This window comes from Nostoc sp. (assembly GCF_036916655.1).
GTDB lineage: Bacteria > Cyanobacteriota > Cyanobacteriia > Cyanobacteriales > Nostocaceae > Nostoc.
The window spans coordinates 288357-391769 of sequence record NZ_JBALFY010000064.1; the positions used below are offsets into that span (position 1 = coordinate 288357).

Here is a 103413-nt window from a genome sequence, read left to right on the forward strand (position 1 = left end):
AATGTACTACATATTTGTATTTATAAATATGTTGAATAGGTTAGAACATTGTCCTGAAGAGGTAGAACAAGGAACCGACAGTCGTGATCATAAAATTGGGCATTCTTCAGCAGAAATTGAAAGCCTATTTGTAAGTATATTTTAAAATCTTACTCAAAAAAACCACGAAAAATTATTTTGGACTTAGATGTAACCGATGATTTAGTACACGGCAATCAGGAGCAAGTTTTCTTCAATACTTGTTACGGAGGATACTGCTATGCTCCACTTTATATTTTCTGTGGAAAATATTTGTTAGTAGCCAAACTTAGACCTTTAAATGTAGATCCAGCAGCCGGGGCATTATCACAACTACAGAGAGTGATTAAACAAATACGGCAACAATGGAAGAACGTTGAGATTTTAGTACGTGGGATAGTGCCTACTATCGGGACGACATCAAAGTAACAAAAGTATGAGCTTGAACTGATAATTGGTGCTTTTGATACCAGGCATAAGCGTTGTCTGCTACTACCTGCCCTGCTGATAAATTCATCCTGTGCTGATACTTGTTCCCCAGCCAGTAGTGTTTCCCTGCTTGCAGACTATCTACGTCTTGTCCTTGATCCCATGTACATATAGGTAATAATCTGTGAGCGCAGTAAGCAGCAAAAATTCCTGATTTTGTCAGGAATTCAGTAGGGTAATTCAAAAAACCTGCCACTGAATTTGATAGTAAACTGCTGATATCAGGAGCAGATTTAATTCCCAAACAGACGATAGGAATATCATTTACTGGTTCAATTTTAAAATCTAAAGCAGAACCAATATCTAAAATTTCCTCAATTTCTAACTCCAAACAAGTCCGTTGCAATGCCAATCGCGAGTTTTGATAAACACGAGAACGCGGCCCGCAGCTGCCGAGTATTACTAAACGTCTAGGACGTTCTAATAAAGAGGTGAGATGCTCTGGTTCACCTATATTAGAAAAAACTGGCAAAGTCGGAATTGTAGAGTGTTTTCCTCTACCTAACTTATTGATAATTTCAGCATATATTTGATTGTTGGTAAGACAGCGATCGCTCAAGCGAACCAGACGCGCAGCTAAATTTCTTTGCAGTGGTGATGTCCAAAACTGACTTGTCCAAATTGAACCAAAAGCATACATTTCATGAAACATCGTTACCAAATGTCGAGAATTAGTAGCTTTTCGCCAACGTTCCAAGCCTTCCACTAACCAAACTGGACAGCCTCGTTTTGCATAACCATAGCCTACATAATGCAAAATAACAGTAGTTATTGGGTGCTGTTCATTGGTTAATAATTTTAAAAGAGCTGTACTAGAGCATTCCGCCACTTGATGAACTGCAAACCCCTCCACAAAAGCTTCACCAGACCAATTAGGATCTCCAATTACAAAGCTGGTCATCCAGCCAAAATCTTGACGCAGTTGCTTTGCTATATTTAACCCATAGTCTCCTACTCCATCAATAGCAGGCATTAGACGGGGAACAATTGCAATGATGGGAGCAATAGGTTGCATTAGAAAATATTTATTGACAGTGGTCAATATTTTATACTGTGATTTGCAATACTGGTGTTAGTATAATTAAAAATATCTTAACAATTCAAAATTTAGCCGGGAAATTTGAGGGTGACAGTACAACCGCTCACTTTCCGCCAAATTCAAAATTTAAGACAGTTTCAAAGGGTGATTTAGCAGAAATTCCAGCCAGTTACTTAGGCAGGTTTCCCAACTTGGGATAACTGGCGTTGAGCGGCGGCTCCAACCACTCAGAACTTTCAAAAACAGATCCCGACAAAAACTGAATGTAGTCGAGTCACCAGAACTCTGAGCTAAATGTTGATGTTGCGGGTCTTAACCCCCTTAATTTCCGATCAATTTTCTTACAGTTCAGCAAAATGTTGACAAAAGTGCTATCTCCAGAATAGTTTGGATAACCATACAAAATAATGCAGATGAAATTTGTCAGTTAGACTTAAACCCTATTATTGAAATTGCGGCAGTGAGTGATGATGAAAAGCCAATATACAAACGTAAATTTGATGTATGCCTCATCCACGAAAACTTCTTTCTATTAGTCACTCCTATGTGGTAAAACTGAACCGCCGACTTGTCAATGAAATAGCCTTTTTGGGAAAAGGAGAATGGGAAGTCACTGCGGTTGCTCCTTCGTTTATACATGGAGATTTACGATCAATACATTTGGAAGCTGATCCTAACGAAATCTGTCACCTAGAAGCAGTACCAGTTTATTTCAGCAAGCCTGCTCACATTTTGACTTATGGTTGCCGACTTAAGGTGATTATGGAGCAAAACTGGGATTTGGTGCATTGTTGGGAAGAGCCTTATATTTTTTCTGGCGGACAAATTGCTTGGTGGACAGAGAGGAAAACTCCACTGGTTTTTTCTAGCTTTCAAAATAAATCTAAGCGATATCCACCTCCATTTAATTGGATTGAACAGTATGCCATAAATCGAGCAACAGGATGGATTACCGGTGGGCAGACCGTTGTAGAAACTTTAAAAGCTCGAAAAGGATATTCACTCCCTATGCGACTTATTCCCCTCGGTGTAGATGTTAACCATTTCTACCCATCAGTTGATTCCAAGCACCAGATTCGTCGATTTCTTGCTTGGGAAGAGAAAGGGACACCTGTTATCGGTTTTCTGGGGCGCTTTGTTCCTGAAAAAGGATTAGATTTACTCATGCAAGTTATAGATAGTTTACAAACTCCTTGGCGAGCTTTGTTTGTCGGTAATGGAGCAATGGAATCATCACTACGAACGTGGGCAAAGCATTATCCTGAACAGGTGCGAATTTGCACAGATGTAAAACATAGTGAAGTTCCCCAATACCTCAATGCTATGGATATACTTGTCGCTCCTAGTCAAACCATCTCTAACTGGCGAGAACAATTTGGGCGAATGCTCATTGAGGCATTTGCCTGTGGTGTTCCTGTAATTGGCAGTGATAGCGGCGAAATTCCTTATGTTATTCAAGATGCTGGTTTAGTAGTTGGTGAAAAGGATGAGTTGGGTTGGGTTGCAGCTATTTCTGAATTACTTAACAGCCCATCAGGTCGCCAAGAACTGGCTACTAAAGGTTTAGAGCGAGCACACACATTGTACGCTTGGACATCTGTTGCCAAACAGCATTTAGAATTTTTTACCGAACTTTTGAATAAATAAAAACAAGTATTTATGAAACTAGCCTTACGTAATTCCATTGCTTATATTTTACGCTCTTTACCTTACTTTAAAGGCAAGTATAGGTTAAGTAAAGTACTTATACCTTTAATGACAAATTATCAATCTGATGAAGAGTGTTTTGTAAAAATTAAAATGCAGCAAGGTAGTATAATGTGTCTTGACTTGCGTAGTCTTTTAGAGCAAAAAGTCTTTTTTTCAGGGGAATATGATGGTGGCATTATTCAGATACTATCTAGACTTTTCCATCCAGGAGTAGTAATTTTTGATGTTGGTGCAAATATTGGACTTTACTCCATATCTTTAGGAGAAAAACTCAAAATAAAAGCCGTTAAATCTCAAATATGGGCTTTTGAACCAGTTGCATCTAATTTTAACCGTCTAGCTAACTTAGTTGAAATCAACCAATTAACGAATATCATTTATCCAGTCAATACTGCCCTTGGAAACCAAGAGGGAGAAATACAACTTTGTATGGTAGATGAACAGAATAACTCATCTACTGGCAATGCTTTTTTATTAAAAAAAGGTCTAGTTAATAAAGAGAAGCCTACTTGCTCATCACCTATCACTAAGCTAGATAACTTTGTTGAAAAAAATAATATTTCAAAATGCGACATTATCAAAGTAGATATTGAAGGTGCTGAAATGGATTTTCTCTTAGGAGGATTGAATTTTATTAAGAAAACTCGCCCAATCATTTATGGTGAGTTTAATCCATATTGGGTACAGCATTTTGGATATTCTTTTGTAGAGATAGCAGAGTTAGTAATTCCTTGGGAATATAAGTTGTACCAACAAGTAGGGCGTAAACATTTTATTGAAATTAAGGAAGTAAAAGCGGGGATTTCAGACGTACTAATGATTCCCAAGGAGAAATTGCCTGACCTATTAGTAAAATTAAATATACTTCAATAGTTTAAATATGTCTACCTACGCATTAATAATATAAGTTAGACATTTAAAAAATATGTTTAAAAAATAAAGTTTTTTATCTAACTTAACAATTACAATACAAAATAGATAAGATGGCTCAAATACAGCTCGCAATTATTTGCGATTACCTTGAAGAAAAATGGCAGAGCATGGATCTCTGTGCTCAGATGTTACTCCAAGAACTGCAAGCTGAACATCTTGCATCTATTCAAGCTATAGAAGTTTGTCCAACATTTAACTGGCGTTGTAAACAAATTCCTCGACTCGGTAAAAAGCATTTTGCCTACAATACCGATCGCCTGATTAACCGATTTTGGGACTATCCCCATTATCTCAACCAACGGTTAGCAGATTTTGATTTATTTCACATTGCTGACCATAGCTATGCTCATTTAGTTCATGTCTTGCCTCCAGACCGCACAGGTGTATACTGTCACGATATTGATGCCTTTCGTTCTTTGGTAGAGCCAGAGCAAGAACCTCGGTCTAAGTGGTATAAAGCGATGTCTCGCAGAATTCTGCGCGGTTTACAATCATGCGCCGTTGTATTTTATTCCACAACAGAAGTCAAAAAACAAATTGAGCATTATCAACTGGTAAAACCATCGCGTCTAGTCTACGCGCCCTATGGTATTGCCCCAGAATTTGGTATTGTTCTTGAGAACGAAACCAATAATGACCAACAAATATTAGGAAAAATAGGTGAAGTCCCTTTTTTACTACATGTCGGTAGTTGCATCCCCCGCAAGCGTATTGACATTCTTTTAGAAGTGTTTGCACAGATACAAGCTATTTATCCAAAATTGCAACTTGTCAAAGTCGGTGGTGAGTGGACACAAAGCCAACAGCAACAAATTGCTCAGTTGAATATCGGCAATTCAATAATTCATTTACAGGGTTTACAGCGTCCAACTATAGCAGCCCTTTATCGACGAGCATCAGCAGTGTTATTAACAAGTGAAGCAGAAGGCTTTGGATTACCTGTTATTGAAGCCTTAGCCTGCGGGGCCATCGCAATTATCAGCGATATTCCTGTACTCCGTGAGGTGGGTGGTGAAGCGGCGGTATACTGCCCAACTACGGATGTGTCAGCTTGGGTAAAGACGTTAGAACAGCTATTACTAAACCCAACTAGCGCCCCTGCAATTAATCTTCGCCTGGCTCAGGCGAAGAGATATTCTTGGTCTGCTCATGCCCAAATTATTGCTCAATCTTATACAAAATTAGCCAGTGATTAAAACTATATGAAAATAGTATTTGTTAACCCAGTAGGGGTAATTGGCGGTGCAGAGAGAGTTTTGCTGACTATCTTAGCTGCACTCTTGATTGCACAGCCAAATATGCAACTACACCTAATAATAGGCACGGATGGGCCATTAAGAGAGCAGGCTAAAAAATTAGGCGTACAGGTAACATTACTGGAAATACCAGAAGAATTTAATCAACTGGGTGACAGTGCCTTTAAAGGTAATAGTAAAGCGATCGCAATATTGATCTTATTATCACAAATAGTCAAAATTTTGCCCAGCATAGGGAAATATCTAAGGGAATTTAATCAATTGGTGCATGAACTCAACCCAGACTTAATTCACTCCAACGGTATTAAGACCCATTTTCTAACTGCATTAGTTGGAGTTAAAGGTATACCTATTGTTTGGCACATTCATGATTTCTACGGCTCACGACCATTAATAGCACAAGCTTTAAAATTGATGAATAATCGCGCCACGTTTGGAATTGCTGTTTCCCAAGCTGTAGCACAAGATGCTAGAACTACACTACCTGGTTTGCCGATAGAAGTAATTTACAATGCCATAGATATAGATTACTTTTCTCCTGCTCCTCAATCTTCTCATCTTCCTCTGCGAGTGGGACTGGTAGCTACTTTTGCTCGTTGGAAAGGTCATGACATTTTTCTAGAAGCAGCATCTCACATAGTGAAAGCGCATCCCAACTTAAACCTTCATTTCTGGATTGTGGGTGAACCCATTTATAAAACTCGCGGTTCCCAATTTTCCCAGCAAGAGTTAAAAAACAAAGCCTCATATCTTGGGATTGCAAGCAAAGTTTCTTTTCTTAGTTTTCAGCAGGACATAGCAGAGATTTACCGTTGGTTAGACATTGTAGTTCATGCCAGCACCCAACCAGAACCATTTGGACTAGCAATAGTAGAAGCTATGGCTTGTGGCAGACCAGTGATAATATCTAAAGCAGGTGGCGCAGCCGAGCTATTTACTCATAACTATGATGCTATTGCTATACCACCAGGAGAACCTATTGCTCTAGCAGCAGCTATCCTAGATTTGCATGACAACCCTGAAAAATGCCAAGTCATATCAGAAAAGGCTAGGCGTACAGTGATAGAAAATTTCAATCACGAACGTTTAAGTCGGCAAATTATGGCAGTTTATAACAAATTTAATTACAAATAGGACTTACGCAACTGGCACAATGAGTCTCGGAACGGCTACGCCGTATCATCAATAATCGAACTAGTTTAAAAAGCTAAAGCTACTTTATTTATCATTTCACCAATTTTTACAATTACCTATATCATTTGGAAATTTCTCTTAGTTTTTATTAGTAAATAAGGTACGTTTTCCCTAGATTTAACTGTGACTTTGAGCGTATCCTAATACAGTTCAGCAAAAAAATTTGTAAGTTGGGTTGAAGAACGAAACCCAACACTCCAATCAATGTTGGATAACGCTTACGCTCAACCCAAGCTACGCAGGTTAAGCTTTTTATGGCTAACACCAAGCGTATTGCAACAGTAATTAGGTTTGATTAGTAGTTTCTTCCATTTTTTTTCTGAGACTAAAAGGCCTCATATCAGTCCAAACTTCCTTAATATATTCAAGACACTCTTGCTTGAAACCACTTTTGCCTACATCTTTCCAACCAAGAGGGTTATCTCTGTCGGCAGGCCAAATAGAGTATTGTTCTTCGTGATTGACTACGACTTTATAAAGTGTAGTATCTTCTTTTTCTTGTTGATACATTTGTTTCTCCAGTCAATTAATAATGGTTACTAAAAGTTGTAAGTCTATATCACAATACGCTTGGCTTTGTGAAAAATTGTCGGTTGGTGAAGCAAAGCACAACCCGACAAAGCCCTGGAAATGTTGGTTTTTCTCTCAATCCAACCTACACAACTTAAAATTTTTGACACTAACCCAATACGCTTAGGTTATATCATATCCGACTTAATACTTGTGTCATTGCAAGCAGAGCATTCAATCGCAAAGGTTTCGGGCTTTTTACATTTTGTTGCATAGCCAGGTTTATTCGTGCTTACCTACTTATATCTATTGACTTCTTGATGCTTCTACCTTCACAGGCTCGTAAACAGGAACCTCAAATAGAAGAATATTTTTACAAAAGTCTATCCATTCGGGAGTTATATTGTCAAAAATCAGATTTTCGTCTTTGAAAATTCCATCTGTGACTATATAGTTGTCTTGTAAATATATAAAATCATCATCAGTTAGTACCCTTTTTACTTCAACTTCCTTACCATCTACTTCTTGCTTTTCTTTCCTTGTATTTTGGGAATTCTCACTCCATTGGTTAAAATGACGTAATTTTTGAAGTGAGTATGCTTTGCAATATTTTCCCATTATTGCCATAGTGTTACCTCATTTAAATTGATTGATTCTTGACTAAACGGCTTACGCGATACTGTTTTACTACTTCTAACTCCATCTCTTTTGCTGAGTTCAATGCACTCATAACCTCACCACAGGCTTCAACTTTGGCTTCATAGACACCTGATGTACTGCTATCAGGTGCGGCATAATTAATACAGACTTCTACCCAATTAGCATCCTGTCCTTCAGCAACTTCTTCTATAGCTAGCACTTTTCCTGCTTTCAAATAATCAAGCCAATTCCAGCCAAACTGCATCCAAATTTCGCGCTCAACAATTTGCTCAAATTTGCTTAAACCTGTCCATCCTCGGTAATATTGACGCAAACCGGAGACTGAACCATTTCGATTGACCAGTAAATCCAATACATTTGGTTCTAAGTGTCCCCATAAGTACCCTTGGGGTAAATCAACTAATGTCGGAGCAAACTGATGACCGCCAAAGTGACTTGTTTGCCATACTCTTAACTTTCCGTGGGAAACAGGAGCATATTCCTTACGTAATCGACGATATATAGGAGTACCAAATCTGCCACAAGTAAGGTCTACTTGAGCATGGGTGCAAACCATTAGTTCGCGAATATGGCTCGTTTCTTGTTGATATTGCTGAAATTGCGATAAATCGTTTGGTTCTTGGATTAACTGCTTGAATATTGCAGTTACTAAAGCAGCAGCTTCGCTGTCTGGAACAAGAAACTCGTGTTTCTCAAACTGAGAAAACAATTTTGCAGGACGATAGTAGTACAAAACACGGGTTAAGCCAGGATGAGAGTACTCTCGGTCAGGAGCAATTAGCATTGGTTTCAACTTGACTCCATGCTTAAAAATTAACTCCTCGAATAAACCCATCAATGAACTGAGAGTTGGATTTTCCTCATAGATTTCTTGCGACCAAGGTTGGGGAATTTCCATAATCAACCAATGGTCACAATTACCAGCTGTGCCAATTGGGTCTTCTCCATTACCTTTAGAAACCAATGAGCAAAAACGACAGTCTGTTGTGGGGAGTTTATGAGTATGTTGAGTTTGCATAGGTACTTGTATCTCGTTCTTATTCCTAATGACTCGGTTTTACTAATCAAGAATTTTTTTGGTATTTTTTTGCATTATTATTTACAGTAATATAAACATATCTTACGCTGAATTAGCAACGAACTGCTGTGGCTGTCCTTGGCGCTGATGCTGAGAGAGAATCACCATTTTCAAGCCACTAGCAGGAGGATAGTTAACACCTATAGCCTTCGGTTTTTCCACTCTTGTTTTATCAGCTAAAGCTAATTTATAGCGTGTGAGAATTGTTGCTAATACTAGTTTCATTTCAAAAAGCGCTAATAGCTCACCCGGACAGCGGCGAGCGCCACCGCCAAATGGTAAAAATTCATAGGGAGAATATTCTTTTTCTAGAAAGCGCTCTGGTCTGAATTGCTTTGGTTGTGGATATAAATCTTCACGTTGATGAGTTAAATATATGCATCCTCTTACTACTGTACCTGGGTCTAATTTGTAGTCCATTACTTCAATTGGTGATTCTACAAGTCGTGGAAATGTCACAACTTGAGTTGGATAAATTCGTAGGGATTCGTTACAAACAGCACTCAGATAGGGTAATGCAATAATCTTTTCGGGTTCTGGCGACTCACCAAGGCTACTAAGTTCTTCTAATAAGCGATCGCGAACACCAGGTATACTATGAATCCAGTACAAAGACCAACTGATCGCGGTAGCTGACGCATCTTGACCACCAAATAGTAATGACGGAAATAAATCTCGTATATATTCATAGGTCATTGGTTGACCTGTTTCATCACAAGCAAATACCAATTCTGATAATACGTTGGTAGATAAAGAGTTTACTTGTTGACGACGTTCTGCAATTTCGGCATGAAGTAGTTTGTCAAATTGTCGTTGTAAATGAAGCCAATATCCCCAAGGACTCCAGCGACCTAAATCTCTCTTGATAACCGGATAGGACAGAGATATATTTAACCAGCGTGACCTAGCATAACTTATTAGTTTAGAAAAAAGTTGTCGAAATTGTTCATAACGTTCTCCTTCATGCAGACCAAATAATGATGGTAAAACTACTTCTAAGGTAATCTTTTGCATTGTCGGGTAAGCCAGAAAAGATTTACCTAAGGTTAGTTGATTCATGACTTTTTCTGTAACTTTACAGATACGCTCCCCATACTCTTGTGTTTGAGTGTGGCGCATAGGTGACATCAATAACTTCCGACGATTTCTGTGACGCAACCCATCTAGTGCGAGCAACCCGTTATTTCCGACTATTGATTCTCCACCTTGATTCAACTTTCCAGAAGCGATAATCTCTTTAGCATTGGTAAAAATTTGCTTCATCCCTTCTGGATTGCTGACTATTACTAGAGGTTTAGAATCAACCATAATAGTGAAAATGTCGCCGTAGCGATCGCTCATAGTATCCATGAAACTAAGAGGATCGGTTTCAAATTGACTGAGTAATTGGGGAGAAGTTTTTGGCCCATCAGGTAAATTCATTAGTATTTGTCTGATAAATGTTAAATAATTAATTGGTTTTAAACTAAGCCTGCAACCAATGGTTGTGACTGTCTTTGATTTTGACCTTGCCGAGAGGGTTTCAAGCCCCGCCCCTTGTAGGTACTTCCTGCCTCCTGCCCCCTGCCTCCTTTACGCCGACCACGTATGACCATCTTCACGCCACTAGCTGGATAACAAATCAGACCTCCAAATTTGGGACGTTCTGGGCGCTGGCTGACTAGTTCTAATTCATAACGCGAAAGAATAGTTGCTAATACAAGTTTCATTTCAAATAGGGCAAAAGTCCCGCCAATACACACACGAGAACCGCCGCCAAATGGGAGAAATTCGTAGGGAGAAAATTGCTTTTCTAAAAAGCGCTCTGGCTGAAATTCTTTTGGATTAGGGTATAAATCTTCGCGCTGATGTGTGGAATAAATATTACCAATAAGTACTGTACCGGGATTCAACTTGTAGCCCATCACCTCAACGGTCGATTCTACTAATCTGGGAAATGTAAACAACTGAGTTGGATAAATTCGCAAAGCTTCGTGACAAACAGCACTTAGATAGGGTAATGTGACAAGGTGCATGGGGTCTGGGTTTTCACCAAGACTATCGAGTTCTTCCAGTAGACGCGATCGCACGGATGGTAAATGGTGAATCCAGTACAAAGACCAAGCGATCGCGGTTCCTGAAGCATCACCCGCCGCAAATATAGGCGATAATAGGAGGTCGCGCACCTCTTCATCGCTTAATGTTTCGCCTGCTTCATCACTAGCAAATATCAAATCTGAAAGTATATCAGTGCGTGAAGAATCTGCTTGCGATCGTCGTTCCTCTACCTCACTAGATAATAATTGAAAAAGTTGTTGTCGCAAATAAAGGCGATATCCTTGTGGACTCCATCGACCTAAATTCTGTTGTCCAAAAATATTTTTAAGAATCTTGTCTATAGAAGACTGTCCTATTCTGAGCGCAGACACAAATAAATGTTTTATTTTGTCATAACGCTCTCCTTTATCCAAACCCATTATAACTTCTAGACCTACTCGCAAGGTAATATCTTCAATAATCGGGTATGCAGCAAAAGTTTTTCCAACTACCTGTTTACTCATAATCTTTTCTGTGAGTTCGCAGATACGTTGTCCACAAACCTGCATCCGTGTTCCATGAAAACCCTGCATTAATAATTTGCGTCGATTTTTATGAATTAAGCCATCCAGTTGAAGAACTCCTTGATTTCCGGTCATCAAGGCAAAATCTTGGTTTAACTCACCTCTAGCTGCAATTTCTTTTGTATTTGTAAAAACCTCCTTTATTCCTGAGGGATTACTGATATAAATTATTGGTGTAGGGTCAGAAATTAAAGTAACAATATCACCGTAACGTTTGAAAATAGCATCCATATAACCAAAGGGATCAGCCTCGAATAGCAGATTTAGCAACCATAAGGGTGTTTTCGGTTTTGGGGGTAGTTTCATGAGTCTTTTTTACTCCCTTGATTGATATCACGCACAGAATTATCGATACAATTTCTTAGATGTTTAGTTAATTCTTGAATATGAGGTTCAATGAAAATTGAGAAATGATCGCCAGGAACTTCAATTGCTTGAATAGGTTGAGTAGAATATTTACCCCAGCCTAGCAAGGGGTCATCAGTAGTCCATTCTGGGTTATCAAAGTCATGAATAATCTCTTCCTTCGCTCGAAATAGAGTTATAGACTCAGGATAAATTTGGGGAACATAATTTCGCATGGCTTGGACATGCGCTTTGAAAAGTTTGTAATAGTGGAGAAAATCTTCAACTTCTGTATCGCTAAAGATAAAGTTTGCTTTTTTATTTACTAAATGAAATTGCTCATTTAGTGGCAAATCTCGAAGTTCCTCAAAAGGAATCGAAAAATCGATATTATTATTGGTTTTTATCGATTCTGCCATGCGAAGTAAGAATTTTGCATCGTCATCTTTTCTAGGTTCAATAGGTGTTTCTGATAGTATGGTATCGATAACAACTAACAAACCTACTTTTTGACCTTGCTTTTGTAATTGCTGCGCTATTTCAAAAGCAAGTACACCGCCATAACAATGACCACCTAAGAGATAAGGGCCATTTGGTTGTACTTGACGAATTTCTTTGAGGTAGCGAGTTGCCATCTCCCCGACTGAAATATTTTCAGGTATATCTTGCTCTAGGGTATGTTCTAAGGCATAAAATGGATAGTCTTCACCAAGCCTTCTAGACAAGATGAAATAGTTATTAATACCGCCGCCAGCGCCATGCATACAGAAGAAAGGTATCTTGGAACCAGAAGAGTTAATTGCTACTAAAGGAGAATTAGAACTCTCACGGGATGGCTGACTAACAATAATCGCTAATTTTTCAATTGTTGGATTTTCAAAAAGAGTAGATAGGGTAAGATTATACTCAAATTTGTCGTGAATTTGAGCCATTAAGCGTACAGCTAAAAATGAGTGTCCACCTAAGTCAAAGAAATTATTTGTTACCCCGATATGGCTAGTATTTAAGAGCTTTTCCCAAAGTTTTACTAATGATAATTCTGTAAAATTCCGAGGAGCTACGAAGGATTTAGTAGTATTTATTGGCAGAACTGCATCAGTTGTTAGAGAACGCTTGTCTACTTTACCATTAGGTGTCAGTGGCAGCGCATCCAATACAACGAAAGCAGATGGCAGCATATAATTAGGCAATTTTTGTTGCAAATCTGGCAACAGTTGTACAGCTATATCCTGTTTTTCTGTGACAATATATGCAATCAAACGCTGATTTTCTTGAGCATCATCGCTAGCAATAACAACAGATTCTTGCACATCTGGGTGTTGTGCGATCGCAGTTGCAATTTCACTTAATTCTACTCGAAAACCTCTGATTTTTACTTGTTCATCTTGGCGACCTAGATACTCCAGATTTCCATCATTGAGGTTACGTACAAAGTCACCTGTTTTATAAAGCTTGTTTCCGGGAATAAAGGGGTGATCGATAAAACGTTCTTGAGTTAATTCTGGACGGTTTAAATAACCCTTCGCCAATCCATCACCACCGATATAAAGTTCACCAAAAAATCCTATAGGTGTGGGTTGTAAATCACGATTCAACACATAGACTTGAGTATTATCAATCGGACGACCAATAAGGACACTCTTTACTCCATCTGGCAAGAAACTGGTGTCATAATAAGTAGCGTTGGCAGAGACTTCTGATGAGCCATAAAGGTTAATTAGTTTTGCAAATGGCATCAACTCTCGGAAAGTTTGAACTAACTTAATAGACAGTGCTTCCCCACTGGTTATCCAGAGTTTTAGCGGCGATAATTTATTGATTAGATGACTGTAATTATCCAGAAGTAAACGCAGTAGCGAGGGTACGAGTATAATACGAGTAACTTTGTAATGTGCCAGAGCATCTATAAATAACTGCGCGTCTAATACAGTCGCATTGCTAATAATTGCTGTAGGAATTCCTTGAAGTAAAGGAGCAAAAATCTCCCATACAGAATCAACAAAGCTAATAGCTGTTTTCTGACAACAAACTTCTCCTTGGGTAAAAGGATAGGTTTTCCATAACCAGTGTAAGCCGTTTACTGTACCACGATGAGTACCAAGAACGCCTTTAGGAGTTCCAGTTGAGCCAGAGGTGTAGATAATATAGGCGAGATTATCAGCTTGTGATGTGCTAATCGGATTTTCTTTACTTTCTAAAGCAATTTCGTCTTTGTGGATATCTAAGCAAACAGTTTTATCCGCAGATAATGATAGTTTATCTAATATTTCCTGATGACTAATTAATACTGACGCTTGAGAATCAGAGAGCATAAAATTCAGCCGCTCAACTGGATAACTCGGATCGAGAGGAATATATGCACCGCCAGTTTTGAGGATAGCTAAAATTCCCACCACCATGTCTACAGAGCGTTCCAAACATAGAGCAACTAACGTTTCTTTTATTACACCCTGTTTTTGTAAATAATGTGCAAGCTGATTAACTCTGTGGTTAAGTTGACAATAAGTTATTTCTTCAGACTGACTAATTAATGCTAAAGAGTCAGGTGTTAGTTGAACTTGTTGCTCAAATAATTGATGTAGAGATACATCTTGAGGATAATCTGTGCGAGTTGGATTAAACTTCAATAATAGTTGTTCTTGCTCAGAAGCAGTTAAGAGCGATAATTCACTCAAGCGTTGCTCTGGGCTGGCAACAATATTTTCCAACAAAGTTTGGAAATTGTTGATAAATTGGGTAATCGTTGTTGAATCAAAAATATCCGTATTGTACTCTAAACAGCCTGTTAATCCCTCTTGAGATTCAGACATTGAGAGGAAAATATCTAGTTGGGCTGTACCACTATCAAACTCTAAAGTACGCAAAGTTAATCCAGATACTTCTTGCATAGTTGTTGGAGTATTTTGCAACACAAACATGACTTCATAAAGTGGATTTCGGCTTAAGTCACGTTCGGGGTGCAATTCTTCTACAAGCATTTCAAAGGGTAAATCTTGATGTGCATAAGCATCAAGAGTCACCTCACGAACTCGATGTAGAAGTTCGCGAAAACTGGGATTACCACTTAGGTTATTACGTAATACCAAAGTATTAACAAATAAACCCAGCATCCTTTCTAATTCGGCTCGATTGCGATTTGCAATTGGAGAACCAATTAAGATATCTTCTTGGTCTGTATAGCGATATAATAATATGTTAAATGCTGCCAGCAAACTCATAAATAAAGTAGTATCTGCTTGCTGGCTTAATTGTCTCAATGCCTCAGTTAAAGGTTTTGAGAATATAAAATATTGCTTGGCACCGGTAAAAGTTGTGACGCTAGGTCGTGGATGATCTGTAGGTAACTGTAGTACAGGTAGCTCACCCCTGAGTTGTTGTTTCCAATAATTTAATTGGGTTGCGAGGAACTCACCTTGGATGCGATCGCGCTGCCAAATTGCAAAATCTGCATACTGAATAGGGAGTTCGGGTAAAGGGGAAGGTTGATTTGTAGAGAAAGCAGCGTACAGCGTTGACAACTCGCGCAGGAACACACCACAAGACCATCCATCTGTAATAATATGGTGCATAGTAACAAGCAAAACGTGTTCTTCTTCACTCAAGCGCAGTAAAGTTGCTCTAACTAGAAGTTCTTTAGCTAAATTAAAAGGTTTATTTGCGGACTCTGCTACAAGTTGTTTAATCTCAGATTCCCAATCTTTACCAGATAAATGCTCAAGATTAATAATAGGTAAGTCCCAAGTAAATTGAGGTGCAATTTTCTGTACTGGCTCTCCATTTACAAGTACAAAATTTGTCCGCCAAACTTCATGACGCTTAAGAATTTCATTCAGACTTTTCTGAAGCACTTTAATATTCAGTTGTCCTTTGATATGAAAAGCGATAGGAATATTGTAGAAAGAACTCCCATGATAAAGTTCGTCAATAAACCATAGCCTTTGTTGAGAGAAAGATAAAGGAAGATTCTGCAATATTTGACGCTTTGGAATAATATCAGATTGAAATTTTCCTCCCTTCCATTTTTCTAGAAGGGCTTTCTTCGCAGGTGATAAATTAGAGTGTTGTTTATCCATGACTATATTATTTTATTGATAGTTACTTATGGAGGGATGGCTTACGACAAACAACACAAAGGCGCTCGCTTCTTTTGTAAGCGTCTCCAAAATCTTTGCTATTATAGTCATTGATTTCTATGAAACCCACATTATCTAAAGCCGATTTAATTTCGTCTAAAAAATAATCTTTTTCTAGCACAGCACTGTCCGAACGCTTCCAAATTCCATTTATTAATTCAAATGTGGTGATTTCAATTTTCCGTATCCTTTCTTCTGGGCTGTAGTTGTGTCTTTCAATATAGACAAATTTATCATTGACAGTACAACTATCCGAATATTGAGGCTCACCTTCACTCCATGTAATGTCTGCACTTGTGATGCTGAATACAAACAGAGCATTATCACGCATCATTGAATATATGTTTTGGAAAACAGTTGTCAATTCCTCAAGATTCAAAAAGAAGCTGAAAACGTTTTTTGAATAAACTGCATCATAGGTGGGAGGCAACTTAAGCTTACGTATATCACCAAGGATAAATTCACTTTCAGGTGCGTTTGTTCGGGCAAAACCCAACAGTTCTTCAGAAACATCAAGTCCAGTAGTTTGATAACCTCTTATTTGAAGCTGTTGGACTATCTGTCCGTTAGAACAACCAATGTCAAGAATATTTGCTCCTTTAGAGAGATGTTTTAGGATTAATTGCTCTAAAACTGGTATTACAAATTCTGCATCTGATGAACCAAGAAATTTATATACAGAAGCAAAAGAATCATGATTTGCATCATTATTGACTAAATTTACTAAAGACATATACTTGCTTTTCCTGTTTTAAAGGATAGGTTTAAAATCGAATACTTTAAGAATTATTAGTAATATTAGCTAAAAAAGTTTCTGCCTCTTCTTCAGATAATTCTTCTATTTTTGCTAACATCCGTTCCTCAATCATTTCTGCTTGTTTGGCTGGTATCATCGCTTTCAACAAAAGGTCACGTAGTGGTAAATCTATAGGAAATTTCGAGCGCAATCTAGAAACTAGTTGAGTCGCAATGAGGGAGTCTCCTCCTAACTCATAAAAATTATCGTAAATCCCAACTTCTGTAAGCCTAAGTACCTCTTGCCATATTGCCGTAATTTGTTTTTCTAACTCATTACTCGGAGCAACGTAGGCATTACTCAGGTTAGGTCTAGAGTAGCGTGAAGATAACTCTAGTTGATTGAAATATTTTGAATCTCCTAGAGAGTCAAGGTTAAGTAGATGATCATTTCTTGACTTAATATCTACTGTAGAAACAACAATTTGAGTACCTTTATCTAAAGCAAATATCCGTTTAAATACTTCTACAATTTCTTTGGAATTAATGGTTGAATCTGTACCAGATATTTGTTCAAGTATTTTTTTATCCTGGGCTGTATCTATCTGTAATTTATCCCAGTTGACAATATACCACGGCAAAGAACTATTTTGGTTGTGTCGGTTAGTAAAGGTATCTATGAAATGATTGGCTGCTGAATATAATCCTAACCCAAAACCTCCTAGAATGGAAGACAAAGAAGAGAAAATAATACAAAAATCTAGATTTATATTCTGTAATATTTTTTCTAAGATAGTAATCTGATGAAGTTGAAAACTAAATAATTCTTTTGATTCTAGACTATCAATTTCTGCAATTGAGCAAAATAAGTTTTCACGATTGATTCCACCTGAATAAATAACTCCGTTAATTTGACCAAGATTTTCAGATGATAAGCTTTGATAAATTTGTTTATCATCAGTTGTGTCTACACGGATTACTAAAACTTGAGTAGCTGATTTCTCTAATGCTAGGAATTTTTGAATTTTGCAACTTACCTCATCTTGTTGAGTGTGAGTTTCTAGCCAGTGTGAAAAATTATCCTTTTCTGGAAAATCTAAATCTTCAATAAATATGAGTTTTGCTTGTAGAGTTGTTGCTAAATATTCTGCAATTACAACTTCAATACTTTCTAACCCACCAGGAAACAAGTAAACACCCTGTTTTTTCAATGGTGTTTTTTCTTGATCTACTGACTCTAAGTGAATTGGCTCAAATGTTTGTACCCAACGATAGGAATCGCGATAAGCAACAACTAAGTCTGGAGATACAGCCGTTAACTCACTTAAAAGTTGGTCAATAATAATATTGTTATAACTTTCTCTATTATCTGTCTTTTGGCGATTTTTCAAATCAATATCAATACACCGACAGCTAATATTAGGATACTCTTGTGGAATTACTTTACATAAACCTAATATTGCTGCTTTCCTTGGATCTAGTTTTTCATTTCCATTCACTTCTTGAGTGTTATTAGATATAACCAAAAGTTGGAAGCGATTATTGCTAATTCTTAAACGTCCAAGGCTCTGCGTTAAAAATAGCAAATTACTAAATTCTAAATATTCTCTAGATTGACGATTTTCAAACTCATTTATACTCCATAAATAAGCAATATTTGGAATATTTTTACTCGACATAATAAGTACTTGAAACAAGGTGTCATAGTCTTCATGTCTGTATGGATTAATTGTATAAGTACCAACACTTAGCTGACTATAATGCTCTCCCTGCTTAACAGTAATGACATTTTTACCTTGATTTTTGAGTAGATTAATTAATTGTTCTCCGACTCCATGCTCATCAACAAAAAACAGCCATTCCTCTTGTACTGTTTCTATTTGACCAGAGGATGCACGAAAAAGTAAAGAGCGTTTCCATGACGGAACATAAAACCAGTCGGTAATATCTTGTTTACGATCTAATTTTGCTGGCTTTATATTTAAAGAAGCTGATGAAGATTTAGGATCAATCCAGTATCTTTCCCGCTCAAAAGGATAGGTGGGTAAAGGCAGACGATGACGCTGCTCGTGGGTATAAAATCCAGACCAATCTATTTCTACCCCACAAAGCCACAAGCGACCTAATGTCTGCAATAAAAAGCTAACATCTGATACTTGCTCTTTAATATGGCGTAAAGAAGTTAGCACCTGTTGTTTGGCATTTTTATATAAATGCTGTGTTGTCAAAGTACTTAAAGTTCGTCCTGGCCCCACCTCTATAAAAACACCTTCAAACTGCTTTAATAGTTGAGAGATTCCATCAGAAAATCTCACAGTTTGGCGTAAATGTTGACTCCAATAGGTGGGATTTGTCGCTTCAACATCTGTAATCCAACTACCAGTGACATTAGAAATAAAGCGTATCCGAGGAGTATGCAGTTTAACTTTTTTTACCAACTGCACAAACTCTTCTAATATTGGCTCCATCATCACAGAATGAAACCCATGAGAAGTATGCAACAGCCGACATTCAATTCCTTGAGAAATTAATTGCTCCTGGAGTGTTGCGATCGCTGCGGTTGTTCCAGAAACTACGCATGAAGAGGGACTGTTGATAACCGCGATTTCTAGAGAATTTTTCGGCAAAGTCTCTACATCCAATAGCAACTGCACATTGTTTGCTGGAAGCGGAATTGCCAGCATACTTCCTGGAGGTAACTGCTGCATTAGTTTTCCTCTTTTGGCCACAACTGCTAAAGCATCTTCTAAGGAAAACACACCTGCGATCGCAGCTGCTACATATTCCCCAATGCTATGACCGATCATTGCTTGTGGATGTACTCCCCAAGACATCAATAACTGAGCTAGAGCATATTCGGTGACAAATAATGCTGATTGGGTGAACGCTGTTTGTTGTAGCTGTTGGGTAGCTGCTTCAATTTCTTCTGCTTTTGGAAACAGAATATGACGAATATCAAGATTAAGATGAGGTTGTAAAACCTCAGCACAAATATCTACATATTTTTTATATGTTGGCTCAATTTCATACAGTTCTCTACCCATGTTGACATATTGTGATCCTTGCCCTGAAAACATGAAGATGACTGGCTGTTCTCTATGCTCTTGGCATACAGTAAAAATCCGTTCCTGCTCTTGTGTTTCCAAAACGCTGACAGCATCTTTAACACTTTGGCACACCAAAATTCGACGATGGTTAAAAGCTCTACGACCCACTTTTAAAGTATGAGCCACATTCGCTAAATTTATCTCTGGATATTGTTTTAAATAGTCAAACAGATTTGTAGTTGCAGTTTTAAGTGCAGAATCAGTTTTAGCTGATAATAATAGCAATTGCCAAGGTCTAGAATTATCAAAATATTTAATTTCAGGCGCTTCTTCCAGAATTACATGGGCATTAGTTCCACCAAAACCTAAGGAACTAACTCCGGCTCTCCGGGGAGTATTGTTCGTTTTCCAATCGGTAAGTTTAGTATTAACGTAAAAGGGACTGTTTGCAAAATCAATCTCAGGATTGGGAACTTCAAAATTCAGACTAGGGGGTATTTTTTTATGTTTCAATGCTAAAACAGTTTTGATCAAACTTGCTACACCTGCTGCTGTATCTAGATGTCCAATATTTGGTTTTACTGAACCGATAGCGCAGAAACCATTTCTCTGTGTAAAAGCACGAAAAGCTTTAGTCAACGCCGCAATTTCTATTGGATCTCCAGCAGATGTTCCAGTTCCATGAGTTTCTATATAAGAAATATCTTCAGCATTGATTCCAGCATTTGCTAGAGCCTCGACAATAACTTCAGCTTGTCCATTTACACTAGGTGCTGTATAGCTAACTTTCAAGGAACCATCATTGTTGATTGCTGAACCTTTAATAACTGCATGAATATAATCTCTATCTGCTATGGCATCTTTTAATCTTTTCAAAACGACGATTCCAAGTCCACTGCCAAAAACAGTACCCTGTGCTTTAGCATCGAAGGCTCGACAATGACCATCAGGAGATAAAATTCCGTCCTCTTCATAGAAATAACCTGCTTTTTGTGGGACTAAAACTGTAACCCCGCCAGCTAAAGCAATATCACACTCTTCATCAAGTAGACTCTTGCAGGCTAAATGTATAGCAACTAATGAAGTAGAGCAATAAGTTTGGATACCTACACTTGGGCCTTTTAAATTTAATTTATACGAAATATTTGTAGCTAAGAAATCTTTATTAAGACTATACTTATTGGAAATATTTAGTAAGTCAATATTTTCATAGATATTGTTAAAAAAGTAACTATTTGTGCTTACACCAGCATAAACCCCAATCAAACCATTGTATGTTTCTGGATCGTATCCAGCATTTTCAAGAGCTTCCCAAGCAGACTCTATGAAGAGGCGATGTTGGGGATCTATAATTTCAGCTTCTTTCGGGCTGTAACCAAAGAACCTAGCATCAAAATACTCAATGTTATCTAATATAGGTGCTGCTTTAACATAATTTGGATCGTTTAAAACTTCCTCTTCAATATTTAAATCTACTAATTCCTGATTGGATAAAAAAGAAATAGACTCAACTCCATTTTGGAGATTACCCCAAAACGCATCGATATTATTTGCACTAGGAAAACGGCCAGAAATTCCTACTATCGCTATATCTAGATTTGCTATTTCTTCTTGTATTATCTTGGCATTCATCATTTTATTAACCAGATAAATTATCTTGTATTTTTAATTGCTTTGCATTTTAATCTGTCTTCTTCTTTGTCCTCGATTGAGTCTTTGCTCAAAAATATTTTCTTGAGACTCTTCAGGAGTAAAAATTTTTGCCATAGAACCTATGTTTGGACATTCATAAAGTTTTGCAACAGAAAGATTTGCATTAAATGCTTTATTTAGGTTTGTAATTAGTTGAATACCTATGAGGGAATCACCACCAACTTCAAAGAAATTATCATAAATTCCTATCAGTTCAATTCCAATGATATTTTGCCAAATATCAACTAGCTTTTGTTCAGTTTCATTCCGAGGAGCAATATAATCATTACTTAACTCAGGACGAGGATATTTTGATTTGGATGGATTGACAGTTTCTAAAAGTTGTAGAGCTTGTATTTCTTTGTAAAAACTGTAATGTTTGAGTGAATCCAAAAAATCAGAGATAGATATTACAATTTGAGGTATTGTACTTTCTAAAATGCGTAAAAATATATCTATACCTTCATTAGGTAATATACCTTTTTTTAACTCTTCTATTCTTAATTCTTGGAGGTGTTGGGGTACTCCTGTGTTTACCGCCATCCCAACTTCTTGCCAAGTATCCCAGTTAATACTTGTAATAAATCTTCCCTGTTTTGAATAGTTATAGTGAGCAAAAGCATCAAGAAAAGCATTAGCTCCACAATAGTCTACCTGTCCAAATCCTCCTAAAATTGAGTTATTTGATGATATTAGTATAAAGAAATCTAACTGAATATCTTTGACAATTGCATCAAGAATTACTGTCCCTTTTACCTTCGCAGCCAAAACACTTTCTGCTTGTTCTTGAGTTTTTCGCTGAATTATACCGCCACCAGGAACCCCAGCAGCATGAATAACGCCATTAATATGACCAAAATGCTTTTCAGCGTGAGCGATCGCACTTTGCATCTGTTCAGTGTTGCTAACATCAGCGCTGACGAGTAAAACCTCTGCACCCAAGCGCTCAAGTTCCTGAACTTTGCGAATTTTATCGCTAGTACTATCAGCCCACTCGTGACTAGCAAGCCATTCTTCCCACTCATCTTTCTTAGGTAAAACAGAACGTCCAATTAACACCAGTTTCACTCGTACAGTTCGAGCCAAATATTCTGCCAAAACAAGCCCAATACCTCCGAGTCCACCAGTAATTAAATAGACTCCCCCTTCTCGGAACCGAGGCTTTTCAACCTGAGATTGCTCAAAGCGCACAGGCTCAAAACTCTGCACCCAACGATTTGAACCTCGATAAGCAACAAGTTTTTCCGAATCAATAACCGTCAGTTCTAGCAGTAACTTTTCTACAAGTTGTTGTTCTTGCCAACTACCCGCTGTCGGAAGTATAACATCAACACTCCGACAATTTATATTTGAATATTCTTGAGATATAACCTTAATTGGCCCAAGTAAAGTAGCTTTCTCTGGAGAAAGTATTTCACTACCTGTTACTGGTTGTAAATTGTTAGAAATAACTGTGATTTCTACTTGCTCAGTAGTTCCTTGCCTACCCAAAGCTTGGGCAAGAAATAGCAGACTATAAAATCCTGTTGTTTGAGCTTTCTCAAGCTGTTCAATTTCTAATCCCTGGTCAATAACAGGTGTGACATTCCAGAAATGGATAATCGTTTTTGGCAACTTATTCTCTTTAAAAAGCTTCTGAATGAGAATATCATAATCACGTTCATTTTCTGGATTAATAGTATATTGAAACTCACTTCCTCTAGTAAATTTATCACCAATTTCTACAATAATTACATCCTGATTTTGTGCTTCTAATTGTTTGACCAATTTCCTACCTAAACCACACTCATCGACAAACATCAAAATGTAAGATTTTTCAGATGCTAATTCTTGATCTTCTTTTACAGGGGGTAAAGAAGGTTTCCAAAAAGGGATATAAAACCAGTCAGCTATATCAGGTTTTTTACCCAGTGTTACTGGAGCATCTTTTCCATGATTTTTAGGTTCAATCCAATACCTTTGTCGTTCAAAGGGATAAGTTGGTAAAGGTAGACGATGACGCTGTTCGTGAGTATAAAATCCCGACCAATCTATTTTTACCCCTAAAAGCCATAGCCGACCTAATGTTTTTAATAAAAAGCTCAGATCGGATTGTTGCTCTTTGATATGGCGTAAGGAAGTTAATACTTGTTGTTTGCTATTTTTGTCTAAATGCTGTGTCGTTAATGTGCTTAATGTCCGTCCTGGGCCCACCTCTATAAAAACACCTTCAAACTGCTTTAATAATTGAGATATTCCATCAGAAAATCTCACAGTTTCTCGTAAATGTTGGCTCCAATAGGTGGGATTTGTCGCTTGAACATCTGTAATCCAACTACCTGTAACATTGGAAATAAAACCGATGCGTGGTGGATTTAGTTTGACTGTTTTTAGCAATTGCACAAATTCTTCTAAGATTGGCTGCATCATTTCAGAATGGAAGGCGTGAGATGTCTGCAATTGCCGAGATTCTATTCCTTGAGATGATAATTGTTTTTCTAGGGCTGCGATCGCTTCTTTTGTTCCTGAAACTACACAGTCTGATGGGCTGTTAAGGACTGCAATTTCTAGATATTTTTTATACAACGTCTGGGCAGACAGCAGCAACTCCACGTCTTTTTCTGGAAGCTTAATTGCTAGCATACTTCCAGAGGGCAACTGTTGCATCAACTGTCCTCTTTTGGCGACAATTTTTAAGGCATCTTCTAGGGAAAATACACCTGCGATCGCAGCTGCTACATATTCCCCGATGCTATGACCGATCATTGCTTCTGGGTGTATCCCCCATGACATTAGTAACTGAGCTAGTGCGTACTCTGTAACAAATAATGCTGCTTGGGTTAGGGCTGTTTGTTGTAGTTGTTGGGTAGCTGCTGCAATTTTTTCTTGCTCTGGAAAGAGTAGATGACGGATATCAATATCCAAATGGGGTTGTAAAATCAGAGCGCAAGTATCTACGTGTTTTTTAAACGTCGGTTCTACTTCATATAGTTCTCGACCCATGTTTGCATATTGCGACCCTTGTCCTGAAAACATGAAGATGACTGGACAGTGACCTGGCTTGTGGTGATAACTCAAAATACGTTGGGGGTCTTGAAGCGATTTCGCTGCATCTTCTAGATCATGACAAACTAATATGCGGCGATGGTCAAAACCCCGACGACCTACTTGTAGGGTGTAAGCGACATCTGATAGGGGAATATCAGGGTTTTGCTCTAAATAATTATGCAGTTGCGCTGTTGCAGTCTCTAAAGCTGTGCTGGTTTTAGCTGATAACAGTAACAATTGCCAAGGACGTGAGGCGCTGGAAGCTTCAATCACTGGAGCTTCTTGCAAAATAACATGGGCATTAGTCCCGCCAATGCCAAAAGAACTTACACCCGCTCTTCGGGGTGTCCCGTTAGTTTTCCACTCTGATAATTTGGTATTAACGTAAAAGGGACTATTGGCAAAATCTATCTGTGGATTTGGTTCTTGAAAGTGCAAACTCGGAGGTATTTGCTGATGTTTTAATCCCAGGATACTTTTAATTAATCCTGTCACACCAGCAGCAGTATCCAAATGTCCAATATTGGTCTTTACTGAACCAATAGCACAAAAACCTTTTTTATTTGTGCTAGTACGAAAAGCTTGCGTGAGGGCCTTAATTTCAATCGGATCTCCTAAGATAGTTCCTGTACCGTGTGCTTCTACACAAGTAACAGTTTCAGGTTCAACTCCAGCTAAGGCTAAAGCTTCTAAAATTACTTCCCTTTGACCATCAACACTAGGCGCTGTATATCCAACCTTTAAAGAACCATCGTTATTAACAGCTGAACCCTTGATTACTGCATGAATAAAATCACCATCAGCAATAGCATCTTCTAATCTTTTCAAGACCACTACACCTAAACCATTGCCACCATTAGTTCCTTTCGCTTCAGCATCAAAAGCTCGGCAATGACCGTCAGGAGAATGAATTCCTCCTTGTTGATAGTGATAACCAGTTTTTTGCAGTGTTGTAATAGAAACACCGCCCGCTAAAGTAATATCACATTCACCATTGAGTAAACTTTGGCAGGCTATATGGACAGCAACCAATGAGGTAGAACAGGCAGTTTGAATATTGATACTTGGCCCTCTCAAGTTCAATTTGTAAGAAACCTGCGTAGGTAAAAAATCTTTGTCGTTTCCAATTAAAATTTGGTAGCTATCTACTGATTCCATCAAATCTCGATTGGAATATAAGTTAGAAAGTAGGTATGTACTTGCAGCGACACCAGCGAAAATACCTATTTGACCGCGATAAGTTTCTGAGTTATAACCAGCATTTTCTAAAGCTTCCCAAACACATTCGATGAAAAGGCGGTGTTGTGGGTCTGTAATTTCAGCTTCTCTGGGAGAAAAACCAAAAAATGAAGCATCAAATAACTCTATATCTTCTAATATAGCGCTTGCCTTCACATAATTGGGATTGTTGAGCAATGATGAATCTACCCCAGATGATATTAGTTCTTCATCTGTGAAAAAAGAAATTGATTCTACACCATCCCGCAGATTTTGCCAAAAAATATCAACGTTTTTTGAACCAGGAAAACGACCCGCCATTCCAATAATAGCGATTTCGTCTTTATCATTTAAGCTAGGAATAAAATTATTTGCTGCATCCATAAATCAAAATCCTATCATAAACGTCAAGACACTCAATAAGACTTAGCTAATTATTTCTATTTGAGAAAATATGAATTTGAGATTTCAGAAGCAATCTGAATTTGGTCATTTAAAACTGCGTCAATATCTTCTTCAGTAGTTAAGGGATTAGCAATTACTGCACGCATAGCAATTACTGAAATTTCTTTGTTAAAGCTGATAGTTGTTTTTGTGGTTCGTGAGATAAAAGTGCGGCCAATTTGGCGCTGCATCTTTTGTAAATATTCATTAAAATTGTTGATGATTTGATTATCTGTCTCTGTAAACTGTTGTTTGACAATTGCTCCTCTAAATTGCTCTGGAATATAGCGATAAATTAACAAATTAGTATCTGGTTCTGCCAACAATTCAAATTCAGGCATTGCCGAAATTCGAGCAGCCATGTATTGAGTTTTCCTAATTCCTTCATCAATTAAAAACTCATATCCCTTAAGCCCAATCAGCTTTAGACCGGCATGTAAAAATAAAGCCATCCCCGGCCGAGAACCTTCTAAAGCACGCTTACCTAAATCAAACGATCCCTTACGCATGGTATAGCTAGCATGTTTTTCAATTGAAGAAGCTAGATAAGGGTCGTGGAAAAAGACCATACCAATACCCATTGGTAAATATAATTGTTTATGTCCATCAATGGTTACTGAATCAGCTTTTTCAATGCCAGCAAGCTTATGTCGATGTTTTCGAGAAAAGATAACCGGGCCACCCCAAGCAGCATCCACATGAAAATGTACATTATTTTCTTGGGCAATCTCTGCAATATCTTCTAGCGGATCGACACTACCAGAATCCGTGGTTCCCGCAATACCAACAATAGCTATAATATGTAAGTTTTTCTCCTGACAATCTGCAACAGCTTGGCGTAACGCTTGTAGATTGACTTGATTGTTAGAATCAACGGCCACTCTAATCAAATTTTGGGTACTTATGCCCATTAAATCCGCAGCTTTATCAAAAGAGAAATGCATTAATTCGGAGCCAATTATGACTGCTCCTTTGTAACCATAGAAATTTAAAGCTGCGCTTAAACCTTCTTTTTCTATGCCTAAAAATTCATTTTTCGCGCCTAAAGATTTATTTCTGGCACACCAAAGGGCTGTGATATTAGCTGTTGTACCACCAGAAACCAAAATTCCTAATGTACTCTGATTATTTTGAATATGTTGGGTGTAGAAATTATCGGATAAATTATAAATTTGTCGATGCATCATTGCTAAAGCTTCACGTTCGCAGAAGCTCAAGGTCTTAGCAGTCTCTATTTTGACAGCATTTTGATTCATTGCTGTCATCAGTTTTGCTAAAGGGCGCACAAAAGAAGGAAGTGCTGAGGTCATGTGACCGATAAATTGTGGTGATGATGTGTGTATTGAATGAGCAACAACATTTTCATTTAAAGATTGAAAATAGCTTTCAAAATCAGTAGGCTGTGTAGGTATTTTACTATTGCCAAAATTCCTAATTATCAATTCAAGGTCAACATTAGTATTTGCACTTTTTGCACTTAAAAAATCTTGAGAAAAATCATTGGCTATCTCATCTATCTGCGTTTCCAGAGATTTATCTTGAGTAGGTGTAAACATTCCTTTTACATACTCACCAATTTCAGAATACAATACTTGATCGTTCTGGGAAAATTTATTGATAGTTAAGATTTCTTTTTCGCTTAATGTCATTTCATCTCCTGAAATAGGTATTTTCTAATCTTTATCTTATGTCAAAGTATCTATATCATTTCTTTGAGTTAGCGAGTCTGCGATCGCCGCATCTTGATTCTGAATTCTGTATTCTGAATTCTGTATTCTTCTTCAATCACCTGATTGATATGAAGCCCCCCTTTCTTTTGTTATCTCTCGATGTTCTTTTCTCGCTTGCTTTCGCCGCTGTACTGAAGCTGTCCTATTTTCAGAATGCTTTATAAAAGATGTTTCTTGTCTTGATTCTTGACTAAAATATCTAGCTAGGTGGCTTACGGTTGGATATTGAAACATTTCTACTAAGAGAAAATCTCTCTGAAATCTTTTTTGTAATTTACTATGAACTTGAACTAAAAGCAGTGAATGACCACCCAGTTCAAAGAAATTATCATGAATTCCTACCTTCTCAAGATTAAGTACTTCTTGCCAAATATCAGCAATAGTTTTTTCTACCTCGGTTTGGGGTGGTTGATAAACTACTTCCAATTCTGGACGCACTGCATCAGGAGCTTTGAGCGCCTTCCGGTCAATCTTGCCATTAGGAGTTAATGGTAGTGACTCCAAAAAGACAAAAGCAGTTGGCACCATATAGTTTGGTAACTTTGCCTCTAAAAAATCGCGCAATTGAGAAATAGTTAATCTTTCCTCTGAGTTCGGAACTACATAAGCAACTATTCGTTGAGAATCTGTTTCCGAAGAATCAACCGTAACTACAGCCTCTCGGACTTCAGAATGTTCAATAATCAGTGCTTCAATTTCTAAGAGTTCAATACGGAAACCACGTACTTTTACTTGATAATCAATGCGACCAATATACTCAATCTCTCCACTTGGCAAATAGCGCCCTAAATCCCCAGTTTCATATAACCGTTCCGAATTTGAGGACTGGGGACTGGGGACTGGGGACTGGGTATTGGGAAGAATTTCTACTCCCCTGCTCCCCTGCCCCTCTGCTCCCCTGCCTCTTAAGAAGGGATTGGGAATAAATCGCTCGGCAGTCAGTTCTGGTTTGTTGAGATAACCACGGGATAAACCTGCACCACCAATATACAACATCCCAGTTACACCCACAGGAACAGGTTGTAAATTTTGATCTAACAAATAAATCTGCGTATTGTGAATCGGGCGACCAATCGGTGGAATATTGCTAGTATCTTTGTCTAGAAGGGCAAATGTTGAATAAGTTGTATCTTCAGAAGGGCCATATAGGTTAAATACCTGTTGTATATTCTCCAGCTGATAAAGTTTTTCTACGAGATGATGATGAAGTGGTTCACCTGCGACGTTGATTGTTTGGACTGAAGCCGGAATACTATTAGTTCTCAATAACTGTGAAATTACACTTGGGACAGTATTTATTAAGGTGACATTTTGGGCTGTTGGCAAAGTTGGTAAATATAGTGCGTTTTCGATTAGAATCACCTTGCCACCGCAACACAGAGGAACAAATAACTCGAACACTGAAAGGTCGAAGCAAATTGAGGTTGATGCTAAAACTCCTTGCAAAGCTTCGATTGCAAAGGTTTGCTTTGCCCAATCCAACATTGCAACTGTGCTTGCGTGTTTAATCATTACACCTTTTGGTTTACCTGTTGAACCAGAGGTATAGATGACATAAGCGAGGTTGTCAGGGGTTATTTGAGTAAATAAATTTTCCTGGCTTTGTTGGGCGATGAGATGCCAATCGGTATCTAAGCAGATGACTTGGGCTTTGTGTTGGGGTATTGTTTCTAGTAGTGAGGCTTGAGTTAGTAATACTGCTGCTTGAGCATCTTCTAGTATAAATGCGATGCGTTCTTGGGGATAGTTGGGGTCTATTGGTATGTATGCGCCACCTGCTTTTAGGATGGCTAATAGTCCGATGACCATCGAAAGCGATGCCTGCGGCAACGTCTCCGACGAACGCTCTATACAAATCCCAACTAATACTTCTAATTTTACTCCCAGCTGTTGCAAGTAATGCGCTAGTTGATTCGCTCGGTTGTTCAACTCACGGTAGGTTAGCTGTTGGTTTTCAAAGATGACTGCGATCGCATCAGGTGTACGTTCTACCTGTCCCTCAAACAATTGATGAATGCACTTATCTTCAGGATAGTCTATTTTGGTATCATTCCACTCAACTAATAACTGTCTTATTTCCGATGAGGTTAGTAATTGCAAATCACAAATCCGTTGTTCGGGATTACTAACTATGCTTTCCAATAAGGTTTGGAAGTGTCCCAACATTTGGGTAATAGTAGCAGTATCAAAGCGACGGGTATCATAAGAAATACACAAATTCAATAAATCTGATTTAGGTACTACCTTCACGGTGAGAGGGTAGTTTGTCCAGTCAAATAATGACTGAGATTCGCCCAATAGCTGAGATTCAACGACCCCTATACTTTGAGCAATAGCACCTTGATTGTAATTTACTAACTCATTATCAAAAACTAAAATGCTATCAAATAATTGTAAACCACGGGGGATCTCACTCCATTGTTGAATTTTGAGTAATGGGGTATATTCATACTCACGCATCTGAACTTCTTCGGCTTGAAGATTTTTCAGCCAAGGTGAGAGATAAGCATTACTCTGTACTTGTACTCGTAATGGCAGTGTGTTGATAAAGAGTCCGATCATAGACTCTGCATCTGCTAGAGCAGTTGGTCGCCCTGAAGATGTAGATCCAAAAACTATATCTGATTCTTGGCTATAACGATTTAAAAGTAAAGCCCAAGCCCCTTTCATTAATATATTTAAGGTCAGTTGATGCTTGCGCGCAAAGGATTTTAAAGCAGTTGTTGTAGTAGCCGATACTGAGATATCTTGCCTTTGATAACCTCCTTTTTGGTCAGAAAAGTTAGCAGAACTATTACCCACAGTAATTGGTGTTGGTAGTGTGAATCCTTTGAGTTTCTGCCGCCAAAAAGTCTCTGCCTGATTCAGGTCTTGCTGCTGTAGCCAAGCAATATATTCTCTATAGGGACGTGGACGTTCTAGATGTAAATCTTGACCTTGGCAGAAAGCATTATAAAACTCATAGAATTCTTTCCACAACCAGGTTACAGACCATCCCTCCATTAATATATGATGAAAGCTAAAAACAAATTCATAAGTGTTATCATCGACTTGAATTAATGTTAGGCGAATCAGAGGAGCTTGGGAAAGTTCAAAGCCGCGATCGCCATCTGCTTTTAAGAAAGCTTTTAATTGCTTTTGTTGCTCTTGAAAAGATAATTGCCGCCAGTTTTGAAATACATACGGTAAGCTTACTTGCTGATGAACAACCTGATAAGGTTTATCAAGATTATCCCAATAGAAAGAGGTACGTAAAATGGGATGGCGATCTACAACTCGCTGCCAAGCTTTCTGAAAGGCTGAGACATTTAGTTGAGTTTGCAAACTGAAGCAAGCTTGCTCAAAATATACTACAGAATTAGGTGCAGCAAGCTTATGAAAAAGCATACCCTGCTGCATAGGTGAAAGTTCGTATATATCTTCAATATTATTTTTTTTCATCAGAAATTACTCCTGTCTAATTGACCAATCTGAGCTAGTAACTGGCTTAAATTTTCTTGATTGATATTTGCTGCCGAAAAATCAGAGGGAGTATAATCGCCTGCTTCGGGAGACTGACAGTGGGTAATGAGAGATTTGAGTTCTTTGGCAAAATTGTTAGATAATTTTTCTATTGTTTGACGTTTATGGATATTCTTGCTGTAGTTCAAATCCAGTTGCAATTGACCTCCAGTAACCGATACAGTTATTTGTAATAGATAAGGCCGAGTTGCTTGGGGGCTAAGTGTTGGCCCTGGTGATTCTTCCGTCCACTTAAACAAAGAATTCTGAGGCAAACTTTTACTAATTTGACCAACGTAGAGAAACATTACCTCTGCTTGGGGAAGGGAGCGAATTTTCTCAGTCAGTACCGTATCCTGACTCAGGTAGCGTAACACTCCATAGTCAATGCCCTTGTTAGAAACATGACGAATTTGTTCTTTAACGACTTTCAAAGCGTCGCCAGGATTGTCTGCTTTTTCCAAATCTAAAAGTACAGGATAAGTAGTAGTGATCCAACCTACTGTCCTTGATATATCGACATCATTGATACTACCTGTACTTACCTCGCGCCCATTTTCGTCGAGATTAATCAGTAACAAATTCACGCTTGTCCATTCTCTAAAAGCCTGTACAAGGGCAGTTAGCAGAACCTCTTGTGTATTAGTTCGATAGACTTTTGGAACCTCCTGAAGCAATAATTGAGTCTCTTTTTCGCTGAGAGTTACTGACACAATTTGATCTTCTGATGCTACGGTGTTTACACCGCTAGGGTAATCTATGGGTAAACGAGAAACCTGCTTAAGACGTTCACTCAACCAATGTTTTTGCTCTTTCTGTAACTGTTCTGAGTGGGCATACTCCTGTAATCGAATAGACCACTGCTTAAAGGAGGTTGTCTTTTGTGGCAGATTAATTACCTGACCCTGACTGATTTGCTGATAAGCAGTCTGGAGATCCTCTAATAAGATTCGCCAAGAGCCGGGATCTACTGTCAAGTGGTGGCTGACAATTAACAAGCGGCTTAACTTATTGATACCCAGTTCAAAAAGGACAAACCGCACAATTGGCCCTTCTGAAAGGTTCAAACTGGCTTGGATTTCGGCGGCGGCTACCTCCATAGCAGATTTTTGAGCTTTGGATGATAATGCCGACAAATCAATCTGTGTAAACGGCACTACTACTTGAGGGCTAGTGTTGACCTGCTGCCAGCCAGACTCAGAGTGTGTGAACCGGAGGCGCAGGGCATCGTGGTGTATTAATAATTGCTGCAATGTCTGCTCTAACCAAGCTATATTCAGAGATTGAAGTACCTCTAACAAAACTGCTTGGTTCCAGTAATGGGGTTCTGGTTGATTCAATTCAAAAAACTGATGTTGAGCAGGTGTTAGGGGTACTAGGCCAGTTACTAAACCTTGTTCAGCCTGGACAATTCGGGTTGTGCTTACCACCTCTGCTAGTTTGGCGATTGTCTGATGTTCAAATAATTGCTGAGGAGTTAACCGAAAACCTGCTTTGGCGGCTCTGGCACTGACTTGAATACCAAGCACAGAGTCCCCGCCCAACTCAAAAAAGCTATCGTGAATGCCTATTTGTTTAAAACCAAGGAGTTCTTGCCAAATATTAGCAATAGTTTGCTGTACTTCACTTTCAGGAGCAACATAGTCACTATCTAAATTAGGTCTTAAATAAGATGAAGCAGAACTGGTTTTTGGTGCAAGTTGAGAATTTTGACGAAATTCTAGTTCAATCCATTTCCTGATGCTAGCTGGCAAATCTACCGTTGATGTAACTATTTGAGTAAACTTACTTGTAAATAAAGCACGTTTAAAAACCTCTAGACCTTCTTGGCGCGTCATCGTCGAATCTGCACCTTTGGGCATCGTCGCCGATTCAGGGAATTCTTGAGTAATCCAGTCGCTATAATTAATGCTCAACCAAGAAACAAGACTTGTTTGATTGTGTTTGTGTACAAAAGCATCTGTGAATATGTGCGCTGCTGGATAGGCAGCCATGCCTAGTACTCCTAAAACAGATGCTAGTGACGATATAACTACGCAGAAATCAAGTTGTTTTCCTTGTAAGATATTTTCTAATACAAATAATCCGTAGCCTGTGGAGCGTAATTGAGTTTCACACTCACTTTTACTTATCTGTTGAACAGTGTTGTACACTCTCACAGTTGCAGCATGAATGACACCATGAATTTCACCAAAGCGGTTTGAGGCTTGAGTCATTACTGCTTGCATTTGTTCGAGATTTGCAACATCAGCACGGCAAATTAAAACTTCCGCACCCAATGCTTCTAATGCTTGCACTTTCTGGATTTTGCGACTGATGTCGTCGTTTTCATCATGAGTTGATAGCCATTGTGACCACTCTGATTTTGCGGGCAAACCTGAACGCCCTGTGAGAATTAGTTTGATATGTGCTGTCTGGGCGAGATATTCTGCTAGTACTAAGCCAACATCCCCCAAACCACCAGCGATTAAGTACACTTTACCTTCCCCGATCGAAATTTTTTCTCGATCTGGTTCTTCAAGTTGTATTCGTTCAAAAGTTTGTACCCAACGATGTTTACCACGATAGGCAACTATGTTATCGGATGCGGTTTGAGTGAGTTCTGTTACAAGTTGGTCTATGAGTTGATTTCCTTGGGGTGTTCCTGATTCAGGAATGACTACATCAATATGACGACAGGTGATGTTGGGATATTCTTGGGGAATTACTTTACAGATTCCCATGACAGTTGCTTTTTCTGGGCATAACTTTTCATCGCCATTCACCTCTTGCACATTGTTGGTTGTTACCAGAATTTGCAAATCGTCGGTAATTTCTTGTTTTCCCAATGCCTGCGCTAGAAAAAGTAGACTATAAAGACCATTATTTTGACATTCTTCAAAAAACTGATGGGGTGATTCTGCCTGTGTGTTAGGGATCAGACTCCAAAAATGAGCGAAATGCCATCCGGTACGCTGCGCGATCGCAAGTTCCTTCAGCAAGGTATCATAGTCACGACTTGCTTGGGGATTAATTGTGTAAGATCGCTCGCCTAACTTGCTAAACTCCTCTCCAACTCTCACAGTAATTACATCATGTCCTTGTAATTCCAACTGTTTAGCAACTTCTGAACCTATACCGAGAGTATCAATAAACACTAAATAAGATAATTTTTGTGTTGATTTTACTGCTATATGAGAAGAGCGTTTCCAGGAAGGAATGTAAAACCAGTCAGCAATATTTGGTTTTTTGTCTAATGCTTGCCGATCTTTGCGCTGTGCTGAATTCGCTTCAGGATTGGCATCAATCCAGTAACGTTGGCCTTCAAAAGGATAGGTCGGTAAGGGAATGCGACCGCGTTGTTCGCGATAAAAACCAGACCAATCTACTTTTACCCCTGCTAGCCATAGGCGACCCAATGTATTCATTAAAAATGCAATATCTGACTGTTGCTCGTAGGAATGGCGCAGGGAAGGGAGCATCACTGATTTGGCTCTATCGTCACTTTCTAGACATTGCGATGCGAAACTGATCAATGCTTGACCGGGGCCAACCTCTAATAAAATGGGACGATCTTTTTTCCACAACTCTTGTACTCCCGAAGCAAAGCGTACTGCTTGACAGAGGTGCTGCACCCAATAACTGGGATCTGTTGCTTGGTCTGCTGTAATCCAAGTACCTGTAACGTTTGATAAATAGGGGATTTTCGGGGGCTTGAGACTAAAGGTTTTGACTAAATTGTGAAAAGTCGGTGCGATCGCTTCCATCATCACAGAATGAAAAGCATGAGAAGTCTGCAAACGCTTCCCAACTAAACCCCGTTCGCTCAACTTTCTTTCCAATTCTTCGATAGCATCCGTGAAACCTGCAATCACACACAACGATGACCCATTGATTGCAGACATGGAAATGCGATCGTTTAACAGAGGTTTTATTTCCTCCTCTGAAAGCCCAACTGCCAACATTGTCCCATTTGGCAATTCTTGAATCATTTGCGCTCTTTTTGCTACCAGGGTTAAAGCGTCTTCCAGAGATAAAACCTCAGCGAGAGTTGCCGCTACATATTCACCGATGCTGTAGCCAATCATTGCCACCGGACGAATTCCCCACGATATCCATAACTGAGCTAAAGCGTATTCAATGACGAAGATAGCTGGTTGAGTGAGAAAGGTTTGATTCAGCTTTTGAGTTGCGACATCTACTTGTTCCGTTCCCCGGCCTAACATTTTTCGCAAATCTAGCCCAGCAGAGAGAGTATTTTGTTTTTGCTTATTTCCATTCTCACTGTTTCTACTGGGATACAAAACATCTCGCAAATCAATATTAAGCAGGGGTTTAAGGAGTTCACAGCATTGGTCAACTGAGGTGCTAAATGTTGGCTCAGTTTGGTAAAGTTCAAGAGCCATATCAACGTAGTGAGTTCCCAGTCCAGAAAACATGAAGGCAACAGGGCGTTCCTGAGTTTTCTGAGTATTGCTCAAAACTCGCTTTGGTTCTTGAAGTGCGTTGACAGCATCTTGAATATCTTGGCAGACAACTGCACGCCGATAATCGAAATTTCTGCGCCCAATCTGCAATGTACAAGCTACATCGGCAAGATTTAAATCGGGATACTTTTGTAAGTAATTAGCAAGATTTGTTGTAGCAGTTTCTAGTGCCGATGCCGTTTTGGTAGAAAGAACTAACAGATGATATTTTCTCCCCTGCTCTCCTGCACCCCTGCTCCCCCGCTCCTCCACAACCGGAGCTTCTTCGAGAATTAAATGTACATTGGTTCCCCCTAAGCCAAAAGAACTAACTCCTGCACGTCGGGGAGTGTCATTTGTTTCCCATTTAGAAAGTGTGGTATTGACGTAGAAAGGACTATTGGCAAAGTCAATTTCGGGATTAGGCGAAGTAAAGTGCAGACTTGGAGGTATCTGTTTATGCTTGAGTGCCAGTACGGTTTTGATTAATCCCGTCACACCCGCCGCCGTGTCTAAATGCCCAACATTGGTTTTCACTGAACCAATGGCGCAGAATCCTTTCTTCTCGGTACTAGAGCGAAAAGCTTGTGTTAAGGCAGCAATTTCAATAGGATCTCCTAAAGCTGTTCCTGTACCGTGGGCTTCAACATAGCTGATAGTTTCTGGTTCTACTTCGGCGACTATTTGGGCTGTTCTAATTACTTTTGCTTGGGTATCGATGCGGGGTGCTGTGTAGCTGACCTTGAATGAACCATCATTATTGATAGCCGATCCTTTGATGATGGCATGAATAGTGTCGCGATCGCTCAAAGCATCTTCTAATCGCTTTAACACTACAATACCCACACCCTCGCCGCTCACAGAACCCTTCGCATCAGCATCAAATGCCCGGCAATGTCCATCAGGAGACAATATTCCCCCTTCTGTGTACATATATCCATCTTTTCTTGACGCACTTATGGCAACACCACCAGCTAAAGCGATATCACATTCACCATTGAGTAAGCTCATAATCGCTAAGTGGACAGCAACCAATGAAGTTGAGCAAGCAGTTTGCACCGCGTAGCTTGGCCCCTCTAAGTTGAGTTTGTAAGAAACGCGAGTAGTTAAAAAATCTTTGTTACCAGCAATTAGGAGTTGCTGAGGATCGATAGAATTGATGATATTTTGATTTAGATAAATATTAAGTAAGTAGCCGTTCAGACCGGAGCCAGCATAAACACCAATTGCACCTTGATAATTTTGTGAATCGTATCCAGCATTTTCTAAAGCCGACCAAGCACATTCTAGAAAAATTCGGTGTTGTGGATCGGTAATTTCTGCTTCTCTGGGATTAAAGCCAAAAAACTCTGCATCAAATAATTCTGCGTCTTCTAATATACCCAGTGCCTTCACATAGTTGGGGTCATTTAATATAGATGAGCTTATACCTGCTGATAATAATTCTTCATCAGTAAAAGAAGAAATTGATTCTATACCATTTTGGAGATTATGCCAGAATTCATCAATATCTTTGGCTCCAGGAAAACGCCCTGATAAACCGATAATTGCTATTTCTGAACCATTGAGATAATTTGCTGTGGGAATACTCATAATTTTGAAGAATATTTAAATATTTTTAATAGATTTAAGTTTTTGTAGACGCTTTCTTTGTTGAACTTTCCCATCTGTGATTTTTTCGGCAGCAATATCTGTCAAATCAGAATATTTCTGTTGATTTTTAAATTCATTCAGATAACTTGCTAAAGAATTGATAGTTGGATATCTAAATAAGTCGATGACAGATAAATCTCTCTGAAAAATTTCTCGTAATTTGCTATTAACCTGAAGCAAGAGTAATGAATCACCACCAAGTTCAAAGAAGTTATCATAAATTCCTACATCTTCAACTTGCAGTACTTTTTGCCAAATTTCAGCAATAGTTTGTTCAACTTCAGTTTGAGGTGGCTGATAAATTGCCTCCAATTCTGGGCGTGCTGTCTCAGGTGCTATTAATGCTTTGCGATCGACTTTACCATTCGGTGTGAGGGGCAGTGCCTCTAACAATACAAAAGCTGCTGGCATCATGTAGCTTGGTAGCTTTGCTTCTAGGAAGCTTCGCAATTCAGAAATTACGAGTATTTGCTTGGCTTGCGGGACTACATAAGCGACTATTCTTTGAGACTCTGCTACCACAACTACAGTTTCGCGCACTGCTAGGTGTTGGCTAATAATTGCTTCAATTTCTCCAAGTTCAATGCGGAAACCGCGAATCTTCACTTGATAGTCAATTCGACCAATGTACTCAATCTCTCCACTGGGCAGATAACGTGCTAAGTCACCAGTTTTATACAAGCGTTCGGAATTTGGGGATTGGGGATTGGGGACTGGGGACTGGGGATTGGGGACTGGGGAAAGGAAAGAGCTATCTGTTTGCTCTTTCTCCCTCTGCTCCCCTGCCCCCTGCCCCCTGCCCCCTGCCCCCTGCCCCCTGCCTCTTAAGAAGGGATTAGGGATAAATTTCTCTGCGGTCAGTTCCGGGCGATTTAAATAGCCCCAGCCCACACCCACACCACCGATATATAATTCGCCTGTGATACCTATAGGCACAGGGTTGAGGTGTCGATCTAGCAGATAAATTTGGGTATTGGCAATGGGATGACCGATAGGAACTGTCTTTTGGTTCGTAAAACTATTTTTACACTGCCAAAAAGTGACATCTACAGCAGCTTCCGTTGGCCCGTAGAGATTGTGCAGTTGGGCATTGAGTCGATTGAAGAAGCGTTCTTGTAATTGGGTTGTCAATGCCTCGCCACTGACTATCACCCGTATAAGAGATTGACAACTTTCCAAATTTTCTGCTTCGAGAAACGCTTGCAGCATCGAAGGCACAAAATGAATCGTGGTTATTTGCTGCTGTGTAATGACATTCACTAAGTAATTTGGATCGCGATGTCCTTCTGGTTGTGCTATTATTAATCGCGCACCAGTTATCAGTGGCCAGAAGAATTCCCAAACTGAGACATCGAAGCTGAATGGAGTTTTCTGCAAAACTCTATCTGTTGCTGTTAGTTGGTAAGTGTCCTGCATCCACAGTAGGCGATTGCAAATTCCTACGTGGGTATTCATCGCCCCCTTGGGTTTACCTGTAGAGCCTGAAGTGTAGATGACGTAAGCTAGGTTATCACTACTGAGATGGCAATTAGGGTTTTGTTTGCTGTGTTGGGCGATAAGTTCCCAGTTGTTGTCTAAGCAAACTACTTTGGCTTTGTGGGTTGGTATAACTTCTAATAGCTGCTGTTGTGTTAATAAGACTGTTGGTTGTGAGTCTTCTAGCATGTAAGCTAGGCGTTCTTGGGGATAGCTGGGGTCAAGGGGGATGTATGCGCCACCTGCTTTAAGGATGCCTAATAGTCCGATTATCATGTAGAGCGATCGCTCTACACAAATCCCCACTAATACTTCTGATTTTACTCCCAGTGAATCGCTATGCAACAGCTTTGTTGACCGTAAATAATGCGCCAATTGGTTAGCTTTCGCGTTTAGCTCGTGGTAAGTTAACTGCTCATTTTCAAACACCACTGCTACTGCATTGGGTGTGCATTCTACTTGTGCTTCAAATAATTTATGGATGCATTGGTCGATTGGATAGGATGTCTGGGTATTATTCCACTCTGTTAGTAATTGATGCCGTTCTTGTATAGAAAGAAGTTCGTGCAATTCGTAGCGTTTTTGAGGGGTGCTAACTATTGCTTGGAGAGTTCTAGCATAAAATCCACTAATACTTTTGATTTGTTCTAGGTCAAATTCCGAAGTATCGTACTTAAGCGAGAGTGCTACTAGTAATGATTTGGGATTTTGGTTGAAGTCAATCATTAGAGGAAAGTTGGTTTCTTCATAAAACTTTCCACCTAGAGACTGCACATTTTTACCTGCTAATGCTGTTTGGTAAACATGAAAATGTGTGAAGTTAAATGCAGTCTCGAACAGAGGTAGACCCCCCAAACTCTTCTGTATTGCCGCCAATGGATATCGACGATGTGGCAGCCATTCCTGTTCTGCCTTAAACACATCCTGCACCAAGTCTATCCAAGTCCCTCCAGATAGTTTGAGATGAAATGGCACGGTATTGAGGAACAAACCAAGGACTCGTTCTCCATCCTGATGTTCTAGCCGTCCATTGGTGACTACACCCGTAAGTACGTCTGACTGTCCGCACAACAGACTTAAAACTCGCAAATGTGCTGCCAGCAGAACACTTTTAAGAGGTATTTTTGTAGACTTGGCTAACTGTTGCAATCCTTCAGAAATTTCAGCAGATATTGGCACTTCTTGCTCATTAACTTGCCTGATAGCCTCTGGAGAATGCCAACGAGGCAACGTAGTTATAGTACTGTCACGCAGTTTTTGCATCCAGTAACGCTGAGATTCTTCAGTGGCGATCGTCTCTCGTTCTAAAGCAATAAAGTCCCGAAATAGGCTTGAGGGTGGTGGGTTGAGAAAATCAACTTTTTCGCCCAAGAGAGAGAAATAATGCCCAAACAACTCAGTTAACATTGAAGCCACACTCCACCCATCTAGAATTGCGTGATGGAAGCTGACAGCTAAATAAAATGTCTCCTCGTTGCAATGATGAACAAAAAAGCGGAGTAAGGGAGGTATACTCCAATCAAAATGTTGTCTTTTTTCCTCTTCTAACCAGTCATTTAGGGCATACTCTAATTCGGAAGTTGAGAGATGACGCCAATCCTCTACCTCCAATGGAACATCAATATTTCGATGAACTAGTTGCAATGGTTCACTAAAGTCGGTTAGCTGGAACGAAGTACGCAGTACAGCATGATTATTTACTAAAAGCTGTATAGCTGCCTGCAAAATCTGAATGTCGAGAGTAGCTTGTAAATGGTAGCTAAAAATATCGTGATATGTTGTTCGCTCAAGACTATACTCGCTATGAAAAACCATTCCCATCTGGAGCATAGAAAGTGGATATGCATCTTCTATCTCATCAGGTAATTTCTGTTTGTCTGCTTGAGATATAAGACTGAATGGTTGACTTTTTTCTGATTTTATAACATCCAATTCCGTGGTTTTTAGCACCTTTGCCAACTGAGAAATAGTTTGATGTTGGAAGAGATGCTGGATTGAGAAACTTAAACCTTTTTCTCGTGCTAGGGATTGAACTTGGATGCTACGGATGGAATCTCCCCCTAAGGAAAAGAAGTTGTCGTGGATACCCACCTGTTTGATACTAAGAACTTTAGCCCAAATTTCAGCTAGTATTTTCTCATTTGGAGTGCCAGGTGCAACAAAAGTGTTGTCTAATTCAGGTCGCTCAGTGTCAGGAATCGGTAATGCTTTGCGATCAATTTTACCATTAGGTGTTAGTGGTAATGCCTCCAATGTGACAAAAGCTGCTGGTATCATGTAACTTGGCAACTTTGCCTCTAAAAAGCTACGTAGTTCAGGGATTGTCAGTGTTTGCTCTTTTTGAGGGACTATATAGGCAACTATTCGTTGAGAATCTACTGATTGTTCGCTGATTACAACTACAGTTTCTCTAACTGCTGGATATTGGCTGATGATAGCCTCAATTTCTCCCAATTCGATGCGGAAACCACGAACTTTAACTTGGTGGTCAATACGACCCAAATATTCTATGTCTCCATTTGGTAAATATCGACCTAAATCACCGGATTTATAAAGACGTGCATTTGCTTTATTACTAAAGGGATTAGGAATAAATTTTTCAGGAGTTAATTCTGGTCTATTTAAATAACCCCGTACCACACCAGCACCACCAATATACATTTCACCTGGTATGCCAATAGGTACTGGCTGTTGATATTTATCTAGTAAGTAAATTTGTAGGTCAGGAATGGGACGCCCAATCACACTTCCTGATGCTACTTCTAAATCTGCGATCGCTAGTGGACGATAGGTAACATGTACGGTTGTTTCCGTAATTCCGTACATATTGACTAACTGAGGAAACTGGTCGCCATGACGTTCAAACCAAGGTCTTAAACTCTCAAGTTGCAATGCTTCTCCACCGAAAATGACTGTTCGCAGGCTTAATTTGTCAATGTTTACAAATGATTCTTCTGCCTGGATGAGTTGGCAAAAAGCTGAAGGCGTCTGGTTGAGTACTGTCACTTGTTGTGTTACCAGCAATTTGTAAAAGTCTTCTGGTGAACGACTCAGCCAGTATGGTACTACCACTAATTTTCCACCATATAGCAAAGCACCCCAGATTTCCCAAACAGAGAAATCAAAGGCTATGGAATGGAATAATGTCCAGACATCATCTTGATTAAAGTTATACCAGGATTGAGTTGCCGCGAATAAACGAACAACATTGCTGTGATTAACTAACACCCCTTTGGGTTGACCTGTTGAGCCAGATGTATAGATGATGTAGGCTAGATTATCAGTTGTACACTCATTAATTAAATTTTGTGAGTTTTGTTGAGCGATACTTGCCCAATCTCTATCTAGACAAACAATCCTAGTCTGATGTTGCGGCAAATTTTCTATCAGGTATTGCTGGGTTAGTAACACTGATATTTGGGCATCTTGTAATATAAAGGCTAGACGTTCTGGTGGATAATAAGGGTCTAGTGGTATGTATGCACCACCTGCTTTCAGGATCGCTAATAGTCCAATAACCATAGATAGCGATCGCTCTACACAAATCCCCACCAATACCTCTGGTTTTACTCCTAGCTGTTGCAAATAATGCGCTAGTTGATTTGCTCTGGTGTTTAGCTCGTGGTAGGTTAGTTGCTGGTCTTCAAAAACAACTGCGATCGCATCAGGTGTGCGTTCTACTTGAGTCTCAAATAACTCATGGATGCATTGCTGTTGAGGATATTCAACTTTTGTATTATTCCACTCCAGTAGCAATTGACGTTTTTCATGTTCTGTTATTAATGATAATTCTGAAAGCCGCAGCTTTGGATTTGCAATAATTTCTTTCAGCAAGGTCTGGAAATGTCCAGCCATCCGCTTGATAGTACTTTCCTTAAATAAATTGCTATTGTAATTGAAATTGCTAAATATTTTTTCTGCTGTTTCTGTAATATCCAAAGTTAAATCAAAATTGGCATTGCTATTTTGAACTGTCAAGGAAGTTAAAGTTAAACCAGGCAACTCCAGAGCCGAATTAGGTGCATTTTGAAGCACAAACATTACTTGGAATAGTGGTGTATGGCTTAAGTTTCGCTCTGGTTGTAGTTCCTCTACCAACAATTCAAAAGGCAAATTCTCATGAGTGTAGGCTCCCAATGTCATCTCTCGCACCCGAACAAGTAGCTCCTCAAAGGTGGGATTACCTGCCAGATTTGTTCGCAGTACCAAAGTATTGACAAAAAAACCAATCAATCCTTCTATTTCGTCTCGGTTACGGTTAGCAATAGGCGAACCAACCACAATATCTTCGCTACTCGTGTAACGCCATAACAATGTTTGAAAAGCTGCCAGCAGAGTCATAAACAAAGTACATCTTTGCTGCTGGCTTAATTTATTTAACGCTACAGATAGCTCTTGAGATAGCTCAAATGAATAGGTTGCACCCCGGAAAGTCTGAATAGCTGAACGTGGATAGTCAGCAGGTAAATCTAGTACTCTCGGTGCATCTTCTAACTGCTTTCGCCAGTAAGAAATCTGAGACTGTAGTACCTCTCCTTGCAACCATTGCCGTTGCCAAACAGCGAAGTCTGCATACTGTATTGGCAATTTTGCAAGTGGGGAAGGCTTTTCTTGACAGAAGGCTTCGTAAAGTGCTGTTACTTCTTTGACAAGTAAACCCATTGACCAGCCGTCAGAGACAATATGATGCATGGTAAACAACAATACATGCTGTTGTTTACTCAATTGTAACAGAGTAGTTCTCAGCAAAGGCCCCTGCGCTAAATTAAAAAGCAACTGGCTTTCTTGAACTGCTAGCCGCAAAACTTCAGCTTCCTGCTTTTTTATTGGGTACTCTTGCAAGTCCACGACAGATAGCTTCAAGCTCAGAGTTGGATTAATAACCTGAATCGGTTCTCCATCGAAAAGCATAAAAGTGGTTCTCAATATCTCGTGACGCTGCACAATTTCGTTGAGACTCTGTTCTAATGCCTGTACATTAAGCGTACCAGTCAGCCGTACAGCATAGGGAAGGTTGTAAGTGGCACTATTTGGCTCCAATTGATTCAGAAACCATAGCCTTTGCTGCCCGAAAGATAGCGGTAAATCTACATCTCTAGATACAGGTTGTATCTGCTCGATTGTGGAAGTTGAGGCAATTGAATCATGTATATATTTAAGGATTTCTATTTTACGCTCTCGAATTTGCGTACTCAGTTCTGATGTCAGTATACCTTGAGGAGCATTGCAATATAAGCGATCGCCATCAACCCGAAGTTTTATTTCTAAACTAGAAAGGTAAGATAAAAATTGGTTGATGATTTTCATAAATCTTTACTCCTCATGGATGATTATAGTTGAGGTAATTTTTGTTCGGAAATACTCAATCAGAATAATTAGAAGACAACATTTTAACTAAGAGTCTATTTTTAATTTAAAATTCTATTTCCTCTCTATCACTGAGAGAAGCGCTAGAAACAACTAGTATTTTTTTAACTTTCTCACGAACATTTTCGATATAGTGTGAGATTCCAGCGATAGTTGGTTCATCAAACAAACTACGTAAGGCGACATCAGTCTGTAAGACTTTACGCAAGCGGGAAATGACCTGAATCGCTAACAGTGAGTTTCCTCCCAATTCAAAAAAATTGTCGTAGATTCCTATTTGTTGAATACTTAAGATTTCTTGCCAAATATTGGCAACTGCTCGCTCAATCTCATTTTGCGGTAATACGTAGGCTGTTTCTAGTTTCGGGCGAATATTATCTGTTTTCGGCAAAGCTTTACGGTCTACTTTCCCACTAGGTGATAGTGGTATGCTTTCTAGCATCACAAAGTCAGAAGGTAACATATAGTCAGGTAACTTTTCTTTCAAGAAAGTACGCAATTCATTAATACTAGGAATTGGTTCTCTCTTTGCAACCACATAGGCAACTAATTGTAAATTACCTGCTTCCTCCTGCTGAACCACAACTACATTCTCACGAACATTTTGGTGCTGACCTAGAAATGTTTCAATTTCTCCAAGTTCAACCCGGAAACCACGAATCTTTACTTGATTATCAATGCGTCCAAGAAATTCGATATTTCCATCAGTCAGCCACCTTCCTAAATCTCCAGTTTTATAAATTAAATCTTTGCGATTTTTTGGCAATCTCTTTTTAGCATCCGTAAACGGGTTAGGAACAAAGCTAAAATTAGTTTTTTCTTCATTTTTCCAGTACCCATTACCTACACCAATCCCCGATACACAAATTTCTCCAGGAACACCAATAGGTAATAGCTGCATTTCTTCATCAAGGATGTAGAGATTTAAGTTAGCTAAGGGTTTACCAATTGGAACTGTTCGCTGATTTTCTGGCAAAGATTGATTAACAATAAACTGGCTGATATCATCAGCAGCTTCGGTAGGGCCATAAGCATTAACAATTTTGATTTCAGGATACAGATGGAGCCACTTATTTACCCAACTTACCGATACTGTCTCCCCCACAACCATCATCCATTTCAAATCAGGTAATTCTCTTTCATGACTCGATAGCTGGGAAGTATATTCAAGCAAGCCACCAAATAATGCTGGTACTAATTCCACAGTAGTAATTTTTTGTGATTTCAGTACCTCAAATAGTTTATCAGGAATAGCAACAGTTTCTATATTTACAATTACTGTTTTTCCGCCTATTAAAAGTGGTGCTAAAAATTGCCATACAGAAATATCTGTAGAAGAAGGAGCGCTTTGCAGAAAAGAAAACTCCTGCGTTAACTCCAACTCATCGAATTGGGCATAAATATGATTAATTGCGCCATCATGCCTGACAATTGCCCCCTTGGGTAATCCTGTAGACCCAGAAGTATAAAGCATATAGGCTGGGTCACAAGCATCATTAATATGCTCTACATTATCATTAGGTAGTTGAGCAAAATCTAATTTGTTATATATCTTTAACCCTGTTTGATTAGCAAACTGAGCCTTTTCATTAATCATATCATCTAAACAAATAATAGATGATAAATTTGAACAGTCTTCCACTAAGGATTGCAAGATATTTAATAGCGAATAATCTGTTAATACAAATCTAACTTCGCTATTAGATAGCATATATTGAATTCGATTTTGTGGATAAGTACTATCAATGGGTACGTATGCTCCACCTGCCTTGTATATAGCGAGTATTGCAATTAGAAAATTGATATCCCGGTCTTTAAAAATTCCTACACACTCTCCTTTTTTAACTCCTGACTTCCGCAATAATTTAGCTAGCTGATTAGCTTTTTGATTTAACTCTTGATACGTTAATTGAGTTCCTTCATGAAAAACAGCTATATTGTTTGGAGTCTGAATGACTTGTTTCTCAAATAATTGATTTATTGTCTGCTCAACTGGATACTCTCTATCATTGTTGTTATATGCTTTTAGCAACTGATATTTATCAGGCTCTTTCAAGAAAATAATATCTGATATTTTAATATTAATGTTATTCATAATACTCTCAACAACATTAATATAATATCTACTTATCGATTTTATACTTTCATGTTGAAATAAATATTCTCTATACTCTATATTGCCACTAATACTTTCAGCGTTAACCTTGAAAGAAATTATTATGTCATTATTAAGTAAATTTAAATTATCTTTAGCATGAATGTTTTCTAGTAAAACTACTATATCAAAAATTGGACAGCGATTAGGGATTGTTGGTATTTCTAATAATTTAATTAATTCATCAAAATTATAGTTCTGATTGTTGTAAGCACCGAGAATCGCATCTTTTACTTGAAAAAGAAAATCTTCAAATGAAAGTTGAGGTATTACCTGAGTACGCAAAGGAATAATTTTACTATTTACGCAATCTGTACTAATTTCCTCATATACAGGTATTCCAACAACAACATCGTTATTTCGGGTATATTTTTGCAACAATATGTTTAATGCAGATACAAGTATCCAGTACGTTGAAAAGTAAGAACCTTTAGTTAGTTTAAGAATTACTTGAGATAAATTATTTGGTAAATCAAATCTAAAAGATTTGTTCTTAGCACTAGAAACTAAAGGTCTTACATAGTCCAGCATCAGATTTGTTTCTGGCAGGTCTCCCGATAATTTATTTATCCAATAAATTTTTTGAGATAACAAGTCATTGGAGTGTAGATGTAGACCCATAGTTCTTATCCTTATAACCAATTATTTGCGGATTGATAAACATTATTATTTTGAGATGAAATCATCAAAAACTTTTTTGATAATTGAACAACCATTTTGTAATGTAGACATATCAATTACCAAGGGAGGCAGTATTTTAATTACCGTATCATTTCTACCTGCTAATTCAACTATTAACCCTAGCTCAAAACAACGGGAGGTTATACTTTTAGCTAAACTGTTACCGCCAAAATTTTTAACATCAATACCCCAAATCATGCCAATTCCACGTACTGCTATGCTTTCACTAATTGATGCTATTTCTTGAGTGAGGAAATTTTGTAAGAAAAGCTCTTTATTTTTGACTTCTTGTTCAAGATTACTACTTTCTCTATATTCTAAAGCAGCTGTTGCTCCGATAAATGCTAATTGATTACCCCTAAAAGTACCATTATGTTCACCCGGTTCCCATATATCCAAATCTGGCTTAATTAATAATAGTGACATGGGAAACCCATACCCACTAATAGATTTAGAGAGTACTACCATATCAGGAACAATATCTGCTCTTTCAAAAGAAAAGAAAGAACCTGTTCGACCGCAGCCAACTTGAATATCATCGCAGATTAATAAAATGTCATGCTTATCGCATAACTCTCTGAGTCTTTGCATCCAGATAATAGGAGCTACAACAACTCCACCTTCTGCTTGTACTGTTTCAAAGATGATTGCTGCTGGTTTTTCAATTCCCGAATTTACATCATTTAAGACTGTTTCTATATATTCTATAGTGTCAAAAGTTTCCATGAATCCATAGGGATAAGGCATAAAAGTTACATTACTTGATGTCCCTATAACCCCGGCTCGAATTCCAATATTGCCAGTAATCGACAAGCTACCTAAAGTCATTCCATGATATGCTCCCATGAATGAGAATATACCTGCTCTCCCTTTGACTTTTCTCGCTAATTTTAAAGCAGCTTCAACTGCATTTGTTCCTGTCGGCCCACAAAATTGAATGCGATAATCTAGTTTTTTTGAACTTAAGACTACCTCATCAAATTTGGCTAAAAACTTCTCTTTCGCTGAAGTATACATATCTAAAGCATGGGCAATTCCATCGGCATCTAAATATGACATGACTTTTTGTTTTATATAGTCATGATTATGTCCATAATTTAAAGCACCTGCACCAGCGAAAAAATCTATATATTCTTCACCTGATTCTGTATAAACTATAGAATCTTTAGCTCGATGGAATATTGCAGGAAAATTACGGCAATAGCTTCTAACGTTTGATTCGCGCTTTTCAAATATATTCATGAGATTTTTATTTTTGGGATTGCCAAATAAATTAATAAATCTACTGATTGTTTAGGCTGAATGTCTTTGTGCCATAGCTTTGTTTTTTAAGAAACATAATTTAGATAAGACTTATAAAATTTAAAAATTATCTGAGGAGGTACTTTTAACACTAAACCCATAGTTAATAAAAAGTTGTAGTAGCAGTTTTGAACTGGCATCCCTTTTGTCATAGCTGCTAAAGCCCTCAGTGAACTTTTTTGAGTATGCCAATCGATATTAAAAGAAATCGACATATCTAAACTCCGAACATGATGCAGCGTTCCAGGAGGCATATAGACAATATCCCCAGGATTTACAATAAATTTAATCGGTTTTGCATTTCTGTATTCAGGATATTTGTTGAAATCTGGATTTTCTGGATCAACGAGAAACCATCGCCAGCCTTTGCGATAACAATTTTTAGCATCTCTAGGTAGTAATATAGTAAATTGTTTGCGTCCAACAAGTTGAAAAAAAATATTGTTAGTCAGAAGACAATCAAAATGTAGTGGAGTAAGACTATTAGAAGCTCCAATAAAAAACTGACAGTAACGCCACCATTTGTAACGATACCATTTTGGTAAATAATCTAAAGGAAATGGTTGAACATCTTTTATGAGTGAAGGTATTAAGCTAAATAGTGGCAAGTCATGACAATAGGGTGGCGAATCAGTTTTTTGATCGTTCTTTTCATAGTTATTGATTAAGTTTACATATTCTTGCATCGTCAAACGACATAATTCAATTTTTTTATTACTAAACTTTTTAGCATAAATATTTAAAGCAGGAGATAAGTCTTTTAAATATTCTAATGACCATTTATCGAAGCTATTCCAACTTTTAATCGCTCCTGAGATGATAACTGGTTTTTCGCAGTCAACATAGTTTGAATTAAATTCATTACTTGAAAGCTTATATCTGCGCTCGATTTCATTTGAGATTATCATAAATTAACCATTCTGCCTTAAATTATCAATAAAATTGCTGCCAATATGGCTCGATTAAAAAAAAGTAGTAGTCCTAAACGATTCAAATTTATGTGTCTGAAAGTGAGAATTTTACTTGGCGATGAGAGTTTCTTAGTAATATCCGATCAGTCAGATTTAAATTAACTTGTTTGATATCTAACTATTTACTCTTTAGGCATTTAATTAGTTAAAGCAAAAGCTAAGTTCAATGACATTTCTTTGTCTAACATTAATATTTTTATATGGGGTGTTTGCTCGGTAATTAACAATAACTCCTTAAGCCTTACTTGAGGATTCGTTACGATGCCTTCGAGCAATATTTTTAAATGGTCTAATATATTCATGATTGTTGCAGCGTCAAAGCGGCGAAAATCATAATTAATTCCAATCGTGAGTTCTGAGCCAGGATATCCAACTATATTTAGAGGATAGTTTGTTTTGTAATAGCTAGTTTGCTCAGAGATATTTAGACTCCCCCATTCTTGCAGAAAATTGCCTGTTTTTTGGTTCTCGAACACTACAAAGCTCTCAAACAAAGGCACATTACCTAGCACTTTACTGCATTTTTGAATATCTACTAGGGGATAATATTCATACTCTCGAAGTTCTATTAATTGAGTTTGTAATTGCTGAAGCCAAGATAATAAATACTCATCCAAATCTATCTTGACGTGTACTGGTAAGGTATTAACCATTTCCCCCACCATTGATTCCGAACCTTCTAAATCTACTGGACGACCAGAAGTAGTACAACCATAAATTACATCATTTTTGCCACTGTAGTGACTAAGGAGTATAGCCCAAACTCCCTGAACTATTGTATTCATGGTCAGGTGATGCTGCCTTGCTAAAGAATCTAGGTTTCTTGTAGTTGCTTCCGATAGACTGATTTGTATATCCTCGTAGCGTTCTTCTAAATTGGGCAAGTTGTTTGGATATAGGTTAGTTAAGGGAGTAGGCTCTTTTACTCCATTGAGTTGCTGTCGCCAGAACTCCTCTGCTTTGGATAAATCCTGTTGTTTCAACCATTTGATGTAATCTTTAAAACAACTACCGTTTCTTAAGGGTGCATCTTGACCTTGACAATATGCTTCATAAATTTCAATCACATCATTTAATACCAATAGATATGACCAACCATCTAGAATGAGCAGGTTGCTACTCCAAACAAGATAGTAAGTGTGTTCTTGAATTTGGATTATAGCCAGACGCATTAGAGGCGCTTGGGAAAAATCAAAACGCTGTGAGCGATCGCTCTCAAGAAAAGATTTTAAATGCTCTTGTTGTTCTAATGGATCGAGTTCTTGCCAATCTTGGTAGTCTACAGGTACTTCTACTTGCTGATGCACAACTTGTAATGGTTTATCTAATTCTTCCCAATAGAAGCTAGTACGCAAGATTGTGTGTCGGGTTGCTACTTGCTGCCAAGCGTATTTAAAAGCATCAATGTTCAGATTGCCGCTAAAAGTATAGACGGACTGTGAATGGTATAATTCCATTTCAGGGGCGTGCAGACAGTGAAAGAGCATACCATGCTGTATTGGAGATAGCGGGTATATATCTTGGATGTTTTCTCTCATTTTATTTTTACTCTCTTAGTTAATTCTTCTTAAAAATTGTTCGAGGTCTTGTTGATTTAATTCTGCTTCTGGAAAGTCAGAAGGTGTATATACTCTGACTTCGGGAGATTGACAATGAGTTACGAGTACTTGCAATGCTTTTAAAAACTCTTGCGCTAATCGTTCAATAGTGCTTTGTCGATGTATTTTTTCGCTGTAACTCCAATCTATTCTCAACTGGTTATCAATTACCAAAGCGTCGATACTTAGCATATAGCTCTCCCGATTCCGCGAACTGCGCGTTTGTCCTTGGGAGTCTTGAGAGATTTTAAATATTGATGAGTCTGAAAATGTTTGATCGAACTGACCTAAGTAATTAAAGACCACTTCAGCTTGTGGAAGCGATCGCAATAACTTAACTCTCGCAATATCTTGACTAAGGTAACGTAGAATACCATATCCTATTCCTTTATTTGGAATACCCCGCAGTTGCTCTTTTATCGCTTTCAAAGTCTCTACGGGATGAGATGTTTTTCCTAAATCTAATAATACAGGAAAAATAGAGGTAAACCAACCGACTGTACGCGACAAATCGACATCATCAAAAATTTCTTCCCGCCCATGACCTTCTAGAGCTAGTAATAGAGAATTATTGCCAGTCCATTGAGAAAAAGCTTGTACTAATGCTGTGAGCAAGACATCATTTATTTGTGTATTATAAGCTTTTGGTACATCTTTTAGCAAGGCTTGAGTCTGTTCCACAGTCAGACAAATTGAGATATTTAGAGTCGAAGCTACTGTATTGTCGCCGTCAGAAAAATCTACTGGTAAAGGAGCAATTTTTTGCCAAGACTCTCTCAGCCAATAGTCCCATTCTTGTTGAATAGTAGCTGATTGTGCATATTCCTCTAGACATTTAGACCAGTATTTAAAGGAAGTTGTTTTGGCTGGTAATTCTACCTTTTTGCCTTGGTTCATCAGCTGATATGTTGTCTCCAAGTCTTCTAGTAAAATCCGCCAAGAAACGCCATCTACAGCTAAATGGTGAATAAGGATTAACAGACGACTTGATCCCTGTCCTAAGTTGAATAGAGCAACTCGTATCAATGGGCCTGTTGAGAGGTTAAGACTGGCTTGTAATTTGGTAGCAGATGTTTCAATGGCTAGTTTTTGTTCGCTTGCTGATAGTGCAGAGAAATCAAAATTTATCAAAGGTAATTCTGCATCAGGGCTGGCTATAATCTGCTGCCAGCCAAACTCTGTTTGCTCAAAATGTAAGCGAAGAGCATCATGATGTAACAGTAGTTGCTGTACAGATTTTTCTAATACAGCTAGGTCAATAACTTGTTTAACTTCTAGTAAAACTGCTTGATTCCAGTGCTGGGGTTCAAGTAAATTCTGTTCAAAAAACCAGGATTGTATTGGTGTAAGAGAGGCTAAACCTGTGATGAGTTCTTGTTCGGCTTGGTTTATATTTTTTGTAACTGCCACACTTGCCAAACCAACAACTGTTTGATGTTGAAATAACTGCTTAACTGTAAGTTTTATACCAGCTTGGTTTGCTCTGGTGATAACTACAATGGCAAGAATAGAATCTCCACCTAATTCAAAAAAGTTATCGAAAATACCTACTTTATTGACACCAAGCACGCCTGCCCAAATTTCAGCCAGTTTGGCTTCTAAGAAATTGCGAGGTGCTACTAGTTCTTGGTCTTCAGGTCTTACTATATCAGGAGCTTTGAGGGCCTTACGGTCAATCTTGCCATTAGGAGTTAATGGTAATGCCTCCAAAATGACAAAAGCAGTTGGCACCATATAGTTTGGTAACTTTGCCTCTAAAAAATCGCGCAGTTGAGAAATAGTTATTGTTTGCTCTGAATTCGGAACTACATAAGCAACTATTCGTTGAGAATCAGTTTCGGAAGAATCAACCGTAACTACAGCTTCTCTGACTTCAGGATGTTCAATAATCAGTGCTTCAATTTCTAAGAGTTCAATACGGAAACCACGTACTTTTACTTGATAGTCAATACGACCAATGTACTCAATCTCTCCATTTGGTAAATAGCGTCCTAAATCCCCAGTTTGATATAACCGTTCAGAATTTGAGGACTGGGGACTGGGGAAGGTGGGGCCCCCTCTGGGGATAAGGGGTAATGGGGACTGGGTATTGGGAAGAATTTCTGCTCCCCTGCCTCTTAAGAAGGGATTGGGAATAAATCGCTCGGCAGTCAGTTCTGGTTTGTTGAGATAACCACGGGATAAACCTGCACCACCAATATACAACATCCCAGTTACACCCACAGGAACAGGTTGTAAATTTTGATCTAACAAATAAATCTGTGTGTTGTGAATTGGGCGACCAATCGGTGGAATATTGCTAGTATCTTTGTCTAGAAGGGCAAATGTTGAATAAGTTGTATCTTCAGAAGGACCATATAAATTAAATACCTGTTGTATATTTTGTTGCTGATAAAGTTGTTGTACGAGATGATGATGAAGTGGTTCACCTGCAACATTGATTGTCTGGACTGAAGCCGGAATGCTGTTAGTTCTCAATAACTGTGAAATTACACTTGGGACAGTATTTATTAAGGTGACATTTTGGGCTGTTGGCAAAGTTGGTAAATATAAGGCGTTCTCGATTAGAATCACCTTGCCGCCGCAACACAGAGGAACAAATAACTCGAACACTGAAAGGTCGAAGCAAATTGAGGTTGATGCTAAAACTCCTTGCAAAGCTTCGATGGCAAAGGTTTGTTTTGCCCAATCCAACATTGCAACTGTGCTTGCGTGTTTAATCATTACACCTTTTGGTTTACCTGTTGAACCAGAGGTATAGATGACATAAGCGAGGTTGTCAGGGGTTATTTCAGAGATGACATTTTCCTGGCTTTGTTGGGCGATGAGATGCCAATCAGTATCTAAACAGATGACTTGGGCTTTGTATTGGGGTATTGTTTCTAGTAGTGAAGCTTGAGTTAGTAATACTGGTGTTTGAGTGTCTTCTAGTATAAATGCGATGCGTTCTTGGGGATAGTTGGGGTCTATTGGTATGTATGCTCCACCTGCTTTCAGGATGGCTAATAGTCCGATCACCATCGAAAGCGATCGCTCTATACAAATCCCGACTAATACTTCTGATTTTACTCCTAATGAACGCAAGTAATGCGCTAGTTGATTCGCTCGGTTGTTCAACTCACGATAGGTTAATTGCTCATCTTCAAACACAACTGCGATTGCATCAGGTGTACGTTCTACTTGAGTTTCAAATAATTGATGAATGCACTTATCTTGAGGATAATCAACTTCTGTATTATTCCACTCCCACAGCAATTGATGCCGTTCAGATTCACTTAACAGTGGTAACTCTGACAAACGCTGCTGCGGATTAGCAACAATTCCTTCAAACAACGTTTGCAAATGACTCGCCATCCGATGTATTGTATTTTCCTCAAATAAATCAGTATTGTATTCTATACTTCCAAGTAACCCCTCCTCTCTTTCTGTCATTTGTAGGTTTAAATCAAACTTGGCGCTATCACTATTGCTTTCTAACGGGGTTAAAGTCAAACCAGACAACTCTAACGCAGACATTGGTGCATTCTGAAGCACAAACATCACTTGAAATAATGGTGTATGACTTAAGTCTCGCTGTGGTTGCAGCTGCTCAACTAACAATTCAAAAGGCAAATCCTGATGAGTGTATGCTCCTAAAGCGACTTCCCGCACCCTCTTTAATAGTTCTTCAAAGCTGGGATTTCCTGCTAAGTTAGTTCTCAATACCAGGGTATTGACAAAAAATCCAATTAATCGTTCTACCTCTATTCGGTTGCGGTTAGCGATAGGCGAACCGACCACAATATCTTCGCTACCCGTATAACGCCATAGCAGTGTTTGAAAACCTGCCAACAGAGTCATAAATAAAGTGCTTCCCTGCTGCTGACTTAATTTATTTAAGGATGCGGATAATTTTGAAGATAACTTAAATGAGTAGGTCGCACCTCGGAAAGTTTGAATTGCTGGTCTTGGGTAGTCTGTGGGTAATTCTAATACTTTTGGTGCGTTCTCTAGGTGCTTCAGCCAATAAGATATTTGAGTTTCCAGTACTTCTCCTTGCAGCCATTGTCGTTGCCAAGCTGCGAAGTCTAGATACTGTATTGCTAGTTCAGATAATGGTGAAGGTTGCCCGTTACAGAAGGCTTGATAAAGTGTTGCCAACTCCTGTACTAGTACGCTGATTGACCAACCATCAGAGACTATATGGTGCATTGTCAGTAGCACAATATGTTCTTGCTCACCAAGACGTAATAGTTTTACTCTCAGGAGATGGTCTTTGCTAATATCAAAGGATTGTTGTGCTTCTTGTGCAGCTTGTTGTTTAATTTCGGCTTCTTGTTGATTTGAAGGTAGCTTGCTAATATCGAATATTTGTAATGTTAAAGGTTTTTCCTCAGAGATGATAGCTACTGGTAGCCCTTCTCTGGTTTGGAAATTGGTTCGTAGTACTTCATGACGACTAATGATTTCGTTAAAACTTTGTTGTAGTGCTTCTACATTCAACTGTCCTTCTAGGCGAACAGCAGCAGGAGTATTGTAGAATGGGCTGTCTGGTTCTAATTGAGCTAAGAACCACAGTCGTTGTTGAGCAAATGATAACGGTAATTGGTGCGATCGCACAATCCGCTCAATATTCGTTGCTTCAACTCCTGAGTCTACCTTAATCGCTTTTTCAATTTCTTTTGCTAGCTCTGCGATTGTTGGTTTTTCAAATAAATAAGGTAAAGGAAGCTCTACTTTAAATACTTGCCGGATTTGGGACATGACGCGAGTGGCCATTAAGGAATGTCCTCCCAAAGTAAAGAAATTATTATTAATACCTACTTTGTCTAAACCAAGTACTTCTGCCCAAATACTTGCTAGTAAATTTTCAATTAGTGTGGAGGGAGGGACTATATTAGATGATGATACATCTTTTAATTCTGGTGCAGGAAGGGCCTTCCGGTCAACCTTACCATTAGATGTTAGTGGTAGTGCTTCTAGGATTACAAAAGCAGATGGCACCATATAACTTGGTAACTTTGACTCTAAAAAGCTACGTAGTTCAGGAATTGCCAGCGTTTGATTTTTTTGAATAACTATATATGCAATTATACGTTGAGAATTTATCGATTCTTCGCTAACTATAACTACAGTTTCTCGTACTATGGGGTGTTGACTTATAACCGCTTCAATTTCTCCCAATTCAATGCGGAACCCGCGAATTTTTATTTGGTTGTCAATTCTACCGATATATTCAATATCTCCACTTGGTAAATAGCGGGTTAAATCACCTGTTTTGTAAAGGCGATCACCCTCTTTATTGCTGAATGGATTGGGGATAAATTTAAGGGCTGTTAATTCAGCTTGATTTAGATAACCTCTAGCTAATCCAAGTCCGCCAATATGCAGTTCACCGGGCACACCCTTTGGAACTGGTTGCAAATATTCGTCTAAAATGTACAACTGGGTATTAGCGATCGCTTTCCCAATGGGTATGGAACCTGTAGAATGTTTCCCGACAGGAACCTGATAAACACAACAGCCTACCACCGTCTCTGTGGGGCCATATTCGTTTACCAATATTGTCTCTGGAGCCACATCTTGCCAGAAGGTGATGCTTTGGGCTAATAAATTTTCCCCACCAATAATAAAAGCTCTGGTTTTATTTGCGATTTCTTCTTTAGATAACTGTTGCTTCAACAAATCTAAGTGAGCAGGAGTAATTTTCAACAAACTTAAATTCGAGCTTTTCTTTAAAGCTTGAGAAAGGGTTTCAATACCTTGTTCTTCTGATAGTAATTCTACTGTACGACCAACTAATAAAGGTGAAAAAATACTGGTAATTGTTAAGTCAAAACCTAAAGGAGAGTGAACTAAAGTTCCGACTCCTTCTTGCACTGGATATGTTTGGGTACACCAACTTAAATAGTTAACCAATCCTTGATGGGTAATTAGAGTTCCTTTGGGTTTCCCAGTGGAACCAGAGGTGTAAATAACATAAGCTAAATTTAATTCGCTTGTTGTAGTAATTGGATTTGTAATTTCTAGTTGGTTTATAGCTTGCCAATCACTATCTATACAAATTACTTGAATTTCATTGGTAGCTACATCTGTGATTAGATGCTGTTGAGTCAGCAGCACTGGCATTTGAGAATTGTTGAGGATAAAAGTTTTTCTTTCTAAGGGATAGCTAGGATCAATTGGTACATAAGCACCACCAGCTTTTAAGATAGCTAAAAGTCCAATCAGCATTAAAGGCGAACGCTCGACACAAAGTCCTACCATTACATCTGGTTTCACACCTAATTGTTGTAGGTAATGAGCTAGCTGGTTAGCACGAGTGTTTAATTCTCGGTAGGTAAGTCGCTGATTTGTATAAACAATAGCAATGTTATCTGGTGTGCGATCGCACTGCTGTTCAAACCAATGATGGATACATTTGTATTGTAGCTCTGTTGTTTTAGTGTTATTGAATGTAACTAAGAGTTCTTCCCGTTCTTGTTCGCTGAGAATATCTAATTGTGATATCGCTACACATGGATTATTAATAACACTTGTTAACAAAGCTTCCCATTCATTAACCAAACGTTGAATATCTTCTTTATGAAAAAGTTTTGCATCATAGTGAAATTCTAATTTGACAGCATTTTGTGTCCGTACACAAGAAAGTTTTAGTTTAAATCGGTCAAAGCAGACGTAATGTTGATAAATTGAAAATGATACTTCCGGGGCATAATAATTAGTCGCGGTTTCCTCAAAATCAAAACAAAATGGCAAAAATGACTCTTCTATATCATCTACATTTGTTTTAGAAAACACGTCCCAACTAAAGCTATCCTGCAATTCAAGTATTTCATCTGTTAAGGTGTTAACCTGTATTAAGACATCACTAAATGTATCATTTTCTTTTAGATTACAAGCAAGTGGTAAATATTTGGCAAATAAACCTAATGCTGCTTTTAATTCTTCATAATTTCGACCATCACAACCTAAACCTATAATTAGATTTGATTGCCCAGTAAGACGACAAAGTAGAATTTGCCAGCAAGTAAGGAAAAATGTATCTATTGAAATTTTATATTTTTGGACAATTTCTTCAATTTTAATTAGTAAATCGTTGTTAATTGCTAACTTAATAAATTGAGGTTCAAATTCCGATTCTTTAGAAAGATAATTTTCAAAAGGAAGCTTTAAGCTATCTAAAGTCGAAAAATCTACTTGCTGCCAGTAATTTTTACTTGTTGTAGTTTCCTCTGCCTCAAGTAATTCATTTTGCCATGTAGCGATATCCGCATACTGTAGTGGTTCTTCATCTAGTTCTGTATTTTGCAAACATGCAGCGTAATACTGGCTAATTTCATTAACTAGATTTTTCAATGTTTTAGAGTCTGCACAAAGAGATGGCACATTTATAACTAAAACATACTTTCTTGATGAAGATTTTAGCAATTCGGCTTTTAATAATTGCCCTTCCTGTAAATTGATAGAATGTTCCCTTCTTTTTTCTAAAAGTAATTCTATATCTTCGTCTTGAGAATAATTATTTTCTGAAAAATACTCAGATAGAAATACCTTAATATTACTTTCTATCACCTGAATAGGTATTTTTAACCCACGCAGACGATGGAAATTTGTACGGAGAATTTCATTTCTAGCAATAACTTTGTTTAACGCTTCTTCCAGTATATTTACTTCTACATTTCCTTCAATCAAGATGGCACATTGAGATATATACAAATTACTACCCTGTTGTAGTAACCAAAGATGTTTTTGCTGAGGAGATAGTGGAAAACCTTGAATTGTCTCTTGCATTTTAAATGTTTAACCCCAATTTAAAGGTTACTAAAACTCATAAGTTCGCTCATCGCAACAAATAACTTGCGTTCTCCCACATAAGGATTGCGTGCATGAGCAGTTAACACATTGTCCAGTAATAATATGTCGCCTTGTTCCCAAGGAAAACATACTTCTAATCTTTGATATACCGCACAGATATCAAGCAGTGTAGAGTCTTCAATAGGAGTACCATCTCCATAAAAGCAATTTCGCGGCAAATCTTCTTCCTTAAAAGATGAAATTAGCGACTCGCGGGTTTGCGTATCTAAACAAGCTAAATGCCAATGTTGCGCTTGATTAAACCACGAGATTTCACCTGTTTTAGGATGCTTGATTACAGCTGGACGAATAGAAATAGTTCTTAATCCACCATCATTTTTCCATTCAAAATCAATTAAATTATTTTGACAAAGCTTTTCTACGTCAGCTTTACTTTGAGTTTGAAAAACCGTTTGCCAGTCTAACCCTAATCCGTTTCCATAATTACGAACATACATAACTTGCTTTTCAACAAATTTTTCCCTAATCTTGGGTTCAATAAGTTGAAATACCCTACGACTATCAACGATTGGGGTTTCTCCCCCTTGCTGTGCAGGTTGACAACAGCCAAACAAAATTTTTACAGGCCATTGATGATTAAAAGAATTCTCGTTATGCCACAACAACTTGCTTTCAGCAGGGTAAAAAACTGGAGTATAAACTTTACCACTTAACGTTTTGCGAGGGTGTTCACCATTTTCATTAAATAGTTCTGAGCAAACTGCTAGACCAAATCTTTCAAATGCGGCTGCTGTAGTAATACTAAATCCTTTGAAAAGGATAGCACCATATTTAATTAAATTCGTATCAATAAATTCTCGATTTGTCTCCGCCCAATCTGCGATATCTATATGAGGTACGCATGGTTTTATAACTAACGGTAGAGTTTCCTCATCCCCAAAATTATCTATTTTGATTAGTTCCGTTTGTAAACTGATAGATTTTCTACCAATTTTAGGGAATTTATGCTGAAAATTAGAGTTAGTTGTTTTTACCTGTTTCATTTCTTTAATCAACTTCAGTTACAGTTCAATTATTTTTCGTTTAACTCTACTTAACTTTTGCTTATATTCTTGTTTTCGCTTTCGTTCTTCACTCAACTGATATTCTTTATCTAAGTTAATTAAAATTTCTATTAGCTGATTTAATTTAATATTAGGGTCTATAACAACCTGAGATAAAATTATTTCAAAATTCTTTACTAATCTGCTAATGCTAATAGAATCAAATAAGTCTTTATTATATTTAAATAACCCAACTATTCCTAGTTCTGTCTCAGTTATTTCTAGAAGAAGATCAAATCTTGCTACCGTATTTTCTAATAAATCTAAACGAGTGAAAGTTAAATCTGAAATTTCTAAAGTATCTGTAGGAGTACTGGGAAGGATAAACTTAACTTGAAATATAGGAGTTTGGTTTAATCCTCTTTTAGGATTAATAGCGCTAACTAATTTCTCAAATGGTAAATCTTGGTGAGCATAAGATTCGAGGCAGACTTTACGTACTTGCTGCAAAAAATCGCTAAAGCTTTGATTGTCAGATAGAGAACTACGCAACACTAATTGATTAACAAAAAAACCAATTAAATCCTCTATTTCAATTAGATTACGGTTTGCAATATCAGTACCAATAACAATATCTTTTTCACCTGTATAGCAATATAGTAAAACCTTAAATGCTCCGAGCAGAGTCATAAATAATGTTGTTCCAAGACTATCACCTAAATTCTTAATTTCTTGGGATAATGTCTTAGAAATAATCAAAGTTTCCCTCCCCTCCTGAGAGGTTTTATTTTTTGATAGTTGGCGATTTGTAGGTAATTTTAAAACTGGTAAATTATCTCCCAATTGCTTTTTCCAGTATGTAAGCAAAGTATCAAGTACCTCACCTTGTAGCCAATTTTGTTGCCAACTAGCAAAATCTGCATACTGAATATTAATCTCTGTAAGTGGTGAAGGCTTGCCACGAGAAAAAGCTTCATAAAGTACTGATAATTCTCGGAGAAACACTCCTTGTGACCAACCGTCAACGATAATATGATGTATCGTTAGCAACAGTACATATTCTCTAGCTTTCAACTGTAAAAGAGTCAAGCGTAATAAGGGAGGCTGTGCTAAATCAAATGGTTGTTGGTAGTTTTCTAGTCTTAACCTTTGAATTTCTGCTTCATGTCTAGTATTTGGTAAATCTTGTAAATCTATTATTGGTAAGGGTATGTCGAAAGCAGGAGCAATAATTTGAACTGGTTGTCTATTGACAATTTGGAAACTGGTTCGCCAAATTTCATGCCTTCGCACTATTTCATTAATGCTTTGCTTTAAAGCTTTGATATTGAGTGAGCCTTGGAGTAATATTGCGCCATGATCGTTATAAGTATATGAATTTGGCTCTAATTGATGCAGAAACCACAATCTCTGCTGGGCAAAAGATAGAGGTAATTCTAAATCTCGTGAAACTCGTTCAATTTGTTGAGTATCAGGCTTGTGCTTACCCTGTAAACGCTTTTCTAAAATTGCTTGTTTAGCAGGTGAGAGCTTAGAACGTCGTTTAATAATTTCATCTGCTTTGCTATCCATAATCTCATCCTTATAATTAAGTAATTACTTGGAATTTTACATAAGAAGGTACAGGCTGAATCCTACTCAAATCATTTTCTAAAATAACTGAATCGTTATTATTAGCAGTTTCTTTAAACCCGGCAAATTTATAAGATATATACATCATTCTGTTGCGATCGTTTGGGACAAACTCTGCCACAAGACGGACATTATTACTTTTAGCCATACTCATAATATGATTCATCATTATTGTCCCAACTCCTCTAGACATGACGCGACAAGACATTAGCAACAGCTTTATTGTCCATGAATTAGGCTGGCATTCGATTAGAACTAAACCTATCTTTCCGTAGCTACCATACTTATCTTCCAGAGTTGCAATCAGCAGTTTATGGTTGTCTGATTGGCGAAAATGATTGAGTTCATCGTAAGAGTAGGTATAGCCAGTTGTATTTAATTGATTAGTTCGTAGTGTTAACTCTTCTGCCCGCTGCAAGTCTTCTTCTTTGGCCGAGGAGATAGTGAAATTCATATTGAGAGTAGCTAAAAAATCGTCTGCTGTACCAACAAATTCTTTCTCTGCATTTTGACGCTCAATATCACTAATATACATCAATCTTCTAATTTGTGAATCTTCCGTAATAAACCGAGGATTCATGACAGGCATATCTAAAATATTTCCGATCTTATCTGCATTTATACACAGGATTTCTGGCAAAGAAAATTTTACTTCTTCTAGTTCAAATAATTGATCATCAATGAATGCGATCGCATCCATTCCAATATTAAGTATATTAGCAATTTCTTTGAGAGAAGCAGCCTTAGAATTCCAATTTATTTGTGGATATAAAAAATACTCTCTCAAACCAAATTCTTCTAGTTTACCTATTGCTATAGCATATTCATTCTTACTAGCTATAGATTGTATGATACCACGACTATCTAAAGTATGAATAATATCTACTATATTTTTTTCTAGATAAACTTTTTCATCTTCTAGCAAAACTCCATGCCAGATGGTATTATCTAAATCCCAAACGACACATTTAATAACTTTATTGTCTTTTTGTTTACTATTTACGTCTTGTTCTTGAGTACTAATCATATATTAACTTCTCTCTGCTAATTTCTTTTCCAAGCCAGTAGCAACATTTGCCAAAAAATAATCTTGATAACCTGAGTCGGCGATAGTAATTTCTTGAATTTGAGTACTACCTTCAATGATTTCCATAATTTTAGAGTCGCGTAAATACCTTTCCACTGGGTACTCGCTACTACAACCATTGCCACCATGAATTTGCACGGCATCATTTGCTATTTTGGTAGCGACTGTGGATGCAAAGTACTTAGCAATAGAAGTCTCTATAATTGAGTTGGGGTCACTAATATCTTTGAGATAACCAGCTTGATAACACAGCAATCTTGCTGCTTTGATGTTAGTTATCATCTGACTAATCATTTGGCGGATTAATTGATGTTCTTTCAGATAAACACCAAACTGTTTTCGTTCACTTGTGTATTTGATACAAGCTTCCAAACAAGCTTGAGCAATACCTACACAACCTGAAGCCACACTATATCTACCATAATCAAGTGCAGTAGCAGCAATATAGGAAAATCCAAAACCTAATTTACCTACCAAATTTTCTAAAGAAACTTGACAGTTATTAAAGTGCAATTCTGCTGACATTGAAGCCCTAACACCTAAAAGCCTAGACATTGGTTTTACTGATAGTCCAGGACTATTTTTTTCAACTAAAAAAGCCGTGGGTTTACCCTCACATTTAGCAAAGACTAAAAATATATCTGCTATTTGCCCGTAAGTAATCCATTTTTTTTGCCCATTTAAGACATAAGCATCACCAGCAAGTGTTGCTGTTGTTTCTACACTTTTAGCATCGCTACCTACATTCGGTTCGCTTAACGCAAAAGCAGCAATAGTTTCACCAGATGCAAATTTAGGAAGCCAATACTGTTTTTGAGATTTATTACCCCATTTACACAAAGCATGAGCAACCATGTTATGAACTGTCAACAAACTTCGGACAGAAGAACATCCCCGTCCAATTTCCTCGTTGAGAATGCCATAGGTAATCATGTCCATTCCTTGCCCGCCATATTCTTGGGGCAATATAGCACCGAGAAAACCATGTTGAGCTATTTTCTTAATTAGTTCTGGCGGGGTAAATTCTTTCCTATCCCATTCGCCAGCATCAGGGCATATTTCCTGATTAACAAAAGCTCTATATTCAGCTTTAGCGTTTTTTTGTTGAGTAGAAAGCTCCAGTTTCATAATACCATTTATGCCACATAAAATAGCAATTTATATTTTATGACTGCACGAGAATAGCAGTTTTACGTGTAATTAAATTGGCGATAGAGTTGATTGTGCGGAAATTTTCAAATTCTAAATCCTCGTTTTCAATTGCAATCTGAAACTCTTGCTCTACAAATAAAACAAGCTGCATGGCGAACATAGAATTGACAAAACCTAGAGCAAAAATGTCTTCATCTGGTTGTAAATCATGATTGCCGAAAAATTTTGACAGAAAAGTTTTGATTTTAGCTTGAATTTCACTCATTAGTCTATTTATTGGTATACGTAAAAACCTTTACCACTTTTTTTACCATGCAGCCCTGCATCCACCATTTTTTTGAGTAAAGGGCATGGTCTGTATTTGCTATCGTTAAAGTTTTCGTACAAGACTTCGATAGAAAACAAAATTGTGTCTAGTCCAATTAAATCTGCTGTTTCTAAAGGCCCCATTTTGTGGCCAAAACAGCCTTTAAAGATTTTGTCTACATCTTCTGCTGTAGCAACTTGCTCCTGCACCAAAAAAATAGCCTCATTAATAGTTAACATCAACACCCGGTTAGAAACAAAACCTGGTGAATCATTAACAATTATGCATTCTTTACCCATCTGAGTTAGCATTTGTTTTGCTGTCTCAATTGTTGCCTCAGAGGTATGATATCCACGAATCATCTCTACCATTGGTTTCATTGGTACAGGGTTCATAAAGTGGATACCAACAATTTTATCAGCACGTTTGCTAACTGAAGCAATACGGGTAATGGGAATAGCTGATGTGTTAGCAGCAAATACGCAATCTGCTGGGCAAATAGAATCAATTAAGGGATAAATCTCTCTTTTAATATCCCATTTTTCGGTGACATTTTCAACTAAAAAATCTACATTTTCTAGAAATTTATAGTTTGTAGAAAACTCAATTTTGTTGAGGACATTATCTGGAGTTTCTGTTTTGTCACTTTTTTTGAAAAAACCCTGAAAGCGGATATTATTCCTGATTTCCTGTTTAGCTTTATCTAGGATATCTTCAGAAATATCTACGAGTATTACTTGATGGCCAGTTTGAGCGAGGTTTTGGGCGACTCCTATTCCCATAACACCGGCTCCGACAACTCCAATAACTTGAATTTTCATGATTAATATCCTGAACTAACCAACTTTTACTGTCTAGTTTGACAATTGCACATCAATTTTTTTGCTTTCTCAAATCAACTGTGCTTCATCTTCAGGCAATTGTTCTAACTCTTCTATGAAAATTTCTTCAACAACTAAGGCTAACTTAGCTATAGTTGGTTCATCAAAAAAACGTTTATAAGGCAGTTCTATATTGAGGGTTTTACGGAGTCGAGAAATCACAATAGTGGCAAGTAAAGAATCTCCTCCCAACTCGAAAAAATTATCGTAAATTCCTATCTGTTCAATACTAAAAATTTCCTGCCAGATGTCAGCCAGAGTGCGCTCAATCTCGCTACGTGGAGCGATATATGTATTTCTCAGGTCGGGACGAGAGTGAGTTTTTTTAACTCGATTAACCTTATTAGTTTCCTCTTCTAAGGAATTGAGAGTATCTTTTAGATTAATCAAGTTACGATCAATCAGGTTATGAAAATTGCTTTTTGATACCACTATCTGAGGCATTGTGCTACAAAATAGAATACGCTCAAAGGCCTCCATACCCTCTTCAAGGGTTAATCCTGTCTCTTCAAGTTTTAATCCTGATACACGGTATAACTTTGTCTTAGCAATCAATTCTGGAGTATTCCATATATCCCAATTTATGGATTCAATAAATTTGCCATATTTAGAAGCACTATAGTAAGCAAAGGCATCAAGAAAAGCATTTTTTGCAGTATATTCTATTAGCCCAATTCCGCCTATAATTGCTGCTTGTGATGAAGCCATGACAAAGAAATCCAACTCAGCATCTTTGAAAAGATTATTGAGTATTATTGTCCCGATTACTTTGGGTGTAAAAACAACTCTTCCTATTTCTAGTTTCTTTTGTGCAATTAATTCTTTTTTATCTTCTAGAGCATTATGAATTACCCCATTAATCTGACCAAAGCGATTCTTTGCGTGAGTAATTGCTGCTTCCATTTGTTCTCGATTGGTAACGTCAGCTTTCACCACTAAAACTTCTGTACCCAAAGCCTCAAGTTCTTGTAATTTCTGGATTTTACGGCTGATGCCATCTTGTTCACCATAATCTGATACCCATTGTAACCACTCATCTCGGTTAGGAAAATCTGAACGCCCTATCAGTATGAGTTTTGCTTGTACAGTCTTGGCTAGATATTCTGCATTAAAAAGGCCAACTCCTCCTAATCCACCCGTAATCAGATAAACTCCCTTTACCCTTAATTGGGGTTTTGCTTCAACTACTTTATCCAAGCGGACGGGTTCAAAAGTCTGCACCCAGCGATAATTTCCACGGTATGCCACAACACGGTCAGACGACTGAATTGTGAATTCTGCTAATAGCTGATTTACAAGTTTTTCTTGTTGCCAATTTTCTGTTTCAGGAATAACGATATCAATGCTACGACAGGTGATATTCGGATACTCTTGCTGAATGACTTTACACGGCCCTAATACAAAAGCCTTGCCTGGGTCTAATACCTCTGAGCCTGTTACTTCCTGTAAATTGTTTGACACAATTTCAATTTGCATAGGATTTGTCAGACTTTGCTGCTCTGCAAGTGCTTGTGCTAAAAATATCAGACTGTAAAAGCCTAAAGTTTCACACCTTTCAAGGGAATCAATTGTTAATTCTGTGTGGCTGTTCGATGTAAGATTCCACAAATGTAAAGTCCTGTTTGGTGTCAACTCCAATGCACTAAGTTCTTTGATTAAGGCATAGTAGTGATCCTGTCGTTGAGGATTTATGGTATATACGCGTTGATGGGATACTATTTCACTACTAAATTGCTTTCCTATTCTGACGATAATTGCATTGTTACCCTCAAGGGTAAGTCGTTGCACGATTTTATCGCCCAAACCGCACTCATCAATAAATATTAACCAACATCCTGTCTGAGTTGCTTGAAGCTTTGAGTTAAACGGCTGAGGCGGCATTAAACGTTTCCAAGATGGCATATAAAACCAGTCGGAAATATCTCGTTTTTCGTGTAATAAAACTTGAGATTTCTTTTCAGCATTTATTTGCTCAACGGTTACAGTAAATGCTGAAGCTGCGGGTAATGTTGTTGACGCAGAAGCTTGAGCGACGAAAACATATTGTCCAAAAGCATCAGTTTCAGAAAAAGCCGCTACCTCAACAAACCCATGATTACGTAAAGCTTCTTGCCATTGTTCTTTTGATAAAAAGGGATTACCTCTACTTCGTTGTTTATCCTCTAAGGGATTCATCAATAGACCATCAATCATGTCGAAGTCTAATTGAGGTTGGGTTATCTCTTGGATTAATAACAGACCTTCAGGAGCCAATAAAGAGCGTATATGCTCAAGAGTTTTTCCTATGTCCTGAGTCACATGCAGCACATTTACGGCTACTACTACATCAAAGCTGTGGTTCTTGTACCCTTGCTCAGATGGAGGCTGCTCAATGTTTAGTAACTGATATTTAACAAATGGATAGGCGCTAAATTTCTTTTCAGCTTCGGTTAGGAAAAAACTGCCTACATCAGTAAAGGTGTAATTGGTTTGCTGGGATGGCAATATAGGTAGTAATTCTGCGGTGGTAATACCAGTTCCACCCCCAATTTCTAAGATTCTGAGATTCACCTCGGATGGCAATGGCTTTATTACCGCCTCCAGACTCGCTTGGATAATGGCGTTATAGTAGACATCAGCAGGCAAGTTTTGCCGAGAAATTTTTCCTTCCTTGGCTAAGATAGCAGCATACAATTCTAATGGTTCTTTTTCACCAATAAGGATATCTGCTAGATTTTCACTATAGTTCTGGACGAGTTCTATCTGTTGAGGTGTATCAGCCCATCTAATTCTGAATTCTTTTACTAAACTATCAATAGAGTCTGCTGACAATGGCAGAAGGTTTGTAAAGAGTTCCCCATCTTGCTTTAAGTGGCCTCGCTCTGCCAAGACATCCAGCCAGCGACACAATAGTTGCCGGTAGCGAGGAATAATTTGACATTGCTCAAACAACTCTTCAAGAGAATACTTCTGTGATGAATTGTTGAATGCACCTAAACGCCTTAAAGCAAGATTCATGTAGGCGGTACATAAATGTTCCAAACACTGTTTGTTCGCTAGATAAGTGTGATTGTCAAATTTAGAGATTCCTTCATTTGCTTGGAACTGACCAACTTCTACCAAAGATTTCCAAATTTCTAGTGCGGTTGGTTTTCGTTGGAGATGTCTTTTTGTTAAAGGTGAAAGTTTTTCGGGTTCAATCCAGTAACGCTGTCGCTCAAAGGGATATGTTGGCAGGGCAAGACGATGACGATACTCGTTGGTGTAGAATTTTGACCAATCTATTTGTACTCCATACAACCAGAGTTTACCTAATGTGTTCAATAAGAATCTAACATCCGACTGTTTTTCTTGAGGATGCCGTAATGATGATAGTCCTGGGGAATCTAAATGCTTTTTAGTAAAGGTACATAAAGTGCGTCCTGGCCCAACTTCTAGTAGGATGCGATTTGGCTCTTGCAACAATGTATCAATGCCTGCTGCAAACCGCACTGTTTGACGTAAATGTTTTGCCCAATAATTTGAATCTGTGGCTTGCTCGGCTGTAATCCAGGTTCCGGTGACATTAGAAACAAAGGGAATTTTTGGAGGATGTAATTTGACTTTGCTTACTTCCTTCTGGAATGCCTCTAATATGGGTTCCATCATTGGGGAATGAAAGGCATGGGAAGTATGGAGACGGCGGCAGTCTATACCTCGAACTTGGAGCTTGTGTTGAAATGCATCTATAGCATCATGGTTTCCCGAAACCACACACAAGGCTGGTGCATTACTGGCCGCGAGGGATAAATTTTCATCTAGTAGAGCTACAACTTCTTCTTCTGGCAGTGGTACGGAGAGCATCGCACCAGATGGTAGTTGTTGCATTAATCGCCCACGAGCAGCCACCAGCCTTAAAGCATCTTCAACAGACATGACACCAGCTAAACAGGCGACGACATATTCCCCGATGCTATGTCCAATCATCGCCTGGGGAGAAATGCCCCATGACATCCACAGTTGAGCTAAAGCGTATTCTATGACAAACAATGCAGGTTGAGTGATGTCAGTTTGTTGTAGTTTTTCGGCTGCGGCTTTTGATTCAGACTCGTTGGGATAAATCAGCGATACTCCTGCGGAGTCACTTTGCGATCGCAGATCCAACCCCAAATGTGGTTGCAGCAATTGACAGCACAAATCGACCTGTTCCCGAAATATCGGTTCAGTTTGGTAAAGTTCTTTACCCATGTCCACATATTGAGCGCCCTGTCCAGGGAACATGAAGACGATGGAGCGATACTCCTGCGGAGTCACTTCTCTACGAGAGGCTGCGCCAACGCGATCGCTATTTTCAACTGAGCAAGTAAAAACTCTTTGCGAATCTTGTAACTGTAAAGTGCTGACTGCATCCTCAATATCTTGGCACACAAGCACGCGACGATGATTAAATTCAGCACGCCCCACTTGTAGGGTATACGCGATATTCGCTAAGTTCGCATCAAAATGTAGTTGGAGGTGATTAGCTAGATTCTCTGTTGCAGTTTCTAGAGCCGATTCAGTTTTGGCAGAAAGTAGCAACAACTGCCAGGGACGAGAAGAACTAGACGGTTCCAGCACTGGTGCTTCTTCTAGAATCACATGAGCATTTGTCCCACCAATACCTAAAGAACTCACACCAGCACGCCGAGGGGTACTTCCCGCCTTCCATTCTACTAACTTGGTATTAACGTGAAACGGACTATTGGCAAAATCAATCTCAGGATTGGGTTCTTCAAAATTTAAGCTGGGTGGTATTTGCTGATGTTTTAGGGCTAAAACTGTTTTAATCAGTCCTGCAATCCCGGCTGCTGCATCTAGATGACCGATGTTTGTTTTGACTGAACCAATCGCACAGAAGCCTTTTTTGTTGGTATTGCTACGAAAGACTTGCGAGAGTGCGGCAATTTCAATAGGATCGCCTAAAGCTGTACCAGTACCATGAGCTTCAATATAATTAATTGTTTCAGGTTCAACTCCCGCCAGCATCATCGCTTCGGCAATCACCTCTGCTTGACCATTGACGCTAGGCGCTGTGTAGCCAACTTTACCAGAACCATCATTATTGATGGCTGAACCTTTAATTACGGCATGGATGCAGTCACCATCTGCTAAAGCATCGCTCAATCGCTTGAGGAGGACAACTCCCACACCATTACCAATAATTGTTCCCTGCGCTTTGGCATCAAAAGCACGACAATGACCATCAGGAGATAGTGTCCCTCCTGGTTCATGCAAATAACCTGTTTTTTGGGGTATGTGGATAGAAACCCCGCCAGCCAAAGCCATATCACATTGATAATTCAACAAACTCTGACAAGCAAGTGTTGTTGCAACTAATGAGGTGGAACAAGCTGTTTGAATCGTAATACTTGGGCCAGTGAGATTTAATTTGTAAGAAACACGGGTAGTTAGAAAATCTTTATCATTACCAATTAATGTTTGATAGCATTGCGCCGATCCTATGGGATCGCGGTTTAAATCTAATGAATAATAGTTATTGAGGCTAGCACCAGCGTAAACTCCGATCCGACTGTCACACCGATTAGAATCATAGCCAGCATTTTCTAATGCTTCCCAAGCACACTCTAAAAAAATCCGGTGTTGTGGGTCAGTAATTTCTGCTTCTTTAGGATTAAAACTAAAAAATGCTGCGTCAAATAAATCGATGTCTTTGAGGATGGCGCTGGCTTTTATATAATTGCGATCGCTTAATATATTAGGAGCAATCCCATCAGATACTATCTCTTCATTTGTGAAGAGAGAAATTGACTCTACACCAGATTGTAAATTCTGCCAAAATTCTGCAACATTTTTAGCACCAGGAAAACGTCCTGCCATCCCAATGATGGCAATGCTTTCTACAGCATCATTATGTGTAGTGCTAACCATAAATCTTTTTACCTTGCTTACTCAATTGTTGTTTTTGGCGGTTGATAGCTTCAATTTGCTTTTGAGTGCGATCGCGTGTTCCTGTATAAGACATCTGTTGCTGTTGACTTAAATATTGCGCCAGTGAATAAATAGTTGGGTTCTGAAACATTTCTACAACTGATAAATCCCGTTGCAAATTTACTTGCAGTTTATGATTAACTTGAATCATTAGTAGCGAATGCCCACCAAGGTCAAAGAAATTATCATGAATACCTACTCGTTCGAGATGTAGCACCTCTTGCCAAAGTTTTGCTATCTGCTGTTCCATTTCCGACTGAGGTACTTGATAAGTAGTCGTTAATGTTGGACGTAAGTCTTCTGGTATAGGTAAAGCACGACGGTTGACTTTTCCGTTAGGCAAAAGTGGTAAGGTGTCTAGGAAGATAAAAACACCAGGAATCATATATTCTGGTAACAGTTCTTTGAGATAGCTTCGCAGTTCACTAGTTGTAAGTTTCTGGTCTAGTAAAAGAACAATATAAGCCACCAATTGTTGAACACGTGGTTTATCTTCTCGCGCCAAAACTACAATTTTCTGGACTGCTGGATGTTTAAGCAAGGCATTCTCAATTTCACCTAACTCAATCCGAAATCCTCTAATTTTAATCTGATGATCTATTCGCCCCAAATACTCTAAACTCCCATCTGGTAAATAACGAGCTAAATCTCCAGTTTTATAAAGGCGGGGACTGGGGACTAGGGATTGGGGATTGGGGATTGGGGAAGGTGGGGCCCCCTCTGGGGATAAGGGGTAATGGGGATTGGGAAGAATTTCTGCTCCTCTGCTCCTCTGCTCCCCTGCTCCTCTGCTTCCTTGGAAGGGGTTAGATATAAACCGTTCTTTTGTTAACTCTGGTCGGTTTAAATAACCTCTAGCTAAACCAGCACCACCAATATAAATTTCTCCTGGTATGCCAATTGGTACTGGTTGCAATTTAGGATCAAGTAAATAAATTTGTGTATTGGCGATCGGACGGCCAATAGTTACTCTGTTATCTCCTTTATTTACTTGAGTAAATGTGGAATAGGTTGTATCTTCAGACGGGCCGTAAAGATTCAAAACTTTCTGAATACGATCGTTTTGATAAATCTGCTGTACAAGTTGATTTTGTAGTGCTTCACCAGCAAGATTAACCGTCCTGACTGAAGGAGGTAAACCATCTGCTTGCAGTAATTCTGCAATGATGCTTGGGACTGTATTAACCAAGCTGACTTCCGCAACCAATGAGGGTAAGTGCAAAGCATTCTCTACGAGAATTACTCTACCACCCCAACTGAGGGGAACAAAAAGTTCAAATATTGACAAATCAAAGCAAATAGAGGTTGATGCTAAAACTCCAGCAAGATCATTATCTGTAAAAACCTCTCTTGACCATGTTAAAAAAGCAACACAACTCTGATGAGCGATCGCAACACCTTTTGGTACACCTGTAGAACCAGAAGTATAGATGATATAAGCTAAGTTATTGGATTTTACTTCACTAAACAGATTTTCTCTGCTCTGTTGGCTAAGTAATTTTGAGTCTTTATCAATACAGACAATATGCACATTCGATTTAGCAAACAATTCAACTAGATGGCTTTGAGTCAGCAGTATCTTGGTCTGACTGTCTTCTACCATGAAAGTTAAGCGTTCCTGGGGATAGGCTGGGTCTAATGGTATATAAGCTCCACCTACTTTTAAGATAGCCAGCAATGCAATCAGCATTTCTGGGCTGCGCTTCATGCACACACCTACAATTACTTCTGGCTTCACTCCTAGTTTTTGTAAATAGTGTGCTAGTTGATTTGCTTGCTCGTTTAACTCCTGATAGGTTAATTTTTGGTTCTCAAAAATAACAGCAATATTAGATGGCGTTTTCTCTACCTGTGCTTCAAACAGTTGATGAATACATTTATCTTGTGGGTAATCTGTCTCGGTATTATTCCACTCAATTAATAATTGCTGTACTTCAGATGGTGTCAGTAATTGCAAGTCTGAAATTCGTTGTTCGGGATTGCTAACTATACTTTCCAATAAAGTCTGGAAATGTCCCAGCATTCTAGTAATAGTATCTGCATTAAATAAATCTGTATTGTACTCACAAGTTGCAACCAACCCTTGCTCATCATCCTCTATAAATAATGTCAAATCAAATTTTGATGTCCCGTTGTAACCTTCCTCACAAGTAACAGAGATATCTGACAGTCTGGGATTTGATAGTGGCACATTCTGGAGAACGAACATTACTTGAAATAGTGGATTGTAACTCAAGTCTCTATTTGGCTGTATTTCTTCTACTAATTTCTCAAAAGGTAAGTCTTGATGAATATAAGCCTCTAAAGCTGTTGACTTCACCCGCGTTAATAACTCCTGAAAACTCAAATTGCCAGAAAGGTCTGTACGCAACACCAAAACATTGACAAAAAATCCGATTAATGACTCAACTTCTGCTCGGTTACGATTAGCAATTGGCGAACCGACTAAAATATCCGTCTGACCGGTGTAACGATACAGCAACGTTTTGAAGGCTGTAAGCAAGGTCATAAACAGAGTTACTCCCGAATGACGGCTCCAATTCTTTAACTCTTTTGTCAGAGTTTGAGATAGAACTAATTTCTCTTGAGCGCCTTTGAATGTTTGACGATCGGAAACAAAGCTTCTACGCGGACGATCGGTTGGTAAATTTAGTATAGGTAGCTCACCCTGCAACTTTTGTTTCCAATAAGTCAATAAAGATTGAATACGCTCAAAATCAAGCCATTTTCGTTGCCAATTGACAAAATCTCGATACTGAATGGGTAATTCAGAAAGTGCTGGGAGTTCGCCTGTGGAGAATGCTTCATATAATACAGCTAGTTCTTTGATCAGAATACCGATAGACCAACCATCTGCAATTATATGATGCAGAGTAATAATTAAATGATAATTTTTCTCACTTAATTGCAAAATTTTAGCACGCAAAAGCGATTGAGCAGATAAATCAAATGGCTGCTGTGCGAATTCTGTAGCCAAACGTTGTGCTTCTTGAGGGCGATCGCTATCAGAAAGAGAACACAAATCTTCAATCGCCAAAGTTAAGGGTACAGCTTGATTTATAACTTGGGCTGGTTGTCCATCAATTACTGTAAAGCTCGTCCGTAATACTTCGTGTCGTCTAATAATTTCGTTAAGACTATCTTGTAAAATTGCTAAATTAAGACAACCTTTGAAGCTAATAACTAGAGGAATATTATATGTAGGACTATCGGGAGTTAGCTGATTGATAAACCACAATCCCTGCTGGCCAAAAGATAGAGGCTGAATTGATAGATTTTTCTCGTGTTTGGTAAGGGATATCGATGGTACTGGATCTGTTGTCAGTTGAGCGAGGATCTTGGTAGCTAGCGATCGCGTACTCATCCCTTCAAAGAAGTCTACTACCGATACTTCTACTTCTAAATCAACCTCAACTCGATTTTTCAACTCAAATACTTTTAAAGAATCAAGTCCCAGAGCGCTTAATGGTTCATCAGGACTGATATCATTTGGTGCGATCGCCAGTACTCTCGCTTCTTGTTCAATCAGATATATTTCTAAAATCTGTTGACGTTCCCCTGGAGAAAGTGCCAAAAGTTCAGAACGCTGTAATCGAGTTTCCTCTCTGACAATCTTGCTAATTTTGAGAATATTACTGACAATAATATTCAGTTCACCATTCTGAAACTGAGCGCGAGTTGCACGACGTTGAATCTTACCGCTAGAAGTTTTGGGAATACTACCTGGTTTGATCAAAACTACAGCATAAACTTGTACTTCGTGTTCTTCAGTCACAGCTTGGCGAATTGCAGATATAACCTCTGCTAAATTTGGCTTGGCGCGAAACTTCAATTCTTGGACGATTATCAACCGTTCTTCGTTGTCAACCTCAACTGTAAATGCTGCGTTAGCACCAGAATTTAAAGATGGATGACTGCGTTCTGCGGTTAATTCAATATCCTGTGGGTAAAGATTTCTACCCCGAATAATAATTAAATCTTTGGCTCTACCTGTAACGAAAAGCTCGTTATTTTGTAAAAAACCTAAATCCCCTGTTCGCAGAAAAGGGCCTACACCTGTATCTGATAAATAAGCATAGAAAGTTTCTGCTGTCTCTCGATCGCGATTCCAATAACCTTGGCCAACACTCGGCCCCGATACCCAGATTTCCCCAATTTCATCAGGTTTACAACTAATGAGGGTTTCGGGATTAGCGATCGCCACTTCCTGTTGTGGTATAACTCGACCACAACTGACGAAATGATAAACATCCTCATCCTTAACAGATGATTCAACTATCCGATTCAATTCTAATGCAGACTTTTGGACTGTCTTGATTATCGGTGATCTTGCCTTCTGGACACCAGAAACCATCAGAGTTGTTTCAGCCATTCCGTAACAAGGGTAGAATGCCTCTTTACGAAAGCCACAATCGGCAAAGGCTGCTGCAAACCGCTCTAAAGTGTCATCCCGAATCGGTTCTGCACCGTTAAATGCCACACTCCAACTACTCAAGTCAAGAGTCTCTTTTTGTTCAGGAGTAATTTTTTGAGTACATAACTCATAAGCAAAATTCGGACCACCACTGGTTGTCCCTTTGTAGTGAGAGATAGCTTGTAACCAACGATAAGGACGTTGGAGAAAAGAAGTTGGAGGCATAATGATGCAAGGAAAACCCCCATACAAGGGTTGCAATATTCCCCCAATTAGGCCCATATCGTGGTACATCGGCAACCATGTCACAAACTTACTTTCTGGAGAATGCTCCATAAATTGGTAAGTTGTGTCAGCATTGTGCAGTAGGTTGCCATGACTAATCATTACACCCTTAGGTGTCCCTGTAGAACCAGAAGTGTATTGCAGAAAAGCTAAGGTATCTCGATCAATAGAGGGTTGTTGCCAAGCATCTTCTATTCCCTCTGCAAGATTATCAGTAGTTAGCCACTGTAAGGATTCTAAGTCAGTCTTTTGTGACATCAAAGACTGCACTGTAGGCAGGATTTCTGTTGTAGTGAGTGCGATCGCTGCTTGTGCGTCTCTAGAAATAGCTTTTATTCTCGGTGTGTTGCGCTCATTTCTAGGGGGATATGCCGTTACAGCTACAACTCCCGCATATAAACAACCGAAAAAAGTGACTAAAAAATCTAGTCCGGCTGGATAAAGTAATAAAGCGCGTTCTCCAGTCAAACCCAATGCTTGTAATTGAGCAGCTATTTGACGCGATCGCCTATCTAATTCTTGATATGTTAGTGTTGTTTGTTCTGTTTTCCCATCTAACAAAAAGGTAAAAGCATCTCTATCTGGCTGTGTAGAGCTTCTTAAGCGCAGTACTTCCACAACTGTAGAAAAGTTACCAACAAGATCAAAGAGTTTAAGCATCGTGAAATTTCACCGCAAATGCAGTTAATAGTATTTCTCTAGGTACGCAAATATATCTCAAATGTTGTATTTTATTACACTTATTACCCATGAGGTGATATACCTGCAACTACCACTACTTCTTTGTTTAGGAGTGAAAGCACACCCTTTAGCCTGACGGCTTCCCAGCCTCCAGACTAGGAACAAAGCTATACAAACCTTTGGGTTTGTCTTAGTGCCATTCGATTTAAGCCTTTAATAACTAATTTAACCAACAACTAAGACTGATTTATTTGGATAAATATCTTCACTATTGAAAGTAATTTTTATTTATCTTGAATTACATTAACGAGAATAAGTCGCTTTAGCAAGAGAATTTATATAGATAGTACTTATCAAAACTTTGCTTAAACATTAGCTTTAGTTATGTATTTTTGGTTATAGATTACGAGCAATATCTTTTTAAAATCTCATCTCAACACAAATATCTAAGTTTTACATAGGCTACAAAAACTATCATTATTGTCCTATTTAGGGCAAATTCGTAATTAATAAGGCTATTTTGGCTTTGGGAAATACTTGCTTTAAAAGTAGTTTTAGCTACTAGTACAATCTCTGTCTATATATCAAGCAAACGTCTGGTTATAAGGATAATTACTGCTGAGTATACATCTTAATTAAAAAAGATTCTTAATTAGCTTGTGTCTTGCATCACTTCATAATATGATTCAACTAGCTTAACCCTAAATGACAATTCTTTTCAAAGATTGTCGTTAGTCTTCGAGTACGACCAAGTAGTGTGATTGAGTGTAAGCGGATCAATGAAGTTAGATAAATTTTTTCAAAGCCTGCTGCTAACAGGTGCGGTTGTTGTTGTCGTAAACACTCCTGCTAAAGGTGAGGAAGTGCGAGAGGATATTCAAGGCAAATCTTCTACCCAAAAGGTAGGGGAATCTGCATTAGATGAGAAAGTTGCAGTTACAGAGAAAAAATTTGCAAGTAGTAAATCTCCAGTATTAGCTCCCAGTAAGCAGAAATCCCGACTCTTTAAATCTCAACTAGCAAGTTCACTACAAAGAGCAAAGTCGGATAAAACAAGTAAAAATATTCGTCAAATCAGCGAAATCGAACTTCCCACTACTAGCGCCCAAATGCTGGTACAGACACCAACACCTACCAATCCCTCGAATCCAGAACCAAGAAGTGGGGAGCAAGTTGTAGCAATCACAAGTGTGAAAGCAAATGCCACAAACAGAGGTGTAGAAGTAATTTTAGAGACAACTCAAGGTACTCGACTGCAAGTCACAAATCGCAGTACGGGCAATAATTTTATTGCAGATGTATCTGGTGGACAATTACGCTTACCGTCGGGTGAGGCTTTTACATTTCGTTCAGAGCAACCTACGGCGGTAATTACTGAGATAACAGTTACAAATATTGATGCAAATACTGTCCGCGTAACTGTGGTAGGTGAGAAAGCTTTGCCTACGGTTGAATTATTTGATGATGATGCTGGGCTGGTTTTTGGTATAACTTCGGCGGCAATAGCGACACAACCACCGCAGCAACCCCAAACACCACAAACTCAAGAAAAACCTGCTAGTGAAACACCACAAGAGCAACCAACAGCCCCGCCAGATCAGCCGATTGAGTTGGTAGTGACGGGTGAGCAGGATGGCTATAATGTGCGAAATGCCACGACAGCGACAAAAACCGATACCCCTTTGCGAGATATTCCCCAGTCAATTCAAGTCATTCCCAATCAAGTGATTAGAGATCAGAATGTGAATCGACTGCAAGATGCAGTACGAAATAACGCTCCGGGTGTCTCACAGTTTTCTAATCAAAGCCAAGCTTTTGTCATTCGTGGATTTAGACAAGATTTTAACCTCAGAAATGGGTTTCGTAGCGGTAGCACTGCAACTAAGGATGTGGATCTTGCAGATGTAGAACGCATTGAGGTATTACGCGGGCCAGCATCGGTTTTGTTGGGGCAATTGCAGCCCGGAGGCGTAATCAACACCGTGACGAAGCAGCCTCTAAGTGAGCCTTATTATAGTGTCAAGTTCACAGGTGGGCAGTTCAGCTTTTACCGTCCAGAGCTTGATTTGTCAGGGCCTTTAACTGATGACGGCAGTTTAAAGTATCGGCTCAATTTAGCCTATCAAAACAATGGTAGTTTTCGAGACTTTGTGAATGAGGAGCGCTTTTTTGTAGCTCCTGTCTTGCAATGGAACATCGGCAAAAACACGACCTTAACGGTGGACTTTTCCTATACATACAACAATCCAACGCTTGATTATGGTGTAGTAGCTCTCAGTGATGGTTCTCTGGTATTGCCGATTAATCGAGCTTTGTTCTATCCATCTCTGGATCAGGTTACGGTGGAGCAATATCAGGCTAGTTATCGACTTGAACATAAGTTTAGTGATAACTGGCAGCTTCGCAATGGCTTTTCTTTCTATAGTGCAAAACAGTCTGGTGGCTATACATACGTAGAAGCTGACTTTACCAACGATCGCTTTCTTGACAAACTCTATGCAGATGATTTTTTCATCGACCAGGATTATCGAATGCAGACCGATCTAACTGGGAAATTTACCACGGGTTCCATTCGACATCAGTTATTAATTGGGTTTGAGCTTGGTCGTTCTACCAACTATTTTACGTCTGGTACTGCTTTGTTACCGACAATCGATATCTTCAACCCAAATTACAATGTGACTCGACCAAATGTCCAAATCGATAACTATGGCACAAATTTCACAGATACTCTGGGCATCTATATTCAAGATCAGATCGACATTACCGACAATTTGCACTTGCTAGTTGGTGGACGATTTGACTTCACCAAACAGTACGATAGTTTTGAAACTTTTTCTCAGGCAGATCAAGCGTTCAGTCCTCGTGTTGGCATTGTCTATCAGCCAATTAAACCGATTTCTCTCTATGCTAGCTACAGTCAATCGTTTAATCCGGTGATTGGGCGATCGCGAACCAACTCAGTTTTTGAGCCTGAACGAGGTACTCAATACGAAGTCGGCGTTAAAGCAGACATCACTAATACTGTGTCTGCCACATTAGCTGCTTTTGAGATTACTAAGAGTAACGTGCTAACCTCCGATCCTGTCGATCCCATTAATTTCTCAATCCAAGTCGGTGAACAGCGCAGTCGAGGAGTTGAATTCACCATTGGGGGCGAAATCTTACCTGGATGGAATATCCTTGCAGGCTATGCTTATACCGATGCGCGAGTCACCGAAGATAATCGCATTCCAGTGGGTACTTTTTTGCGGAACGTTCCCAAAAATGCAGCTAACCTGTGGACAACCTACGAAATTCAAAGTGGTGACTACAAAGGATTAGGCTTTGGATTGGGGCTAGTCTTTGTAGGCGAACAGCAAGCTGATTTTCCCAACAGCAATTTCCAAGTTCCCAGTTATGTCCGTACTGATGCTGCCTTGTTTTACCGTCGAGACAACTGGAGACTTGGTATTAACGTCAATAATCTTTTTGATGTGCAATACTATGAAACTGCTTCCAGACGAACCATCGTTTATCCAGGTGCGCCGGTGAATGTGCAGGCAACGATTTCCTATGAGTTCTGAATCGAATGGCACTAAGCGAAAATCGTTGAGACAGCAGGGGTGCAGAGGAGCGGGGGAGAAAGAAGAAATTTTAGGCATTACGTTCAGATATTTAGAAATTCCCCTCTGCAATCCTTACGCTGCCTACCCTTCAGCTTAACTTAGTGCCATTCAGTTCTGAATCAGGTACTTCATTCAAAATGCCTAGAACCGCTTCTTAGAGGTTTGGAAAAGTCAGGTCTTCATGAAAAAGTTGTTACGCCGTCTCACCTACATACTATTTTTGGGGATAGTGGGATTTGTACTTTTGTTAGGTTGTAATCGAAGTAGTTATCACAATGCCACAAGCCTTACCCCACCAGCGAAAGACTGTCGTGTGATAGAACACACGATGGGGGAAACCTGTGTTCCAAAAAACCCAAAGCGTCTTGTCACCATATCTCAAGTCACTTTGGGTAGCACACTCGTCTTAGGTATTAAACCAATAGGAAGCACTTCTGATGGTTGGCAAGATAATTTACCAGACTATTTAAAGAATAAGACAGAGGGAATACAGCAAATAGGTACTCAATATGAGCCTAATTTAGAACGTATATTGCGACTTAAGCCTGATTTAATTCTAGGTTGGGAAAATGTTAAAGCAATTTATCCTCACCTTTCTCAAATCAGTCCTACGGCATTAGGGAAATGGAAAGGTTCATTATCTTGGCGCGAACATTTTAATTTTGTCGCCGAAGCATTAGGCAAAAAAGAGGTTGCAGAACAAGCATGGAATCACTATTATCAACGAATTGAAAAACTAAAAATAGCGCTAGGTAATCAATATAAAGACAAAACGATATCTGTAATTCATATTTATGGTTGGGATATAATGAGTACTGCCAAAAACTCATTTAGTGGTTCCATTCTCAATGATGTTGGATTGCAACGCCCAAAGACACAAAACGTGATTACGCCGAGTGGGTTAACTAAGAATATTTCTGAGGAAAAGCTAGAAGAATTAGATGCTGATATTTTATTTGTAACAACTTTTAATGACAGCGATAAGGCAAATTTTGAACAAATGCAACAAAAACCACTTTGGAAAAGACTCAAAGCATTTCAGCAAAGACATATATACTTTGTAGATGGTTTGTCTTGGGTCGGTTCAAACTTGATTGCTGCGGATGCTGTAATTGATGACTTATTTCAATACTTAGTCAATACACCATGAAGAGTGCTGAGTAAGTAAACTAATACCCCAATACATTCTATTTGTCTGCCATAGGTTTCGGTTAAGAATATTTATAGGTCAATACGCCTGGACTTTTAAGACGCGATAAATCGCCGTCTCTACAAGTGTTTTGGGCTTATAAAAGTTTAAAGGATTAACACTAAAGTCCCTATAACTACTAAAGCACTTCCTAATATTATCTTCAAGCTTAATGGTTCTCCCAGAAAAATAACCGAAAATAATAAAACTAATACCAAACTTGATTTATCAATTGGTGCAACCAGAGAGGCTTTTCCTGTTTGTAAAGCTTGGAAGTAAAAAATCCATGATAAGCCTGTAGATACTCCAGATAACAATAAGAAAATCATCGTTCTTTGAGAAATAGCTAAGATATTAACTACATTTCCTTGGAACAATACAATTCCCCAAGCAATTACTAAGATAACAACAGTTCTGATTGCTGTTGCTAAATTAGAGTTCACATTTTCTACCCCAATTTTGGCAAAGATAGTTGTCAATGCTGCAAAGCCAGCCGAAAGTAATGCATATATCCACCACGTTATGCTGTTGCTTTCCATCTTGCCTCCTAGTTCACTAGTCAAAGCAGTGTTATTTTGTTATTTAGGCTCATGTTATGGCAATCCTAAATAAGTTGTGAAATTAATCGTTGAGATAGGGAACAGAAAAGAAGGATTACAAATGAAATAGATTACAGCTATTTTCAGGTAAATAAACTTACGCCTCTATGATAAGAGTAGTTCAAATACATGAAAACGCTGTAATTTATTCGTTACAAACTGCGATCCCAAACCCTAAAAGCAGACTATTGACCTCAGAATATTTTACGCTCTTCTAGATGAGCAAGAATATCTGAGCGATCGCGCCACACAGGACGCAGTTTTTTGTTAGCTAACATTTGTAACTGGTCGCTAATGTGCGGCGAGCCGGGTTGAGTTGCATTACCATAACTGGTAAGTGCCATTGCCCGTACAGGGTTGGAAAATTCAATTGCAGCCACATAGGAATCACCTGCAACGGCTTGGAACTGACCGTTTGCTTCAGGAGCAAAATAGAGCGCACGAAAAATTCCCAGGTTGCCATCGCCACCATTCGCAGGCAAATCCACATTACCCAATCGTAGCCGAAAAACCTTACCCCAAGGGACATCAAGCGCCCCATAAGTCTTTTCTACCTCTGCTGCTACTGCTTGCAGAGTTGCAACTGCACTTTCAGGATTAGCTAAACCATTGGGTGTAGTGCGTGGAGAATTTTCATTCCAAGGTTTACTAAAGGTTTTATCTAAGTCCATCTGTTGTACCCAAAAGGCAAATAACACTGCCCCACGACTATCTGCATTGGCTTGCCGATCCCAGGCTTCTAAAACATTAGCGGCTTTTTGCCCCAAGTCCTGACCATACTTGCGCGCAGCCGGAATTAAATCATCCAAAATCCGATCAGCCAGTTCCATCCGGGTAGAGTGCTTGTCTACAACCATTTGATCAAAAGAGATTTTGTTATCCTCAGCCAGCATTCTTACAGAACGTTGGGAACGGAAATCCATGAAACGAGGTGCTATATAAGGTGGGTAATCATCTGCTTTAATGGCGGCGGGAAATGTAGTTGTCCAGGGTGGGTCATTTGTATTTTGCAACCAGCCGCTTTTAGGGTCAACTATGCGCGGTAAATCTTGGTAAGGATGAATTTTTGTCCACAAGGTTTTAGATGTATTTCCTGGGATTATGCCTTGCCAATATTTAAAATCACCAAAGGAGCGCACTGGAACTTGACCGTTGAATAGGTGCATAATATGCCCTTCTCGATCCGCATACATCACCGTAAACATTGGCAATTGCAAGCGCTGGAGTGTCTTTTCAAACTGGGCAAGGTTTTTTGCCTGTGCCATATCCCACCACTGTTGGAGTACACCTGGTCGGTCAAGACCTGCAACTCTCAGCGCCAGGATTTTTCCATTTTTCTCGACTACCACAGGCCCGTGGACAGAACTTTTCACCACTAAGGGTTGCTCTTGCAAGGAACCATCTTTTTGCTTCACCTTTAGGGAAAGAGTTTTCGTCTGGAAGTTACGAACTTTGTCATCAAACCTGTACCCATTACCTGCTGGTGTGAGTTCATAAACATCCCAACCATCATAAGTATTAACGGTGTGAGTCCAACCTAAGTTGTTGTTAAAGGCGATCGCTAATACGGGAATACCTACAAGTGTTGCCCCATACGCATCAATACCTGGTGCGGTGATTTGAGCCTCATACCACAAAAATAAATCTGACCAAGGTAGATGTGGGTTTGCTAGTAACATAGCATTACCATTGGCAGAATGACTTGGTGCGATCGCCCAACCATTAGATCCTGCTTGCAACTTTTCTTTGCTCAGACCTAATACTTGCTCAGGATTAACCACAAAGGTAAAGTTGAGTACTCGATGTAAGTGAGCCATGACATCTTCTGCCTTGACTGGTAGCACCATCTCAACTTCATCATCAATAAATTTAGGATTTTGTTTTGCATAGGCATTGATCCCAGCAGCAAAAGCATCAAGATAACTACGAAAAGTTGGACTCTGTGCCTTGTACCAAGGACGAGCGCGTTCTGGTATTCCCGCAGTCTGTACCCAACGATCTGAATCTAGATATTTCTCTCCCCAATATTCAGCTGCGCGTCCTCGTGCTTGACCATAGAGACGCAAAAGTAAATCTCCATGACTTTGCATTTGGGCCCAACCAAAGGCATAAAATGCACTTTGGTCATCTTTTCCGTAAATATGCGGCACACCATAAGTATCCCATAATATCTCTGTGGATTTTGTTGGTACAGCTATAGTGCGGCTGCCGACAAACAAAACCAATATCAAGCTGAGTATTAAAGGTAAAACGCGTATTGATTTTCGTTTGTAAACTCTAACTAAACTATCAATTCTCACGAACACCACCATTTACAGATGTAACGCCTGGAGGCTGGGGATTGGGGATTGGGGAGTGGGGATTGGGGACTGGGGACTGGAAAGAGGCAGAGGGAAAAATTCTTGTCCCTTGCTCCTTTGCTTCCTCCCTAGTTTCCTCTTTGCACACAAGTGACTTGACACGTATGAGCATTGCTGTGCCCCTACCGTGTGGTCTATCTACTTGAAAATAGAAGTTGATCTAACAATACCACTTTGTTGAGAAAGTATATCAAAGCTATAAGGGGCTGTAAGGGCATCCTTTATTCCGTTTAAAAAATGGAGAAAGGGCTACACGATCGTGTAATCTATATATTTATCAAGAAAGATTATCAATTTGGATGATTAAAAAGCTGTTAAATATTGAGAGTGCCCATCGAAAAAACAACTAACCAGTAGAGCGTAATATTTTCAAGTGATAGCAGGATCATGATAAAAGTAACTACACTCTCACCGAGAGGATTGAAAAAGCCACAAATGTCAGCCTTATTTGGTCTGGTTGTGGGACTGTGTATGCTGCTAATTTGCTTGGTGTACAGTGTGACGCTAGGTGCAGCAGAAATACCTCTAGGTAAGATTTTGACATCTTTTATAGCCTTTGATGGTTCCTACGATCACTTAGTTATTCAGACTGTGAGATTACCGCGATCGCTAATTGCTATCCTTGTAGGTTCAGCCCTTGCTGTATCGGGAGCATTGATGCAGGGTTTGACGCGAAACCCCTTAGCAGATCCAGGTATTTTAGGTATTGAGTCGGGAGCCGCCCTCTTTGTTGTTGTGGCAATTTTTGTTTTTGGCAGCTCATCTTTAAGTGTTTACGCCCTTGTCGCATTTCTGGGTGCGGGACTAACAGCAGTGTTAGTTTACCTCCTTGGTTCTCTGGGAAGAGGAGGAGCCACCCCACTGAATCTGACAGTAGCAGGAGCGGCGTTAACTGCGCTGATTTCTTCCTTCACCACCGGTATCCTCATTGTCAGTCAACAAACACTTGAAGAGGTGAGATTTTGGTTAGCTGGTTCCTTATCTGGTCGAGATTTTAATTTATTCTTACAACTACTACCTTTCGTTGGCATCGGATTAGTGTTAGCTTTTGCCCTTGGCAGACAAATTACCACTATGAGTTTAGGTGAAGATGTCGCTAAAGGTTTGGGTCAACAGACAGCTTTGATCAAAATATTTACCGCTATCAGCGTAGTCTTACTAGCAGGAAGTGCCGTTGCTCTTGCAGGGCCAATCGGCTTCATTGGTTTAGTCGTTCCCCATATAGTGAGATTTTATATTAAAGCCGATTATCGTTGGATATTACCTTATTGTGCAGTTCTGGGTGCTATTTTACTCTTGGTTGCAGATATTGCTGCCCGTGTATTGCTCAAACCACAGGAATTACCTGTAGGTGTAATGACATCAATAGTTGGCGCTCCTTTTTTTGTCTACCTAGCTAAGTCAAAGGTGAAAAAATGAGTTTTGATTGGCTAGTCATTCGTTCGCAGGTGATATCTTTCCGCATTGACCGACGTGTACCAGTCGTATTGTTATGTTTGGCAGTAGCGATTGTAGTGGCGATGGTGATGAATATAGGGCGGGGTGAATATCCAATCTCGCCTTTAAATATCGTGAAAACTATATTGGGTTTAAATACAGGAAACCCAGACCATCTATTCGTGATTCAGGATTTGCGTCTACCCCGCACCCTTGTAGCTTTTATGGTGGGAGTGGCGCTAGCAATTTCTGGCACTATCTTCCAAGGACTGACACGCAATCCACTGGCTGACCCAGGTATTATCGGCATCAATGCTGGGGCGAGTCTGGCAGCAGTTATAGTAATTGTACTATTTCCCTCAGCACCGATTTATACCTTACCTCTGTCAGCCTTTGCTGGTGCTTTGCTAATGGCGATTTTAATTTACTCGCTGGCTTGGAATAACGGTAGTTCTCCGATTTTATTAATTTTAATGGGTGTTGGTTTATCTGCGATCGCTAGTGCCATAACCAGCTTGATGATTACCTTTGGCGAAATTTCTGACGTTAGTAATGCTTTGGTTTGGTTAGCTGGAAGCGTCTACAACCGGACTTGGGAGCAAGTCTTTTCTCTATTACCTTGGTTAATTGTTTTTGTCCCAATGGCTTTGACACTAGCAAGGCATTTGAACGCTTTAAATTTAGGAGATGATGTCGCCAAAAGTTTAGGTAGTCGAGTGGAATGGCAACGTGGTTTACTCGTGCTGGTGGGTGTAGCCTTAGCAGGTGCAGGAGTCGCCACCGCCGGTAATATTGGTTTTATTGGATTAATCGCACCTCATGTAGGACGACAGTTAGTAGGTGCAACCCATGAAAGCTTGATTCCTACTTCTGCACTCTTGGGGGGAGTGATTGTTGTGATAGCAGACTTGCTAGGAAGAACGCTATTTGCACCAATCGAACTTCCTTGTGGCATTGTAACTGCTGCTATTGGCGCTCCTTATTTTCTTTATTTGTTAATTCGTAACCGCAAAAAATAAGGGACTGGGAAAAAGGATATTTTATCAACTAACAAATTAGATTTTCATAAATCCAAAATCCAAAATCTAAAATGGTTTCACTTATGAAAGGATTGTCAACCAAAAATCTATCTTTAGCTTATGATGGTGCGCTGATTATCCGTGACCTAAATTTGGCAATCCCAACTGGACAAATTAGTGGTTTAGTTGGTGCTAATGGTTGTGGTAAATCAACGTTGTTAAGAGGTTTGGCAAGATTGCTTAAACCCCGTGGTGGTACAGTCTATCTTGATGGAACATCTATTTTTAATCTTTCAACTAAAGAAGTCGCACAGCAGTTAGGTATTTTACCTCAAGGGCCAGTAGCACCAGAAGGATTAACTGTGCAAGATTTGGTAGCACAAGGACGTTATCCTTATCAAAATTGGTCGCAGCAGTGGTCGGCAAAAGATGAAAAAATAGTGCAGCAGGCACTAGAAATTACAGATTTGTTGAAATTGGCAGATAGAGCATTAGATACTTTGTCTGGTGGACAACGACAAAGAGCTTGGATTGCAATGGCGTTGGCACAAGATACAGATATTTTACTGTTAGATGAACCAACTACTTTTTTAGATTTGGCGCACCAGATAGAGATTTTGGATTTGTTGTATGAGTTGAACCAAAATCAAGGACGGACAATCGTCATGGTGCTGCATGATTTAAATCAAGCGTGTCGTTATGCTGATTACTTAGTTGCAGTCAAAGATGGCCGAATTTTTGCTGCTGGAGAACCAAAGCTAGTGATGACTCAAGAAATGGTTCAAGAGGTTTTTGGGTTGGAGTGTCGGATTATTGCTGACCCAGTAATGGAGACACCGATGTGTGTACCAATAGGACGAAAGGGAAAAGTAAATGACAAACAAATTTCCTTAAATTCCTAATGCGATTTTTACTGAAAATATTGCTTTTATTAATCACCTCAGTACAAATAATAAACAGTCATGACAATCACATCAAAATCTCCCATAGGATCTAAAAATCGTCGAAATCTCGCCTCTCCTTTACAACGCTTGCTCAACTATGGCAGTCAATATTACCTACAAATTTGGCAGGCAACATTATGTTCTATTATCAATACAATTTTAGACTTAGCACCGCCGTGGTTAGTTGGTATTGCGGTAGATATTCTCGTAGAGCAGCAAAATTCTGTATTTGCCAAGTTGGGTGTGAAAGATGTATTTTGGCAATTTTTACTGCTTTCATTGATTACTATCATTGTTTGGATACTAGAATCAATTTCTGAGTACGCATATAGTAGACTTTGGCGTAATTTAGCTCAAAATATCCAGTATGACTTACGTTTGGATACCTATAATCATGTACAAAAATTAGATTCAGCTTACTTTGAAGAAAGTAGCACTGGCGGTTTGATGTCAATTTTGAATGATGATATCAATCAGCTAGAAGATTTGTTGAATTTTGGAGCTAATCAAATTATCAATATAATTACTTCAATTATCATTTTAATTGGTGGTAGTTTTTTTATTTTACCTTTTTCTATAACCCTGGTAGCACTGTTGCCAATACCATTTATTGTTTGGGGATCTTTTACCTATCAAAAACTTTTGGAAGATCGTTATGATGAGGTGCGGGAAAAAGTCGGCTTTCTGAACTCCCGGCTAGCAAATAATATCAGTGGTATTACCACAATTAAAAGTTTTACTGCCGAAGATTATGAAAGTGCTAGATTGGCAGCAGAAAGCGAAGCATATAGAAAAAGTAATACTAAAGCAATTAAACTTTCGGCTGCATTTAATCCTTTAATTAGAATGTTAGTTTTAATAGGGTTTACAGCCCTACTATTTTGGGGAGGTATGGCAACATATACTGGCAAAATATCTATTGGTAGTTATAGTGTTTTACTCGTTTTAGTACAAAGATTATTGTGGCCTTTTGTAGAATTAGGTGGAATATTTGACAACTATCAAAGGTCAATGGCTTCTATTAAGCGGATCATGAATTTATTAGATACTCCCATCAATATTGGAGCTGGGGATGAAATTTTATCGGTTGATCGAGTACGTGGTGACATTGAATTTAAAAAAGTTTCTTTTGCTTATCAAGATAGAGATCCAGTAATTAAAAAACTATCCTTACATGTACCCGCCGGAAAAACTATTGCTATTGTTGGTTCTACAGGTTCCGGTAAAAGCACTTTAGTTAAATTATTACTGCGATTGTATGATATTTCTTCGGGGACGATCGCAATGGATGGTATTAATATTCAAAAGTTAAATCTAGGTGATTTGCGTCGTAGTATTGGGTTGGTCAGCCAAGATGTATTCTTATTTCACGGTACGATTGCTGAAAATATCGCCTATGGTACTTTTAATGCTGCGGATGAAAAAATAATTGAAGCGGCGAAAATTGCCGAAGCTCATGATTTTATTCTGCGGCTACCTCAAGGTTATGAGACAATAGTTGGAGAACGGGGTCAAAAATTATCTGGTGGACAACGCCAAAGAATTGCGATCGCACGGGCTGTTTTAAAGAATCCGCCAATTTTGATTTTAGATGAAGCTACATCGGCGGTGGATAATGAAACTGAAGCTGCTATTCAGCGTTCTCTAGAACGGATTACTGTGAATCGAACCACAATTGCGATCGCTCATCGTCTTTCTACTATCCGCAATGCTGATTGTATTTATGTAATGGAATATGGAGAATTAGTTGAGTCGGGAACACATGAAGAATTGTTGGATGAAAATGGGATTTATGCTGGCTTATGGAATGTGCAGTCAGGGATGAAATAATTATCAAGGGTTCCTGCTACAAAATTCATGGCTACGAAATTCGTGCAAAAAATCTATCTACGGTAGGCGTACAGGAGAGTTCAAAACAATGTCAAATTTATTATTATATTTTGTAATTGGTTTTCTTCTGTTTTTGGTGATGGGAATTGTGGCTTATCTCCTGACTGCCCGCAAGTATCAATCCTCAGCCACAGTCGCCAATTCCTACGATCAATGGACTCTTGACGGCATCGTAGAGTTTTATTGGGGGGAACACATTCACCTCGGTCACTACGGTTCGCCGCCACAACGAAAGGATTTTTTGGCTGCTAAATCTGATTTTGTCCATGAAATGGTTAAATGGGGTGGAATAGAAAAATTACCTCCTGGTACTACCGTCTTAGATGTTGGCTGTGGTATTGGCGGCAGTAGCCGGATTTTAGCGCGAGATTATGGGTTTGCTGTTACAGGAATTACCATCAGTCCACAGCAGGTAAAGCGTGCCCAAGAGTTAACCCCTAAAGGGCTAAACGTCCAGTTTGCGGTGGATGATGCGATGGCATTGTCGTTTCCAGATGCCAGTTTTGATGTGGTCTGGTCAATCGAAGCAGGCCCCCACATGCCAGATAAAACCGTTTTTGCTAGAGAATTAATGCGGGTGCTAAAGCCTGGTGGGATCTTGGTTGTAGCTGACTGGAATCAGAGAGATGATCGCCAAAAACCTCTAAATTTCTGGGAAAAACCAGTAATGCAGCAACTTCTCGATCAGTGGTCTCATCCAGCTTTTTCCAGCATTGAGGGCTTTTCAGAGCTTTTGGCAGCGACTTCCTTAGTCGAGGGGGAGGTCATTACGGCTGACTGGACGGAACAAACGCTTCCTTCTTGGTTAGATTCTATCTGGCAAGGAGTGATTAGACCACAGGGATTGGTGCGTTTTGGTCTATCTAGTTTCATTAAATCTCTGCGCGAGATGCCGACGTTTTTGCTGATGCGTTTGGCTTTTGGTACAGGACTGTGCCGATTTGGAATGTTCCGCGCTGTGCGGGCGAAGGGGAGTACAGAATTGATCGATAGAAACTCTACCAGCCAAACTCCCTCAAGCTTGGTTAGGTAGCGGTATGATGACCAAAGCATATCTCGCATCTATTGGCAGCTTATGACGCAATAAATCGCCGTCTCTACAAGTTTTTGTTGCTCATTCTGAACTGTATTGGTTTATTGGCGGGCAAGATGCCCACCCCACAAGAGTTAATTGAATATTTTTTTATTTGTCAGTGCCTAATGGCAAACTGACAGTAGTCTGTTGCGATCGCATTTAGTCAAACGCTGAAGCTTAAATCGTATAAGATGATGCAAATATTGTCCTAACAGCACTGAAATTGCACACATTCAACCCTCTTCAAAATACACCACAACCACGTTAAGCTAAATTAGAGTAGCAATTTATTGCGCTTTTTAATATGAAAATCTCTGTTCTTGTCAAATTTTAATTTTTTCTGCTTGAGAAACCCGGAATGCTAGACCAAATTTTTGATAACCTCAACTTTCATTTCAGCGTTGAAGCCCCGATAGTTCTGCTGATCCTGGTATTTTTAGAGGCGGTGTTATCTGCCGATAATGCGATCGCTCTGGCTGCGATCGCTCAAGGGCTAGAAGACAAAGAACTTGAGCGTAAGGCCCTCAACTTTGGTTTAGTCGTTGCCTACGTGCTACGAATCACCCTGATTTTAACTGCTACTTGGGTACAACAATTCTGGCAATTTGAATTATTGGGTGCTGCTTACCTGTTGTGGTTGGTATTCCAGCACTTTAGCTCACAACAAAGTGAAGACGATGGCCATCACAAGCCGCGTTTTAATTCATTGTTGCAAGCTATACCCGTGATTGCATTTACAGATTTGGCATTTTCTTTGGATAGCGTGACAACTGCGATCGCAGTTTCTCAAGAAAGATGGCTGGTGCTGACAGGTGCAACAATTGGTATTATTGCGCTGCGTTTCATGGCGGGATTGTTTATCCGTTGGCTAGACGAATTTGAAAACCTAGAAGATGCAGGTTATGTAACTGTAGCTTTGGTGGGCTTGCGCTTGTTGTTGAAAGTGGTGAATGATGCTCTAGTTCCACCAGAATGGATCATGATTCCTGCCATCTTTTTAATTTTAGGCTGGGGATTTTCCAAGCGTGTTAGCACTGAATTACCCCAAGTAGAACCAGAAAAGAGCGAAGTCTCTAAATAAAAAGAGCAGGGGCAGGGGGCAGGGGGCAGAGGGAAATAACTAATTCCTAATCCCCAATCCCCAGCCCCTAATGTTTTACTCGTGCAACCAAGGCGTTAAGTGTGGCTGCCAACTTACCAACTCTTCATCCTTAAACCATAGAGCGATTTCCTGTTGGGCGGTTTCTGGAGCATCAGAACCGTGGATTAAGTTACGACCAATATTCAGTCCAAAATCGCCGCGAATCGTTCCCGGCTCTGCTGTTAAGGGGTTTGTCGCACCAATAATCTTTCTGGCAGATGCAATAACGCCATCACCTTCCCATACCAGCGCCACTACTGGGCTAGAAGTGATAAATTCGACTAAACTACCAAAAAAGGGACGTTCCCGATGAACCCCATAGTGTTGTTCAGCCAATTCCCGACTGACTTTCAGGAACTTTAAACCAACTAGAGTAAAACCTTTGGTTTCAAAGCGACGGATAATTTCCCCCACTAATCTCCGCTGTACTCCATCAGGCTTAATTGCTAAAAATGTACGTTCCAAAGCTATCTCCTAAAACTTAATAAAGTTTTTATCTAGTCAATTGTCCTTTGTCCTACCCTGCGGGTAGCCCTTCGGGTGACGCTCGTGCCTCGCTAATGCTGCGCTAACAACAGTCGCTCATGGGGGAAACCCCCTACAGCCCTTCGGGCATCCTACGGCAGGCGCTAGCCTCTCTCTTTGGGAGAAGACCGCGCTGCTTCACCGCTGGCGCGTCTATGTCATTTGTTCTTCATCCTCTGTCTTAAGTCCAATAGTTTTCCACTAATGACTAATGACCAATGACTAATGACCAATGACTCTTGACCAATCAGAGTTTATCTCAGAAATTATCTTTAGGTGCATATACGTTCCTAGATGAATGCGCTAAATTGTTAACTCGTGGGTGAAAAACAGAGGTTAGGAAGAAATGGGTGTTGAGTCAACTGCTACATCTGACGAAGTGGTACTACCTGCCAATGGACAGAAATTTGAAGTGAAAAATCATAAGCACAAAAAACTGTTACCACCTAGTCCTACTACCACAGGAGATTTACCTCGCTCCTGGAAAATTGAAGATAGCGAAGCCTTGTATCGCATTGAAGGATGGGGACAACCTTATTTTTCCATTAGCGCTGCTGGACACGTTACCGTGGCACCCAAGGGCGATCGCGGGGGATCTCTTGACTTGTTTGAATTGGTCAACGCCATGAAACAGCGCAACTTGGGACTTCCCATGTTGATTCGCTTTTCTGATATTTTGGAAGACCGAATTGAGCGGTTGAACGCTTGTTTTGCCAAAGCGATCGCCCGCTACAATTACCCTGGTGTCTACCGTGGCGTGTTTCCTGTCAAGTGCAATCAAGAACGGCATTTGATTGAGGATTTGGTGAAATTTGGCAAGCCTCATCAATTTGGTTTAGAAGCCGGTTCCAAGCCAGAATTAATGATTGCTTTAGCTGTGTTGGATACACCAGGAGCATTGCTCGTTTGCAACGGCTATAAAGACCGAGAATACATCGAAACGGCAATGTTAGCCCAAAGACTAGGGCAAACACCAATCATCGTCTTAGAACAGATTGAAGAGGTTGATTTGGTAATTGACGCCAACCGCCAGTTAGGTATTAAGCCGATTTTGGGGGTTCGTGCTAAACTCAGTACCCAAGGTATGGGACGTTGGGGAGCCTCTAGTGGCGATCGCGCTAAATTTGGTTTGACAATGCCTGAAGTCATTGAGGCTGTTGACAAGTTACGAGAAGCTAACCTGCTCGATTCTTTGCAGTTGATGCACTTTCACATCGGCTCACAAATCTCTGCTATCAATGTGATTAAAGATGCCATCCAAGAAGCCAGCCGCATTTATGTGGAATTGTCCATGCTGGGTGCGGATATGAAATACCTGGATGTTGGTGGTGGCTTGGGTGTAGATTACGATGGCTCCCAAACCAACTTTTATGCATCGAAAAATTACAACATGCAGAACTATGCCAATGACATCGTGGCAGAGTTAAAAGATACCTGTGCCGAGCGGCAAATTCCCGTACCAACACTGATTAGCGAAAGTGGACGAGCGATCGCTTCTCATCAGTCAGTGCTGATTTTTGATGTTCTTAGTACTAGTGATGTCCCCCTCGACCCACCAGAACCTCCGCAAGAGGGAGAATCCCCAATTATTAATTATCTTTGGGAAAGCTACCAATCCATCAACCAAGAGAATTACCAAGAGTTGTACCACGACGCTGCACAATTCAAAGAAGAAGCCATCAGCCGTTTCAACTTAGGAATTTTACGCCTCAGAGAACGAGCCAAGGCCGAACGCCTCTACTGGGCTTGTTGTCAGAAAATTCTTACCATCACTAGACAGCAAGAATACGTACCCGATGAACTGGAAGACCTAGAAAAAATCATGGCTTCCATCTACTACGTTAATATGTCAGTGTTTCAATCAGCACCAGACTGCTGGGCAATCGATCAGCTATTCCCGATCATGCCAATCCACCGCTTAGATGAAGAACCAATCCGGCGGGGAATTTTGGCAGACCTCACTTGCGACAGTGATGGTAAAATCGACCGCTTTATTGACCTGCGCGATGTCAAATCGGTTTTAGAATTGCACACCCACAAGCCCGGAGAACCCTATTATCTGGGGATGTTCTTGAATGGAGCCTACCAAGAAATCATGGGCAATTTGCACAACCTGTTTGGCGACACCAACGCTGTTCACATCCAATTAACGCCCAAAGGCTATCAGATTCAACACATCGTCAAAGGTGACACCATGAGCGAAGTTGTCAGCTATGTGCAGTATGACTCCGAAGATATGGTAGAAAACATTCGCCAGCGTTGTGAGAAAGCATTAGAAGAAAAACGTATCACCCTAGCAGAATCTCAGCGACTACTGCAAACATACGAGCAGAGTCTTAGGAGATATACGTACTTAAATAGTTAGGGACTGGGACTGGGGACTGGGGATTGGGGACTAAGAGAGAGTAAAGAATGGGAACTAGATAGGAAAGTTTTTCCCAATATCCAATACCCAATCCCCAATACCCATTCCCTAATTTACATTTGTCCCCAACAATTCCTCTATCGCTTGCCGCTCAAGAGGGGTATGTGATGGTACTGTTTGACGGGCATCGGTAATTAGCCAGTCTAAAGCAGCGGCTTGAACATCGATCGCAGCGCCAGTTTTATCTACGCAATAACGTCCAAATACTAGCTTATCGACTAAACGGACTCCGGGGCCCAGGCGCGACCATTCAAAAATCACGCTGTTTTCTACTGTTGCACCACTGCATATCCAACAATTGGGGCCAATCATCGCTGGCCCGACGATTTTAGCTCCGTCTTCGATTCTCGTCATCCCGCCAATGTAAACGGGGCCGGTGATATCTACCTTGTCCCAATTTACGGCGACATTTAAGCCAGTATAGATGCCAGGGGCGACTTCATGACCGGGAATTTGCACATTTTTTATTTCACCCAGCAGCACACCGCGAATCGCCCGCCAATAGTCTGGGACTTTACCAATATCTACCCATTCAAAGTCCATAGGGATGGCGTAGAAGGGTGCTTTGATTTCTACCAAATTGGGAAACAATTGGCTACCAATGTCATATTCGACACCAGAGGGTATATAGTTAAAAACTTCTGGCTCAAAGATATAAATACCTGTGTTGATGTTGGTGCTAAGGGCTTCTTCAGTTGAAGGTTTTTCTTGGAAAGCTTTGACTCGGCCTTCTTCGTCAGTTACAACCACACCATAGCTAGAAACTTCATCTTTGGGGACAGATTTCGTAATAATAGTAGCGATCGCCCCTTTCTCTTTATGCCATTTAACAGCCGCAGTTAAATCCAAATCAATCAAAGCATCACCGCACAATACCACAAAGGTATCATCAAAGAAGGGTGAGAAATCTTGGATGCGTCGCATCCCTCCAGCTGAACCTATGGCTTCGCCCACTAGTTTACCATCGTCATCAATTTTCCCTTCAAAGGAATAGGCAATCTCCACGCCAAACCGCTGACCGTCACGGAAATAGTTTTCAATTTCCTCAGCCAAATGACTAACATTGACCAAAATCTGGTCAAATCCATGATGGCGTAACAGTTCCAGCAAGAACTCCATCACTGGCTTTTGCAGGATGGGCATCATCGGTTTGGGCATAGTGTACGTAATCGGACGCACGCGAGTACCCTTACCAGCTGCCAGAATCATCGCTTTCATAAAAATTTATTCCTCAACCACAAGCCAGTTTACTTTCATCGAGTGATACTTAATCATCGTTTTTATTTCTGCTCTAAGTCATCCCTCAAAACAGGGATAACAGTAATTTAGTGGTTATTGCAACCATCGTTATACGTAGATGACAAGCGATCGCTTATCCTTTCAATTTACTCGGATTTTGGGGCTGAATCAAAAATCTGTAAATTATCTGTAGGGATGCCTGGCTACTTTTACCCGGATTTCTCACTTGTGAGAAATCCAGGTTTTAGCTTTCTTAGTTCATTGGGTATTCAAGGGGTTTAAGTAAGCGAATTTTAATCTCATCGTAAAACTCCTCTTGAAATAGCTCTACTTTCGATTGAGCCGAGAGTAGTAGTAGCGCCCAGAAAACACCAACTAGTTGACTTTGTTTAGACTCATGTCCAGACCCATTTTGCTTGAGAAGCTTTGTCTGAGTCCACAATTCTACAAGTTCTTCTAAATTCAACCAATTTTGTTCTAAACTTAGGTCTCTTGCTGACAATCTCAACACCTGCTCTAGTTCCCCAGCGACTTCTGTCAAATTCTCCTGGTGAGCTAACTCCAGCGCGTCCCGCATACTTTGGACGCTAGGCTGACGCCTGGGACGGATAGGTTTACTGACTTTCTCTACCAGTTTCAGTTGGTTAGCCATAATCTGCAATTGCTCAATTAACTCTTGCAGAGTCACCCGCCGCTTTGGTGGCGGCATTGCCGCTGGACGACGACGCAATTGCCGTTCTAATGGTAGACGATGACCCTGATGTGATACATCGTCTTCACCTTCTAATAGGGCATCATTTTCTACACCATCTTGTGCATCTCCTATAGTTGACAACTGCATCAAGGTGTTGGCTTTGAATAATACCAGCATTGATGCTGATAAAAAAGCCTGTCCAGATTGAGATAAGTCCGCTTCGTAGCCTCTTGTTATTGCCCCTGGTGCCATCAGTTCTAAGTAGCGGTCAATCACCTCAATCACTTGGACATCCCAAGGATCAATTTCCCCCTGCTCGGCTTGGTAAATCAAGAATGTGATTGTTTCTAATAGCTCGGAAGCTTCCATCAACAGGTTCTAAGTTAATTAATGACAGGAATTGCCTGGTGGCAGTATATTCTAAAATTTATAATCAATCACCATTGTGAATTGTGAGATCGGATTGTGCAACTTTTGACTTCCAGTCAATAAAAAAACATCCCCCATTTTCTTGTGGGGTGAGCAACATAAGCTACCTAAATCTGGGGTAGATGGAGATAATACTGTTCGGAATGGCACTAAGTTAAGACACAGCCCTTGAACTGACCAGAGGCAGCAGCCCTCTGGAAATACATTCCCAGTCTGAAGACTGGGAACGAGGTGACACAAGCCTTTCGGTTTTCTTAGTGCCATTCAATATTGTTCAGTTAAGACAAGAGACCCGATAAATCGCCATCTTTACAACGATCAGTCTTGACAGCGATTTCTCGGATCTTTGCGATCTATTATTTTCAATAAATAGGGAAAGGGAAAGGAGAAAAACTTCATCCCCTTTCCGCATCTTCTGCAAGAAGCCTATTAATTTTTGACTATGGAAATCTATTGTGGGGTGAGATGAGCAGTGTTGCCCACCTCGGACTTATTAAATACTTTTTCAAAGATTGGGTATTATCCAGGATTTCTTTGTTGATGATTTTGACGGAATTGCTGTATTTTTTGCAGTTGTTCAGGGGTGAAAACTGCTTGAATCTGTTGTTTTTCAGACTCGCGGATTTGTTTGATTTGGTTTTTCTGTATTTCACTCAGATTTAAGTCAGCAAAATCACCTTTTTTGCGACCATGATGCTGTCCTGGTTGCCGTTGACCTTGACCTGTTTGCCCCTGAGCCTTACGTGCTTCCCACTCAGCTCGACGTGCTTGTTTCGCCGCCTCTAATTTTGCTTTTTGCTCTGGGGTGAAAACTGCTTCAATTTTAGTGCGGCTATCACGGCGAATTGTTTGAATTTGAGTTTTTTGGGCATCTGTTAGACCTAAGTCTTTCCAAGGGCCCCTTTCTTTTTGGGGAGTTTGTGCAAGTAAGATGGTTGAAGGAGATGCTGTTTGGGCGTGAACAGCAAAGGAGGTTGCAGTTAAAGTTAAGGCGATCGCTCCAGCAACTAGCGATAATACTTTGAGTTTCATTATTTATCTCGTGGGTTTTTCCTGGTTGGATGCCACTATCATAAGAACTTATCTTTAGTAGTTACATGAGGAGAAAGTCATGGTTATACCCATGACTTTAGTCATGATTGAATTTTGACAAATATGATTGACAATAAATAGTTAGGAGTGGGGAGTGGTTACGTCGCTTCTCTCCGAGACGCTGCGCGTAGCTTGCTTTCCCGCAGGGGTACGCTCCAAATTCAAAATTCAAAATTCAAAATTAATGATCCCCCTAAATTTATTTATGAGCTTGTATCCTTTTCGTTTTCAGTAAGTTAATAGTTTGGAATGATTTACCAAATGATTTAGAATTGTGATAAATCTTGTTTGAGATTATTACGTAATATTTTGATATCCTGCCTTTAGTCTTAATTACTCGGTCAGCGAAAATTTAAAACGCCGGAAACTGCTGCTAAAATTGCATTTAAAACTATTAACTATTAACTCATTGATAACTGGAGTGAAGCGATTAATGAATCGTCAAATTCAAATTAATAAACATCCTTTTCCGTCTCTGCTTTATCTGGAGTGGACACTATTAGCGATCACTGCATTGACAGCAGTTATACCACCTGCATTACGGCAATTTCGTCCTAAGCCTCCAGAACTATCAATTTGTGGTGTATTTCCCGAATTGTCAGTTTGTAGCATATTACCAGAATTATCAATTTATAGTCTGATTATTTTTGCATTAATGGGCTTAAGATTACCCAGGAGTAACCAGATAAATAAAGTCATCTACATAACTGTTGAAATTTTATTGATTTTAACAACTGGACTTTTTGGTGAAAGGTTTGCTCGGCTTTTTCCCTTTCTATACATAATTTTAGTTACTCGCAGTTGTCTAATTTTTCAGTTGCCTGGGCGTTTATTCGTTACAATTTTATCATTTAGCTTATTTCTTTTGACGACACAACTCAAATACCAGTTATTCAATTTTCAAGCATCACCACAGGCACAAGAACGATATCGATTTTTGATTTTAAATTCGTCTTTGGTATTTGGCTTAAGCTTGGTTTTTGTTTTGTTAATGATGAACGCAGTATTATCTGAACGGCATAGTCGAGAAAAGTTGGCGATCGCTAATGAAAAGCTCCGTCAATATGCAACGCGAATTGAGAATCAAGCTACTTTAGAAGAACGTAACCGAATTGCTCGTGAAATTCATGATTCATTAGGACATTCTCTAACTGCTTTAAATCTACAATTAGAAACTGCTTTAAAACTATGGCAATCTAACCCAGGTAAGGCTGAAACATTTCTTGCAACCGCGAAAGAATTAGGTTCAAAAGCGTTAAAAGATGTCCGTCAATCTGTTTCTACTATGCGTTCTGATCCTTTACAAGAACAATCTTTAGAACGCGCGATCGCTAGTCTTTCAGAAAACTTTTATCGCTCAAACGGAATTTTACCAATTTACCAAATTAACCTGGAATATTCTCTACCACCTGAAATCAATACCACTATTTACCGGATTACTCAAGAATCTTTGACAAATATATCTAAATATGCTGATGCAACGGAGGTTAAATTGGAACTCACGACGACAAAAGGCAATTTGCGATTGATAATTCAGGATAATGGTAAAGGTTTTGACTTAGGGCAAAATACTACTGGTTTTGGACTTCATAGTATGCGCGATCGCACTCTAGCAATTGGAGGTAAATTTAATATTAATAGCGCTCTTGGTTCTGGTTGTAAAATTACAGTTAATATTCCATTAGCAAGGGGTTGACATAATGATTAAAGTGTTGTTGGTAGATGACCAAAGTTTAATTCGTCAAGGATTGAGAGCGTTATTGGAACTAGAACCAGATTTAGAGATAGTTGGAGAAGCAGAAAATGGTGAACAGGCGATTGATTTGGTTGCGAAATTTCAGCCAGATGTCATCTTACTAGATATCAGAATGCCAATTATGGATGGAGTTGCAGCTACGCAAGAGATTCAAAAACGTTTTCCCACAACTAAGATTTTAGTACTGACAACTTTTGATGATGATGAATATGTGTCAGCAGCTTTGAAACATGGAGCAATGGGTTATTTATTGAAAGATACACCATCAGAAGAATTAGCTGTTGCTATTCGTGCTGTTCATAAAGGATATACTCACTTAGGCCCAGGTATAGTCAAAAAGCTGTTAACTCAATTTTCTCACCCTGCACTAATCCAGTCCCCGCCTGTACCATCTAGTTTAACTGAACTTACTCCTAGAGAAAAAGAGGTTTTGCAGTTAATTGCAACAGGTGCTAGTAACCGAGAAATTGCTCAGGAACTTTACATTTCTGAAGGGACGGTGAAAAATCATGTGACAAATATTTTAAACAGATTGAATTTGCGCGATCGCACCCAAGCTGCGATTTGGGCAAATACATATTTATCTTATTTGAATGAGCCAAATTAAATAATTCGTAATTCGTAATTCGTAATTCGTAATTCGTAATTCGTAATTTTAACTTCTATAACAATTCTATTCTATTTGATTTTTGATAAAAAAATAGAATTGTTAAGGACTTCCAAATAAAAAAATATTCAATTAAGTCTTGTGGGGTGGGCATCTCGCCCGCTCAGACTACGTGGCAGGCAAGATACCCACCCCACAATATTGGATAATTTATTTCTTGGAGTTCCCTTATATAATATATTAGCTATAGATGTTAACGCTAAAAGTACAGCGTCATTTTGGGGGTTTCAGTACGTCACAGAAGCCGTAACACTACATCATATTCTAATTGTTAATGCAAGTTAGCTTTTTATAGCTTATTTAAATAACTCCAAGCATTCATTTTTTAAAACGCCTTTTGTGACTTTGATATTCCTAAATGACTTGGATATTACCTCTTCAGAAGATATATTAATTTGTGATTGATTTACACTTATTAAATCTGCAATTGAAGCACCATATACAATTTCTGATAAACCGCTCCAAACACAAGCCGTTGCACACATCGGACAAGGTTCACCAGTTGTATATATGCTATAACCTTCTAAAGAGGGGTTTTTAAGTTTAGCTGTTAAACTACGAATGGCGTTAATTTCTGCATGGGCTGATGGATCGTTGTCTCTGCTCACAGTATTATGAGCTACAGCTACGACTTCGTTATCTTTAACAATCACAGCACCGTAAGGCGCATCGCCTTCTTTTGCTTCTGCCAAAGCTAAACGCATAAAATATTCTGGGTTCATATAAGCTGGAGTTAACATAAGGATAATGATTAATAATATCGTATTTCTAATGCTATAACTGGGAATTAAGATGTATTAATGGTCGAATATGTTACTGAGCAGACAAGAAACAGAGTTTTACTTAAAAGACCTAGAAACTCCAATTGGTAAAGTAATTAATTTAACACTTGCCTCTTTGGTGCTAATATCATCAGGAATTTTTGTGGTAGAAACATATAATATTCCTGATGATCTGCGGTTCCAATTAAATGTCGCTGATATTGCGATCGTCATCATCTTCGCGGTGGAATATTCACTCCGTCTTTGGAGTGCAGAAAACAAAATTAAGTATATTCTTAGCTTTTATTCGATTATTGACTTATTGGCGATTTTACCATTTTTTCTCGGAATGGTGGATATTAGTTTTATCCGCCTACTAAGATGGTTTCGGATTTTACGATTAATTAGATTTATTGATAGAAAGTTTTTATTCGCCAGTATCAGCACCGAAGATGGTATGATTTTTACGCGAATATTATTTACATTATTTGCAATTGTTTTTATTTACTCTGGTTTAATTTATCAAGTCGAACATCCAGTTAATCCTCAAAATTACGGTACTTTTTTGGACGCCTTTTATTTCTCAGTTGTCACGATGACAACTGTCGGATTTGGCGATGTGATTCCAATCTCTGAAGTAGGACGCTTGCTAACAGTATTGATGATTTTTACAGGAATTGCGCTGATTCCTTGGCAAGTGGGAGATTTAATTAAGCGAGTCGTGAAAACTGCTAATCAGGTAGAAACAGTTTGTACAGGTTGTGGTTTGACTTTCCACGATCTAGATGCTGGGTTTTGTAAAAGATGCGGGACTAAGTTACCTAGTCGCAGGGTTGATTGAGATGCGATCGCACTCCAAATTTGATCGGGTTTCATATAGAGATTCTCTTAGAGTGTTCCAAAAAATAAACGATCCAAAACCCGTCATTGCGAATACGAGTGCGTCTCGTAGAGAGCGAAGCGTTCGCAATGACAATTAGGCATTTTTTTACTTGGAGTACTCTTAGAGGTTGTTTGAAAGTCTAATTTCTGACTTGCCTCAGCGATTAGAAATCGCAGCTACACAGTCAAAACCCTTGATTTTATATTAGTCCACGCAGGTGGACTTGGTTTGTGTATTAGAGTTCGCCCTTGGCGTGCCGGAGGCATCATTCTATTCGCCCAACACTTTTCAAACATCCTCTTAATGCTTCAATTTACTCACTGCAAATATGCAACGCCGCATTTCACTCACATTTTGTTAAGTTATGCTAATTTCGCTGTCCAAAAACTTGCTCGTGAACAGATATTTTTGTCCAAAGTCTAAGATTTTAGTCTAAACTCCAGAAATAACTAACCAGCATCAACCTTGATTTCACAAAACTGTCATATTAAGGAAATAAGCAAAATGTCAGGAAACAGACAACTCCAAACGACTGATGAGGAATCCTTGCGCCCTCAAGAGTTATTCAACGAACAATGGAAAGTTTATCAGAAGTTACTCAATGAAAATTTCATGAAACATCGTGATATTTACAACATCTTGCACAACTTCTTAGTTAATTACTTTCCACAAGCCTTTAAAATGCTTGACCTTGGGTGTGGCGATGCCAGCTTTACTGCTCAAGCTTTATTAAACACCAATATTGCTGCTTATAAAGGTGTAGACCTTTCCACGCAAGCATTAGAAATTGCTAAAGAAAATATGGGCACAATTCCATGCGAATCAACCTTTATCCAAGGGGATTTTTCTCAATTAGATTCTGAATTGATTACCCCTCACATTCAGGAGGATAAGTATGATGTTATTCTCATTTCTTTTGCTCTTCATCACTTTCAACTTGAGCAAAAAGAAGATTTTATTAGTCAACTGAAACACCTTCTTAAATCTGGTGGTGTTTTTATTCTGATTGATGTTTTTCGTAGAGAAGAAGAAGATCGAGAAACCTATCTTACACGATACCGAGATAATTTAGCGAAATATTGCTCTACCCTCACAGCGCAAGACTATTCAATGATTGAAAATCATATTTCTTCATGTGATTTTCCAGAAACGCAACAAACTTTATATGAGATATCTCAAAAACAAGGTTTCAATAAGTTTGAATGCCTCTATCGCGATGATAACTTTGATGCCTCAAGATTATTATGCATTTATAAATAAAGCTCATTATAATCCTAAATTTAGTGTGAGCGGTGGTTAGTTCATGCGATCGCTTGGGTTTTCCTCTTTGCACGCCCCGCTTCCAGCGTTCTTTTATATAGCGGTTCTCAGTTGGGTGCAATATAGTAACAGCAGTGAGTGAACCAGCCAATAATGTCTTTTTTAGTTACTGCATTGAGAGCATTTGT

The 103413-nt window shown here is 39.1% G+C and carries 51 protein-coding genes and 1 pseudogene; 18 read left to right on the forward strand and 34 right to left on the reverse strand.

Translation table 11 applies throughout. The features are described 5' to 3' along the window. Positions 1-31 precede the first annotated feature (31 nt). A pseudogene (locus tag V7L31_RS16635) lies at positions 32-440 on the forward strand (transposase); the annotation flags it as partial. Here the strand turns inward: V7L31_RS16635 and V7L31_RS16640 are convergent. Next, complete coding sequence (locus V7L31_RS16640) at positions 425-1522, reverse strand: glycosyltransferase family 1 protein (protein WP_334697255.1); 1098 nt, start codon at positions 1520-1522, stop codon at positions 425-427. The pseudogene V7L31_RS16635 and the gene V7L31_RS16640 sit on opposite strands and share 16 nt — an antisense overlap. 528 nt (positions 1523-2050) lie before the next feature. Here V7L31_RS16640 and V7L31_RS16645 point away from each other — a divergent pair. From V7L31_RS16645 to V7L31_RS16660, 4 genes are all read left to right on the forward strand, one after another. Further along, positions 2051-3193, forward strand: a complete 1143-nt coding sequence (locus V7L31_RS16645) for a glycosyltransferase family 4 protein (protein ID WP_334697256.1) — start codon at positions 2051-2053, stop codon at positions 3191-3193. Between the two features lie 12 nt (positions 3194-3205). Continuing rightward, positions 3206-4129, forward strand: coding sequence for an FkbM family methyltransferase (locus tag V7L31_RS16650; protein ID WP_334697257.1), 924 nt, complete (start codon positions 3206-3208; stop codon positions 4127-4129). A 167-nt stretch (positions 4130-4296) separates the two neighbouring features. Further along, positions 4297-5385: a glycosyltransferase gene (locus V7L31_RS16655; protein WP_334697258.1), complete on the forward strand. Its 1089-nt coding sequence runs from the start codon at positions 4297-4299 to the stop codon at positions 5383-5385. A gap of 6 nt (positions 5386-5391) precedes the next feature. Next, a complete protein-coding gene (locus tag V7L31_RS16660) occupies positions 5392-6579 on the forward strand; it encodes a glycosyltransferase family 4 protein (RefSeq protein WP_334697259.1) in 1188 nt (395 codons plus the stop codon). A gap of 345 nt (positions 6580-6924) precedes the next feature. Here V7L31_RS16660 and V7L31_RS16665 read toward each other — a convergent pair whose 3' ends face one another. From V7L31_RS16665 to V7L31_RS16790, 26 genes are all read right to left on the reverse strand, one after another. Then, complete coding sequence (locus tag V7L31_RS16665) at positions 6925-7149, reverse strand: MbtH family protein (protein ID WP_334697260.1); 225 nt, start codon at positions 7147-7149, stop codon at positions 6925-6927. A 306-nt stretch (positions 7150-7455) separates the two neighbouring features. Then, positions 7456-7776 (reverse strand): hypothetical protein, encoded by a 321-nt coding sequence (locus V7L31_RS16670; protein ID WP_334697261.1) that lies wholly within the window; start codon positions 7774-7776, stop codon positions 7456-7458. A gap of 13 nt (positions 7777-7789) precedes the next feature. Further along, on the reverse strand, positions 7790-8827 hold the full coding sequence (locus V7L31_RS16675; RefSeq protein WP_334697262.1) for a sucrase ferredoxin: 1038 nt from the start codon (positions 8825-8827) through the stop codon (positions 7790-7792). A 102-nt stretch (positions 8828-8929) separates the two neighbouring features. Next, positions 8930-10309, reverse strand: a complete 1380-nt coding sequence (locus tag V7L31_RS16680; protein ID WP_334697263.1) for a cytochrome P450 — start codon at positions 10307-10309, stop codon at positions 8930-8932. A gap of 38 nt (positions 10310-10347) precedes the next feature. Continuing rightward, a complete protein-coding gene (locus V7L31_RS16685) occupies positions 10348-11793 on the reverse strand; it encodes a cytochrome P450 (protein ID WP_334697264.1) in 1446 nt (481 codons plus the stop codon). Further along, on the reverse strand, positions 11790-15905 hold the full coding sequence (locus V7L31_RS16690; protein ID WP_334697265.1) for a non-ribosomal peptide synthetase: 4116 nt from the start codon (positions 15903-15905) through the stop codon (positions 11790-11792). Before V7L31_RS16690 ends, V7L31_RS16685 begins: the two co-directional genes overlap by 4 nt. A gap of 22 nt (positions 15906-15927) precedes the next feature. Next, positions 15928-16698: a class I SAM-dependent DNA methyltransferase gene (locus V7L31_RS16695; RefSeq protein WP_334697266.1), complete on the reverse strand. Its 771-nt coding sequence runs from the start codon at positions 16696-16698 to the stop codon at positions 15928-15930. Between the two features lie 46 nt (positions 16699-16744). Next, entirely contained in the window at positions 16745-21382 is a 4638-nt protein-coding gene (locus tag V7L31_RS16700) for a type I polyketide synthase (protein WP_334697267.1), read from the reverse strand. Positions 21383-21412: 30 nt separating this feature from the next. Beyond that, a complete protein-coding gene (locus V7L31_RS16705) occupies positions 21413-26068 on the reverse strand; it encodes a type I polyketide synthase (protein ID WP_334697268.1) in 4656 nt (1551 codons plus the stop codon). Positions 26069-26124: 56 nt separating this feature from the next. Next, the gene (panP, locus tag V7L31_RS16710; RefSeq protein WP_334697269.1) at positions 26125-27777 is read right to left on the reverse strand and encodes a pyridoxal-dependent aspartate 1-decarboxylase PanP; all 1653 of its coding nucleotides are present in this window, start codon (positions 27775-27777) and stop codon (positions 26125-26127) included. 132 nt (positions 27778-27909) lie between these two features. Further along, entirely contained in the window at positions 27910-31299 is a 3390-nt protein-coding gene (locus V7L31_RS16715; RefSeq protein WP_334697270.1) for a non-ribosomal peptide synthetase, read from the reverse strand. After that, positions 31299-37397: a type I polyketide synthase gene (locus V7L31_RS16720; protein WP_334697271.1), complete on the reverse strand. Its 6099-nt coding sequence runs from the start codon at positions 37395-37397 to the stop codon at positions 31299-31301. The genes V7L31_RS16715 and V7L31_RS16720 overlap by 1 nt, the downstream gene beginning before the upstream one ends. Positions 37398-37412: 15 nt before the next feature. Next, positions 37413-44240: an amino acid adenylation domain-containing protein gene (locus V7L31_RS16725; protein ID WP_334697272.1), complete on the reverse strand. Its 6828-nt coding sequence runs from the start codon at positions 44238-44240 to the stop codon at positions 37413-37415. A 106-nt stretch (positions 44241-44346) separates the two neighbouring features. Beyond that, a complete protein-coding gene (locus V7L31_RS16730) occupies positions 44347-47076 on the reverse strand; it encodes a non-ribosomal peptide synthetase (protein ID WP_334697273.1) in 2730 nt (909 codons plus the stop codon). A gap of 45 nt (positions 47077-47121) precedes the next feature. Further along, a complete protein-coding gene (gene ectB / locus V7L31_RS16735; protein ID WP_334697274.1) occupies positions 47122-48378 on the reverse strand; it encodes a diaminobutyrate--2-oxoglutarate transaminase in 1257 nt (418 codons plus the stop codon). Positions 48379-48464: 86 nt separating this feature from the next. Then, positions 48465-49346, reverse strand: coding sequence for a cupin-like domain-containing protein (locus tag V7L31_RS16740; RefSeq protein ID WP_334697275.1), 882 nt, complete (start codon positions 49344-49346; stop codon positions 48465-48467). A 200-nt stretch (positions 49347-49546) separates the two neighbouring features. Next, entirely contained in the window at positions 49547-50947 is a 1401-nt protein-coding gene (locus V7L31_RS16745; RefSeq protein ID WP_334697276.1) for a condensation domain-containing protein, read from the reverse strand. 15 nt (positions 50948-50962) lie between these two features. Then, complete coding sequence (locus V7L31_RS16750; RefSeq protein ID WP_334697277.1) at positions 50963-58780, reverse strand: amino acid adenylation domain-containing protein; 7818 nt, start codon at positions 58778-58780, stop codon at positions 50963-50965. 20 nt (positions 58781-58800) lie between these two features. Beyond that, positions 58801-59847 (reverse strand): TauD/TfdA family dioxygenase, encoded by a 1047-nt coding sequence (locus V7L31_RS16755; RefSeq protein WP_334697278.1) that lies wholly within the window; start codon positions 59845-59847, stop codon positions 58801-58803. Positions 59848-59865: 18 nt separating this feature from the next. Further along, the gene (locus V7L31_RS16760) at positions 59866-61419 is read right to left on the reverse strand and encodes a condensation domain-containing protein (RefSeq protein ID WP_334697279.1); all 1554 of its coding nucleotides are present in this window, start codon (positions 61417-61419) and stop codon (positions 59866-59868) included. A 16-nt stretch (positions 61420-61435) separates the two neighbouring features. After that, on the reverse strand, positions 61436-62506 hold the full coding sequence (locus V7L31_RS16765; RefSeq protein WP_334697280.1) for an HAD-IIIC family phosphatase: 1071 nt from the start codon (positions 62504-62506) through the stop codon (positions 61436-61438). 3 nt (positions 62507-62509) lie between these two features. Beyond that, positions 62510-63694 carry an acyl-CoA dehydrogenase family protein gene (locus V7L31_RS16770; RefSeq protein WP_334697281.1) on the reverse strand — a complete coding sequence of 395 codons (1185 nt, stop codon included), beginning with the start codon at positions 63692-63694 and terminating at the stop codon, positions 62510-62512. Positions 63695-63731: 37 nt separating this feature from the next. After that, positions 63732-63983, reverse strand: coding sequence for an acyl carrier protein (locus tag V7L31_RS16775; protein WP_334697282.1), 252 nt, complete (start codon positions 63981-63983; stop codon positions 63732-63734). A gap of 8 nt (positions 63984-63991) precedes the next feature. Beyond that, entirely contained in the window at positions 63992-64846 is an 855-nt protein-coding gene (locus V7L31_RS16780; protein ID WP_334697283.1) for a 3-hydroxyacyl-CoA dehydrogenase family protein, read from the reverse strand. Between the two features lie 69 nt (positions 64847-64915). Then, positions 64916-70792, reverse strand: coding sequence for an SDR family NAD(P)-dependent oxidoreductase (locus tag V7L31_RS16785; RefSeq protein ID WP_334697284.1), 5877 nt, complete (start codon positions 70790-70792; stop codon positions 64916-64918). Beyond that, positions 70785-76211, reverse strand: a complete 5427-nt coding sequence (locus V7L31_RS16790) for an amino acid adenylation domain-containing protein (RefSeq protein ID WP_334697285.1) — start codon at positions 76209-76211, stop codon at positions 70785-70787. The genes V7L31_RS16785 and V7L31_RS16790 overlap by 8 nt, the downstream gene beginning before the upstream one ends. A gap of 800 nt (positions 76212-77011) precedes the next feature. Here V7L31_RS16790 and V7L31_RS16795 point away from each other — a divergent pair. Next, positions 77012-79798: a TonB-dependent siderophore receptor gene (locus tag V7L31_RS16795; RefSeq protein ID WP_334697286.1), complete on the forward strand. Its 2787-nt coding sequence runs from the start codon at positions 77012-77014 to the stop codon at positions 79796-79798. Positions 79799-80021: 223 nt separating this feature from the next. Then, positions 80022-80990 carry an ABC transporter substrate-binding protein gene (locus V7L31_RS16800; RefSeq protein ID WP_334697287.1) on the forward strand — a complete coding sequence of 323 codons (969 nt, stop codon included), beginning with the start codon at positions 80022-80024 and terminating at the stop codon, positions 80988-80990. 146 nt (positions 80991-81136) lie between these two features. Here V7L31_RS16800 and V7L31_RS16805 read toward each other — a convergent pair whose 3' ends face one another. Then, a complete protein-coding gene (locus V7L31_RS16805; RefSeq protein WP_334697288.1) occupies positions 81137-81568 on the reverse strand; it encodes an EamA family transporter in 432 nt (143 codons plus the stop codon). 254 nt (positions 81569-81822) lie between these two features. Further along, the gene (locus V7L31_RS16810) at positions 81823-83928 is read right to left on the reverse strand and encodes an acylase (RefSeq protein ID WP_334697289.1); all 2106 of its coding nucleotides are present in this window, start codon (positions 83926-83928) and stop codon (positions 81823-81825) included. Positions 83929-84375: 447 nt separating this feature from the next. On the opposite strand from V7L31_RS16810, the gene V7L31_RS16815 reads away from it, so the two are divergent. The 6 genes from V7L31_RS16815 to V7L31_RS16840 all read left to right on the forward strand — a co-directional run bounded on the left by V7L31_RS16815 (position 84376) and on the right by V7L31_RS16840 (position 91434). Further along, complete coding sequence (locus V7L31_RS16815; RefSeq protein ID WP_334697290.1) at positions 84376-85407, forward strand: FecCD family ABC transporter permease; 1032 nt, start codon at positions 84376-84378, stop codon at positions 85405-85407. Continuing rightward, positions 85404-86444 carry a FecCD family ABC transporter permease gene (locus V7L31_RS16820; RefSeq protein WP_334697291.1) on the forward strand — a complete coding sequence of 347 codons (1041 nt, stop codon included), beginning with the start codon at positions 85404-85406 and terminating at the stop codon, positions 86442-86444. Before V7L31_RS16815 ends, V7L31_RS16820 begins: the two co-directional genes overlap by 4 nt. A gap of 83 nt (positions 86445-86527) precedes the next feature. After that, positions 86528-87346, forward strand: coding sequence for an ABC transporter ATP-binding protein (locus V7L31_RS16825; protein ID WP_334697292.1), 819 nt, complete (start codon positions 86528-86530; stop codon positions 87344-87346). 60 nt (positions 87347-87406) lie between these two features. After that, entirely contained in the window at positions 87407-89218 is a 1812-nt protein-coding gene (locus V7L31_RS16830; protein ID WP_334697293.1) for an ABC transporter ATP-binding protein, read from the forward strand. Between the two features lie 88 nt (positions 89219-89306). Then, complete coding sequence (locus V7L31_RS16835; RefSeq protein ID WP_334697294.1) at positions 89307-90311, forward strand: methyltransferase domain-containing protein; 1005 nt, start codon at positions 89307-89309, stop codon at positions 90309-90311. Between the two features lie 400 nt (positions 90312-90711). Then, complete coding sequence (locus tag V7L31_RS16840; protein WP_334697295.1) at positions 90712-91434, forward strand: TerC family protein; 723 nt, start codon at positions 90712-90714, stop codon at positions 91432-91434. 75 nt (positions 91435-91509) lie between these two features. Here the strand turns inward: V7L31_RS16840 and ndk are convergent, their stop codons facing one another. Continuing rightward, positions 91510-91959: a nucleoside-diphosphate kinase gene (ndk, locus tag V7L31_RS16845; protein ID WP_334697296.1), complete on the reverse strand. Its 450-nt coding sequence runs from the start codon at positions 91957-91959 to the stop codon at positions 91510-91512. Positions 91960-92365: 406 nt separating this feature from the next. Here ndk and speA point away from each other — a divergent pair, with 406 nt between their 5' ends. Next, complete coding sequence (gene speA, locus V7L31_RS16850) at positions 92366-94384, forward strand: biosynthetic arginine decarboxylase (protein ID WP_334697297.1); 2019 nt, start codon at positions 92366-92368, stop codon at positions 94382-94384. Between the two features lie 108 nt (positions 94385-94492). On the opposite strand, the gene V7L31_RS16855 is transcribed toward speA, so the two are convergent. The 3 genes from V7L31_RS16855 to V7L31_RS16865 form a co-directional block, all read right to left on the reverse strand. Next, the gene (locus V7L31_RS16855; protein WP_334697298.1) at positions 94493-95662 is read right to left on the reverse strand and encodes an NDP-sugar synthase; all 1170 of its coding nucleotides are present in this window, start codon (positions 95660-95662) and stop codon (positions 94493-94495) included. A gap of 274 nt (positions 95663-95936) precedes the next feature. Continuing rightward, the gene (locus V7L31_RS16860) at positions 95937-96746 is read right to left on the reverse strand and encodes a ScpA family protein (protein WP_334697299.1); all 810 of its coding nucleotides are present in this window, start codon (positions 96744-96746) and stop codon (positions 95937-95939) included. Positions 96747-97325: 579 nt separating this feature from the next. Beyond that, positions 97326-97838 (reverse strand): Spy/CpxP family protein refolding chaperone, encoded by a 513-nt coding sequence (locus tag V7L31_RS16865; RefSeq protein ID WP_334697300.1) that lies wholly within the window; start codon positions 97836-97838, stop codon positions 97326-97328. Between the two features lie 493 nt (positions 97839-98331). On the opposite strand from V7L31_RS16865, the gene V7L31_RS16870 reads away from it, so the two are divergent. Together V7L31_RS16870 and V7L31_RS16875 are read left to right on the forward strand one after the other, a co-directional pair. Next, positions 98332-99594 (forward strand): sensor histidine kinase, encoded by a 1263-nt coding sequence (locus tag V7L31_RS16870; RefSeq protein WP_334697301.1) that lies wholly within the window; start codon positions 98332-98334, stop codon positions 99592-99594. A gap of 4 nt (positions 99595-99598) precedes the next feature. Continuing rightward, positions 99599-100261, forward strand: coding sequence for a response regulator transcription factor (locus V7L31_RS16875; RefSeq protein WP_334697302.1), 663 nt, complete (start codon positions 99599-99601; stop codon positions 100259-100261). Between the two features lie 356 nt (positions 100262-100617). Here V7L31_RS16875 and V7L31_RS16880 read toward each other — a convergent pair whose 3' ends face one another. Beyond that, complete coding sequence (locus V7L31_RS16880; protein ID WP_334697307.1) at positions 100618-101043, reverse strand: nucleoside deaminase; 426 nt, start codon at positions 101041-101043, stop codon at positions 100618-100620. 88 nt (positions 101044-101131) lie between these two features. Between V7L31_RS16880 and V7L31_RS16885 the strand changes: the two genes are divergently transcribed. Then, positions 101132-101923: an ion transporter gene (locus V7L31_RS16885; RefSeq protein ID WP_334697303.1), complete on the forward strand. Its 792-nt coding sequence runs from the start codon at positions 101132-101134 to the stop codon at positions 101921-101923. A 546-nt stretch (positions 101924-102469) separates the two neighbouring features. Beyond that, a complete protein-coding gene (locus V7L31_RS16890) occupies positions 102470-103225 on the forward strand; it encodes a class I SAM-dependent methyltransferase (protein WP_334697304.1) in 756 nt (251 codons plus the stop codon). The last annotated feature ends 188 nt before the right edge of the window (positions 103226-103413 follow it).

Excerpts from the sequence above, each read along its gene's own strand:
- V7L31_RS16640 (WP_334697255.1), bottom strand. The coding sequence starts at position 1,522 with ATGCAACCTATTGCTCCCATCATTGCAATTGTTCCCCGTCTAATGCCT.
- V7L31_RS16645 (WP_334697256.1), top strand. The coding sequence starts at position 2,051 with ATGCCTCATCCACGAAAACTTCTTTCTATTAGTCACTCCTATGTGGTA.
- V7L31_RS16650 (WP_334697257.1), top strand. The coding sequence starts at position 3,206 with ATGAAACTAGCCTTACGTAATTCCATTGCTTATATTTTACGCTCTTTA.
- V7L31_RS16655 (WP_334697258.1), top strand. The coding sequence starts at position 4,297 with ATGGATCTCTGTGCTCAGATGTTACTCCAAGAACTGCAAGCTGAACAT.
- V7L31_RS16660 (WP_334697259.1), top strand. The coding sequence starts at position 5,392 with ATGAAAATAGTATTTGTTAACCCAGTAGGGGTAATTGGCGGTGCAGAG.
- V7L31_RS16665 (WP_334697260.1), bottom strand. The coding sequence starts at position 7,149 with ATGTATCAACAAGAAAAAGAAGATACTACACTTTATAAAGTCGTAGTC.
- V7L31_RS16670 (WP_334697261.1), bottom strand. The coding sequence starts at position 7,776 with ATGGCAATAATGGGAAAATATTGCAAAGCATACTCACTTCAAAAATTA.
- V7L31_RS16675 (WP_334697262.1), bottom strand. The coding sequence starts at position 8,827 with ATGCAAACTCAACATACTCATAAACTCCCCACAACAGACTGTCGTTTT.
- V7L31_RS16680 (WP_334697263.1), bottom strand. The coding sequence starts at position 10,309 with ATGAATTTACCTGATGGGCCAAAAACTTCTCCCCAATTACTCAGTCAA.
- V7L31_RS16685 (WP_334697264.1), bottom strand. The coding sequence starts at position 11,793 with ATGAAACTACCCCCAAAACCGAAAACACCCTTATGGTTGCTAAATCTG.
- V7L31_RS16690 (WP_334697265.1), bottom strand. The coding sequence starts at position 15,905 with ATGGATAAACAACACTCTAATTTATCACCTGCGAAGAAAGCCCTTCTA.
- V7L31_RS16695 (WP_334697266.1), bottom strand. The coding sequence starts at position 16,698 with ATGTCTTTAGTAAATTTAGTCAATAATGATGCAAATCATGATTCTTTT.
- V7L31_RS16700 (WP_334697267.1), bottom strand. The coding sequence starts at position 21,382 with ATGATGAATGCCAAGATAATACAAGAAGAAATAGCAAATCTAGATATA.
- V7L31_RS16705 (WP_334697268.1), bottom strand. The coding sequence starts at position 26,068 with ATGGATGCAGCAAATAATTTTATTCCTAGCTTAAATGATAAAGACGAA.
- panP (WP_334697269.1), bottom strand. The coding sequence starts at position 27,777 with ATGACATTAAGCGAAAAAGAAATCTTAACTATCAATAAATTTTCCCAG.
- V7L31_RS16715 (WP_334697270.1), bottom strand. The coding sequence starts at position 31,299 with ATGAAAAAAAATAATATTGAAGATATATACGAACTTTCACCTATGCAG.
- V7L31_RS16720 (WP_334697271.1), bottom strand. The coding sequence starts at position 37,397 with ATGAGTATTCCCACAGCAAATTATCTCAATGGTTCAGAAATAGCAATT.
- V7L31_RS16725 (WP_334697272.1), bottom strand. The coding sequence starts at position 44,240 with ATGAAAATCATCAACCAATTTTTATCTTACCTTTCTAGTTTAGAAATA.
- V7L31_RS16730 (WP_334697273.1), bottom strand. The coding sequence starts at position 47,076 with ATGGGTCTACATCTACACTCCAATGACTTGTTATCTCAAAAAATTTAT.
- ectB (WP_334697274.1), bottom strand. The coding sequence starts at position 48,378 with ATGAATATATTTGAAAAGCGCGAATCAAACGTTAGAAGCTATTGCCGT.
- V7L31_RS16740 (WP_334697275.1), bottom strand. The coding sequence starts at position 49,346 with ATGATAATCTCAAATGAAATCGAGCGCAGATATAAGCTTTCAAGTAAT.
- V7L31_RS16745 (WP_334697276.1), bottom strand. The coding sequence starts at position 50,947 with ATGAGAGAAAACATCCAAGATATATACCCGCTATCTCCAATACAGCAT.
- V7L31_RS16750 (WP_334697277.1), bottom strand. The coding sequence starts at position 58,780 with ATGCAAGAGACAATTCAAGGTTTTCCACTATCTCCTCAGCAAAAACAT.
- V7L31_RS16755 (WP_334697278.1), bottom strand. The coding sequence starts at position 59,847 with ATGAAACAGGTAAAAACAACTAACTCTAATTTTCAGCATAAATTCCCT.
- V7L31_RS16760 (WP_334697279.1), bottom strand. The coding sequence starts at position 61,419 with ATGGATAGCAAAGCAGATGAAATTATTAAACGACGTTCTAAGCTCTCA.
- V7L31_RS16765 (WP_334697280.1), bottom strand. The coding sequence starts at position 62,506 with ATGATTAGTACTCAAGAACAAGACGTAAATAGTAAACAAAAAGACAAT.
- V7L31_RS16770 (WP_334697281.1), bottom strand. The coding sequence starts at position 63,694 with ATGAAACTGGAGCTTTCTACTCAACAAAAAAACGCTAAAGCTGAATAT.
- V7L31_RS16775 (WP_334697282.1), bottom strand. The coding sequence starts at position 63,983 with ATGAGTGAAATTCAAGCTAAAATCAAAACTTTTCTGTCAAAATTTTTC.
- V7L31_RS16780 (WP_334697283.1), bottom strand. The coding sequence starts at position 64,846 with ATGAAAATTCAAGTTATTGGAGTTGTCGGAGCCGGTGTTATGGGAATA.
- V7L31_RS16785 (WP_334697284.1), bottom strand. The coding sequence starts at position 70,792 with ATGGTTAGCACTACACATAATGATGCTGTAGAAAGCATTGCCATCATT.
- V7L31_RS16790 (WP_334697285.1), bottom strand. The coding sequence starts at position 76,211 with ATGCTTAAACTCTTTGATCTTGTTGGTAACTTTTCTACAGTTGTGGAA.
- V7L31_RS16795 (WP_334697286.1), top strand. The coding sequence starts at position 77,012 with ATGAAGTTAGATAAATTTTTTCAAAGCCTGCTGCTAACAGGTGCGGTT.
- V7L31_RS16800 (WP_334697287.1), top strand. The coding sequence starts at position 80,022 with ATGAAAAAGTTGTTACGCCGTCTCACCTACATACTATTTTTGGGGATA.
- V7L31_RS16805 (WP_334697288.1), bottom strand. The coding sequence starts at position 81,568 with ATGGAAAGCAACAGCATAACGTGGTGGATATATGCATTACTTTCGGCT.
- V7L31_RS16815 (WP_334697290.1), top strand. The coding sequence starts at position 84,376 with ATGATAAAAGTAACTACACTCTCACCGAGAGGATTGAAAAAGCCACAA.
- V7L31_RS16820 (WP_334697291.1), top strand. The coding sequence starts at position 85,404 with ATGAGTTTTGATTGGCTAGTCATTCGTTCGCAGGTGATATCTTTCCGC.
- V7L31_RS16825 (WP_334697292.1), top strand. The coding sequence starts at position 86,528 with ATGAAAGGATTGTCAACCAAAAATCTATCTTTAGCTTATGATGGTGCG.
- V7L31_RS16830 (WP_334697293.1), top strand. The coding sequence starts at position 87,407 with ATGACAATCACATCAAAATCTCCCATAGGATCTAAAAATCGTCGAAAT.
- V7L31_RS16835 (WP_334697294.1), top strand. The coding sequence starts at position 89,307 with ATGTCAAATTTATTATTATATTTTGTAATTGGTTTTCTTCTGTTTTTG.
- V7L31_RS16840 (WP_334697295.1), top strand. The coding sequence starts at position 90,712 with ATGCTAGACCAAATTTTTGATAACCTCAACTTTCATTTCAGCGTTGAA.
- speA (WP_334697297.1), top strand. The coding sequence starts at position 92,366 with ATGGGTGTTGAGTCAACTGCTACATCTGACGAAGTGGTACTACCTGCC.
- V7L31_RS16855 (WP_334697298.1), bottom strand. The coding sequence starts at position 95,662 with ATGAAAGCGATGATTCTGGCAGCTGGTAAGGGTACTCGCGTGCGTCCG.
- V7L31_RS16860 (WP_334697299.1), bottom strand. The coding sequence starts at position 96,746 with ATGGAAGCTTCCGAGCTATTAGAAACAATCACATTCTTGATTTACCAA.
- V7L31_RS16865 (WP_334697300.1), bottom strand. The coding sequence starts at position 97,838 with ATGAAACTCAAAGTATTATCGCTAGTTGCTGGAGCGATCGCCTTAACT.
- V7L31_RS16870 (WP_334697301.1), top strand. The coding sequence starts at position 98,332 with ATGAATCGTCAAATTCAAATTAATAAACATCCTTTTCCGTCTCTGCTT.
- V7L31_RS16875 (WP_334697302.1), top strand. The coding sequence starts at position 99,599 with ATGATTAAAGTGTTGTTGGTAGATGACCAAAGTTTAATTCGTCAAGGA.
- V7L31_RS16880 (WP_334697307.1), bottom strand. The coding sequence starts at position 101,043 with ATGAACCCAGAATATTTTATGCGTTTAGCTTTGGCAGAAGCAAAAGAA.
- V7L31_RS16885 (WP_334697303.1), top strand. The coding sequence starts at position 101,132 with ATGTTACTGAGCAGACAAGAAACAGAGTTTTACTTAAAAGACCTAGAA.
- V7L31_RS16890 (WP_334697304.1), top strand. The coding sequence starts at position 102,470 with ATGTCAGGAAACAGACAACTCCAAACGACTGATGAGGAATCCTTGCGC.